We start from the raw sequence: 115343 nt of genomic DNA, 5'->3' as shown, positions 1-115343 counted from the left end.
TTGTGTGGTGAGAGGAGTGGGATTGCTTAAAAGGCGTCGGACTTCTTCTTCCATAGAAATACCATTTTGCGCGGCGCGTATGCGTAAAGCTTCTTTGGTTTCAGGAGACAGGTTACGAATGGTAATACTGGCCATAAAATACCTCCAAGAAATAAAATGATTGCAATGATTTCATTGTTGATATTTTTAGCATATTAAGGAGATTAGAAAAGATGAAAAAAGTAAAAAGTAAGACAAGCGCAACAAAGTGCAATGATAAAAAGACTATAACGACCATAACGGTTTCTATGACTTTGTTCCACAGCAAGTTGTTTGAGGGTAGCAGGAGAAAGATTAAAACCTGTTTTTCTCATTTGATTGAAATCTTCTTCTATCCGTTGGAAATTTTGAACCAATTGTGGTGTTTTGCGTGCCAGCGAAAGGAGAGCTTGTGCTCCTTCACTAAAGTCTTTTGCAACGCCTACGGGTCCTAAATTTTTACTAATCCATTCTTTGACAACGGGTTCAGAAGCTTTCCACATATTAAAAGTGGGGTCTAATGTGCGGGCAACGCCTTCCACAACAACCATCGTTTTTTGCAACAATAAAAGTTCAGGTCGCGTTTGCATGTCAAATAATTCAGTGACTTCAAACAATAAAGTGAGCAATTTAGCCATGGAAATGCTTTGTGCTGATTGTCCGTGAATTGGTTCGCCAATAGCGCGGTTGGCTTGCGCAAAGCTTTCGATATTATGGTGTGAAGGAACATAACCTGCCTCAAAATGGGCGCGTGCAACCCGATGGTAATCGCGGGTAATAAAGCCATAAAGAATTTCAGCAAGGAAATGCTTTTCTTTTTTACCAAGCCTTCCTGTAATGCCTAGATCAACAGCAACAATACATCCTTTTTCATCTACAAATAAATTACCAGGATGCATATCGGCGTGAAAAAAACCATCACGCAGTGTATGACGAAGAAAAGATTGAATAAGCGTAATAGCAAGCGCCTTCAAATCAAATCCTGCTTCTTTGAGTTTGGAAGTTTCGGATATTCTTATACCATCAATCCATTCCATTGTAAGAACATTACGTCCTGTCCGTTCCCAGTCAATACGTGGAACCCGAAAGCCTGTATCATGTTGAATATTTTCAGCCATTTCAGATATAGCTGCTGCTTCTAAGCGTAAATCCATTTCAAGTCGTGTTGTTTGTGCTAAAGTATCCACCACACAAACAGGACGAAGCCTTCGAGAGGCAGGGATATAGCGCTCTTGTAAATGAGCAATGAGATAGAATCCTCTAAGATCTTTAGAAAAACGTGCTCTGATATTGGGACGAATAACTTTTACAGCACATTTTTTCTTATGGCCAGTTTCATCACTGTATTCAGCTGGATGAACTTGAGCAATAGAAGCGGCGGCAATGGGGGGATAAAAATTTACGAATAAATCATCAATAGAGCGACCAAGAGAACTTTCAATTTGAGCAATAGCGGCAGTGCAAGAAAATGTTTGGACACGATCTTGTAGCTGTGACAAATCTTCCGCAATATCACGCCCAACAATATCAGGTCTTGTGGCAAGAAATTGACCAAGTTTTATGTAAGAGGGTCCAAGCTTATTAATGGCATATGAAATATTTTCAGATCGCTGTTTCTTTTTTGTTTTGCGTCGTGCTAATGCACTCGCTATACGATGACATAGCGCTGGAAATCCTTGAAGATCATCATGAGGAAGAGCACTTAAAACACCTTCACGTGTTAAAACCCATCCTGCACGCATCAATTGAAAGTAAGGGGAAATTTGCACCATTTTTAAATTTTCCAACCTGAATGCAGCGCTGCAATCGCACCGGTGAGATTGCGGTACGATACCCGCGAAAACCCCGCATGCTTGATCATATGGGAAAAATCATCTTGCTTAGGAAATTTGCGGATAGATTCAACCAAATAACGATAAGCATCGCCATCATTTGCGATAAATTGACCTAGCTTAGGGATAGCATGGAAAGACCAAAGATCATAAATTTTATCGAGCCAAGGCATCTCGACATTTGAAAATTCTAAACATAAGAAACGTCCACCGAGCTTTAAAACACGAAAAGCTTCTCTAAGAGCTTGATCAATATGAGGAACATTGCGAATTCCAAAAGCAATCGTGTAAGCGTCAAAGCTTTGATCTTCAAAAGGTAGATTTTCTGCATTGGCTTCAACAAAATCAATCAGAGGGGCAAGACCATTTTTTTGTGCGCGTTTTTTGCCAACGCTGAGCATTGAGCCATTAATATCAAGCACTGTAGCATGGGCTTTTTGGCGTGAAGCATTAAGAATACGAAAAGCAATATCACCTGTACCGCCAGCGACATCAAGAACTTTCCAATGAGAAAGTGCTGGTGGGGAAAGCCAAGCAATCATGGAATTTTTCCACACACGGTGTAGCCCTAAGGATAAGATATCATTCATCTTGTCATAATTTTCAGCAACAGAATGAAACACACCATCCACCATGGATTGTTTTTGTGTTTCATCTACTATTGTAAAACCAAAAGAGTGCTCCATGCCACCCTTGGTTCCTACACGTTCTGTTTCAATTGCCATGTATATGATCTTCCTTATTTTTCTTTTATCGTAAATGAAATAGAGAGGGAATGTTCAACTACGAAAAAACAACGTATAAAACTACGACGTTTACACAGCCAAAAACAGAAGAGTACCTTTAGATATCAAGATTGGCAACGCTTAAGGCATTGTCTTGAATAAAAATACGTCTAGGTTCAACTTCATCACCCATGAGACGAGAAAAGAGTGAATCTGCATCGGTTGCATCATTAATCTTTACTTGTAAAAGAGAACGTGCATTGGGATCAAGCGTTGTTTCCCAAAGTTGTTCAGCATTCATTTCCCCAAGACCTTTATAACGTTGAAGAGTAACACCTTTTTTACCGTTTGTAAAAATGCTCTCTAAAAGGCTCATAGGACCAAAAATACGCTCTGTTTTATCTTTGCGACGTAAAAGAACAGGAGGATGATATATGTCGATAAAATTTTGAGAAATGCGATCAATTTGGCGTGCGTCAGTTGAATTTATAAGTCCCACATCAAGCGTAACAACATCTTTAACACCACGCAAAATACGCTCAAAACATAAACTTCCATCTGCTGTATATTGTCCACTCCAACCTTGTTCCATATCATCAGCAATCAGATTAAGGCGGTGTGCTGTAGTATCTGCTATTTTTTGCGCTTTTTCTTGTGTTGCAAAGACTTCAAGATTAAAAGCGCCAGCAATTGCTGCTTGTTCAACAATATTACGGTCATAACGGGTATGAAGACCATTTAAAAGTTGACGTAATATACGAGCATCTTTAGCGAGTTGATACAAATCAGCCCCTGCACGAACTTCTCCCGTTGAAAGCTCAAGCGTTGTTTCTTCTAATCCAGTATCGATCAAGAATTCTTCAAACGCTGCTTCATTTTTAATATATTGGGAAGATTTTCCACGCGATACTTTATAAAGAGGAGGCTGAGCAATATAAAGATGTCCACGTTCAATCAACTCGGGCATTTGTCTAAAAAAGAAAGTGAGCAGCAGAGTACGAATATGGGCTCCATCAACGTCCGCATCCGTCATGATAATAATCTTATGATAACGTAATTTATCCGGCGAAAATTCATCCTTACCGATAGACGTTCCAAGAGCTGTAATAAGTGTTCCAATCATATCAGATGAGAGCATGCGGTCGAAACGTGCTCGTTCAACATTGAGGATTTTACCACGAAGGGGTAAAATTGCTTGATTTTGACGTGAGCGCCCACTTTTTGCTGAACCGCCAGCCGAATCCCCCTCGACAATAAAGATTTCTGATTTTGCGGGATCTCGTTCTTGGCAATCGGCAAGCTTTCCTGGTAGAGAAGTGATATCAAGTGCCCCTTTTCGTCTTGTAAGTTCACGTGCTTTGCGTGCTGCTTCACGTGCTGTTGCAGCTTCTACCACTTTACTAATGAGAAGTTTTGCTTCATGAGGATGTTCTTCCAGCCATATTGAAAGACCTTCATTGACCAAACTTTCAACAATAGGGCGCACTTCAGAAGAGACTAACTTATCCTTTGTTTGTGAAGAAAATTTTGGATCAGGAACTTTGACAGAAAGAATAGCTGTTAATCCTTCACGGCAGTCATCACCGGTTAAGTTCACTTTTTCTTTTTTAGCAATACCTGAAGATTCAGCATAGCCATTAATTTGGCGTGTAAGGGCACTTCTGAAACCTATCAAATGCGTTCCACCGTCACGCTGAGGGATATTATTGGTAAAACACAAGACCTTCTCATGATAGGAATCATTCCACCACAGGGCAACATCAACGCTCATACCATCCTTTTCACTTGCAATATAAATAGGAGTATCAAGCAGAGCTTTTTTTGATTGATCAATATATTTCACAAACTCTATTAATCCACCTTCATAATGCAATTCAACGGATTTAATATCAGCATGACGCTCGTCAACAAGAAGAATATAAACCCCAGAATTTAGAAAAGCTAATTCCCGTAAACGACGCTCTAAAGTTTCAAAATCAAACTCAACCATAGTAAAGGTTTCAGAGCTTGGTAAAAATCTAATTTCTGTTCCACTTTCTTGATCGCAATCGCCAACAACTTTTAATGGAGCATCAGCTACCCCGTGGGTAAATGATATTTCATGAATTTTACCATTGCGTTTGATTTGCAATTTAAGCCAAACGGATAATGCATTCACAACAGAGACGCCAACACCGTGTAATCCGCCTGAAACTTTATAAGAGTTTTGATCAAACTTTCCACCGGCATGAAGCTGTGTCATAATAACTTCAGCGGCAGAAATACCTTCTGTTGGATGGATATCTGTCGGAATTCCACGTCCATTATCACGAACAGAACAAGAACCATCAGCATGGAGTGTGACGTTTACAAGAGTTGCATGACCGGCTAAAGCTTCATCGATAGCATTGTCTACAACTTCATAGACCATATGGTGTAACCCCGATCCATCATCAGTGTCACCGATATACATACCAGGACGTTTGCGTACAGCATCAAGACCTTTGAGAACTTTGATAGAAGCGGCATCATAGTTATTGCTTTGTGCTGGTGAGGTTATTTCATCACTCATAAGTTAGTCCATTCCTGTGTTCAATTTACAATATTTTATCCGCTTTTTTTAAAGCTCAATGTTCTGATCAGTTATTTATGGAATAACCACATTAAATATTTACCGTATATCAGATCTAGATTCAATATCTGTCGATATATAATGGAGAGAATGATAAAATGATAGTGTACTGCTATGCTGTAAAACACTAGGGCGGTGATATAAGGCGAATAAACACTTATGACTTATACAAAAAGCTGTTTCATAAACGATGCTATTTACTTTGTTTATTTTTGCATATGCGTAATGTTTCAGAATTAGTTATGCATTTTTGTGTTACACTAATAAAGGTCTCACTTGTTTTATCCATAAATCAATTTTTCAATCCTAATTCTACCATATATTTAAAACAAAGGTTGCGAGCTCTCTAAGCAGTTCAAACTTTTGTATGTTAGATTGAGGCGAAAATATTGTGTATATTGGTTTGTGTCATCTTTAAAATGTGAAAAAAGCTTCATTTGAGGAAAATATAAATGCGTAAATGTAAAAACACGTTTCCACGATCATCTTTTATATTCAACTTTACAATTTAAAAAAACGTCTACGGTGATATTTTTGAATAATGAGGGTAATAACGAATTATCTTACGCTTTTGTTTCTTGCATTCTCGTGAGGTTGCATCGCTCATTCAAAACAAAACGCCATTGTACTGTTTATTCACGCGCTTTTTTAAGGAGCATCTCTCAATGTTCCCAAACTCATTTTACAACGATGTTTGAATAGTATAACGCAAAATACCCTGTGAATACTACAAGATTTATGTCCCCCATCTTTCCCATCGTGACAATAAAGTGCAAATCAGAATCATCATTTTATTTTTCAGCTCTTAAATGTTGATGCAACCTTAATGTTGAGAAAACCCTCGGCATTTGAGGGGTATTTTTACTCTTTTCTTCAATAGTATCTATATACTTCCCAAGTTGTGATACGCAAGGAAATGGTCTTAATATTTTAAGATACGCAATAAAGTATATACAGCTTATTTCTTATATTAAAAAATTAAATCGCTTTTCTCTAAAATTACTTTTTATATATTCATTTTGGAAAATTAACATCAGAAATCTAAGCATTTTCAATGGTTTCAAAAATAGCAAGAATTTTATTTATTAAACGCCAGATATTTTGGTGAAGTGCGTTAGATAATAGTTAAGAAGTGGTGCATCTTAGTTTTGAAAAATGGGGGAGAGATTTTGAAAATAAAAAAATCTATATATGTGAAACATCTTCAATTGCGTTTACAGTACTTTTTATTCAATAATCCATACAATATTTTTATTCGTATTTTATTTGTAGCGGGGGGGGTTCTATTTTCCTCTTACGCAGAAGCTGAAAGGTTGCCTTCTTTTTTTGATTCGCATGAACATTTGGTACAACCTGATACAACGGATATCTTTCGTTTGCGTTTTGTAACAACTTTTGATTTTCCTCCTTTTAATTTTATTGATCAATCGGGGTATCTTGCAGGTTATAATATCGATTTATTGCGTGCTATTTGCTCAAAATTAAAATTAGAGAAGCTTTGTGAAATAGAAGTGATTCCTTGGAAAGAGCTTGTAGAACATGTTAAAAATGGTGGTGCAGAAGTCATTATTGCGGGTTTAAAAGAAACAAGTAAAACCCAGCAAGATCTTGTTTTTACAAAGTCATATTTGCGCTTTCCAGCGCGATTTGTTGCTTCTCGACGTTTAAATCTCGATGAGCCAATAAGCGATCAATTGATACATTTAACCAGTGGTGTTTTGTCTAAAAGTGTTCACGAAAAACTCTTTCAATATTATTTTCCTAAAGCCAAATGGCAAGGGTTTAAAAAGAGAGAAGAGCTCTATAAAGCATTACAAGAGCGTAAAATTGACCTTATTTTTGATGATGGATTTGCTTTATCATTATGGTTCAAAAAACAAAAATCTGTTGATTGCTGCCATTTTGTTGGGGGGGCATATATGGCGCCACAGTTATTGGGGCAAGGAATGCAGCTTGCTGTTGCAAAAAAGAATGAAAAATTGGTTGATATACTCAATTATGCGCTGAAATCTCTAGAAGAGGATGGTAAACTTACAGAACTTTATTTGCGTTATTTTCCAATAAGTTTTTTTTGATGAGTAGTTTTTTAATTAAGGGCTGTTAATCTTTCTGCGCCTAGTCGATAGGAAATAGCTTCTGCGAGATGATAGCGTGAAAGAGTATCTGATCCGTCAAGATCAGCAATTGTGCGTGCAACTTTGAGAATGCGATGATAAGCGCGTGCGGAGAGGTGCATTTTTTCACTCACATCTCGTAAGAGTATGGTCGCACTTTTATCAGGAATGGCAATCTGTTCTATAATTTTGGCAGGGCAATCGCCATTGGTACGAATATGATCAAACCCCATTGTTGAAAAACGTTTAGCTTGAATGGTACGGCACCGTGCGACGCGTTTGGCAACGTCGCAGCTTTTTTCTGATTGTTCTGGTTGCATAAGGTCCATAGCCGTCAAAGCAGGGACATCAATCCGTAAATCAATTCGGTCAAGCAGAGGACCAGAAATACGGGACTGATAATCGATTTGACAGCGTATCCCTTTAGGGCAAACATGGTCTTTTTCGCCTGCCATACCACAACGGCAAGGATTCATTGCGGCAATAAGTTGGAAGCGAGCAGGATAGCTAATATGGTGATTAGCGCGGGCAATAACTGACTCCCCACTTTCTAAAGGTTGACGAAGAGAATCAAGAACCTGTGGAGAAAATTCAGGCAATTCATCAAGGAATAACACACCATTATGAGCAAGGGAGACCTCTCCCGGTCGTCCTTTAAGCCCTCCACCAATCATTGCGGCCATGGAAGCAGAATGATGTGGGGAACGAAAGGGACAATGAAGTGAAATGGTATTATGAACCGTTTCTCCTGTAATAGAAGCAATCAGAGAGACATCTAAAAGCTCACGGCTATCAAGAGGTGGCAAAATGGAAGGTAAGCGTTGCGCTAGCATAGATTTTCCAGCACCAGGGGGACCTACAAACAAAAGGTTATGGCGTCCAGCAGCACAAACTTCTAAGGCACGTTTGGCTGTTTTTTGTCCTTTTATTTCGCAAAGATCTGGAAGTTCAGTTTCGATAGTATATTGGCGCGGTTGTGGACGTTTTTGAATTTGGGTTCCTTTGAAATGGTTGACTATAGTGAGCAGAGTTTCTGGGGCAAGAATATTTATTTCTGCATTTGCCCATGCTGCTTCAGGTCCACATTGGAAGGGACAAATCAGTCCTTTATCGAGTGATAAAGCTGTCATGGCAGCTGGTAAAACACCATTAACGGCGGTAAGTGAACCATCCAGTGATAATTCTCCTAAAATGACATAGTCTTGAGCTACTTCGGGAGGGAGGATTCCCATAGCAAGCATTAAGCCTACGGCGATTGGCAAATCATAATGCGATCCCTCTTTAGGCAAATCAGCTGGTGCAAGATTAATCGTAATTCGTTTAGTAGGCATAGAAAGTCCACAAGCGTGGAGGGCTGCTTGTACACGTTCACGGCTTTCTGCAACTGCTTTATCAGCTAATCCAACAATAGCCATTCCTATTTTACCAGACGAAATCATAACCTGTACATCGACAGGGACTGCCTCTAGACCGCGAAAAGCAACAGTTGTAATACGTGCGATCATTTATTTATTTTCCCCCTTTAGACTTGGTAGAGACAATCATATCTATTTATAAAAATCAAGAAGCATCTCTATAGCTTTTTTTATAGAGAGAACTATATACGTGGGCAGTTTTTTAGCATTCCCATGGAAAGTCATTTGTACAAATTTAACCATGATGATATGGGACGCAATAAAACATTTATAATAAGCTAAATAAATATGTTAAGAAAAAAAGAATGAGACTGTTCGTGTTATACAACAGTGCAAAATTTTATGAAAATATAAGGGGAGGATAACGTTATGTATCGCAGAGTGTTATTTGATGTGATAAAACGTGTAAAATGTGCAAAGTAATTATATTTACCTTTCTTATTTTTATATTATTTAAAGCGTAGTAGATGCAAAGTGTATTATAAGGTATCTGATTTTATGGTATACCAGACAAGAATTTTGTTAAAATCAGGGACTGTGCGCTGTGTATTTATAGGCTTGTGTTTTACTTTTTCTTTTCCACAGCCACTTGCTGCATTTGATTTTTTCGGCATCCCTCTTTTTGGTCAAAAGAAAACAAATTCTTCTTCACATTATGCCAAAAGTACAGAGAAATTTTATAAAGTTGATGTTGTTGCACCGCCAGGTGCACCATTAGAAGGTATAAAAATAGTTAAAACTGTTTCTTCTCTTGTTGCTGATAAAGAGAAAGCATCCGCCAGTTCTTCTGGTTTGCTCGCCAAGGCGCGTTCAGATTATCGAGCAATTCTTTCTGCTCTTTATGCTGATGGACGCTATGGTGGTGTTATTAGTATTAAAATTAATGGCTTAGAAGTCGCTGATTTAAGTCCGGTAACTCAACTTCCAGCACAATCGAATATCGTTATTACAATTAATGCTGGTCCACAATATGTTTTTAGTATTGCCAATATTGATAAAGTAGCTCCGTTTGAAAAACGTAAAGCGCATAAAATGCCCACAATTGAAGAATTGGGCTATAAATTTGGGGCTATTGCTAAATCTGAAACCATTTTGAAAGCAGAAAAATGGGCGATAGAAGGATGGCGGCAACAAGGTTATGCTAAAGCTAAAATTATGAAGAGTGAAGTCGTGGCTGACCATGCTGCGTTGCGTGTTGAAGGACGGATTGTTGTTGCTCCTGGACAAAAGGCTTATTATGGTCCTTTAAGTGTGCGTAATATAAGTAAGAAACCACGTGTAGATTCAGCTTATATCGCGTGGATGACCGGATTGAAACCAGGGCAGATATACGATTCTGATGCGTTAGCTAAGGCAAATGAACGTCTTGCGCGCCTTGGTGTTTTTCGTGCTATCAATATACGTGAGGCTGATACTATTAATCTAGATGGTAGTTTACCGCTTGCACTTGTTGTACAAGAACGTAAACCGCGTCGTTTTGGTGTAGGCGGTAGCTATTCAACTTTAGACGGTGCTGGTTTTGAGACTTATTGGATGCATAACAATCTTTTGGGTCATGCAGAGACTCTTAAAATTGAAACAAAAATAAGTGGTGTTGGTAGCAATAAAAAGCAATCATATAATTTTAAAAATTTTGATTATCTTTTCGGTGCTACATTTGTAAAGCCCGGTGTACTCACGCCAGATACAGATTTCAGATCAGAATTAAAAATACAACAAGATGTTTTAGAAAATTATACGACAAAAGCCATCAAAGGAAAATTAGGTATTACGCATATTTTTAATGGTAATCTATCGGGACAGGCTGCTGTAGAAGTTTCAAATGGTTATTCACGTGATATCTATTTTGGGAGCCGTAATTTTACAACAATCGGTTTCCCTAGCGGCTTGATTTACGATAGTCGTAATAATAAGTTTAATGCAACAAAAGGTTTATATGGTGAAGTTTTCATTGAGCCTTTTTATGAGATGCGTTTTAGCAACTTTGTTGCAAAAGTAACAGCAGAAGGTCGTTCTTATTGGGCGTTGGATGAAGGGGATCGTTTTGTTGTTGCTGCGCGGGCAAAGCTTGGTACAATTCTTGGGAATGATACAGCACAAGTACCCGCAAATACGCTTTTTTTTGCTGGTGGTGGGGGCTCTGTTCGTGGTTATGCTTACCGTAATATTGGTATCAAAACAGAAAATGATGGGGTTGTTGGTGGACGGGCGCTTATTGAGGGGTCAGCAGAATTGCGTGTTTCTTTAAATGATAAAATAGGGTTTGTCAGTTTTCTTGATGGAGGTTTAGTAGGGAAAAAGGCGAATTTTGATTTTTCTCAAAAAATTAAATGGGGAGCCGGTATAGGAGGTCGTTATATGACGGGTCTTGGTCCTTTACGCGTTGATTTAGCCTTTCCTTTAAAGAGAGAGAAGGGTGACCCTCGCATTGGTTTTTATGTGGGTATAGGGCAAGCATTTTAATGAAAAAAGGTGTACGTTTATCAGCTTTCTTCTTTGTATTTTTGTTTTTTGGGGTGGGTAGTTTTGTTTTTGCGCAAAGAGGAGACATTCTTCCCTCTAGCGAAATGAAAACAGATGATCGCTCATGGTTTGTTTCTTTAATTGAACGAAAGCTTTCAGCGCCTAATCGTCAAGTTCGTTTACACAATATGCAAGGGACACTGTCTTCTCAAACATCAATTGATACTATTACTGTCAGTGATAAAAAAGGGGTTTGGCTTAAAATTACCAATGCTAAAATGGATTGGAATCGTCTAGCGTTGCTGAGAGGGCGGATGGATATTAACCAGCTTTCGGCAGAACAGGTTACATTTTTACGCAAACCGCAAGGCAATTCTTCTTTTGTTTCTTCCCTTGAGACTGGTAAATTCTCTTTACCAAAATTACCGCTTGCTCTTTCTATCAATACGCTTACAGCTCAACATGTGACATTTGAACAGAATCTTTTTGGTTTTTCTGCTGATATGTCCTTAAAAGGCAATTTCACCTTGGCTGGTGGTAATTTTGATGTCGATATAGCGGCGCATCGTTTAGATGCACCGGGTTCTTTTTCTGTTCTCACCAAGATATCTGATAGTAATCGTACAGCTCAAATTGATATTTCTGCTAACGAACCACAAAATGGTATTTTGGCGAATATTTTTAACATTGAACAACGTCCAGCATTAAGTCTCGTCGTGAAAGGTGATGGTACTTTTGATGATTTGGTTATCAAACTTTCTTTAGAGTCCGATCATCATTCTATTTTAGATGGTAATGTTATTCTTGCAAGTGTTCCAGAAGGACAGAGTTTTTCTACGAAATTAGAGGGAACACTGAGCCCTTTAATACCTGTTCAATATCGTAGTCTCTTCGAATCTGATATAACATTAAAAGCAAAGGCAAGAAGAACAAAAGAAGGTGTGACACACCTTGATCAGATGGTTATTCAGAACAAAGCAATGAATGTTATAGCCAATGCTGAAATAACCGCTGATGGATTCTTGCGACGGCTTTTTGTTGATGGCAAAATGGCTCTTGATAACGAAAAGGAGTCTATTCATTTACCTATATCAGAAGTGCCAAAACCTGCGAATACTCTTGCTTTGAACATTGACTATGGTCGCGAAGGTCAACAATCTTGGAATGGGCGGTTGGTTGTAAATCATTTAAGCAATAAAAATATTTATATTCGCGATGCAATTTTTGATATGGGAGGAGTAAGCGAAAATCTTGATAATGCAGCTTCTCGTCATGTTGGAGTTCAGGTTAAAGGGACGCTTCAAGGGGTTAAAAAGATTAAGGGAGCGTTAGTAGAAAATTTAAGCCAAGCGGTTCATGTGCATTTAGATACGGATATTGTTTCGAACAAACCAATTTTGATTCATGATCTGAGTGTTACGGCTCAGGGTTTTTCTTCTTGGTTAAAAGGGACAATGGAGAATTTTGTTTTTAAAGGCGATCTCGGTTTAAAAGCTCAAACATTAACTCCTTTGGAAGTGTTCAGTAAACAATCACTTTCTGGTAATGCAGATATTAAAGCCAAAGGAACGATCAGTTTATTGAGTGGCATTTTTGATCTCCAATTATCAGGAATGGCTGACGATATGAAAATAGGCGTGCAGTCTTTTGATCGTTTATTCAAAGGAAATACTACTCTTTCAGGTGGCACTGCTCGAAATACAAAGGGCTTCACTTTACGTCATTTTAATTTGAAAAATCAATATACAAATATAGAGGCTAATGGTTATTTTTCAGATGAAAGCGCTAAAATGGATCTATCTGCTCAAATATCTGATTTGTCCAAATTAGACTCAAAGATAAGCGGTGCACTTACAATTCAAAGTACGGCGAGAGGGCGCAATAGCCATATAAAACTAAATACACGTGCCCATATTTCTGAAGCATTAATTGTAGGGAAGAAACTTCAAAACACAACATTTAACATAGATGCATTTGTAGATAATACAGCACCAGTTACTTCTTTAACAGGGGTGGTAAAAGGTGAAGGAATTTTTGCTAAGAAACCTTTGCATTTATCGGCCTCTTTTGAAGATTCTCATAAAATTCGAAAACTTGAAAATATCGATATTAGAGGGGGAAGTGCAAAAATAACGGGTGATCTTTCTCAACAACTTGGCGGTTTTTTGAAAGGAGCGCTGCATATTGATGCCGATGATATTTCCGTACTTTCAGCGTTATTTTTGCAGGATGGTAGTGGAAAAGTAAAAGGAGATTTTATTTTTGATGAACAAAATGGCAGACAAAAAACCAATGTGAAGGCGCATGTTAACCATTTGAATTTTTCCAAGAATAAAATAAAAAAATTGGCAATAGATGCTGACATATTCGATCCTTTTGGCATGACTCAGTTTGAAGGAGTTATCAATGCAGAACATATTCAAACACCTTTGGTAATGGTCAATCGTTTAAATGCTCACGCTGATAGGAATAATGGACAAACGGTTTTTACTGTCCAAGCGATGTTGCATGATACTCTCAATGCAAGGCTTTCTGGTCGTTTAATGGTTGAGGAACTTCCAGAAAGTATAAAACGAGAAGTGCAAATTGAAGCTGTGGACTTAAAACAACATACTTTTCATGCAACATTGCCGAAGCCATCTATAATTTCTTTTGATAAAGATGGAATGACAATCAATGAATTAGGAATTGCAATAAATGGAGGCAACATCATTTTAGCAGGAAATATTCAAGATACCCTGAATTTACAACTTACAATGAATGCGCTTCCTGCTGCTTTAGTCAATCTGTGGAAATCCGATCTTGGAGCAGCAGGGAGTGTAACAGGGCAGGTTATGATTCGTGGTCATTTAAAAAAACCTGATATAACTTACGATATAAAAGGTGAGGGACTGACAACCGTTGCTTTTCAAGATAAAAAAATTATGCCTTTTTCTCTTTCTGCTACGGGAAACACTGTAGATCAAAATCTTACTTTGAATGCAAATTTAACAGGAGAAGGAGTACAAGCACAAGCTCAGGGGCGTGTATCTCTAGAGAAAAATGCGCTTGATCTTCATATTAATTTGCAAAATTTATCTGCACGTTTGGCGAATGGTTTTATTGCAGGACAAGCGCTTGATGGGACAGTGATAGGTAAAGTTGATATTGGTGGAACAATGAAGGATCCATCTGCTCATTTTGAGCTTTCTAGTCAAAATTTAACCGCTATGACGCATAAAGGACCGATGTCAATCAATATAAATGCTCGTGGTTCTTATAAAAAATCGACATTTCATATTGAAAATATGATAGCTACTGGAGATAAAGGATTAGATCTTTCCATTCATGGGCCTGTATCTCTTAATGGTTCAGAGGCAAAATTAAACGTTAAAGGGATAATGCCTCTTGATTTTGTTAATCTCTTATTAGCCAAGCGTGGTGCACATATAACGGGTACAGCAAGAATTGATACAGCTCTTAATGGGTCATTATCAAAGCCACAATTGATAGGAAATATTTCTATAGGCGACGGTAGCTTTTTTGATTCACAAACAAATGTAGGATTGAATAATATAACGATTGAAGGCAAATTGAAAGGTGATCATATCCTTATAGAAAAAGCTTCAGCTTCTTCGTTTGAGGGGGGAGGAATTTCTGCTTCAGGTCGTATCTCTAATGGTCTAGAGACAGATTTGATATTTCATCTTGATAATGCCAATTATAATGATGGTTCTATGATTCTGGCAACATTATCAGGTGAGATGACAATGACAGGTCATTTTTTAAATAGTCTTGTTCTTGGTGGTGATATCATCGTTGAAAAAGCTGAAGTTTTTGTTCCTGATCATTTTAAAAGTGCCAAGTTTCTTGATGTTAGAAATAAGAATTTAACTAAATCGATTCAAACAACACTTGAACGTGCTGATGTTAAGAACACGAACAAAAGCAAAAGCCGTATAGTTACACAAGAATCTTCATCTGTCGTGCTATCAAACATGCGTATTACAGCACGCAATCAATTTTTTGTACGCGGAAAAGGCTTAGATGCTGAACTGGGAGGACGCATTAATCTAGCAGGTCCATTGAATGATGTGCATCCAGTTGGTGAATTTAGAATGATTCGTGGACGTTTTGATATCCTGTCGCAACGTCTTAATTTTGATCAAGGACAAGCGAGTTTTAGTGGTAATCTTAATCCTACGGTTTATTTTGTAACCAACAATAACAGTGGTGATATTCGCGTCACTGTAACTGTAAGTGGGACGGTTGATAATCTTGATATTAATTTTTCATCACAACCAAATTTGCCTCAGGATGAGATTTTGGCGCGTTTGATTTTTAAACGCTCTCTTAATGAATTATCACCATTTCAGATTGCTCAACTTGCAGCAGCAGCGGCTGATCTTGCAGGTAGTTCTAATACATCTTTGTTGAATACTTTACGAACTAAAATTGGACTTGATGATCTTGATGTTATCGTTAATGAGAAAGGGAATACAGGCTTACGTATTGGACGCTACATACACAATAATATTTATTTGGGCTTTGAAGCAGGGTCTGATGGAACGACGAAAGGGACAATTAATTTAGATATTTCGCGTCATCTCAAAGCTAAAGGTGCCATAGGAAATGAACAAAATTCTAGTATAGGTCTCTTTTATGAAAGAGATTATTAAAGATTGAATTTTAAAAAAACAATTTCTTTGTTTTTTGTCTCTCATTTCTAAATCTGAGGAAGGAGGCATAGACTAGAAATCCTATAAAAGAAGAAGCTTTTTGTTGAGGCGTGAAGAGATATATCTGAAATATTTGATTTTTGTTATGCTATTCTCTAAAGGGACAAAATCTTCACGAAAGATAGTATGTTATTTTGCTGCTATATATTTATTTTAGAGAAATACCTTACCTTGTTTTCAAGCCCATATCGTGCTGTTGCCTAAAGAATGTAGTGTGTGCAATATATTGATTTATAAAGATAATTTATTGTTATTCAACTTGAATTAGAACTTTGAATATCGTACGAATCTCTTTCGTATTGAATCAATCAAAATCATTCGGCTTGTATGCTACAAGCGGAGAATCCTGTGTGGATAAAACTATTAAGAAATAACTAAAAATGCCTCTTATGAATCATCTCGAGAGCTAAGAGCTGTCGCAACATTAGGGACTGGCAGAATAGTGTGAGTGGTGTCGGCTTGTTACTCCATAAGCGTAAAGATAGAGGGGGTTAATGGATTTATCGTTATACAATTCACGAATGTTATTGCGAATGGGCTTAGGGAAGACTTTGAGAGAGGTCTCTTTAAAACAAGTACGTGAATTTGCAACACAATGGCATTCTGTTTTTACGTGAAGGACATGATTCCATTAAAGACCGTCAAAAACGTGAGGCAAGCAGAGAATTCATAAGATATCGATTTTATTGTCAAACGCATTTAAAGCAATATTTTTTAATAATAAAAATTACCTATTATTTTAGATTTTGTTTATTGTGTCTGGAATAAGATCACTTTTCTTATAACGAATAGCTCCCCAAACAGAATACTCCAAAATATAACATTATTGTGTTGCAAGTTTATGTACTTGTTTTAAAGGAACATTTCTCAGTGTGCGCTTGAGTCTATTTCATAAGATTGCTTGTGAAATGGTATAAAGTATCTCTTATGAATGGTATAAAATCTACACTACCGTTATTAATAAAGGTATAAGTATTTACTAAAGCTATAAGCCGGCATTATCATTCTATTTTCCAGCTTTTCATGTTGCTGACAATCTTTTCACTTGAAAGTGTAAAGGTATTTTTATTGCTTATCTTAAGAGTTTTTATGCATATACCAATATCTCTTATGACGTACAACAAGCGCTTTTAATTGATTCATCATAAATATAAAGAAAATTTGCAATAAGCAAATTACATCTTATCTTTTGTATTCAACAAAATAGCGAGTAAAGTTTTCATCTAAATCCAAGAATTTTATTTTCAATAAACCATAAATTCTTTACCACTTCTTGATTGAAGTAATGCTTTTTCTTGATAACAAGTCTTTTTTTATAAATGGAGCATTACCTTCTATCCATTTTTTATTTCAAATCTTATTTAAGGATCTAGAAATTAGGGGGTATGTTTTTTGAACTGGATATTATGAAGTTTTTTATAAAACCCATGTTCTTTTGCTAGCAATTCTTTTTGAGTACCTTGTTCAATCAGTTGTCCATTTTGTATGACCACAATTTTGTGAGCACGAGCAATCGTTGAAAGGCGATGAGCAATAATGATCGTTGTGCGTCCTTTAGTAAGGTGGTGAATGGCTTCATTAATTTGTGCTTCGGTGTGTGAATCGAGCGCACTTGTTGCTTCATCAAGAATCAGAATTTCACTATCGTGAATCATTGCTCTAGCGATAGCGAGTCGTTGTTTTTGCCCCCCTGAAAGATTACAGCCATTATCACCTATCTGTGTATCATAACCATTTGGCAAACTCATAATAAAGTCATGAGCATTTGCTGCTTTTGCTGCTTCGATAATTTCGTCATCACTAGCCCCTTCTTTTCCAAGCCCGATATTATATTTAACAGTTCCTTGAAAGAGAAAAGTATCCTGTCCTACATAGGCCATCAGGTTTCTCAGAGAGCGAAATGTTGTGTAGCGAATGTCTTGATCATTAATCAATATGCGTCCTTTTGTGGGGTCATAGAGGCGCATAATAAGGTTGATAAGGGTTGATTTTCCCGAACCGGATGGTCCCACCAATGCTGTCATTTTTCCGGCTTCTATTTCTAGGTTGATGTCTTTCAATATCATTTTGTTATTAGTGTATGCAAAAGAAACATGTTCGAAACGAATAGTTCCTTGCGTTTTATTCAGATCTTTAGCTTCTTTATGTTCTACAACTGTAAGGGGACAATCGAGTATTTCAAACATCGTACGGATATTGACCAAGCCAGATTCAATTTTAACACGTACATTTGCTAGTCTTTTTGCGGGTTCATAAGCTAAAAGTAAAGCAACAATAAAGGACATAAATTCACCTTGAACACCTGCGCGTTGGGTTGCAAGATAACCGGAAAAACAAATAATACCTGCAATGGCAACACCCGTGAGTGTTTCCATAATTGGATTGGTAATAGCTTCGAGTGTTGCAATACTGTTTGTTTGTTTTTCAACATCACAAATGGCTTTGTCCATCCGTTTTTTCATGATTTCTTCTAGTGAAAAGGCCTTGATGATTCGAATACCAACAGCCGTTTCCTGTACGATTTTGATAATTTCACCAAGTGAAAGGAGTTCTTTTTCCATCAAGCTGCGAACGCGTTTTAAAGCCATTCGAACGCCTAAAAAAGCTAGTGGTCCTACGATTAAAGTAATGGAGATTAACACAAAGTTTTGAATGAACATGACAAGCAACAGACCACTAACGGAAAGCAAATCACGTACAAAAGTTGTGATAATAGTATCAATTATATTACGTACGGCTGTCGCGTTATGAGTTACACGAACAAGAAGATCAGATGAAGTGTTATTATGATAAAAAGAGACACCTTGTTCCATAAGTCGTGCAAAAATTTTACGCTGTTGTTCAGCAATGATACTATTGCCTGCTTTGTTTAGAAAGTAAGTTTGGAAAAAAGTTGCAACTCCTTTGAGAATAAAGATAAAAGCAATGAAGCTAGAAATCAAAACAATCATAGGAAAATTTTGTGCATCAATAATCTGATTAACAACATCCCGCATAATCCATGCACTGGTTGCTGTGGTACAAGAAATGATGATCATTGAGAAGATAGCCGCACTGTACCAACGCATATGTTTACGAAAATTTTCTCGCAAAAGGCGGATAATAAGATGTTTGTCAAAAGAGGAAATTTGTTTTTTAGCCATGAAGAGTTTCTATATTCTCTCATTATTTTATGCAAGATTGAAACACTCTTAATTAAAAAGCCCCTTAATCTTTTTTACAAAAATAGCTTTTTCTTTCAAGGTTCATTCATCAATTTCACTACGGTGAGAGTGAAGAATGTAGTGCAAAGTTTCTGTGAAAGGTATAACGAAAATTCGTTGTTCATCATTATTTTTAGTTTTCAATAAAAGGTACCGGCGAGTTTCTCTATTGTATTTACCAATTTCCATATTGTGATAGTCTTTGGCACTTGAAATGGTTCACAAAAAACATTTCTGCTTTTTTAATAATTTTATGTATCATCTCCATTTGTGATGTGTAAGCAAACAATTTTGCCGCATTGCATGATAAGAGAGATTGAAATAAGAAGACCTTACAATGTTTGAGCTTTCTCATTAATATGCAAAATAACGAATTCTTCTTATAAATTGATAAAGCATTATTAAACTCTTAAAAGGATTTATACACATTTATAAAACCTTAAAAGCACCACAAAAATTCTATGTGGTGCTTCTAAATAATACTATACACATCATTTTGATGCGTTGCATGCGAATATTATTCCAATGCAAAACTATTTAGGTGCTATCACCATCATCATTTGCCGGCCTTCAAGCTTTGGCTCCAATTCGATTTTGGCAATTTCACTTGTATCTTCTTTTACACGCTGAAGAAGCTTTAATCCAAGATCTTGGTGAGCCATCTCACGACCACGAAAACGCAAAGTAATCTTTACTTTATCACCATGATCAATAAAGCGATGAACAGCCTTGAGTTTAACTCCATAATCATGGACATCAACATTTGGGCGCATCTTAATCTCTTTGATTTCGATGACTTTTTGCTTCTTACGTGTTTCAGCAGCTTTTTTTTGGGTTTGATATTTTAATTTTCCCAAATCGATGATTTTACATACAGGTGGCTCCGCATTTGGTACAATTTCAACCAAATCAAGTCCCGCATCTGCAGCCATAGCAAGAGCTTCTTGTATCGCAACAACTCCCTGATGTTGTCCCTCATCATTGATAAGCTGAACATGAGGTACCCGAATATCCTGATTTGAACGTGGTCCGTCTTTTTGGGTAGGTGTCATTTTAAACGGTTTACGAATGGTTTATGCTCCTTAAATTTTGATTCAACTACAGTTAATTTAATATACAATTATGTACCTAAAAACAACTATAATTCGTGTTATTTTCATTATTTGATTTATTACTTTTTGGAATGATTTAGATTATAAAAGTTTTTCTCTTAATTTAAAGAAATTGTTTTATAGAGGATAAAAAATCATGGATCAAAATATTCCTTGTCAGTTTTTTTCATTTGAGAACACCGCACTTGCAGTACGCTATCGCAAGGGGCGCCAATCTCCAGGTTTGGTTTGGCTTCCTGGCTATCAATCCGATATGTTAGGAAGTAAGGCAACGTTAGTTGATCAGTTTGCTCAGAAGAATGATTTGTCTTGTTTACGTTTTGATTATTCTGGACATGGAGAATCTGAAGGTGATTTTTTTCAAGGAACAATTTCGCGTTGGGTTAAGGAAAGTTTAGCGACTTTTGAAACCTATTGTGAGGGTCCACAAATTTTGATTGGTTCCTCTATGGGGGGGTGGATTGCGCTAAGGCTTGCAATGATGCTAGCACAGAAAAATAAGAAGCTTGCTGGCATGATATTGATTGCTCCAGCACCTGATTTTACACAAACATTGGTGGAACCAAAATTAGGCCCAGAAGAATGGAAGATTTTGGAGGAGAAAGGCTATATTGAACGACCTGCAGTTGATGATACAGAGCCAATGCCCTTTACAAAAACATTGATTGAAGATGGGCGCGAAAATTGTGTTATGAAAGGATGCATTGATGTTGGATGTCCAGTCCATATTCTACAAGGGATGGAAGATGAAGATATTCCCTATCAGCATACATTGACTTTACTTGATCATTTACCTCTCCATGATGTAACATTGACACTTGTTCGTGATGCAGATCATCGCTTTTCTCGTCCACAAGATTTAGATTGCCTTGAAACAGTATTGAGATCTTTTATTAATCAGATTAATGCAAAATAAGGGGTACATTTATTGATGAAGATAAAAATATATGAGCATTTCTAAACAGCATTTTATTTTTTCTGAGCGCTCTGTACCTGTACGGGTGCGGGAAAATAAGTATGCGCGCCGTCTTACCTTACGTATTGATGCCAGAAGTCAGGAGATTTGTGTAACAACACCACCAGCAATAAATCTTTATGCGGTTGAAAATTTTATTGAAAAGCATCGATCTTGGATTGAGGCACGTCTTGCTCATGTACAAATCTCTCATAAAAATGCTTATCTCAAAGAGGGGGCGACAATTCCCTTATTGGGTGTTTCTCATACCATAAAGCATAGAGAGGGACGTGGGGTAACAGAAATCATTACAGCAGATGCGGAGCAAGGGCCTGAAATTATTGTTTATGGTCAATTAGAATATCTCCCAAGACGCATTGCTGACGTTTTGAAAAAACAAGCGGCGCTTATTATAACGCCTTTGGTGGCACTTTATGCTCATCAGGTAGAGCGTAAAGTCAAATCCATTTGTTATAAAGATACGAGAAGTCGTTGGGGCTCTTGTTCAATCGATAAGCGTCTTTCTTTTTCTTGGCGTCTTATTATGGCACCAAAAGAAGTTGTTGAGTATGTTGTTGCCCATGAAGTTGCTCATCTTGTTGAAATGAATCATGGGCCAAGATTTTGGGCTCTTTGTGAAGAGCTATGTCCTGATAGTAAAACATATCGTGCTTGGTTGAAAGAAAATGCTCCTAGACTGCATGCAATTAATTTTGATTCATATAATTTAGAGGCGTAAAAAACTTTCAAATGAAGGCAATATTTAACGGAACTTTTTGTTGAGTGTTTTGTTGAGTGTGTGCTTGCTCATGCATAATGAGGAAGCCATTGAAGCTCTCAGCACGATTGTTCTCCCCTGCTTGGTTTGCTGAGTGTCTTCAATGTTTTTGCTTTATCTTTTTTGTAATTCAGCGTAGTAACTCTAAGTTCCGATGACTTATAAAAAATGGGAAGGGACCTTATGTCTGTTCTTACAGATCCACTTCAGCTATTACAGGCACTTATTCGTTGTCCTTCTGTTACACCTCATGAAGCAGGGGCTTTATCAACTTTGGAACAATTTTTGAAAAAAATGGGATTTCACGTCGATCGCCCTATTTTTACGGATAAAAATACAGATAATGTTGAAAATCTTTATGCAAAAATGGGAAGTGAAGGACCCCATCTTATGTTTGCGGGTCATACGGATGTCGTACCGCCAGGCGCATTGGAAGATTGGACTTATCCACCTTTTGAAGCTGTTATAGATCAGGGGAAATTATATGGGCGGGGTGCTGTTGATATGAAGGGTGGTATCGCTTGTTTTATTGCGGCTCTAGCGCGAGTTCTTGAGAAACAGTCCATTAAAGGAAGGGTAAGCCTTTTAATTACAGGTGATGAAGAAGGACCTGCTGTTAATGGTACGGTAAAACTTCTCAAATGGGCAGAAAAAAAAGGCGAAAAATGGACTGCGGCTCTTGTGGGAGAACCAACAAGCGTAAAGACTGTTGGTGATATTATCAAAATTGGTCGCCGCGGATCGATTTCTGGTGTCATTACCGTGAAGGGTCGTCAAGGTCATGTTGCTTTTCCAGAGAGGGCTGCCAATCCCTTGCCTTTGGCAAGTAAGCTTATTCAAGCATTGACACAAATCGTCTTAGATAAAGGGACAGAAAATTTTCAACCCAGTAATTTAGAGCTAACAAGCATCGATACCGGTAATTTAGCGGTCAATGTTATCCCAGCGCAGACAACAGTTCATTTTAATATACGCTACAATGATCTTTGGACAAAAGAAACACTGATGAAGGAAATTGAAAAGCGTCTTGCTTTGGTGCAATCAAAAAACAATGGTGATCAATATCCCTCTTATCAGCTTGAATGGATTCCAAGTTTAGGAGATGTTTTTTTGACCAAAAATGATAAACTCATTCAAACTTTATCCAATGCTATTAAAAGTGTAACAGGGAATATACCAGAATGTTCCACTTCTGGTGGTACTTCAGATGCGCGATTTATTAAGGATTATTGCCCAGTGGTTGAATTTGGCTTACCAGGGCAAACGATGCATATGGTAGATGAGTGTGTAGCCCTTGATGCAATGGAAACACTTACTACTATTTATGAGCGTTTTATTATTGAATTTTTTGCATAAAGAAAAGGTTGCTGGTTCAAAAATACCTTTATCTTGTTGTGCCATAAGATATTGCCATTTATGGTGTGGTGATACGAGACTCGTAAAACTTAATATATTAAGTAGTCTTAGAGTAAGTAATGAATATTCTTAAGTTGGGATTCTTGCCTGTAGAGTCTTTAAGTTAAGTGAATTACATAATTGAAAAGCCAAAAGAGACCTGCTTGAAGAAGCAGAACTGTTTAGACCATATTGGATTGAAAATATTCGTTCTTTAAGGTGTAGAAAGGCGGTGCAATCATATATGGAAAACAATGAATATTATATCATCATTGTGTAGTGACAGGTTGAAGCCATGAAGACACACAAAAACATGCTGCTATTGTAAAAAGTTCGTACAACATAAATGCGCTCATTCACAGCTCATGTTTTAATATGGTTTCTGAGCTCTCACAAAAGGCACTTCTTGTTCCAATTAGACTCTCTTAGAATAAAGACTATAGGAAAAGCGCTTTAAGTTTATTTTATTTCATATATTTTGCTCTGCTTTTTTTGTCCCCAAGAACTTCCGTTGCAATATCATTACGAGATAGAAGGTGAGGTTATTTAATCAGCTTTAATATTGGTTATGATAAAGGTACACAGAAATTCTTTTGTAGCATCACGTTGACTTCTTTAGCCAAGGATTGTCCTAGTATTATTCTCAATTTTTTAATTAAATAACTTTAAAGGACGCGTATAGACACTTATAAGCATATACGCATACAAGTAAGATCATATGAGATTAACATCGTTTCACTCGCTAACAAAGCAATACCGATTCATATTTAGTATATTTGTCATTTGAGTGCATTATTTGTTTAGTAAAGCTCATGATGTTGCTGTTACCTATAAATTAATACCGATCATACGGCTGCGTATCTCAAATAAATATTGGTTCAGTATTTTTTGCGATAACAGCTTTTACATGCCAGAATAGGATAAAAGCATTGTGTATATCTATTTTTTATAATCTCTGAAACAGACATACAACCACAACCTGATTGAGGGGAAATATAAAGGTATAAAGGTGAAAATCAGCGTTCTTTTTTACTTTCTCTTTTATTCAGCTTTACGGTTTTCAAAATTATCTAGAGTAATATCTTTTTAAATAATCAGAAATTGATGCATGGTTTCATGTTTATTTCTCTGGTTCTTTTAATGGTGGCACGATTTCATAAAGAAAAAATACATTATCGTATTATGCATTCACGTACTTGTTTTAAAGAAATTTTCTCAATGTTTGTCACATTTGTGCTACTACGGTGCTTATGAATGTTGTAATATAAAATCTATAATGCCTCCCCATCTTTATGTTTATGAAAAATAAAGTTAGAGCACCATACACTTTCTAGCTCAAAATATTGCAATAGCTTTTAGCACTTAAGAGTGTTCATAAGAGGCCTTTTTACTCCTTTTTTATGGTTTTTATCCACATGCTTCTCTATTTTTAAGGTGTAAGCAAATGGCGATAACTAACTTGCTATAAATAGTTTTGAAATGAGAGAATCTCACAATATTCTAGTCTCACCTTGCTATGAAAAATGATAATTATGATTAAAATAAGTATGTTGTTATAAAAACTTTAATTTGCGAGTTGGCTGATGATGTGATCAAGAACAATACGTCCTTTGGCTGTTGCTTTTAAGCGTTGGTTATCCACCATTTCTATCAATTCTTGGTGTTGTAACTCGATCAGTTTTTCCATAGGGATGCGTTTGGGACTTAAGGTTTCATAGCGTATAAGTTCTAAGCCTTCGCAAAGGCGTAATCCCATAAGGAGCATTTCATTTGCCTGTTGTTCAGTGGTTAAATGTTCCGTTTCAATACAGCCATGTCCTGTTGTTTCTACCAAATTAAGCCACTGTTCGGGATGCTTTTCATTTATTGTGACATAACGTTCGCGGTTTTCAAGGTGTGATGACAATGTTTTTGAACAGAAAGAGGAATGATTCGGTGTATGCTCAATGAAACGTCCATGTGCTCCTGGACCAAAGCCTGCATATTGGTGATAACGCCAATAAAGAAGATTGTGTGCTGATTCGGCACCGGGCATTGCATGGTTTGAGATTTCATAGGCAGGAAGTCCATGTAGTGCCGTTATTTCTTGAGTAAGATGATACAGATCTGCTGCTAGCTCTGATGGGGGAAGGATAAGTCTTCCTGCATCATGAAGCCGTTTAAAGGCGGTTCCTTCTTCGATCGTCAATTGATAAAGAGAAAGATGGTCCGCTGCTAAATCAATTGCTTGTACAAGTTCAGATTTCCATTGTTCAAGGGTTTGTTCGGGGCGGGCATAAATGAGATCAAAAGATAAACGTGGAAAAATTTGCCGTGCTAAAGTAATAGCGCAAAGAGCTTGTTCCACATTATGGAGTCGGCCAAGTTTGCGCAATACTTTATCATTGAGCGCTTGTATCCCTAGAGATAAGCGATTAACACCTGCCGCACGGTATCCACGAAAGCGCTCTGCTTCCACACTGGATGGATTAGCTTCTAATGTAATTTCAACTTTATCATCGACTACCCATTTTTTTGCAAGTGCTTGCAATAGGGCATCGACAGTTTGCGGCTCCATAAGGGAAGGGGTTCCTCCACCAATAAAAATACTTGTAATATGGCGTGGGCCTATTTTGTGGTATTGCGTTTCTATTTCGCGCTTAAAGGCGGTGACAAAACGTGGTTGATCAACACCATGGATGCGAACATGCGAATTAAAGTCACAATAAGGACACTTAGCTACACAAAAGGGCCAATGAATGTAAATGCCAAAAGGTTCATTCATGAGAATGCTAAAAGGTTTTCTGCCAAAAGTTTGAAAGCACGTGCGCGATGTGAAAGAGGGGGAAGATCATTACGTTTCCAGTTGTGTTTTTGCTCTGTTGACATTTCTCCAAAGGTATTTTCATATCCATCGGGTAAAAAAATAGGATCAAAACCAAAGCCTTTATCTCCCCGTGGAGGCCAAATGAACGTTCCTTCAACGCATCCACGGAAGTAATCTGCATGAGCATCAGGCCATGCAATGCAAATGACGGATATAAAACGGCATTTCCGTTGACTTTTTTCTCGTGCTCCGACTTTTTGGAGTTCATTTTCTATTTTTTTCATAGCTTTTGGAAAATTACGTGTACCATCGGCTTGAATTGCCCAATCAGCGGTATAAACGCCTGGCGCACCCTCCAATGCATCTATCTCTAAGCCTGAATCATCAGAGAGGGCAGGAAGTCCTGTTTTTTTTGCTGCTGAAAAAGCTTTAATATAAGCATTTTCTTCAAATGTTTTTCCCGTTTCTTTTGGTTCTGGCAAGCCCAGTTTTTTTGCCGATTGTATTATTAAACCGAAAGGCGTAATTAAAGTAGTGATTTCATGCAATTTTCCGGTGTTATGTGTAGCAATGACAAGTTTTTTATCTGCTATGCTTCTCATATAGATTTCTCCAAAAATGAAAGGGGAATTATTTTTGTGCTAAAAACGGTTTAAATGCTCATACACACACATTCTGCTTGCTCTAAAGGGTGAAATTTTCTATTTACAGCGGTTTTTAATCAAGCTAGATTCTCTTGACAAGTCCCTACAGCAGACCACTTTACAGATCAATTCTTAATCTTAAATATTTCTCACACACTCTAACAAAAATATTTCCTGCGTAATTTATCAAGCATCACTCTGAAAGGTAGCATTTTACAGCTCAATAGGATAATATGTTTTTATACTACTTTAGACTATTTGACCAAACCTTGGCAAAACTTATATAAGAGATGAGGATTTTAAAAGTAGTGAAACAATTGTGATGAAGCACAAAACTATTGATAATGAACTAAAATATCTTGATGAACGTTCGCGTGATATTTTTCGCCATATTGTTGAAGCTTATCTTAATGATGGTGAACCTGTAGGATCACGTAATCTTTCGCGGCTTTTACAACAGACATTATCGCCTGCGACGATTCGCAATGTGATGAGTGATCTTGAACACCTCGGTTTGATTTATGCACCACATGTTTCTGCGGGTCGAATGCCAACACAATCAGGTTTACGCTTTTTTGTTGATGCATTTATGGAAGCGGGTGATTTGCCAAACGAAGAGCGAGAAAATATTGAAATGCAAGTCAAAGAGGCTGGTCATGCACAATCGGTTGAACATTTTCTTGTTCAAGCAAGCCGAGTTCTTTCAGATCTTTCACGTGGGGCAGGGCTTGTTTTAGCAACAAAACAAGAAGGAACATTGAAACATATTGAATTTGTGCGCCTTGATAGGGAGCACGCTCTTGCCGTTTTGGTGACTCAACAAGGTGAAGTTGAAAATCGTATTGTTCATTTACCAGAAGGGGTTACCCATGCACAATTGACGGAAGCAACGAATTTTCTCAATGCCCATATTCAAGGGCGTACATTGAGTGAAGCTAAAGGGGAAATTGCCCGCTTATGCGCAGAAACAAGGGCCGCACTTGATGATTTATCACATCATCTTGTTGAAACGGGATTAGCTCTTTGGGGAGGAGAAGATGCTGATCATAAAATACACCTCATTGTTCGCGGGCGTAGCAATTTACTTGAAGATGTGAAAGCAGAAGAAGATTTAGAACGGTTACGCCATTTGTTTGATGATCTTGAAACGCGCGAGAGTATGGCACAGCTTCTCGATTTAACGGATGAAGGTTCTGGGGTTAGAATTTTTATTGGTTCAGAAAATAAGTTATTTTCACTTTCTGGTTCTTCTTTAGTTGTAGCACCTTATCGTGATTCACAACAAAGAGTCATTGGTGCTTTAGGTGTTATTGGTCCTACACGGCTTAATTATGCAAGGATCGTGCCCATGGTTGATTATACAGCTCAACTTGTGTCACAGTTATTGCGTTAAAACGATGCAAGTAAGTATTTGTACTATAAAAGCTCATTGTATTATATACATTGCTACCCCTTGATTTTTGTCTGTAGAATTTCGATATCGAGAATAACGAATCTTATGAAGGAATAAAATTTTTATGTCTGATGAAAAAAACAAATTTACTGACGCTTCATTTGAAAATTGTGATTTAAAAAATCCAGCTGATCGTAATACACTTAAACAGGCAGCCGATGAATTTTTAAAAACACATAAAACAGAGGAACACGAAGTCGTTGAAACAGAAAGCAATGAGGTTAGTGATCTTTTAGCGTCTTTGCAGGATGAAAATAAAGAACTGAAAGATCAGCTTTTACGTCTTGTTGCAGATATGGAAAATCTTCGACGCCGTACTATGCGAGATGTGGCGGATGCAAAGGCTTATTCCATTGCTAATTTTGCAAGGGATATGTTATCGGTTTCTGACAATCTCAATCGTGCTTTGGAAGCGATTCCAGAAGGTGCACGGGAGAGTGATGCTGGTTTGAAATCATTAGCAGAAGGCGTTGAAATGACTGAACGTGCCATGATGGCAGCATTAGAACGTCATGGGGTGCAAAAAATTCATCCAGAGGGGCAAAAATTTGATCCTCACTTTCATCAAGCGATGTTTGAAATTCCCAATGCTGATGTTCCAGATAATACTGTTCAACAAGTGGTTCAGGCAGGTTATATTATCGGGGAAAGGGTGCTACGTCCAGCTATAGTGGGTGTAGCTAAAGGAGGAGCAAAAGAAGCTTCTGTTGAAGCTGATTCGGCTTAAAACACATCAATAACAAACCTCTATCGTAAAATGCAGTATTCCCTGCAGTTTCATATATATAGGGTCTTTTCTCAAAGAGTTTTTAAAGGGTGTGACAAACACCCTTTTATTTTTGAAGTGGCCAATTTCCTTTTACAACATACACGGCATCGCTTGAGGGAAATGGCGATAAAAATAAAACAAAATGATCAACCTCAAAAGGAGGAAATGAAAAATTCCTTCGAAAGAACAGATAAGGAACAAGGTCTTCAGGTTTAGTATCAAGCAGTCGCGCAATAGTAATATGTGGAGTAAATTCTCTTTCATCAGGTGTTAGACCTAAATGGCTACGGATAGATTGCATCTTTTCGTGTAGAAGATTGAGAGCTTTACAAGGTTTAATGCGAATAACAAGAGAGGGGGCAGTATTTTCTGAACCAAAAATATCAAAACCATCTATTTGTAGCATAAAAGGAGAGAGCTTTATTGTGTCAAAGGCGTGCATAAGTATATCTGCGGTAGAACTTTCAACTTTGCCAAAAAAAGATAAGGTGACATGAAAATTTTGCGAATTAATCCACTGCGTATTTGGTAAGCCACTTTGCAACGACACAAGTTGTTGTGTTGTTTGTTGAGGAATTTGAAGGGCACTAAATAGACGACCCACAATATTACCTCTTTACAATGAAAAGATGCCACTCCAAGCACAATGATAGATAACGAGAGTGAGTTGTCTACCAAAGAACATAAGGCAATAGTATAGAAAAATAATGTTTAAAAAATGCTTACCATAATTATGAATATACACAGCTTATTTGTTTTAAGAAAATGGTTATGATATTGATAAGAATTGCGTTTTCAGGATCTGTATCACAATGATGTGCAATGGAAGATTACTTGTGTATTATAAAGGCTACAAAGTTAGCAGAAAATAAGAAAAGTTGATAGATTTTTGATGTGCGAAATTATTTTGACATTTATCTTTAGCCTAAAATAAAGCATACTTTAATACAAGGTAAAGAGTACTCTTTTCTGTAAAAATTTAATTATATGATTAAGTCGGGGAATAGCCATAATACGCAAAACTATTCAAATTGGTCAAATAATGTTAGGAAAGGAAGAAAAAAATCGAGCATAACAAAATTACTATAAGCTTTTACATTTATGATAATTATGCCAATCTATAATGGATATGAATATTGGTATAAAAGCGGGAAGAGAAATTAAAATTCAAAATAATGACGGAAAGTTCCTATTTTCTAAGAATTATCATCTTTGTTTATGATGAAAAAGCACTAGTTTTCCTCTCCAAAGTTGTTATTGATGAGCTTTTCAAGAGCATTAAGAGCATCTGTTGCTTCTGGTCCTGAAACACGAATGGTGAGGTTGCAACCGGATGAAGCCGCTAGCATCATAAGTCCCATAATTGATGATCCGCCAACAATTTTCCCGTCCTTTTCAACTTCAACAGTAACATTAAAATTGTCAACAGTTTGTACAAATTTTGCAGAAGCACGTGCATGCAACCCACGTTTATTACAGATATTGAAATGACGACTTATACATGGGAGGGTATCTTTGGAAAACATTGGTATTTTATTATCCGCTATAAAATCATACTTGGTACATTAATATATTTACGCCCTGCTTCTTGTGCTATTCTTAACGCGTCTGATAATGAAATATCAGGACATTTGCGAATAGAAATCAGTTTAATAAGCATGGGCAAATTAACACCCGCAATCATTTCAACGCGTCCTTTTTCAATAGCAGGAATAGCTATATTTGATGGTGTTCCACCGAACACATCTGTTAATATGATGACGCCATGATCCGTATCTGTATCGGTTACTGCGGCTATAATATCACCTCGGCGCTGATCTATATCGTCATCGGGATAAACGCATATTGTTGCGAACTTTTCTTGTACTCCAACAACATGTTCCACGGCATGTAAAAATTCGACAGCCAGCTCACCGTGCGTTACAAGCACGAGTCCAATCATTTACGCAAACTCCTGTTAACTAATAAGACCCAACCATAGTTGGTGGGAAAGACATTGTACAAGGCTTTATCTTGCTGCCAAGAAAAATTTGCAAAAAAAAGGCAAAAATTGTGATTTTTTTATCTTTAGAAAAAAATTAGACAGATTTTTGCCATATTTTTCTAAACAAAAATGCTTCAATAGCTTGACAAATGGCTGTACAATCGGCTTCACGAAGAGAGGGAAGTTTTAAAAGAGGAATGTGCAAATTTTCAAATTGAAAAGTTTTATTTGTGGAAAAACGTTCATATTCCGGACCGAGAAAAATAACACAATCGATAGTTGTGTGCTTTTCAAATTCTATCATATAAAGACCAACGCCACGAATCTCGATGCCGCCCTCTAAATTATCAGGAGTGTATCCGTGAAGCTTTCCATTTTCCGCACGCAACATTGTATAATCATCACTGATAAGCTTCGCTTCACGTTTTGACCACTCAGCGCGGTCAAGCAAAGAAAGGGTGATGGTTGATTTTCCTGATCCGGATGGACCTATAATTAACAGCCCCTTGCCGCCTAGTTGAAGGCAATTTGCGTGGAGTATTTCACATTTTGTTTTCATGTTTTTTACTTTGGATAAAAGATTTATTTAGCAAGCGGAAGCATAATAGTAAAACGTGCACCAGTTTTACACTTCCCAAGTGTAGGATCAATAATATTTTCGGCTGTAATTGTTCCATTATGAGCCTCGATGATTTGCCGACTAATAGAAAGGCCAAGTCCAGAGTTTTGTCCAAAAGCATCTTCATTTGGTCGATCTGTGTAAAAACGTTCAAAAATGCGTTCAATATTTTCTGAACGAATACCTGGGCCATTATCTTCAATGGTTAAAATAAGGGTTGAAGCATGGCTTTTCATAGTAATGCAAATTTTGCCACGATTCCGAGGAATAAAAGAACGCGCATTTTCAAGAAGATTTGAAATCACTTGTCCTAAACGAAGTTCATGTCCCAATACAAGATAAGCTTTTCCATGAGGACGTGGGACAATATTAAGGCTTATATCAATAGTTTGCGTATTACGATACACTTCCTGAACAGCATGAACAAGACTTTCCAAAAGCGGTGTCATATCAACAATCTCTGCGGTTTCTCGTGCAAGCTCTGCATCGAGTCGCGATGCATCAGAAATATCTGTAATCAACCGATCAAGGCGGCGCACATCATGTTGAATAATTTCCAGCAATTTTTCTTGTGCTTCTTCATTTTTAGCCAGAGGGAGCGTTTCAACAGCACTGCGTAGGGAGGTGAGAGGATTTTTTAATTCGTGGCTTACATCAGCAGCAAAACGTTCAATGGCTTCAATACGCATATAAAGGGCATTGGTCATATCACGAATAGAAGTTGAAAGGTGACCAATTTCATCTTCACGCATTGAAAAATCAGGAATTTCTACACGCTGATTATTGCCATTACGCACTCGATTAGCCGAGGCAGATAATTTACTTAATGGATGGGCAATCGTATGGGCCAAAAAGAGAGAAAGAACCAAAAGTACGCTACCTACAACGGCAAAAACTTTAAAGATAACCAGTCTTTCGCCTTTTACAATGTTATCAATATCGGAACCAGTGGTTGAAAGAAGAAGAGCTCCAACCACTGCGCGATAGCGTTGAACAGGAACGGCAACAGAAACAATTAATTGCCCTTGTCTGTTGCGTCTTTTAGCCGTAGCAAGAGATCCGTTTAATGCGCGGTACACTTCTGGATAAGCAATACCACTGGTTTTTGTTTGTTCTCTGTCAAGAGCAATACCTTTGCCATAAAATGCGCTTGAATACCATGAAGTAAGGCGATCCCACATGTTTTGTTCTGTTTTAAGTGGGGGTAAATCATAACTAAAAACTTCTCCACTAGAATAAAGAACGCGCGAATCAAGAAGGAGAGTAGCATCACGATCATAGATACGTGCTCTTGTCGTTTTAGGTGTAATAAGACGCCGTAAAAGAGGGGCAACTTGCTCAGGGTTAATAGGAAAATCCCAAGAATCGGTTGATTGAGGAGCGGGTGTAACGCTTTCACCAGTCTGTAACTCTAAGAGTTTTTGAGGGTCAATGAGGATAGAATTTGTATCTACTGTTGCAGAAGCAGCAATAGCCCCAGCAATAATTTTTCCTTGGGTACATAAACTTTTGATTTTTGCTTCAATTAAACCATCGCGAAATTGGTTAAGGTATAAAATGCCTGTAACTAAAACGGCAAGAGCAGCAATGTTTAATATAACAATGCGACGTGTGAGGCTGGAAAAAAGCAATTGTCTAAAGAGACGTTGTGTTCGAAGATGCAAACGAGCGAACATAAGAAATGGCGTTGAGGATGTACCATTAATGGTTGTTTTTTGTAAAGTTTCCAGTTGAGAATTGTCTGTCATCGATTTGATTGCCATTCAAATTTTTGCGACAAAGTAGTTTTATACCTCGTGGAAACGATAACCTACACCATAAAGTGTTTCAATCATTGCAAAATCATCATCCACTTGTTTAAACTTTTTACGCAGACGTTTAATGTGACTATCAATGGTGCGATCATCTACGTAGACTTGATCACTATAAGCAGCATCCATTAAAGCATCACGACTTTTTACAACTCCTGGTCTTTGTGCTAAGGTTTGCAGAATCAAAAATTCCGTAACGGTTAAAATAACAGGTTTATCTTTCCATGTACAGGTGTGGCGTTCTTGATCCATCACAAGATCTCCACGTTTGAGAGAAGAGGTGGAAGAAGTTCCTGTAGAAAGCGGTTGGTTACGTGCATTAGAACGGCGTAAAATAGCTTTCACGCGTTCAATAAGAAGACGTTGGGAGAAAGGTTTAGTAATAAAATCATCAGCTCCCATTTTGAGACCAAATAATTCATCAATTTCATCATCTTTAGAGGTAAGAAAAATAACTGGAAGATCAGATTTTTGACGCAAACGACGCAAAAGTTCCATCCCATCCATTCGGGGCATTTTAATATCAAAAATAGCTAAGTGTGGAGGGTGAAGTGTGAGACCCTTGAGTGCAGATGCTCCATCTGTATAGCTTTCAACCCGATATCCTTCTGTCTCAAGCGCAAAAGATAAAGATGTCAAAATATTGCGATCATCATCAACAAGTACAATCGTTTGTGTGATTGTTGGTGTATCTTTCATGGTTTCTTAGACCTTTCTATTGCTGTGGTAGCAAATTACCCACACTTATTTATATGGGAGTTCATATTTTTTTTGCAAAACAAATATGATACAAATTGTAGCAAAGTAAAAAACCTTTTGTCATTACTGTAAAATCTTGTTTTGCTTTCATAATTTATAATGTTTCTACGTCTATTAAGATCCCTTCATTTGAGAGAAAATTTTTATAAAGGCTTTTTTTATCAAGGTTTATTACAAAGTTTATTATTGTATTTGTCTCATAATTGAACAGATGTAGTTTTGATTGTTGAAGTTTAGAAAATCTGCCTATGTGTTTTAAGAGCAAAGAAAAGAATGTGGCAATATATGCACAAAAATTTGTTTCTGCTACACGAAAGGAGGTCGTAATGGGATTTTTTAATTTTATTAAAACTGTAGGGGAAAAGTTAGGTATTGGGGACCATGAACCAAAAGAAAAGGATTTTAAGAGAGCATTTGATCATTTTCAACTCGGTACAGAAAAAGTCAATATTCAAGTTGAAGACGGTAAAGCTATTTTAAGCGGTGAAGTTCCAGATAGGGAAACACTTGAAAAAGCACTGCTGGTTGTTGGCAATTCACAAGGTATCTCTTCTGTAGATGTTAATCAATTAAAGGTTATAGATACAACGCCTAGAAAAACTTCTCGCTTTTATGAGGTTAAATCTGGTGATAATCTTTGGAAAATTGCTGAAGAGGTTTATGGAAAAGGGCAAGGTAATAAAAACACATTTATTTTTGAAGCCAATAAGCCAATGCTAAAATCTCCCGATAAAATTTATCCTGGACAAGTTTTACGTATTCCTGAAATTGACCATAGTTAATTCATCAAAGGGGATAATTTTTTACTGATGGCATTAAACAAAAAATAAAGAAGCGTAAAAAATTTCACGCTTCTTCATTTTATAAAGTGTGTATTTATAATAAAAGGAGCTTAGTGAACAGGAGAGGATTTAGAAGGTGATGGTACTTTCATAGCGTTTACAGAGAAATCAACATCAATGGTTCCTGCTTTCTCAAATGTTAATTTTGCGCTAATTTTATCACCTAACTTAAATGGTTGTGAAAGCCCCATGAACATAATATGATCACCGCCAGGCTTAAGCGTGATTTCGCCATTTCCCGGAATTTCAATGCCATTGTGCATTTTTTCCATTTTCATAATATCATTAACGACAGCCATAGAGTGTATCTCTGTTGTTTTTACTCCGTTTGTGGAAATAGAAACCAAACGGTCTGGGGTATTACTGTGATTAATAATGTAGAGATAACCGCTACCAACTCTTATACCTCTAGGTGTTTCGCGTGTCCAAGGATTGAGAATTTCTATGTCGCCAAGTTTATATTGCTGAGCACCTGCTGGCAAGGTTATACCAGCAAAGAGAAGAGCACACACGATATTTATGATAACCTTTTTGTATGGATATTGTGTATGTATTATATTCTTAAAGATGAGATTTGTTATTTTTTTAATAATAGATGTCATCATTGATTTACCCTCCTTCATAAGATTCACACTTTGAATATTTTTATTTTAGCAGAGCTTTTATTTAAAATAAAAGAAAGAAATGCTAAAATGAAATTGATTTGAATATAAAAATCATAGAATTCTTGAAATTTAAAAGAAGACAGTAAGATTTACAATGACAACACACCTCTTAACGCTTCCGTGTTCATCTCATAAATAGTATTTGCAAATGGTATAAAATCTATGATGCACTACTATTTTACTTAATGAAGATATAATACAGAACAATCATCAACTACTTTACCAATTTTAATATTATGACAGCTCTTGGCATTTTAAAGCGTTTATACAGAGGTATTTTTATATATTTTCAAAGTTCAAAATTATACAGTTAAGAAAAAACGCTTTAGATGAATTTAAAGCACAGATTTCAAATAGCCGCAAACAATGAGACCGTTAGAAGGAGAATTTTTGAAAGGAGATCGATAGATAATACCTTTACTGATATAAGCATTAGATATGATGACTATTTTAGTCCAAGGAAAATTTATAATATTTGTGATATAAATTATTCGCCTTTTAAAAAGCTTTTACGTGAGTATGATTTTATCAATGATGAGAAGATCAAGAGCGAGAGTGCAATCATTCTTTTATTTTTTAATTTTTATAGAAAGATATATTTTTTGAGAATTGCAAGAAAAATATATTATGCTCTCAAGTCTCTCATAAATATGGTATTTATGGGTCATTAGAGTGCCTATTTTAAAATAAATTTTTTATTTTGGAGATGTTTCTCTCATTATTCTCTTGTAGCAATAAAAGCCTGTTCTTATATACGAGGCAGCAAGGCTTGTTGCGACTTGCAGTTTATTATTATTTATATTGCTTGAAGCAATATACGGGCTTTAGGTGTTATGAGGAGCTATCTTAAAAAGATGCTTTATGAAGGTTGAGGTAGCTTGCTGAATGGAGATTATAATATGGCAAAAGTAATTGGTATTGATTTGGGGACAACGAACTCTTGTGTGGCTGTTATGGATGGCAAAAACGCAAAAGTTATTGAAAACTCAGAAGGAGCGCGAACAACACCTTCCGTTGTTGCCTTTACTGATGGGGGGGAGCGGCTTGTTGGGCAGCCTGCTAAACGGCAGGCGGTGACAAATCCTGAAGGGACAGTTTTTGCAGTTAAACGTTTGATAGGGCGCCGTTTTGATGACCCTATGGTTGAAAAAGATAAAGCGCTTGTTCCTTATAAAATTGTTAAAGGTGACAATGGTGATGCATGGGTTGAAGAGGCGGGAAAGAAATATTCTCCGTCACAAATTTCAGCTATGATTTTGCAAAAGATGAAGGAAACAGCAGAATCTTATCTTGGTGAAAAAGTTGAACAAGCCGTTATTACGGTTCCTGCTTATTTTAATGATGCGCAACGTCAAGCCACGAAAGACGCAGGTAAAATTGCTGGACTTGAAGTTTTACGGATTATTAATGAGCCAACTGCTGCTGCTTTAGCTTATGGTTTGGACAAAAAGGACGGAAAAACAATTGCTGTTTACGACCTTGGTGGTGGTACATTTGATATTTCAGTCCTTGAAATTGGAGATGGCGTTTTTGAAGTTAAGTCAACCAATGGGGATACGTTTTTAGGGGGTGAAGACTTTGACATGCGCTTGGTCGGTTATTTTGCCGATGAATTCAAAAAAGAACAAGGAATTGATCTGAAAAATGATAAACTCGCTTTACAGCGCTTAAAAGAAGCGGCAGAAAAAGCAAAAATTGAGCTTTCTTCGTCACAGCAAACAGAAATCAATTTACCATTTATCACGGCAGATCAATCAGGTCCCAAGCACTTAACAATGAAATTGACTCGGGCAAAATTTGAATCTCTCGTTGACGATTTAGTGCAGCGTACCATTGAACCTTGTAAAGCTGCGTTGAAAGATGCTGGATTAAAGGCCGGTGAGATTGACGAAGTTGTTTTAGTGGGTGGAATGACACGTATGCCCAAGATTCAGCAAGTTGTGCAGAGCTTCTTTGGTAAGGATCCACACAAAGGCGTTAATCCTGATGAAGTGGTTGCAATGGGTGCTGCCATCCAAGGAGGTGTATTGCAAGGCGATGTCAAAGATGTGTTGTTGCTAGATGTAACACCTTTATCTTTGGGTATTGAAACCTTGGGTGGGGTTTTCACACGCCTTATTGAGCGCAATACCACTATCCCGACGAAAAAATCGCAAGTTTTTTCGACAGCTGATGATAACCAGAGTGCTGTGACGATTCGTGTTTTCCAAGGTGAACGGGAAATGGCAAGTGATAATAAGTTATTGGCTCAATTTGATCTTGTTGGTATTCCTCCAGCCCCACGTGGTATACCTCAAATTGAAGTTACTTTTGATATTGATGCGAATGGTATTGTTAATGTTTCGGCCAAAGATAAGGGAACAGGTAAAGAGCATCAAATTCGTATTCAGGCATCAGGTGGTTTAAGTGATGCTGATATTGAAAAAATGGTAAAGGATGCAGAAGAGCACGCGGCTGAGGATAAAAAACGCCGTGAAGGTGTTGAAGCTAGAAATCAAGCGGAGGCTCTTATTCATTCAACTGAAAAGTCGCTCAATGAATATGGCGATAAAGTATCAGCTGAAGAAAAGGGACAGATTGAAACAGCAATATCTGATTTGAAATCTGCGCTTGAAGGCAGTGATACGGAAGAAGTAACAACAAAGATGCAAAAATTAGCAGAAGTCAGTATGAAACTTGGACAGGCTATGTACGAAGCCTCACAAGCAGCGAGCGCTGACACTGAAACAGAGGCAAAGAATGATGATGTTGTTGATGCTGATTTTGAAGAAGTTAATGATAAGAAGAAATAGTGTCAGCATATGTGTTGATTAATTGATAAACCCGGCCTTTGAAATATAAGGCTGGGCTTTATTATTTGAGATAAGTTGCAACTTTGTTGCTAAAAATATAAATTAAAAGCAATATTATCCATAAAGATGGATGACAGAAAAATTATCAGGAATACATGATGAAGGTTGACTATTATGAAATTCTTGGCGTGACTCGCGAATGTGATGATAAAAAGTTGAAATCTGCTTTTCGTAAGTTGGCAATGCAATATCATCCTGATCGCAACGCGGGGGATAAAGAGGCAGAGCGAAAATTCAAAGAAATTGGCGAAGCCTATGAAGTTCTTAAAGATCCCCAGAAGCGTGCTGCTTATGATCGATTTGGCCATGCGGCCTTTGAAAATAGCGGTGGTCAAGGGGGAGCAAATCCCTTTGGTGGTTTTGCTGCTGGTGGTGGATTTGCGGATATTTTCGAAGACTTTTTTGGTGAGATTATGGGAGGGACACACCGTAAGCGTGGTGATAGTCGCGAACGTGGCGCAGATTTGAGTTATAATATGGAAGTGACTTTAGAAGAGGCATTTTCAGGAAAAACTGCAGAAATTAATATTCCCAGTTCCGTTACGTGTGATGTTTGTGAAGGATCAGGAGCGAGAAAAGGCTCTAAGCCGCAAGTTTGTGGAACATGTCATGGATCTGGTCGTGTGCGTGCTGCACAGGGTTTCTTTTCTATTGAGCGGACATGTCCTACATGTCATGGACGTGGTGAAACTATTACGGATCCATGCCCCAAATGTCAGGGGACACGGCGTATAGAGAAAAAACGTTCATTAAGCGTAAATGTTCCAGCTGGTATTGAAGATGGAACGCGTATTCGCCTTTCTGGTGAGGGTGATGCTGGTATTCGTGGTGGCCCCAATGGTGATCTTTATATTTTCCTTTCCATTAAACCGCATGAGTTTTTTCAGCGAGAAGGAGCAGATCTTCACTGTCGCGTTCCTATTTCAATGGTAACAGCTGCTTTAGGAGGAGAGTTTGAAGTTTCCGACCTTGATGGTGTTAAAGCACGCGTTAAAATTCCAGAAGGGACACAAAATGGACGTCAATTCCGCCTTAGAGGCAAAGGTATGCCCATGTTGCGCCGTCAGCAAGCAAGGGGTGATCTTTACATCCATATCACGATTGAGACACCGCAGAAATTAACGCAAGAACAACGTGAATTGTTGCAAAAATTTGAGAAACTCTCAAATCATGAAAATTCACCGCAATCACATGGTTTTTTTTCACGTATGAAAGAATTTTTTGAAAATATTTCTGGTTAAAATTATGTGAATGTTCTCAGAATAATTAGAGAGAACTGTGGGAAAGTTATTTTCATTAAGCTTTCTATTGTCTCATTATCTTTGAAAAGCATTTTTTCTTGAAAAGAAAAGAGAGAGACAGCTAATTTAGGATAAACTCCTGCTGCTGATAGTTTTTATATTTCATGAGTTTTATGGATAAGTCTTATTTTTGAGTGTCTATGACATTTTAAAAAGGGCTTATCCATATAAGAACGCAATTGAGTGATTGATAATAAATATTGCCAGTGTCATGATAACTGCCTTTATGCATTCAGTATTTTTGGTGTTTATTTTTCACTCAAAATTTCTTTTTAAAGGCTCTATAATAAAACTATAAAATAGGTAGCGGCTTGCCAAGAAACGCTAAATAAGCTGTTAGGCAATCCATCTTTTTCAAATAAAGTATCAACTTCTTATAACCGATTTTATTTTTGGCATTTTTCATAGTTTTAATCACTGCTTCCTTTAAAATAAGGGTTATTTTGTTCGGAATAGCTTTTACATGCCTCATCTTAGCTTTTAGCAGTAATCATGTCTTTTTAGATGCGGATTTAGTTTTGTATTTCTGATGTCATAAACAGTTTTTCCAGATAATAAAAACGCTATAATCAAGTTTATTTTGTTCCAAAGAAATTGTGGAATGAGATAATGTGTGTTGAATGCTAAAGAAGACATAACAAAACACTTTTCGATATATCTCTCTTGTGGGGAAACAGATTCGATGGAATTCACTTAATTGAATTTATTGGCATAATAAAAAGTTGGTGGGAAGATAGAGGAAGTTACCTTTAAAAAGAAAAAATAAATACAATAAAAAATAGCACAATATGCTTAGAAAACAGCACGATATATTGTTGAAATTGATTGGTGATATGGAAAGAGAAATTTACGAAATGAATCTTTTTTCATAAAATAACATAATTAAAAGAATTAAAAATTCTACAAAACATTGAATAATTCAAGCATGTATCGCTATGCAGAAAGAAAAACTTAATGACCGATCATGAAAAATGAGAAGTTTTATAAAACCTTACGAAGAGAGTAATCTAAACAATTAAATGCTTTTACGAAGATGCTTCTGAAGAGTTATCGAAATAAAGTCACAATATATGATAATTTTGCAAAGCCTTTTTTCGATTTTACGATATAAAAAGATAAATTATGATTATAAATCAACTTATTATGATTCTCCATGAGGAGCGTTCAATTGACATTTCCTCATGTTTAATGGTTGAGAAAAAGTCAAATTTTTAAAACCAAAGTTATAGTTTATTGGGATAAGCTATAAAGCAGTTGAGTGATTTCTTATCTTGGGAATATGTTAATTTTATTATTATAAGAAACTTTATTTTTATCTTACAAAATCAATGGTTGTATATATTCCTATTCATTGTTAAGTATCCATAGGGATAAACTAATGAGTTGAATGTACGGCTTAGCTTCAAAATTTTGCTTTTCAATTTTATATATAAGATCATAAAATAATGACATTTTTTTACGTCTATTTTGTTTAATTTTTCGCTGTCAATTTTTAAAGGAAGTTTTTTGTATTTCATTTTGCTATTCCTTTTTCGTAATTTAGAGGAAAATTGACGATTTTCAGGGGAGGGGGTGGATAGAGTAAAGTTTGGTTTTATTGTTTTCACTTTTCCTAAATTTCATTAAGAGATGGTAAAAAGTGATGAGGAGGCTCTATTGATGGATGATGCTAAAAACGGTGATGTAGATGTTTTGGAAAAACAAGCAGCATTTTTATCGTCTGCTTTACCTTATATGCAAAAATATGAAAATGAAACGGTCGTGGTAAAATATGGCGGCCATGCTATGGGTGATCCTGCTTTGGGACGAGCATTTGCGCGTGATATTGCTCTATTAAAGCAATCGGGGATCAATCCTGTTGTTGTTCATGGTGGTGGGCCTCAAATTGCTGAAATTTTAATGAAAATGGGGATTGAATCACGATTTGAAAACGGACTACGGGTAACCGATGAGCGGATCGTTGAAGTGGTTGAAATGGTTTTAGCGGGTTCCATAAATAAAGAAATTGTTGCTCTCATCAATGCTGAGGGTGAATGGGCAATAGGATTATGCGGCAAGGATGGCAATATGGTTTTTGCCGAAAAGGCTTATAAAACTGTCATTGATCCTGATTCGCATATTGAACGTGTTTTAGATTTGGGGTTTGTTGGTGAGCCTGTTGAAGTTGACCGCACATTGCTAGATCTTTTAGCATCTTCTGAAATGATACCAGTTCTTGCTCCTGTAGCTCCAGGACGCGATGGTAAAACTTATAATATCAATGCTGATATTTTTGCTGGAGCTATTGCTGGTGCATTAGAGGCTAAACGCCTTTTATTTCTCACTGATGTTCCTGGTGTTTTGGATAAACAAGGTAAACTTTTAAAAGAATTGACAGTTTCTGAAGCTGAGAAATTTATTAAAAATGGGACAATTTCAGGAGGCATGATTCCAAAAGTAGAGACTTGCATAAAAGCCCTTCAAAATGGTGTGGAAGGTGTTGTCATTTTAAATGGTAAAACTCCTCATTCTGTTTTACTAGAGCTGTTTACCGAACAGGGAGTTGGAACGCTTATTGTTTCATAAATTGTGGGGAAAATTGGAAGAGAAAGTTTTTCATGGTGAATCTAAAACAGTTTAAATATCCTTTATTAAGTAAGCCAGAATTGGCAATATTTACTGCGACAATATTGTGGGGCGTTACATTTTTAGTCATTCACATTGCGGTACGCTATAGTGGTCCTCTGTTTTTTGTTGGATTTCGTTTTATTGTTGCATCTCTTATATGTGGGGTAATTTTTTGGCGCTCTATAAAAGGTATAACTGTTTATGAAGTTTTCGCTGGGATGGCGATAGGTTTAGCCATGTTTTTTGGTTATGCTTTTCAAGCAGCTGGACTTCAAACAATTATTAGTAGTCAGTCAGCTTTTATCACAGCGCTTTATGTACCGATGGTTCCAATCTTGCAATGGATTGTTTTTAAAAAACCTCCCCGTTTAGCTTGTTGGATTGGTATTATTTTCGCTTTTATTGGGCTTGTATTTATTTCAGGACAAAAGCCGGGAAATTTTGATTTTTCAAAAGGCGAAATTTTAACTTTGTTAGGCGCTTTAGCGATTGCTGGAGAAGTCATACTCATCGGAATTTTTGCGAACAAGGTTGATAGTCGGCGTGTAACCATTATTCAGTTATTTTTTAGTGGTTTTTTTTCATTTGCTTGTATGCCTTTGATGGGTGAAAGCATCCCTGAATTTTCGTGGGTGTGGTTTAATATTGGTATAGGATTGGCATTAATGAGTGCCATCATTCAATTAGCTATGAATTGGGCACAAAAGTCTATTTCCCCTACGCGTGCGACACTCATTTACGCAGGTGAACCGGTATGGGCTGGTATTGTTGGGCGTTTGGCTGGCGAACATTTATCTCCCTTAGCTTTATTGGGCGGTTTGCTTATTCTGATTGGGATAATTGTGGCTGAATTACAACCTTCACAATGGCGTAAAAAAAATAAAGCAATTAAAAAAATTGATTAGCTATACATTTTTTTATTATGATTTTATTGCATGAGATTTTTGCTTGTAGAGTTTTCATTTTTGGAGCTTTTTTAATACTAAGATGATTAAGAAGTTCTATAAATTATTCCAGCTTTTGCATGCCAAAGTGGAGAAATAGTATGCTTCTATCTGTTTGTCAGATTTCTGAACCGGGCAGACAACCTTCATTGAGCCAAAGCATGAGGTGATATAAAGGTAAAAATTAACGCTCATCTTTAAATTCGGCTTTAACAACTTTCAAAAACATCTACGGTAATGTTTTTGAATAATGAAAATTACGCACTGTCGCACGTTATTTCTTTTGTCCTTTAATAGAGTTACGCTTCTCACGCAAAATAGAACGCCCAAAGTATCCCCATAACGTTGTACATTAAAGCGTTTTTTAAAAGATAATTTTCTCAATATACATCATATTCATTGACGGTTTGCATGAAGTATAGAAAAACCACAGAGCATCATCATTTTACTTAAAATAAAAGGCACGAGCATTTTCTTTATCTGTTCTCAATATTACGATAGCTTTTGGCATTTGAAAGAGAGAGGTATTTTTACTCATTTCTTAAACGTTTTTATCCATACACTAGCTCTGTTTTATAATGGGGGAGCAAAAAATTTATTGATTCATTATGAGAAGATTTAAAATGAGAGAAGCTCGCGATATTCAGAGCTTTAATTTAAATTGCAAAACAATAAACGATCATTATAAATCAATGCGTTATCCAATGAATCGAAGAGGATTTGTGTGTTTTATATTTAATGAAGGAAGGGAGGAGTTGTATAAAAAGGACATAAAAACTTTGTTCAATAAAGCCTATTTCTAAAGTTTTAAAAATTAAGAAGAAACTCCCTCGATATTCATGTTATCTTATATAAGATTGCTAAAAAAGAAGATTATTGCGTACAAATAAAAAAGCATTTCTTGCGAATTTATTGCAAGCCTAAATGATATACACGCCCATCATATAAATATGATAATACATTGATTTATAATTATAATATATCATTATTCACATTGAGTTAGAACCCTGAATACTGTAAAACTTTCTCACTTCAAATCATTTTCATGTTAAATCAATCCAAATCACTTTCTTACACATCACAAGTGGGTGGGGGCATGTGGGTAAAGACTGTACAAGAAAGGCATATCCCTTATAAACTTTTTCAAGTGTAAAGGATCGTCGCAATATTGGAGATTGGCAAAGTGTGTGATGGTGCTAGCTTACTACAGCATATGAGTTATCAAATAAGATGTGAAAGGATCATTTTAGCACCCTTGGATTTAATTTAGCAAACAAAAGCCTCATTTTTTAGGCTATAAAAAGTTGTGTTTTGAGAAGCTTTTTAGGTTTATATTCTTTTGATAGAAGCCGGAGCATAATTGGTCTTTGCGTTTTGTATTATTCTTTGCTAAATCGCCTTATATGACAATAGATCGTAATTATATTCGTAATTTTTCCATAGTGGCGCATATTGATCACGGCAAATCCACTTTAGCTGATCGTTTGATTCAAATAACAGGTGGGCTTGATACACGTGAGATGAAAGAACAAGTACTCGATTCCATGGATATTGAGCGTGAACGTGGAATTACTATTAAAGCACAGACGGTACGTTTACACTATAAGGCAAAGAATGGTGAAACCTATATTTTAAATCTTATGGATACACCAGGTCATGTGGATTTTGCTTATGAGGTTTCGCGTTCACTGGCAGCTTGTGAAGGTTCTCTGTTGGTGGTGGATGCAAGCCAAGGCGTAGAGGCGCAGACGTTAGCAAATGTTTATCAAGCCATTGATAATTCCCATGAGTTGGTTGTTGTTCTCAATAAAGTTGATCTTCCAGCAGCAGAACCTGAGCGTGTTAAAGAACAAATTGAAGATGTGATAGGCATTGATACATCTCAAGCAGTAGAAATATCAGCAAAAACAGGTTTGGGTGTTCCTGATGTTCTGGAGGCAATTGTTGCACAATTACCACCTCCACATACAGGCGATGTTGCAAATCCCTTGAAAGCAATGTTGGTTGATAGCTGGTATGACGCATATCTTGGTGTCATTGTTTTGGTACGGGTGATAGATGGTATTTTAAAAAAAGGCCAAACCATTCGTATGATGGGTACAGGTGCAAAATATCCAGTTGAGCGCGTTGGGGTTTTTACACCTAAAATGGTACAGGTTGATGAATTAGGACCAGGCGAGATTGGTTTTATCACTGCTTCTATCAAAGAGGTAGCAGATACACGGGTTGGGGATACGATTACTGAAGAGCGTCGTCCTTGTGAAAATGCTTTGCCTGGTTTTAAGCCGGCGCAACCGGTTGTCTTTTGTGGACTTTTTCCAATTGATGCTGCTGATTTTGATGATTTGCGTGCAGCCATGGGCAAATTACGCTTAAATGATGCGAGTTTTTCTTTTGAAATGGAAACGTCTGCGGCTTTGGGATTTGGTTTTCGCTGTGGTTTTTTGGGACTTCTGCATCTTGAAATTATTCAAGAGCGATTAGAGCGTGAGTTTAATTTGGATTTAATTGCGACAGCACCTTCAGTTGTTTATCGCATGAATATGAATGATGGTTCTGTTAAAGAGTTGCACAATCCAGCGGATATGCCTGATGTGGTTAAAATTTCTTCTATAGAAGAACCATGGATTCGAGCGACAATCATGACTCCTGATAATTATCTTGGTTCAATTTTAGAGCTATGCCAAGAGCGGCGTGGGGTACAGGTTGGTTTGTCCTATGTTGGAACCCGTGCTATGGTAACGTATGATTTACCACTGAATGAAGTTGTTTTTGATTTTTATGATCGGCTAAAATCGATTTCAAAGGGTTATGCTTCTTTTGATTATCAAATGACAGATTATGCAGAAGGTGATTTAGTTAAAATGTCTATTTTGGTGAATGGAGAGCCTATTGATGCATTATCGATGCTTGTTCACCGCACGATTGCAGAAAAGCGCGGGCGTTCAATGTGTGAAAAACTGAAAGATCTTATTCCTCAGCATATGTTTCAGATTCCAGTTCAAGCGGCTATTGGTGGTAAAGTTATAGCGCGCGAAACGATTCGTGCTTTGCGTAAAGATGTAACAGCGAAATGTTACGGGGGTGATGTTACGCGTAAGCGCAAACTTTTGGAAAAGCAAAAAGAAGGCAAAAAGCGGATGCGCCAATTTGGAAAAGTAGAAATTCCACAATCGGCATTTATTCAAGCGCTCAAAATGAACAAATAATGAAAAAAGGGGTATTTTCTCTCATTGATTGCGCTTTTGCTTTTGTCGATTGGTTCAGGTGTTTAAAGAACACTTTTAAATAGAATTGCGTCGTGCTTCATGTTCTTGTGTATTGCATAATGGTATCACTTTCTCACGTAAAACAGAATGCTTTAAACAAAATACATTTATGTTGCATATTGGCGTGCTCGTTTTCGTAAATCATCACTCAATACATCAAACTCCATTTCACAACGGGGGCTATGAAAAATATAACGTAAAATACACTGTGAATGATATAAAATCCATTTGGCATTACCGCTTTTACGCGTCAGAAAGGTGCAAAGCGCACCTATCATACTCTTTTTCAGCTCAAAATATTATGACAGTCCTTATCACTTGAGAGAATTCATTAAAGGTATTTCACTCTTTTCTTGAAGTGTTTCTTACCCACATACCAACTGTGTTTGTAACGAGCAAGGAAATGATAGTGATTGATTCACTATGAAAGGATTTGAAATGAGAGAATCCTTGTATTCGAGGTTATTATTCAAGTTAAAAAACGATGAAATATTATTATGAATTAATCTTGTGTCTAAGAACGTAAAAGATCATTAATAGATGTTTTTTCTCGTGTTTTTTGATCAACGCGTTTTACAATAACAGCACAATAAAGGTTTGGGCCTGCTTCACCATTTGGTAAAGGTTTTCCGGGGAGAGAACCTGGTACAACCACTGAATAGGCTGGTACTTCACCAATAAAAATTTCACCTGTTGTACGGTCAATAATCTTTGTTGATTTTCCAATAAAGACTCCCATTCCCAAAACAGCACCTTCACGGATAATACAGCCTTCAACAATTTCAGAGCGAGCACCGATAAAGCAATGATCTTCAATGATTGTTGGATTTGCTTGCAGTGGTTCTAAAACACCTCCAATACCAACACCGCCAGAAAGATGGACATGTTTACCAATTTGTGCACAAGAACCAACGGTGGTCCATGTATCAACCATTGTGCCCTCATCGATAAAAGCACCAAGATTGACAAAGGATGGCATCAATATAACATTGGGTGCAATGTAAGCAGAATGACGTACAATGGCTCCAGGAACGGAACGGAAATCAGCACTTTTAAAATCTGCCTCTTGCCAACCAGAGAATTTTGAAGGAACTTTATCCCACCAATGTGTCCCATTGATTCCACCAGTAATAATTTGCATAGGATTAAGCCGAAAAGAGAGTAAAACCGCTTTTTTCAACCATTGATGAACATGCCATTGTCCATTTTTTTGTCGTTCTGCAACACGGATTTCACCTTTATCAAGAAGGTTCAATGCATGTTCAACACTCTCACGTATTTCGCCTTTTGTGGTAGTATCGATAGAATCGCGATCGTCAAAAGCTTGTTCGATAATAATTTCAAGTTGTGTGATATGGGTCATGACGAGAGTTCCGTTAAACAAGTTGAAAGCTTCAAGATTTATTCTCTATGAACTACGCGAAGAAATGTGTTCAGTCAATAAAACGATGAGGAAGTAGGACAGGTGCATGAAAAAAAGCTGTAAAGAAAAAAGAAAAAGGGAGCAAGAAAACTGGACGCCACTTCTCCATACGAAGGATGCTCTACAACAGATCCATAAAGTCTCTAATTCAGCACAGGTGCGTTCGTCTACTTATCGTTTAGCCTATATCGATCAAGATTTTATGATGCGTCCAGAGCTGCGTTCACAACGTATTAGTCTTGAATTTTTAAAGCCGGAAATAACCCTTAAAGAATATGATATTCAATCAACAGTTGTTTTATTTGGTGGTGCGCGTATTCCTGAACCTGGGCAAGCAGCGTGGGCTGCAAAAAATGAAATACAAAAGAAAAATTTGCATGCTATGTCACATTATTACGATGAAGCAAGAGAGTTTGCGCGTTTGTGCTCACTCTATTCTGCTACGACACAATATCGTGAATTTGTGGTTGTTACGGGGGGCGGACCAGGAATCATGGAGGCGGGAAATCGTGGTGCTTGTGATGTTGGTGCCCCAACGATTGGCTTGAATATTATTTTACCACATGAGCAAGAGCCTAATTCGTATGTGTCGCCGCATTTATGTTTCAATTTTCATTATTTGGGGATGCGCAAAATGCATTTTTTAGTACGAGCGAAAGCCCTAGCCATTTTTCCAGGAGGATTTGGGACTCTGGATGAACTGTTTGAGACATTAACTTTAGTACAGACGGGGCGTATGAAACAGGTACCGATTTTATTGTTTGGCAAAGAATTTTGGAGCAATACTGTCAATTTTGAGTATCTGTCTGCACAAGGTACAATTTCTCCTACTGATATTAATTTTGTGAAATTTGTTAATACAGCAGCAGAAGCTTTTGAAGAAATTCGTTCTTTTTATAAATTGCCTTAACGACTTTTGAGATGCTCACTCTTGAAGGATCATTAATACTCTACTTTGGTTAAATAAAGTCCTGAGGGGGGGGCAACAACACCACAACGTTTACGATCTTTAGCATGAAGAGCTGTTTCGAGATCTTGAGCTGTCCAACGTCCAATACCCACTTCCATGAGGCTTCCTGCGAATGAACGGATTTGATGATGAAGAAAAGAACGAGCTTGTGCATAAAGGAAAATTTCTTCACCTTCTCTTTGAATATCGAGACGTTCAAGGGTGCGAATAGGGCTTTTGGCTTGGCAATGTGCTGAACGGAAAGTTGTAAAATCATGTTGTCCTACAAGCTTTTGCGCAGCTTCATGCATGGCTTCAGCATGAAGAGGTTTTGGTATCCACCACACGCGTTTGGCATTTAAAGCTGGTGGAGAGCGACGATTAAGTATTTTAAAAAGATAATGGCGTTTTACAGCGGAAAATCGTGCATCAAAGTCATCAGGGACATTTTCTACATTTAAGATTGAAATCGCCTCTCCCTGTTTACGTAAAAGAGCATTGAGCGCGTCACGCACAGTATGGGAGAGCCAGTTTTTTTCAAAATCAACATGCGCAACTTGTCCCGTAGCATGTACGCCCGCATCGGTTCTTCCTGCTGTTGTTATGGTCAATTGTTGTCCACTAAAGCAAAAAATTGCTTGTTCAAGAGCTCCTTGTATCGTGTGAAGTTTTGCTTGACGCTGCCAACCAGCATAATTTGAACCATCATATTCAAGAGTGAGTTTAAAACGTGGCATCTTAAAAAACAGCAGAAATATGAGCACCTCGCAAAAAGGTTGCGCACTCAAGAATTTTACCGCCAGATCTTTGGAGAGAGGTTATTTCTATCCGTCCTTGCCCACAATGGATAATCAAAGAATCTGGTTCTATCCGTCCAATTTCAAGAGAAGGACCTGTTGTTAAACGACTATCAAGAATTTTTACACGTTCTTCTCGTCCACCGATATTCATATTGCACCAGCAACTAGGAGAGGGAGAGAGCGCGCGAATATGCCTATGAATAAACTCTGCAGGTTTTGTCCAATCAATGCGGGTCTCTTCTTTTCTAATTTTGGCGGCATAGGTGATGCCTTCTTCTGATTGTGGGGTCAGTTTAAGTTGTCCTTTTTCAAGAGTGGATAAAGTCTCTACCATAAGTTCTGCGCCAATATGTGAAAGTCTGTTTGAAAGCTCAGCAGTGGTGGTGTTATCAGTAATGGGGATGGAGCGAGAAAGAGCGATAGGCCCCGTATCAAGTCCTTCATCCATTTTCATGATCATGATACCTGTTTCTTTATCACCAGCCATAATTGCTCGTTGAATAGGCGCAGCACCACGCCAACGTGGTAAGAGTGAAGCGTGGGCATTAAAACAACCAAAACGTGGCGTTTCGAGAATAGCTTTGGGTAAAAGGAGTCCATAAGCCACCACAATAGCAGCATCAACAGAAAGTGCTGCAAATTGCTCCTGTTGTTCGATTGTTTTGAGTGTTTGAGGCGTGAAGACAGGAATGGATTTTTCTTTTGCTACGGTGTGAACAGCGGAGGGGATTAATTTCAGCCCTCGACGTCCTGCTGGACGAGGGGGTTGACTATAAACAGCAACAACATCATGACCTGCATCCAATAAAGCATGTAAAATAGGAACAGCAAAATCTGGTGTTCCCATAAAACTTAATCGTAAAGCCATTACAAAACTGCTTCCTGCATGTTTTTTTCTTTTGCACGTTTTTTAAATTTTCGTATCACCATATCGCGTTTGATCTTTGAAATGTAATCAATAAAAAGGCGCCCATCTAAATGATCAATTTCATGCTGTAAGCAAGTTGCTAAGAGATCGTCTGCTTCAATTTCTGTTTGTTTTCCTTCACGGTTCTGATAGCGAACACGAAGGCGTTTAGGACGTTCAACCTCTGCAAAATAATCAGGAATAGAAAGACAGCCTTCTTTGTAAATATTACGCTCATCTGAAAGCCATAAAATTTCAGGGTTGATAATAACAAGTGGTTTTTTCTGCTCATCTTCAGAATTTCCAGAGACATCTATAACCAACATACGTAGCGGTATACCAATTTGAATAGCAGCAAGACCAACGCCCTTAGAATTATACATGGTTTCCAACATGTCATCCGCAAGTTTTTGGAGAGCTGAATCGACCTGCTCAACAGGTTTGGACACTTCCCGTAAAATCGGATCAGGTAAAGTAACTAAAGATCTCATTGGCATAAGTAGAGATTAATCAATGGTTTGTTATTGGTCAATATTGAATAACGGATTCTTGCGTTTTTTTACAATAAGAGCGTTATATTACAATTTATGTTTGATTCGTTTTTTTCCATATTCGCTGGTGATTTTTTTTCTAAACTAATGCTTTTGCTTTTATTTATACTTGTCTGTTTGGCATTTTTTATGTTGATACATTCTCATCGAAAAAAAGCATTTTTGGAAAATGAAATTGCTGAACGCGCACGTGAGGCACAAATGCAGATGGCTACCTTGTTGAAAACACAAGCTGAAATGCAAGGACGAATGCAAACGATGGCGGAAATTTTTGGTCAACGGCAGGCTGAATTGAATAAATCACTCAGTGAGCAACTCAATGGGATGACAACAAGCTTAGGCCAAACACTTCAGGTACAAACCAAATCCACTTATGAAAATTTGAATCGTTTGCAAGAGCGTTTAGCAGTGATTGATGCAGCACAAAATAATATTCAATCGCTTACGGGACAAGTTGTTCAGTTGCAGTCCATTTTAAGTAATAAGCAGACGCGTGGTACTTTCGGTCAAGGGCGGATGGAAGCAATTATTGCCGATGCCTTACCAACAAACGCTTATGCTTTTCAGGCTGTTCTTTCCAATGGAAAGCGCCCAGATTGTCTCATTCATATGCCCAATAAAGCTCCTTCTCTTGTTGTTGATGCTAAATTTCCTCTGGAAGCTTGGAATGCTATGCGTAAGGCAGAATCAGCGCAAGAGCGTCAAGAGGCAGAACGCCAATTTCGTACCGATATGGAAGTCCATATTCGTGATATTGCACAAAAATATTTGATTCCTGGAGAAACCCATGACACTGCTTTCCTTTTTGTGCCATCTGAATCGATTTTCGCAACAATTTATGAGGATTTTGAGGCATTGGTACAAAAATCCAATAGAGCCCATGTGATTATTGTTTCACCATCTTTGTTGATGCTCTCTGTCCAAGTGGTACAAACCATTATGAAAGATGCGCGGATGCGTGAACAAGCGCATTTAATTCAATCAGAAGTAGCAAAATTGATGGAAGATTTTGGACGAATGGATACGCGTGTTCGCGCACTACAGAAGCACTTTCATAAAGCAAGTGAAGATATAGAGGGAATTTTGATATCGTCTTCCAAAATCATGAAACGGGCAAATCGCATTGAAACTGTCGAATTAAAAGAAAATTACTCTGAACCAACAAAAATGACAACATTGGCTCAGTCGCAAACATTGCGTTTTGCTGATGAGGAATAAAGCAAAGCAAGCTTCTTAAATATTACAAGTTAGATCATGTTCTTTATTGATTGGTAATCATTTTTTAGTATCTCTATCTTGTTTTATTTCTTAAACGAGAGGAATAGGAATATGCGACACCTTTTGTTTTTAGGGGCACTGGTGTTTTTGCTAGAGGGATGCGCAACAACCACTCCCATCCACACAAATAATGCTTGTGCTATTTTAGCACAAAAAAATGGTTTTTTTGACAATTGGGGTAAGGTGTCTCAAAGAGCGGAAATGCGCTATGGAATTCCTATGCCTATTATTCTTGCAACCATTAAGATGGAATCGAGCTTTCGTCACAATGCACGTCCTCCACGCAAAAAACTACTTGGTTTTATTCCATGGAAGCGTCGGTCGACAGCTTATGGTTATGCTCAAGCGCTTGATAGTACATGGGCAATGTATCTTCGCTCTACAGGAAAGTCTTTTGCATGGCGTACGAATTTCGCAGATGCTGCTGATTTTGTTGCTTGGTATCATCGCCAAAGTGTTCAACGCAATGGGGTGAGGTTTGATGATGCATATAGCCTTTATTTAAATTATCATATGGGGCATGGTGCTTATGCACGTAGTGGTGGGCATGTCAGTGCTGCGCTTTCACAGACAGCACAGCGCATGGCAAGGATATCGAGGCTCTATGAACAGCAATTAAAAAGATGTGGATGGCATTAGGGAAGATTTTTGAAAATCTCAATCAGGGAATTGATGGGATAAAATTATTCGAAAGCAAAATTCCACATGATATGATAAAATAGTGTCGTTTTTCCGATCGTTCAATGAAATAAATTGTTATTTTTTAGAATAAACTCAAGCAACAGAAAGTTTTTGCAATACACAATATATTTGAAGATACTCTCGACATTTTTACCTCCTTTGTTAAAAAAATTTATAATAGAAACTATCTTCTATTTAGCGCTGGCATTTCGCATTGGGCTAAGTACTAGAGGTTATTGAAGAAAAATTTTAAAATATAATATCATTTTTTATTTTCATTATGCGTATTACTGGCTGATTATTATATGAATATTTTCTTTGTTAAGCGTATAAAATAGCAATTAAAACAAATGCAATTCGGGCATCATAAAAAGGGTAAAATATTCAATATAAAAAAACGAGAAATGCATTAAACGAAAAAACGTTATTTTGTATAAAGAGGGCGCTACAGTCTTCAAAAGAACTAGGTGTATTTAGTATTGTATGAAATAAAACATATTCGTCCATCCAGTCCATCTTAATTGAAAAAAGTTATCTTATTGTATTGTAAAAACACTCCCGTTTATAGGATGATAAGGTATATGCAACTTTATACACAATGAATATTCAGGGTAGGGAATATTCAGAGAAAGATTTGTAACGCCTATGAAGTAACAAGTCAGTCTCCAATGTTGTGATAGCTTTTGCATTTGAGAATATTTATGAGAAGCATTTTTATTCTTTTTCTTAAATGGTTTAAGCATATTGATTTATAAAGATAATATATCGTTATTTATATTAAAGTAAGAATCTCGAATGGCGTAGGGTTTTATCGTTTCAGATCTCTTGAGGTTGAATCAATAAAACCATTGGCTTGCACATAACAAGCACAATGGGTATGTGGATAAAAACTGTGAAAGAAAAGACTAAAAATGTTTTTTTATGAACATACATTCTCAAATGTAAGAATTATCCGTAACATTGGGAATTAGCACATATAATGATAGCACCACTTTGCTCTTACACCTCGACCTTGTTTATGACGTGCAAGGAAAAAATTAATTGATTCAATATATTATTTAAGCGTTAATATACCTTAGTATTGAGCAGGTATACGCTACTCAAGGTGGGTATTTTTTAATTGGTAGAACATCTGATCAGGCTAAAAATACTCGAAAAAAGTTCTGATTCGCAATAATTGAGAAGTATATTTTAATATTTTATTCTCTACTCTTTGTTTAAGTACTTCATATCTTTAAAAAAGATACCGGTAACCAACATATTATGATATTTGTGGAAATATTGTGGTAAAGGAAATTCAAATTTTGTCCTTTAAGACAAGGCGCAGGTTAAACAGCTCATTTTCTATTTCTGTGCAAAGCATAAAAAATTATCTACTTTCACGGTTGCGACAGTAAATTTTATAATCCAACAAATGATTAAAAATGTATTATAATATCATTAAGATGCAAGGAACAGGCGCTATTGGAATGATAATTAAATAGCACATAAACCTTTTAAATTGATGCACACATCTTTTATTATAATTGATTCCCTTGATAGAACAGTTGGTCTTTTTGGTGGAGCTAAGCGGGATCGAACCGCTGACCTCTTGCATGCCATGCAAGCGCTCTCCCAGCTGAGCTATAGCCCCTATAAAAACAAATTGTCCCAAAAAGACAGTATACAATTCCAGCTTTTCTAGAACGATCAAAATTGAAGATCAAGAAGAATTTACATTCAATAGAAAAGATGTCCTCTTTTACTTCTTTTAAGCATCGTCATCATTAGAAACACCGCCTCCGAGAATATCAGTAACGTCATCATCTTCATCGTCACCATCATGAGACAAAAATGTATCATCATCACCAAGATCTACATCACTATCTTCTAAATCAGGAAGATCGTCATCTTTAGAATCCACATCATCATCTTCAAGAAGCATAAAAGCAGATTTTTCAAGTGCTGTATCAAGCTCTTCAGTATCAACTTCTTCTTCATTATTTGCTTCCGCTGCTGCAACTTCAAAGTAAGAACGCGGATAAGAAATCCCTGTATAGGGCGACACAATAGGATCGCGATTTAGATCGTAAAATTTTTTTCCTGTTTCTGGATCAACACGTTTAGTTCCAAGTTCTTGTTTTGCCATAAACCGTGCCTCTTTGATTAACTATTATTCCATTAAAAGATAAATTTTATGGTGCTTAATCGAAAAATAATACCTTTGTCAAAGATAAATACACTGTTCCACAGTGATTTTTTCATGACGTCTTTTAAAGCATGTGCTAAAGGATGCACAATTTCATAAAAGTTAGATAGAATTAAATAGAATTTCCATGCAAAAAGCAATCCCTATAACCACCTATAAATCGAGTAGTCTCTCTGGAAAAATTCAAATACCAGGAGATAAATCAATCTCTCATCGCTCTCTTATATTGGGAGGATTAGCAAGTGGTGAGACATATATTCATGGATTACTTGAAAGCGCTGATGTACTCAATACAGCTGCTGCTATGCAAGCTATGGGTGCCTGTATTATTAAAAAAGAAGACTTTTGGATCATACGAGGAACAGGGAATGGTTGCCTTTTAGCTGCACAAAAACCTTTAGACTTTGGAAACGCTGGAACAGGTGCTCGTTTGGTTATGGGAATGGTTGGTCCGTATCATATGAAAACAACCTTTATTGGTGATGCTTCTCTCTCTAAACGTCCAATGGGACGTATCCTTGATCCACTGCGTCTCATGGGGGTTGAAATTGAGGCAACGCGCGACGATCACCTTCCTTTAACGCTTTATGGTCCGAAAATGGCTAATCCGATTCGTTACCGTGTTCCAATAGCTTCCTCCCAAATTAAATCAGCAATCCTGCTTGCTGGACTCAATACCGCCGGCACTACAACTGTTATTGAACCAGTTCTGACACGAGATCATACGGAAAAAATGTTAAAAGCATTCGGTGCGCAACTTGAAATAGAAAAAGATAACGAAGGTGCGCGTTTGATTCATCTTAATGGTCAACCCCATCTTACTGGACAAACGATTCATATTCCGGGTGATCCTTCTTCTGCTGCTTTTCCAATTATCGCAGCCCTTCTTATAGAAGACTCTGATATCACCATTGAAAATGTTTTGATAAATAACTCTCGAATAGGACTTATCGAAACATTGTGGGAAATGGGTGCTCAAATTGAATTTTTGAACCGACGTCAAACAGGTGGAGAGGATGTTGCTGATCTACGGATAAAATCATCGGTCCTTAGAGGCGTTACGGTGCCCAAAGAACGTGCTCCATCGATGATTGATGAATATCCTGCTTTGGCAGTAGCAGCAGCCTTTGCAGAAGGTAAAACAGTTATGCTAGGAATTGAAGAATTGCGTGTAAAAGAATCAGATCGACTGTCTGCTGTTGCTCAAGGATTAAAAATTAATTGCGTAGACTGTGAAGAAGGTCAAGATTTTCTTGTTGTTTATGGGAACGGTTCTACCAAAGGTTTGGGCGGTGGACATGTCTCCACACATCTTGATCATCGAATTGCTATGTGTTTTCTCATTTTTGGGCTTGTGTCAGAAAAACCTGTTACCATTGATGATAAACGAATGATCGCTACGAGCTTTCCAGAATTTATTCCTTTTATAAAACAACTTGGGGGAAAAATCGTTTGAAGCCTTTTGTTATCGCCATTGATGGACCTGCTGCCTCAGGCAAAGGAACCTTAGCACGCAAAATTGCTGCACATTATCGCCTTCGTCATCTCGATACTGGTCTTACTTATCGTAGTGTTGCTCATACGCTTTTACAACAAAATTTAGCTCTTAATGATGAAAAAAATGCTATTATTTATGCTAAAGAACTTGATTTTAATACCTTAAATCCTTCTCTTCTTTCTTCTCATGAACTTGGTGAAGCGGCTTCAAAAATAGCAATTAACCCTGCTGTACGCAAAATTCTTGTCGAAAAACAACGCAACTTTGCTAAAGTTTTGCCCGGCTGTGTGCTTGATGGGCGTGATATCGGAACGATTGTTTGTCCTGATGCCGATATCAAGTTTTATATTCTAGCCAATGTTCAAACACGCGCCAAACGCCGCTACCAAGAGATTTTAAAAAAAGGTGTTCAAGCAAATTATCATGAAATCCTAGCTCAACTTGAACAGCGCGACAGTCGCGATATAACGCGCAAACAAAGTCCACTAAAACCAGCAAAAAACGCCCACTTGCTTGATACGTCAGAATTGAGTATAGAAGCAACATTTGAAATTGCATGCAGTTTTGTTGATCCAATCATAAAAATGCATATAATTGGATAAATTCGTTAAGGTAACTTCCAGCCTAGCGCTAACTTTTTTCCTTTATTCAAGGAAAAGGCTAGGGAGTTACTCATGTTAACACTAACCTAGCGCTCATACCTTATAATACAAGGTATATATTAGGAGTTCTTATGTCACAATACAATCCCACAACAGCGGATTTTGAAGCCCTTTTAACAGAATCTTTTCAAACTAATGATCTTAATGAAGGATCTGTTGTTAAAGGTCGTGTTATTGCAATCGAAAAAGACATGGCCATTATTGATGCTGGTCTTAAAGTCGAAGGACGTATTCCTCTCAAAGAATTTGGAGCTAAAGCAAAAGATGGTTCTTTGCAAGTTGGCGATGAAGTTGAGGTTTACATTGAACGCATTGAAAATGCGATGGGTGAAGCTGTTTTATCGCGTGAAAAAGCACGGCGCGAAGAAAGTTGGGTCCGTTTGGAGGAAAAATTCAATGCTGGTGCACGCGTTGATGGAGTGATCTTTAGCCAAGTAAAAGGTGGTTTTACAGTTGATCTTGATGGTGCCGTTGCTTTCTTGCCTCGCAGCCAAGTTGATATTCGTCCCATTCGTGATGTTTCACCCCTCATGCATAATTCACAGTCCTTTGAAATTTTGAAGATGGATCGTCGTCGTGGCAATATTGTGGTCTCACGCCGCACTGTTTTAGAAGAAAGTCGCGCTGAGCAACGTTCAGAAATCGTACAAAATCTTGAAGAAAATCAAATCGTTGAAGGTGTGGTGAAAAATATTACAGATTATGGTGCCTTTGTTGATCTTGGTGGGATTGATGGTCTCTTGCACGTTACAGATATGGCATGGCGGCGTGTTAATCACCCATCTGAAGTGCTCACAATTGGCCAAACGATTAAAGTGCAGATTATTCGCATTAATCAAGATACGCACCGTATTTCTCTTGGAATGAAACAGCTTGAAAGTGATCCTTGGGAAAGCATCAGTGTCCGGTATCCGATTGGTAAAAAAATTACGGGTGCTGTTACCAACATTACTGATTACGGTGGTTTTGTTGAAATTGAACCAGGAATCGAAGGGCTGATCCATGTTTCTGAAATGAGCTGGACAAAGAAAAATGTTCATCCTGGAAAAATTCTGTCTACATCACAAGAAGTAGAAGTGGTTGTTCTTGAGATTGATCCTTCTAAACGGCGTATTTCTCTTGGCTTAAAACAAACATTTGAAAATCCATGGGAAGCTTTTGCCAATAAATTTCCTGTCAATTCGCAAATTGAAGGAGAGGTTAAAAATAAAACAGAATTTGGTCTGTTTATTGGGCTTGAAGGCGATGTTGACGGTATGGTTCATTTGTCTGATCTTGATTGGAACCGTCCTGGTGAACAAGTTATTGATACTTATAATAAAGGCGATATCGTTAAAGCTGTGGTTCTTGATGTTGACATTGAAAAAGAGCGCATTTCTCTTGGAATTAAGCAGCTTTCCAGCGATAAAGTTGGAGAAGCAGCTGCTTCTGGCGAATTGCGAAAAGGTGCAGTTGTAACATGCGAAGTGATTGCTGTTAACGACAATGACATTGGTGTGAAATTGATTGACCACAACCTTGAGACAACCATTCGGCGTGCTGATCTTGCGCGTGATCGTGATGAGCAACGTCCTGAGCGTTTCGCAATTGGGCAAAAGGTTGATGCTCGCATCACAGCATTTGATAAAAAAACACGTAAAATTTCAGTATCGATTAAAGCTTTAGAAATTGCAGAGGAAAAAGAAGCTGTTGCACAATATGGTTCTACAGATTCAGGTGCTTCTCTTGGTGATATTCTGGGTGCAGCTTTGAAAAAACAAGAACAAGATTAATCATCAATCATTAAAGTTGGTTTTATTATTAAGGTCACTCATTAGGAGTGACCTTTTTATTTTATAAAAAAATTGTCTGCTTATTTTTAAATTATTGAAACAAAAATTATAAATGCTTGCAAATAAAAACAAAAAGTTTGTTTTTTGTCTAACAACGGTTCACTATTCAGATAAAATGCTTAAAATTTAAATAAAAAACAATGTAATTGAATAACAATGGGACACTATGACGTGCATAATACCTTTCATAAAGTGCTTTTTTTCTCAAAAAGAGAAAAAAGATCATTTTATTAATACGGATTTTCCTCTTCGTGCAATTTATAAGGTACAGGAAGATCTTTATAACTTAGGGCATGATATAGCTTCTGGTAAAGAAATTTTACTCCCTGAATATGAAGGAGTAGGAGATTTTCGCAAGAGATTGAATGAAAATGCTAAACTTATTCTTCATGCCTTTCATACCAGTGATTTTGCTGCTCGAAATGATGAAACCATCGCACCATCTGCTCAATGGCTCATTGATAATCATTACACCATTGATAAAACCATACAAAAGCTACGTCGTAATCTACCCAAGTCCTTCATAAAGCAACTTCCTCTTTCTACACACAAAGCCGGAATACCACGAATTTTTGCTTTAACTTGGCTTTATATTGCGCATACCGATAGCAGCTTTTCACAAGAAACACTCATGGCTATGACCAACGGATTTCAAGAAGTTTGTGCGCTCACAATTGGTGAATTGTGGGCTCTTCCTTCAGTTATGCAAATGCTGCTCATTGAAAATGTCCGTCGTCTTTCAGTACGTATCGAAAAAGCGCGACATATGCGCCATCTTGCTAGTCAAGTAGCTGATAAAATTTCTCTTGTAGAAAATAAAACAAATCTACACTCTCTTTTTACGCAGTATAAACCATTTACTGTTGATCCAACTTTTTCAGCACATTTATTCTATCGCCTGCGCAGTGCATCTGTCGATTCAACCGTAGCATTAACTTGGCTTGAAAAGCAATTGAAAAGCCAAGGCAGTAGCTTAGAGATTGCAACAGCTGATGAACATACCCGACAAGCAGCAGATGGTGTGACCATGGGAAATATTATCTGTTCTCTTAAAGCTATAGATGATGTTGATTGGACAGCATGGTTTGAAACAGTGAGTTGTGTCGATTCTATTTTGCGTAAAAATAGTGATTTTTCTGAAATTGATGCTCACTCACGCAATATTTATCGACAAGTCATTGAAAAAGTTTCTCGCTTTTCGCCTCTTAGTGAACTGGAAGTTGCACATAAAGTTGTAGAAATGGCAAATTCCACTTCTAAAGATATGCCTCATCATTCTTGTGTGGGGTGGTACCTTGTTGATGATGGTCGTGGCATATTTGAAAAGGCTTGTGGGTATATTCCGCCCTTTCTCATAAAATGGACACGCGCTTCCTGTTGCTCAAAATTGAGAGTCATCGCCGTTCCTGTCTCTCTTCTGACGCTTGCTCTTTTGCTGGTAATTTACGCCCTTTTACAGCTATCTGGCATGACACAATGGATGTCTTTTTGCTTTACTGGATTGGCGCTTTTTCCTGCTATCGATGCTGCTTTTGCTTTATTTAACACTGTTGTTTCGTGGTTTGTCCCATCAAAACAACTCATTGGTTATGAATATAAAGAAGGTATTCCAAAACATGCACGGACAATGGTTGTTGTACCTACTTTGATGACATCACGCGCTGACATTGATGAACAAGTGCGCAATCTTGAAGTGCACTATCTTTCCAATCCTAAAGGTGCCATTCATTTTGCACTCATTACAGATTGGGTGGATGCTCCATTGAGAGAAACGCAAGATGATCTTGATTTATTGCACTATGCGCAAAAGAGTATTGATAAACTCAATAGTCGTTATCATCGTGATGAACTTCCGCTTTTCTTCCTTTTACATCGCCGACGCCTTTATAATACAAGCGAAAAATGTTGGATGGGATGGGAACGAAAGCGAGGAAAACTTCATGAACTTAATCGGCTCTTAAGAGGCGATAAAAATACAAGCTTTTATCCTCCCAATCCACATCTTCCCATGGATTGCCGTTTTGTTATGACGCTGGATTGTGATACACGTCTTACTCCAGAGAGCGTCGCGAAACTTGTTGGAAAGCTTAACCATCCACTCAATTATCCCGTTTTTGATCCACAAAGTGGAAAGGTTGTAAAGGGCTATAGCATTTTACAACCACGCATTATTCCTTCTCTTACAACAGGAAAAAAAACATCAATTCTCCAACGGGTTTTTTCTATAAACCGTGGCATTGATCCTTATGTTTTTGCTGTTTCTGATACTTATCAAGATCTTTTAGGAGAAGGCACCTTTATCGGTAAAGGTCTTTATAATATTGATGCATTTGAACAAGCGCTTGATGGCAAAATTAAAGAAAATACTATTCTTAGCCATGATCTCTTAGAGGGAGGTTATGCTCGTACTGCTCTGGTAAGTAGCATAGAAGTCATTGAAGACTATCCAACCGCTTACAATATTGATGTTATGCGTTATCATCGTTGGGTCCGCGGTGATTGGCAGCTTTTGCCTTATCTTTTTCCCCACCGTCAAATAAGTTCCGTGACGCGTTGGAAAATGCAGGATAATTTACGTCGTTCTCTCACGCCACTTATGTGGTTAATCGCAGCATTTGCAGGATGGGCTTTTTTGTCTTTAAAGAGTGCAATCGTCTGGCAACTATTCTTGTTGTTTAGCTCCTTCATTTCACCCATTCTATGTGTATTAAAAACGCTTGTCTCATCCAATATAGATCATTCTTTGCGTGGACATTTTCAATTAATTTGGAACAAAATTGCTCTTACAAGCGCTGATATATTTCTTAAAACGACGTTTCTTGCTCATTCGGCGTATTTTATGACCGATGCGATTATTCGTACACTCTATCGTATGACGATTTCAAAACAGCATCTTCTTGAATGGAAAACTTCTGCCGCAACAAAATCAATACCCAATAGTTTGCGTTTCTATGTTTTTACAATGGCACCAGCATCGCTTATTGGTATTCTTACTATAGCACTCCCTCTTTTTTCTGATAGTTTTGCAAGCTTGGTTGCTTTGCCTTTTGGGATAGCATGGTTTTTTTCACCCTTCATTGCTTGGATTGTGAGTCAACCTTCAACCTTTCAAGATAGCCTTGATCTTTCTTCAAAAGATGAAAAAAAACTCCGTTCTATTGCACGGCGGACATGGCTTTATTATGCAACCTTTGTCAATGCACAAAACAACTATTTGCCTCCCGATAATTTTCAAGAAGATCCTGAACCTCTTGTTGCTCAACGTACATCGCCTACGAATATTGGGGTTTATCTCCTTTCTATTATTGCAGCACGTGATTTTGGCTGGATTGGTTTTGAAGAGACCATCACCCGTATTGAATGTACATTACGCTCTCTTACAAAAATGGAAAAGTTTCGTGGTCATCTCTATAATTGGTATGAAACGGATACACTCAGGCCTCTTTTACCTACTTATGTATCAACCGTTGATTCAGGAAATCTTGCCGGTCATTTGGTAACACTCTCTTCTGCTTTAAGTGAATGGGCTGAAAAACCGCCTCTTTTTTTCCAAAGTGATCGAGAAGGCTTATCGGATGTTCTTGCTATTCTTGAAGAAACTGTCAGAGAAATTCCAGATCATCAACCCAGTTTACGCTCTTTACGCCAAAAAATCGAAGAAAACATCACTCGTTTTCATGACTCTGTCTTCACTTTTTTAGAACAAGAAAATACGGTCCCTTCTCACATCATAGATCTTTCACTTGCAGCCCACGATATTGTGCACTTAGTCGGTGAACTTGACCACAAAATTCAAACGATAGAATCTGCTGGTGCGCTTTCTTGGGCTAAATGCCTTATCGACACCTGTAACGCTCATCATAATGATGCGACTGCTCATTGTGATACTGAAAAATTAAGTAAAAAACTAAACAGGCTGGCTATAATGGCACGGCAAATAGCCTTTGATATGAAATTTGACTTTTTAGAACAGCCTAAACGGCATCTCTTATCCATAGGATATCGTGTTCAAGAAAACAAACTCGATGAAAATTGTTATGACCTACTTGCTTCAGAAGCACGTCTTGCAAGCTTTTTTGCCATCGCAAAAGGAGATATAAAACTTAAACATTGGTTTCGTCTTGGTCGACTTCTCGTACCCATAGGTGGGAAAGGTGCACTCCTATCATGGTCTGGATCAATGTTTGAATATCTTATGCCATCTCTCGTAATGCATGAACCTTTAGGATCTCTCCTAGATCAAACAAATCGATTGATTATTCGTTGTCAAATACAATATGCCCATAAACGGGAATTGCCATGGGGTATTTCAGAAGCCGCATTTAATGCTCGCGATCATTTAATGAATTACCAATACGCTCATTTTGGTGTTCCAAACCTCGGACTCCAACGTGGTCTTTCACGCAATGCTGTCATTGCTCCCTATGCCAGCCTTCTAGCGGCACAATATGCTCCTGCTTGCGCTGTCGCTAATTTAAAACGACTCCGTGATCTTGGAGCTTTAGGAACATATGGTTATTATGACTCTGTTGATTTTACTCCAACACGTGTGAAAACAGGGGAAAAATACGCCATTGTATGCAATTATTATGCGCATCATCATGGCATGTCTATTCTTGCTCTTAACAATGTTATTTTTCAAGGGCGAATGCGTGATCGTTTTCACCGTGATCCCGTTATTGAAGCAACACAATTGCTCTTACAGGAAAGAGCGCCTCATCTCATTCCTATTATTCATACCAAAGCTGTTAATCGTATGCGCAATAAGTCTCAAGCATTTGACGCAGCCCCTTTGCGCATTATTACAAACCCGTTACTCAAACCACGAGCAACTTTACTTTTGTCTAATGGCTTTTATTCTACCATGTTAACAGCGAACGGTTCTGGTTACAGTCGTTGGCACGATTATGCGATTACGCGCTTTATTCCTGATGCAACAGAAGATCAACAAGGTACTTTATTCTTCTTACGTGATACGCATAGTGGACGGTGGTGGTCTGTTACTGGTGAGCCAACACGTGTTATTGAAGAAGACGCTGTCAGCATTTTTACAGATGAAAAGGCTGAATATACAAAAATGGTTGATGGTATTAAATCAACACTTGAATGTCTTATTACATCTGAAGGATGTGGCGAAGGGAGACGTATTCAACTGATGAATACGACAAATAAAGACCGACTCATTGAAGTGACTTCTTATGGTGAATTAGCACTTGCCACGATGGATACAGACCAAGTTCATCCTGTTTTTTCCCGTATGTTTATAGAGACAGAAATTACTGAAGAAGGTAAAACAATTTTTGCCAAAAGGCGCAAACGCTCGCCTAGTGACCCTGAAATCTATGTTGCTCATTTTGTTTCTAGTACAACAGATATTCTCCAAGAGACAGAAGCTGAAACAGATCGCTCTCTGTTTATTGGTCGGGGGCGATCCATTCATCGTCCTGCTGCATTTGACCAAAATGCTCGTTTCAGTAACAGTCAAGGTTGTGTTCTTGACCCTGTTATGTCATTGCGATGCCGTATAAAAATTCCAGCCCATGAAAAAGCAGAACTTATTTTTTGGACTTTTGCTGCTCATACAAAAGAAGCGCTAAATAATCATATTAAACATTATCGACAACCTGATATGTTTCAAAAAGAACTTTCAATGGCATGGACGCGCTCACAAGTCGCACTGTATCAGAGCGGAACCCAGCTTAAAGAAGCTATTGTCTATCAAAAATATGCAACACCACTTATTTATCCAGAAAGAACGTGGCGTCTTCCTTCTGAAATATTAGCAAAAACGCTAGGAAAACAGTCTAATCTTTGGCCCATGTCTATCTCAGGAGACAATCCACTCTGTCTTCTTAGATTAAATAACGAGGGAAATATAACTGTACTGCGCGAGCTCCTTAAAGCACATGAATATTGGCGTATGCGTGGACTCATTGTTGATTTGGTCATTCTTAATGAACAAACATTTTCTTATATACAAAGTACACAACGCGCTCTTGAGTGGGTCTGTGAATCTTATTATCACCACACGCAAAAAGCAGATGAACGCCAACATATTTTCATGCTTCGACGCGATCAAATGAGTGAACAGAGTTTTAAAACGCTTCTTGCATCAGCGCGTATCGTTCTTGATGCCCAAAATGGCTCTTTATCTGAACAACTTAAACGACTTGATGAGAATGATTTTAATCTCACAGTTCGTAAAAATTATCAAGAACCTTATGATCAATTAGACTTGCCAAGATATAACGAAGGACAGCAATTTACAACACAAACTGAACAAAATCTTTTTTCTTCCATTGGTCTTATTAGCCAACAAAAACCATCCTCTTTTCTCCCAAATGGAGAAGATCTAAGATATTGGAATGGTTACGGTGGTTTTAATCAGCACAATCATTATGTAATACGTCTTCATGGACGTACCACTACACCGCATCCGTGGATTAATGTCATTGCTAATCACAGATTTGGTTTTCATGTCTCTGCTGAAGGTGCAATTTTTACTTGGGCTAACAATAGCCGCGATTATCAACTAACTCCTTGGGCGAATGATCCAACGTCTAACCGACCAAGAGAAGCTCTTTATCTGGTTGATCGCCAGTCTTTAAAACGTTTCTCACCCGTTTCTACTGTTGAATGTGACGAAAATATTGTCTATGAGGCGTGTCATGGGTTTGGATTCTCAACTTTTAAATCAACACATTCAGAAATCGCATTAGAATTGACTCATACACTTGATCCCGAAAAACCTATTCGCTTTTCACGTCTTATCCTTACGAATGAAGGGAAAAAACCACGCAGTTTACGCCTTTATAATTATGTTGAATGGGTTTTGGGAAATGTCCGTACAAAATATGCCCCCTTTATTGTTTCCTCTTATGAGACCAGATGGGGTGCACATTTTATTCAAAATCCCTATCACATCGAGAAATCTCAACAAGTTACATTTTTATCAGCGTCCGAAATGCCAACCAGCACTACGACCAATCGCGCTGAATTTATTGGTGCAACGGGAACCGTAACACGTCCAAATGCGATCCGTAAAGCCGCTGCTCTTTCGAATACCATTGAAGCAGGATGTGATCCTTGTTCAGCATTCGCCTATGATATTGATCTTCAACCAGGGCAAACAAAAGAAATCATCTTCTATCTTGGCAGTGCTGAAAATAGGCAAGAAGCTGAAAAATTACTCAATCAAGTACGTGCAAGTGATTTTGAAATTCAGCTCACAAAACAAAAACAGCAATGGAGTGATTTTGTTTCTCCTTTCCAAGTCAAAACACCTGATGCTTCTTTTAATCTTATGGTCAACCATTGGCTTCCTTATCAAATCTACGCATGCCGCATCATGGCACGCGCAGGCTTTTACCAAGCGAGTGGTGCATTTGGTTTTCGTGACCAGTTACAAGATAGCTTGTCTTTGTTATTGCTGGAACCACAATTAGCACGTGAACAATTGTTAAATGCAGCAGCGCACCAATTTCTTGAAGGTGATGTGCAACATTGGTGGTTGCCTGACACAAATGCTGGTGTTCGTACATACATTTCTGATGATATCGTTTGGCTTGCATATGCAACAGCTCTTTATGTCACTACCACTGGTGATGACGCTTTTCTTGATACGCTCATTCCTTTTATTGAAGGTGATGTTCTCAAAAGTGGGCAACAGGATGCTTATTTTCAACCCACCCAATCCCCAAAGGTTGCAACAGTTTATGAACATTGTGTTTTAGCTTTAGACCTTGCCATTAAACGCTGCGGACCACATGGTCTCCCTCTTATTTTAGGTGGGGATTGGAATGATGGCATGAATTTGGTCGGTGTGGAAGGAAAAGGCGAAAGCATTTGGTTAGGATGGTTTCTTGGGTACACATTACAAGCATTTATCTCTTTAGCCAAAAAACGTGCTGACAATAGCCATATGCAAATATGGAGTACGTACCTTGAACATTTAACAAAATGCCTAGAGAAAAATGGTTGGGATGGTGCTTGGTATCGACGTGGTTATTTTGATGATGGAACACCTCTTGGCTCTAAAATCAATGATGAATGTCAAATTGATACCATTGCTCAATCTTGGGCTATCATTTCTCAAATGGCATCGCCTGAACGTCAAAAACAAGCAATGACATCAATGTTGGAACATCTCTATGATAAAAAAGGCGGACTCATTCGCCTTTTTTGGCCGCCTTTTGATAAAAGTACGCTCGAGCCTGGTTATATAAAAGGTTATCCTCCAGGAATTCGAGAAAATGGTGGTCAATACACGCATGGTGCCATTTGGAGTATTTTTGCGTTGGCTGAAATGGAACAAAACGATAAAGCTTATGCTTTATTTTCTATGATAAACCCAATTACCCATGGACAAGATCCTGAAATTTATCGTGTTGAACCTTATGTAATGGTCGCAGATATTTATGCTGTTGAACCACGATGTGGTCAAGGCGGTTGGACTTGGTATACAGGTTCAGCCGGTTGGTTTTATCGCGCCGCAACACAAGCTATTCTTGGAATACAGCGTCAGGGAGACCTATTATTTTTGCAGCCACATTTACCCTCTATTTGGCCAAAATATGAAGCAACAATGAAGTTTTATGATGCCGTTTATAGCATTAAAGTAAAATGGGGACCTAAAAATATGCTCTATGTTAATAGCAAAGAATATACCGAAGTTCATACAGGGATAAAGTTACAAAAAACAGGTCAGCATGAAATTATGCGTATTGTCAAATCTTAAAGATGAAAGATGGAAAAAGAGAGTAGGCTTTTTATTCTTGCCCAAAACTGTAGAGTTGTTATATTGCACCGTCTATATTAGCCGTGTTGGTGCATAATATTTTAGATTTTATGAAAATGAAAGAAAAAGGTTATGAATCATCCGGATATTGCTAGACGTGTTTACAATCACACTTGGAAGCTTGATCCCATTATTCGCTCACTTCTTGATACGGATTTTTATAAGTTTCTTATGGTGCAGATGATTTGGGGGTTATACCCTAATGTTAATGTTACTTTTTCCCTCATAAATCGCTCTAAAACAATACGTCTTGCCGATGATATTGATGAGAGTGAATTACGTGCTCAACTTGATCATGCTCTTAGTTTGCGCTTTACAAAAAAAGAAATGATCTGGCTTGCTGGTAATACATTTTATGGACGCAAACAAATTTTTGAACCGGATTTTCTTCAGTGGCTTGAGAATTTTCAACTCCCAGAATATGAACTCACCCGCAAAGATGGCCAATATATCCTTCATTTTCATGGACCCTGGGCCCATAGTTCCATGTGGGAAATTCCTGCCCTTGCTATTATTAGTGAATTACGTTCACGTGCTGCTCTCAAAAAACTAGATCGTTTTGCTCTTGATGTACTTTATGCGCGTGCTAAAGCAAAAATGTGGAGTAAAGTTGAACGTCTCAAAAAATTGCCTGATATTAAAATATCTGACTTTGGGACAAGGCGCCGCCATTCTTTTTTATGGCAGCGCTGGTGTGTGGAAGCATTAAAAGAAGGTATTGGTCATTCTTTTACTGGAACTTCTAATGTTCTTCTTGCCATGGATACGGATTTAGAAGCTCTTGGAACCAATGCACACGAATTGCCTATGGTTATTGCGGCTCTCAGCAACAACGATGATGAATTACGCAGAGCTCCGTATCAAGTCTTGCAAGATTGGAATCGTTATTATGGTGGAAATCTTCTCATTGTTTTACCTGATACCTTTGGTACAGAAGAATTTTTACGCAATGCACCAGATTGGGTCGCTGATTGGACGGGTTTCAGACCCGATAGTGCGCCTCCTATTGAAGGTGGTGAACGTATTATTCAATGGTGGAAAGAAAAAGGAAAAGATCCACGCAAAAAACTTTTAATTTTTTCTGATGCTCTTGATGTCAATACAATTGAAAAAACCTATCATCATTTCCATGGTAAAGTGCGCATGAGTTTTGGATGGGGCACGGATCTTACCAATGATTTTACAGGCTGTGCACCTCAGGAAATCGAAACTCTTGATGCTCTTTCCCTTGTTTGTAAGGTGACCTATGCCAATGGTCGACCAGCCGTAAAACTTTCAGATAATCCTGAAAAAACGATCGGTGATTCAAAAGAAGTACAACGTTATCTCAATTTTTTTTGTAATAAAAAGCGAATTGCTAGACCTATAAAGACATAGTTTCCGGTTCTTTAAAACAAGTATATTGATCCATCATATTGTTTATAAGATTGATTTTTGTCCTACTCTAAGGACGAGGATTCTTAACCTTTGCTGGTCTGTAAACAGTTCGGCTGTTTTTGAGCAGATTCTACTTGGCCTACCACGCATACGCTTCACTTACATAAGGCGCGATAGATAAGACTTAAAAATATTTACGACGCATTAAAAAAATACTTAACGTGCCAAGGAAGTTTAGCCAAGGAGATTTTCTCATTTTAACCCTGTTAAATCAAGCACACTCATCTCCTTGCATGTATGAAGGTTTTCAAGTTCTAAGGGTTATTGTTGTAGTTTGACAGTAGGTTTTATACTAAGTGGGAAGAGGTTGGATTAAGTAGGAATACGTGGTAATTTGTTGTTTTTATGTACAATTTTGACCATTCAATGCGCGTTTTATCAAAATAGATTTTGACACCTAAAATTGCAAAAATTACCGAAAATCAGAAAAAAGTGCGTTTCCATAAGTAAAAATGAGAAAAGGCTTTCAAAACCCTTTGAGAACATCTTTAAACTCTTTGAAAAAAATAAATTGGTACAAAATCTAGTGTCAAAATATACAAAACCAGATGACAAGCTATAATTGTAGCATTAGGAATTACTAAGGCAAAATTGGAGGATGACAAATAGCATGGTGACTATTGGTGTGCATTTTGAAAGGCAAGGATGATGGTGCTCAAATAGATTTTATACATGTTACAGGAGATTTTACTTTATCCATGTATAGTCTGCTATTATGAAATGAGTAAAGCGTTGAGAAATGTTTCATTAAAAATAAATGTGTAAATAACATGATTTGGGAGACCTTTTGTTTTACGTGAGGGGCATGACTTCATTAAAAAACAGAGAATGCAATAATATTTTTATTTCGAATAAGCTTTATACAAAGACAGAGAAATTATTTATTCGCATATTATAATAAGAATGCGTGTATATATAAAACCATTTGAAAAACTCTGTTGTTTCTTATGAATTATTCTTAAGTTAATAACAGATGTAACATTAAAGATTGATATAATAGACCGGCTTCTTAACTGTATAAGTATAAAAATGATGGTGTTTAGTAAGCTTTGTATTATATCCTCATTAAGAGATATGAAAACAAACGAAATGTCTTTTAGAAAGAAATGACTATCATATCAATGACTTTTTAATGATGTATATGTAGAGATTCATACAAACATGCTTTACAAAAATAATGACTCTCTTCCATGAATGTGATTTATCATTGTTTACCAAGTGAGAACATTTTGAGTGTTCATAAAAATTATTTCACAAATATATTATTAATTAATTGCGTTCAAAAAGCTTGCTATTTCATATGCATTTTGGAAATGGAGAGCTTATATTCAAAACTTAAAAGTTCTCATAGTTTTTACAAATAAGTTGAAGCTAAAAAGAGTATCCCATAAAGCCTTTTTTATCATTAGGAAGATGGACGTGTTACAATATAAATGGCAATCAGCAATAATATAACCGCAACAAGTAAAGAAATCCACAAAGGAGGGTGTAGCATTACAAAAAAGGATAAAAATCCTCCTGTCATACTCATCATTGCAAAAACTTTAACGAATGGAGAGATTGCTTTTTTTTCTTCCCATCGCTTAATAGGGGGACCAAAAATACGATGATTATTCAACCATTGATGAAAACGTGGAGAAGAACGCGTAAAACACCATGAGGCAACCAATAAAAAAGGCACAGTTGGCATAATAGGTAATACGACACCGATAATACCTAATATAACCATCGCCCACCCTGCTATATAATAACAGATACGTAAAGGGTGCGATATCTTCAAATCTTTTTTCATTTTCTCGTACTATTTTCCTCTACGCAAAACCCTATACAAAAACATTGTATCTGTTTTTTTCTGTTTACATGTCTGAGTGCACAATTACGCTCTACCCCTTCATGCGTAAGTGTCTTTGCTGTTATAAGTTCCTTGAAAATACCGAATAGCTTACACAATATTATAATCATTTTAAATGATTTCAAGAAAAGAGGAGAGATTTTAGAAAAACAAAAAAATAAAAAGGCTGCAGAAGAAATCAATGCAGCCTCTTAATTAAGAATGCAGTGTTGGGGGGGGAGAAAATTTACTGCATTCACCTGCTAGATATTAGGAGGAAAAATAATCTAGCACTCGGGACTCTAATTAAAATAAAAATGAGAAACAATATATAAAAATGCATGGCTGATATGCATGAATTTTAACACTTTCAAGTCTCTTGAACTGTGTTTCGACGAAAGAAAATCATCATGAAAATAGCCATAAAAATCAACGTCAAGATCAACACAATTGTGGAAGCAGAATCAGAGCCGATAAATAAGCTGAGATAAATCCCTAAAAAACCAGAAAAAGCTGCAACAAGTATCGCGATCATTAACATAAAAGAAAACCGCTTTGTGACAAGATAGGCAATTGCTCCTGGTGCTATCAGTAAAGAAATAACGAGTACGATACCTACAGCTTTCAAAGCCGCAACAATTGTAAGAGAAATCATCGTTAGCAGGGTATAGTGGAGTAGAGATATTGGTAACCCCATTGCACGTCCTTGAACTGTGTCAAAAATATACAGCATAAAGTCGCGCCATTTTGCTGCTAAAATAAAAGTGACAACAGCAGAAATGATTGCCGTCTGCGTTATATCAAGCCAGTTAACACCCAAGAGATTACCAAATAGAATATGATTCAAATCTAAGCTACTATAAATAGACGTGGCTAAAACAAGCCCCAAACCAAACATTGAAGAAAAGACCACACCCATCACCGTGTCCTGTTTGATACGGCTATTGCTCCCTAAAAAACCCGTTAATAGTGCACACACCATTCCTGCAACAAAAGCACCGCAAGTAATCAAAGTCATTGTAATATTCTCTGGACGCATATGCTGAAACCAAGCAAATGGCAAAGAAGTTAAAAATGCGATTACCCATGGTGTTGTCATATAACCAACAACAACACCTGGAAAAACTGCATGAGAAATGGCATCGCCTAACAGCGCCCATCCTTTCAAAATAAGAAAACAGGAAAGCATCGCCATGGGAATAGAAAGAATCATGACAATAAGCATACCCTTAAGCATAAAAGAAAACTGAAACGGAAGCAGTAATTGATCAATCATGATAATATTACACCCTTTTTTGCCGCATTTATGCGTAAGCGCGCAGCAATAAACCCATGTTTAGGAGCAAAAATAAAAGCCAAAACAAATAAAGATGCTTGAAAAAGCACTACAACCCCCCCCGTTTGTGCATTCAAAAAATAACTCACATAAACACCCAAGACACTTGTGAAGGTTCCAATTACAACTGCAATAACCAAGATGTTCACGAAACGATCACTTAAAAGATAGGCCGTTGCCCCAGGTGTCACAACAAGACAAATGACTAAGAATGCTCCAACGGTTTGCATCGCAGCAACAGTACAAGCGGCAAGCAATGTGAAAAAGAGAATCTTTAAAAATTTTACGTTTAATCCAATGGCATGCGCATGCGTTTCATCAAATAATGACACAAGAAGATCTTTCCATTTCAAAAGCAATATAAGCAACGAAACAAAGCCGATAAAAGCCAATTGTAGAATATCTGTTGAACTCACTGCTAAAATATTTCCCAAAACAATCGTATCAATATTAACAGCCATTGGTTTTAATGATTTGAGAAACAACCCAAAGGCAAAAAAGGAAGAAAAAATGAGCCCAATAATGGTATCTTCTTTAAGCTTTGTCCGGTGGTTAAAAAAGAGCATTGCTGCTGCTGCAAGACCACCAGAAAAAAAAGCGCCGAGTGAAAAAGGTAACCCTAAAAGGTAAGCTCCTGCTACACCAGGAACAATCGAATGGGAAAGTGCATCACCAATCAATGACCAACCTTTTAACATCAAAAAAGCTGAAAGAAAGGCACAAACACACCCAACTAACCCAGAAACCCACATTGCATTCACCATATATTGATAGCTCAGTGGCTCAAGCAACCAAGAAATCATGCAACGTGCTCCACTCTTTCAATATCTTCACAAACGCTAGACTGCTTTCTTCCCATGAAAACATCATTTTTTTTTGTGGTTTGAAGATCAAAAATATGGTGATGCAAAGACCCTCCAAAAGTTTTCTCCAGATTTTCCTTTGTAAAGATTTTTTCTGTTAACCCAGAAGCTAAAACAGTACCTTTTATTAAAACTGTATGATCACAAAATTCGCGAACAGAACCCAAATTGTGAGTTGAAACCAAGATCACTGCTCCTTCTTTACGGAGATCTTGTAACAAAGCAATGATTTTATCTTCTGTTGTAACGTCAACCCCTGTAAACGGCTCATCTAATAAAATAGCTTTTGCTTTCTGTGCAAGCGCGCGCGCTAGGAAAACACGCTTTTTCTGTCCACCAGAAAGTTCTCCAATTTGGCGCTTGGCAAAAGCCAACATATCAACGCGTTCTAAGGCAATACGAACGGCCTCATAATCTTGTGTACGGGCATAGCGAAAGAAATTCATATGACCGTACCGCCCCATCAATACAACATCTTCAACCAAGACAGGAAAATTCCAATCAACATCTTCACTTTGAGGAACATAAGCAATAAGATTTTTTTTCAAAGCTATATCAACGGGCAAATCAAACATACGAATTTTTCCCTTTGAGGGGCGTACAAACCCCATAATCGCTTTAAATAACGTTGACTTACCGGATCCATTAACACCAACCAATGCCGTAATAGAACCCTTTGGACTTTCAAAATTCACTTCGCGTAAAGCTGTATGTCCATTACGATATGTTACCGTTACTCCTTGGGCAAAAATTCCACATTCCGTCATTGGTTTTTTACTCCCTCTACTAAAGCATTGCTAATACGCCCACTCGTGACACGTAATAAATCAATATAAGTGGGTACCTCACCATTTTTCTCACTTAAAGAATCAACATAAAGAACACCACCGTATTTAGCTCCTGTTTCTCTGGCAACCTGCTTAGCAGGCGCAGGGGAAATAGTGCTTTCAGAAAAAACTGCATGAATATTGTATTTGCGAACCATATCAATAACATGCTTGACCTGCTGTGGTGTTCCTTGTTGGTCAGCATTGATGGGCCATAAATAAAGTTCTTTTAGATCAAAATCACGCGCCAAATAGCTAAAAGCCCCCTCACTAGTCACAAGCCAACGTTTATCTTGCGGTACAGCTTCTAATTCAGCCCTAATTGGATCAATCGTTGCACGAATTTTCTGTTTATAAATTTCAGCATTCTGTTTATAAATTTCAGCATGTTCAGGATCATATTTTACAAAAGCATCGCGAATATTATCAACGTAAATCAAAGCAGAGGTCGGTGACATCCACGCATGAGGATTGGGTTTACCGCTAAAGGGGCCCTCACCAATTTTAATGGGTACAATACCTTTTGAAACAACAACACTTGGAACATCCTTGATATTTTGAAAAAACTTTTCAAACCAAAGCTCTAACTCTAAACCATTCCACAATACAAGGTTAGCTCCCTGAGCACGCATAAGATCGCGTGGGGTGGGTTGGTATTCATGAATTTCCGCACCTGGTTTTGTAATGGATTCAACATCAGCGGCATCACCTGCTACATTGCGTGCCATATCAGCAATGATAGTGAATGTCGTAACAGCTTTAAATTTACCAGCACACAAAGCAAAATTGGGTGTAAAAAAAATAACACTTCCAAAAACTATGGTGAAAAACGTTCTTACGTTCATTGATTCTCTCTTTCCTTTATATGCCTTCTTTTTATTGCAAATAATTTGCATTATCATTTAGCAATAGCAGTTATCTTTTACATTTGCAATGAAGGATTAAGAGAAAAAATAACTTTTCAAGATGTTTAAAAACAGTTTTTTCATATTGAAAAAACTGATGATTTAAGCAGCTTGTTTTGGTAATAAGATCCCCTTTCAAGAAGCTCTATAGCTCTTGAGTGCTAAACAAAAAGGGAGTACTCAAACAAGCTCCCACTTCATGTAAAATATCTCATAAAAAATGAGAATACTCAGTAGCGCAAATATGCACCTGTCATTTTGGTAACATTATCCACGATTTTTGAGGCAAGCTTTTCTAAATCTTCATCTGTTAGAGTCCGTTCTATGGGCTGAATAGTTACTTCAATTGCGACAGATTTTTTATCTTCACCAAAGCTTAAATCTTCAAAAATATCAAAAACCTGCACTGAATGAATAAGTTTTTTATCAGCTCCACCTGCCGCACGAATAATAAGAGAAGAGGCAACAGTTTTATCCGCTATAAAGGCAAAATCACGCCGCACCATTTGAAAAGGTGAGAGTTTCAAAGGAGGACGGCTTTTGGTCGTTTTTTTCTTTGATTCTGGAATTCGATCTAGAAAAATTTCAAAGCCGCATAAAGGGCCACTGACATCTAACTTTTCTAATGTAGCAGGATGAAAAACACCAAAAAAACCAAGAATAATCTTTGATCCAAGTTTTATGACACCTGAACGACCAGGATGATACCAATCCGGTGCTCCAACTTCAATCTGTACTTTCCCAACATCCATATCGCATGCTTCTAAAATAGCTAAAGCATCTGCTTTGGCATCAAAAACATCAACGACGGTTGCATTTCCATTCCAAAAACGCCCAGCCCCTTTAAATTGCTCTGTTCCGCGACGAATTCCACTAACAACACGGTGTTGTTTATCAGGGGTGTCGCCCTCATAAATACTTGAAACTTCAAACAAAGCAAGATCGGAAAAACCACGATCAGCATTTCTTTGTGCCGCCATAATCAAGCCAGGTAAAAGGGAAGGACGCATCATTGACATATCAGCAGCAATAGGATTAACTAATTTAAGCTCTTCTTGACCTCCTCCAAAAGCAAGAGCTTGATTTTCAGAAATAAAAGACCATGTCACCGCTTCTTTCATACCACGTTGCACTAGAGCCAAACGTGTAGCACGTGAACGAATTTGTGCGCATGTTAAAATTTGATCTTTTCCTTCTGCAAAGTTTTCCAAAGGAATAGGTTTAATTTTATCTAACCCATAAATTCTCATAACCTCTTCCACCAAATCGGCTTTACCCATAATATCAGGGCGCCATGATGGTACTTTTACCGTAACGACTTCTCCTTTTCCTTCAACAAAAAATCCAAGTTTTGTTAAAATAGAGATGACTTTTTCAGGTTCTATTTCCAAATTTGTTAAACGTTTAATTTCAGAAAAAGGAAAAGCGATCTGTTTGATTTCTTGTTGCTGATAGCCAACGATCTTCTTTTTAGATACTTCACCACCACAAAGACGTAAGACCAATTCTGTTGCAATCTCAAGTCCTGTTTCTATAAAAGCCGGGTCAACACCTCGTTCAAATCGATAACGTGCATCACTAATAAGACCTAATGCTCTTCCTGTTTGTGCAATGCTTCGCGCATCCCAAAGCGCCGATTCAATAATAATGCGATGTGTTGTTTCATCACAACTCGTTCTTTCACCGCCCATGATACCGGCAATCGAAACAACCCCCTCGTCATCTGCAATGACACAATTCTTAGGGCCCAGATGATAGATTTTTCCGTTCAGTGCTTGAAGCTGCTCTCCTTCACGCGCGCAACGTACACACAAATTACCTTTAATTTTATCTGCATCAAAAACATGGAGCGGACGACCAAGGTCAAAACTGATGTAATTGGTCATATCAACAAGCGCATTAATCGGTCTCAGACCAATTGCATTCAAACGCTGTTGCATCCACTGTGGTGATGCACCATTTTGAACATTGCGCACTTCACGCCAAGCAAAACCTAAACATAATGATGAATCTTGCGAAAAATCTAATGAAACATCGAGAGGTGTTTCAAAGGAAGGATCAAATTTTGACAAGGATAATTCTTTTAATTTTCCCATTCCAGCGGCAGCAAGATCACGTGCAATACCACGAACACCTGTGCAATCGGAACGATTAGGGGTCAAACCAATATCAATAACCGGATCATCTAAACCAGCATAAGCTGCAAATGAACCTCCAATAGGTGCATCTTCTGGAAGTTCAATAATCCCATCATGCTCATTTGATAATTCAAGCTCCGCTTGTGAACACATCATCCCAAAACTTTCAACACCTCGGATTTTTCCTACAGATAATGTTACATCAAGTCCTAGAATATAAGTGCCTGGTAGTGCCAGAACACCAACAAGACCTGCGCGTGCATTTGGTGCTCCACAGACAACTTGAACAGGTGTGGAAGTCCCTGTATCGACTGATAAAATTTGAAGTTTATCTGCATCAGGATGCTTTATTGCTGTTAAAACTTTTGCAATCACAAAACCTTTTAAAGAAGACCGATCATCAACGTAATCAACCTCAAGACCTATAGCGGTTAATTTTTCACAAATTTCATTCAAAGATGCATTTGTTTCTAAGTGATCTTTTAACCAGGACAATGTAAACTTCATTTTAAAACCTCACATGAAAGCGATGACTAAGATCACACATTTCTATTAGGAAAAAAAGCAGGCATATCAAAGCAACGAAAGCCATAATGGTCTAACCAACGCAGGTCAGCGTCAAAAAAAGCCCGCAAATCAGGCATACCGTATTTCAACATGGCAATACGATCAATGCCCATGCCCCATGCAAAACCTTGATATTCATCTGGATCTAAACCAACATTTTTCAACACCTGGGGATGCACCATTCCGCATCCTAAAATTTCCAACCAATCCTGCCCTTCTCCGAACTTTACTTCTGAACCAGAACGATCACATTGAATATCTACCTCCATAGATGGTTCGGTAAAAGGGAAAAAAGAGGGACGAAAACGCATTTTTACAGAGGGAACTTCAAAAAATGCTTTACAAAAAGTTTCATGCAGCCACATCATATGTGCAATGGTGGAGGTTTTATCAATGACAAGACCCTCGACCTGATGGAACATGGGAGAATGTGTTGCATCCGAATCCATGCGGTAAGTTTTTCCAGGAATAATGATTCGTATCGGTGCTTTTTGTTTTTCTAGTGTGCGAATTTGTACGGGTGATGTATGGGTTCGCAATAATTTTCGTTCTCCCATTTTATCAACATCAAAAAAGAAGGTATCATGCATTTCACGCGCTGGATGCCCTTCAGGAAAATTCAATGCTGTAAAATTATAATAATCTGTTTCAATATCAGGTCCCTCTGCAAGAGAAAAACCCAACTTTGTATAAATGGCAATAATTTCCTCAATCACTTGTGAAATAGGATGAATGCGTCCCCGTTCTATAGGTGAAGAGCGAACAGGCAAGGTAACATCAACTGTTTCACGAGAAAGACGGACATCCATTGCCTGTCTTTTCAGAAGATCACGCTTTTGTGCCCATAATTCTAAAATGCGATTTTTTAATCCATTAAGAACTGGTCCAACTTTATGGCGCTCGCCAGCATCTATTTTTCCTAATTCTTTTAATTTTTCAGAGATACTACCTTTTTTACCCAATGCTGCAATACGCACTTCTTCAAGTGCTTGTTCATCACCTGCTGCCTCTAAGGCTAAACAAATTTCTTGTTCTAGACGCTCAATATCATTCATATTTTTGCCTATTTTTTAATAAAGAAAAACCCGCACTCGCAATAGCCAGCACGGGACCTCGAATAAATGAATGCTTTAAGAGAACACGACTGGCTTATTTGGCAGCGCCTTCGAAAGCATTAGGTGTCGTATCTTTTAAATATTCTAAAGCTTTTTTTGCCGAAGCAACTAAAGCAGAAAATGCTTCTGCCTCATGGATTGCTATATCTGAAAGAACCTTACGATCAACCTCAATACCGGCTTTTGATAAGCCATCAATAAAACGTCCATAAGTTAAACCTTCTGCGCGAACAGCCGCATTAATTCTCTGAATCCACAAAGCACGGAAAGTACGTTTCCTATTTTTGCGGTCACGATAAGCGTATTGCTTTGAACGATCAACCGCTGCTTTAGCTGCACGAATGGTATTTTTACGACGACCGTAAAAACCTTCAGCCTGTTTAAGAACTTTTTTGTGCTTAGCGTGTGCTGTCACACCTCTTTTCACACGAGCCATATTATAATCTCCTCAAAATCAAAAGCGTAAGGTTTAAATACCATTCGGCAAATAATGCTGAATGACTTTTTTAGCATCTTGTTCACACAAAACCATTGTTCCACGTGCATCGCGAATAAATTTATTCGAACGCTTAATCATGCCGTGGCGCTTACCGGCAGCTGCTACTTTAATTTTGCCTGACGCAGTGATTTTAAACCGCTTTTTAGCGGATGATTTGGTCTTCATCTTGGGCATTTTGCTACTCCGTACATTAATTTATTCAATCAAACATTTTATTCACTCAAGCGGACCAACGCTTGAACAAGCATTTAAACAGCCACGGCATGCCCTGCCGGGCGGCTCTTAAAGACGTTTTCATAAGCTAGTATACACAAAATAGCAAGACCGTATTACAAAAAAATCGGCGCTCCATTGCCGTGAAGCTCAACCAAAGGTGCTGGAATTGCATTTGTTTTGATGGCTGCTTTACATAAATCGGCAATAATGCATTGCGTACATTGTGGTTTACGGGCTTGACAAATATAGCGACCATGTAAAATCAGCCAATGATGCGCATGGCGAATATAATGAACCGGTATAATCTTTAATAATTTTTTCTCAACAATTTCTGGTGTTTTTCCAGGCGCCAAACCAAGACGATTGCTTAAGCGAAAAATATGTGTATCTACTGCCAATGTAGGCTGACCAAAAGCAACATTCAAGACCACATTAGCCGTTTTGCGCCCCACTCCAGGAAGGGCCATGAGTGCTTCACGCGTATCGGGTACTTGACCGCCATAATAATCAATTAAACAGTTGCAAAGCGCATAAACATTACGTGCTTTTGCACGCCAAAGGCCAATTGAACGGATATGATTTGCTATTTCTTCTTCCCCTAATGCAACCATTTTTTCCGGTTGATCAGCAAGGCAAAATAATTCTTTTGTCGCTTTATTAACGCTTACATCTGTCGCTTGAGCCGAAAGCACAACGGCAACTAAAAGTGTAAAAGTATTTATGTAGTTAAGATCACTCTTAGGTGTTGGGCGTTGCACAGAAAAACGGCGAAATATTTCCGCAATTTCATCTTTATTATACAATATACTAGATAAATTTCGCACCTTTGATAATTTTATGTTACTTTGAGGCATTGAACTCTCTTAAATCTTCTCTCTTGAAGTTATCATTCACGCTCGCCATATGAGAGGAGTGCAGCGAACACTTTTATAGAGTTTGGTCAAGTAAAGCCGTTTTAAAGAGGATACTCATGAATGACACATGTGACGCCTTTCTCCAATCCTTTTCTTTTAGGGTTTGAAACCGTAGAAAAAATATTGCAACGTATCGGTAAAGCTGATGAGGCTTACCCAGCCTATAATATTGAACGTTTGCATAAAAGTGATGATGCAAATCATATCCGGATAACTTTGGCTGTTGCTGGATTTAAGATTAACCATCTTAATATTTTACTCGATGATAATCAATTGGTTATTCATGGTAAACAAACAGACAACCAAAATCATCAATATTTATATCGGGGTATAGCTGCGCGACAATTCCAGCGAACCTTTGTTCTCGCGGAAGGGATGCATGTTACAAATGCAGAGTTGAAAAATGGTCTTTTATCAATTAATCTGTATCAACCAAAATTAAAAAAAGAAATAAAACAGATTCCAATTAAAGTCAGTAGTGGTGAGTCATAAAAGTTAAGGCGTAAAGGAACAGTGAAATGGGAGAACACAAACAAAACTTGTCGTTTCAGAACACATCCTACTCTGATGCGGGACAGATTGCCTATTTAAAAAAAGTTTGTACAGATGATCTGGCTAAAAACTTTCCAGATCTTCCACCGATGACCCCAGGCATTACGATATGGGCTCTCTTTGGTGAAACAGGTTATCCTATCATTTTATCCGATGAGCGTTCTATCGCCCTTGCTGGAGCCAATGAGCATGAACTACAAATTGTAACTCTGCACTAGATTACCCTAAGAGAAAAAGCTGTACTCTTTATAAATTCTATCTATTTTTTCGTAAAGGGTGTAATGTGAGTTATAATTAGATTAAGTATTGATTTATATTCATAATTAATTTTTTACAACTGGAATGAGAGTCCCGAATATCATAAGGTTCTCTCATTTGAGATCTTCTTATATTGAAACAATTAAAGTCACTTGCTTGATGTCATAAGCAGGGAGAGCCATGTGGATAAAAACACTTGAAGAAAGGAATAAAAATATCTCTTTTTAATTGTCTCAATTACCAAGGACGTTCACGATATGGGGATAAAAAATGTATGATGGTGTCAATTTTCTTCTTCATAAGTGTGAAGATGTCCCTTATAGATTTATATTATTCACGGGGGCTGTTATACCATTCATAGGCGCTATCGTGAAATGGGCTCGAGCGCATTGAAAGATGTCTCTTTAAAATGAGTATAAAGGCTATACAAGTGTATTTTGTTTGGTGTGTTTTGTTTTTCCTTAGGGGAGTAGCTCTATTGAAGAGTGTAAAAACAAAAGCATGAGATAATGCGTCATCATTATTTAAAAGATATTTTTATGAATGCGTTTGAAAGGTGTAAAGCTGAATTATAAGGAGATGATAGATTTTTATCACGATTTCTTTATATTCTTTCCAATTCCAGAAATTACGCAAACAGATAGATGCAATATACTAACCAAATCTGGCATACAAAAATCTGGAACAGTTCGTGTCATACTGAAGCGTTTTGATATTTGTCTCAAACGTGGACTCGCACAGGGATTAGATGTTGATTAACAGGTAATAAAAAACAAAGGCTTTATGAAAAAGTTTATGCAGAGCTTTTAATTTTGTGCTTCAAATGCCGCAGTACAAGGTATTTTTCTCTTTTGAATATTAAAGCTCTTGTTTTTATAATGAAGTTACAGCACAACAAGCAAAATGGAATTATTTGAGGGGAAAAAAATAATGCCTTCTTACCGTTCAAGAATATCAACCCACGGGCGTAATATGGCAGGAGCCCGCGGACTTTGGCGTGCAACAGGGATGAAAGATACTGATTTTGGTAAACCCATTATTGCGATTGCGAATTCTTTTACACAATTTGTACCAGGGCATGTCCATTTAAAAGATCTTGGGCAATTAGTCGCACAACAGATAGCAGTTGCCGGTGGTGTTGCGAAAGAATTTAATACCATTGCTGTAGATGATGGAATTGCGATGGGGCACGATGGAATGCTCTATTCTTTGCCCTCACGTGAAATCATTGCTGATTCTGTAGAGTATATGGTTAATGCACACTGTGCAGATGCACTTGTTTGTATTTCTAATTGTGACAAAATTACGCCTGGTATGTTAATGGCTGCTTTACGGTTGAATATTCCGACAATCTTTGTTTCAGGCGGTCCTATGGAAGCAGGTAAGATTAAATGGAAGGATCAAGATCTAACGGTTGATTTGGTCGATGCCATGGTTGCAGCAGCTTCAGAACAAAATTCAGAAGAAGAAGTTGCTGAAATGGAGCGTGCTGCTTGTCCTACATGTGGTTCTTGTTCAGGAATGTTTACGGCCAATTCTATGAATTGCTTAACGGAAGCATTGGGGCTTTCTCTTCCCGGAAATGGATCAATGTTAGCAACACATGCAGATCGACGAATGCTTTTTGAAGAAGCTGGAAAACAGATTGTTGCATTGGTTAAACGTTATTATGAAGAAGATGATGAAACAGTTTTGCCGCGCTCTATTGCTTCACGCAAGGCTTTTGAAAATGCAATGACCGTTGATATTGCCATGGGGGGATCAACCAATACAGTACTGCATCTTTTAGCTGCAGCGCAAGAAGGTGAGGTGGATTTTACCATGACGGATATTGATCATCTTTCACGTTGTGTTCCTGTTTTATGTAAGGTTGCTCCTGCTGTTGCAAATGTACATATGGAAGATGTTCATCGCGCTGGTGGTATTATGGGGCTTTTAGGTGAACTGGATGCGGCAGGACTCATTGATACATCAACTTATACGGTTCACGCAAAAACAATGAAAGAAGCTCTTTACCGCTGGGATGTAAAGCAAACTAATGAGCCAACAGTTCATGCATTTTATCGTGCCGCTCCAGGTGGTATTCCAACACAGACAGCTTTTAGTCAATCTTGTCGCTATGAGACCCTTGACCTTGATCGTGAAAAAGGTGTGATTCGCGATAGGGAACACGCATATTCACAAGATGGGGGATTGGCAGTTCTTTATGGAAATCTTGCAAAAGATGGCTGCATTGTAAAAACAGCAGGCGTTGATCAATCAATTTTAACTTTTAAAGGTCCGGCAAGAATTTTTGAAAGCCAAGATTCAGCTGTTTCAGCTATATTAACTGATAAGATTAAAACAGGTGAAATTGTTTTAATCCGTTATGAAGGCCCACGTGGTGGACCTGGAATGCAAGAAATGCTTTATCCAACGAGTTATCTCAAATCTAAAGGATTAGGCAAGGTTTGTGCACTTGTTACAGATGGACGTTTTTCAGGTGGAAGTTCAGGGCTCTCAATAGGACATATTTCACCAGAAGCTGCTGAAGGAGGAGAAATTGCGTTGGTGGAAGAGGGGGATATCATAGAAATTGATATTCCAAATCGTAGAATTCATATGTTGGTGGATGACGTTGAGATGAAGCAGCGCCGTTCTAAGATGGAAGCAAAAGGAAAAGGCGCTTGGCAACCGATTGAGAAGCGTCAGCGTAAAGTTTCAAAGGCTCTCAAAGCCTATGCAGCGATGACCACATCTGCTGCAAAGGGTGCAGTACGTAATATTTGATGAGTTGAATAGAGATAGTGCTCTGATTTTTTGCATCTTTTGCACGATATTCTAAGCTAATTATTTTATGAGTTTATGAACTTATCAGAATATTTCGAGTCATGATGAGTATGATTAAAAAGCTATCAATACAACTAAAAACTGCGGTAGATTGCTTATTTTAGCAGCTATGTAAAACAGATACAGTATAATTACTTTTCATATCATATTCCAATCTTATATGAGATTATGATTTCTTATTACTCATATTTATGAAAGATATTTATTGTACTGGTGGCATTATCTTGTTGTACCGTAAAACACTGTCATTTAGGACTGTGATATACGGCATCTTCCTTAAATATTAAGTGTGTTTTTAGTGTGTGGTGAATATTCTTAGACTTGTTTGTAAAGCTTTGAGTTTAAGAGAAGCACATGATTAGGAAGTCAAGGAAAATCCGTTAGAAGCTGGACTATTTGCAGACTTGATTCGAATGAAAATTCTTATCCATTAAGGTGTGGGAAGGAGTTGAAGGATGTTTATGAAAATAAAGTACAGCTGTGATATATCTGATTATATGTTTCATATGAAAACAGTAAAAGAGCTCTTTATAACTTAAAATGTGAAGAAAATACGAGACCCATTATCCATGAATTTATTATGCAAAATGGGATGGTATTCCAACACTGACAGTTTTAAACTAAAAATATTGCTATGATAACAATAATATTGATCGTGAAAAAGCACAATTCATTAAATATGGCGTATTTGCAAGGTGGAGGAGATTTCATGACAATCTTTACAAAAAACGACTATCTTGTAAAAATAGTCGATCTTGACCAATTTTTTGTATAAGAGCCAATATTAATCTAAGGGAATATGAAATATAATGCATAGGGTTTTGCCTATAGGCAATTACACTTATCAAAATATATTATGTAGAAAAGCGATGGGAATACGATAAATAACTGTTTATGCTGTGGTATATCAAAAATGGTTACGTTATCTCCTATTAAGAAGGTTTTTTAATAAAAAATAACATCTGTTTTCTATAAAGGGTTACTCTTTTCAAGCTGTTTGAGGTGGTAAATTGCTTCTAAAGCTTGTTTAGGAGAGAGTTCATCGGGATGAATATTTTTTAAAGCTTCGTGAAGTATACAATGTTTGTTTTTTGCTTCATTGACGGGAGATGTTGCTTTAAGAGAAAAGAGAGGTAAATCATCAATGAGTTTATGTCCTTTTCCAGCCATTTCGCCTTGTTCTAATTGATGGAGTACATCTGTTGCTCGTGTAATAACGGCTGGGGGAAGTCCAGCAAGCTTTGCGACTTGTACACCATAGGAACGGTCAGCGGCTCCTGGTGTGACCTCATGAAGAAAAACTACATCACCATCCCAATTTTTGACTTTCATGGTTACATTATGCAGTCTGTCAAGTTTTTCGGTAAGTGCAGTCATTTCATGAAAATGGGTAGCAAGAATAGCACGACAATGGTTAACTTCATGGAGATATTCAACAGCAGCCCAAGCAATAGAAAGTCCATCAAAGGTTGATGTTCCACGTCCTATTTCATCAAGAATAACAAGGGAATGGTGGCTAGCATGATTGAGAATCGTTGCTGTTTCAACCATTTCCATCATAAAGGTTGAGCGCCCTCGTGCAAGATCATCGGAAGCCCCAACGCGACTAAATAGGCGATCAACGACACCAATATGTGCTGAAGTTGCTGGAACGAAGGACCCCATTTGCGCCATAATAGCAATAAGAGCATTTTGCCGCAAAAAAGTTGATTTTCCTCCCATATTAGGCCCTGTCAACAGCCAGATTGCTGCATATTGCTGATTTTCTTGCACAGAGAGATCACAATTATTGGCAATAAAAGGTTCTGTTGCTTGTTTGCGGAGTGCTTGCTCGACGACAGGATGGCGTCCTGCTGTAATGCGAAAGGTAAGTGAAAGATCAATTTTAGGGCGGCAATATCCTTGTTCTTCAGCAAGATATGCTAAAGCGACAGAGACATCTAAAATAGCAAGTGCTTCAGAGGCTTTACGAATAAAATCAACTTGTTCGGTAATTTCATGAACGAGAATATCAAAAATCTCTAGTTCAAGTGTCAATGCGTGATTGGCAGCATGGGCAATACGGCTTTCAAGGTCAGCAAGCTCTGTTGTCGTAAAACGCATAGCGTTTGCCATTGTTTGCCGATGAATAAAACTTGCTTTAGCTTCTGGATTATTTGTAAGAGCAGATGCTTGTGTACTGGTTACTTCAATGAAATAACCTAGAATATTATTATGCTTTATTTTAAGCGTCTTAATATCTGTTTTTTGGGCATATTGCGCTTGAAGTTCAGCAATGACACGGCGAGATTCATCACGTAAAGCACGCATTTCATCGAGCTCTTTATGATAATTGGAACGAATAAAACCACCATCACGTTTAAGGAGTGGGAGATCATCAGCTAATGCTTGTTCTAAATGAAAGTATAACGCTGTGGGTAAGTTTGAGAACACCTGTTGTACATCACTTATTTCTTGAGGCAGAAGCTCATTATCAAGAAGTTGATGCAATTCACGAATGATTTCAAAGCCACGCTGGATTGTCGCCATATCACGGGGACCTCCTCGTCCAAGAGCCAAACGTGAAACGGCGCGGGGCATATCTGGTCCCCCCTTTAAAATAAGCTTTATCGCTTCTGCAAGAGAAGGATTACGTAGAAAAAAATCGATAGAATCCAAACGCGTATCAATAGCTGAAGGAGTGGTGAGGGGAGCAATAAGGCGGTCAATAAGAAGGCGTGATCCTCCTCCTGTTACAGTGCGATCAATAGCTTTTAATAAACTTCCATCCCGTTGACCTGATGTCGTTCGAATAAGTTCAAGGCTTAGTCTGGTTGCGGCATCAATAAAAAGAGTTGCACTTTCATTTTGGCGTTCAGGCTGCATGAGGGGAGGGCGATGCGTGATTTGTGTTTTTTCGATATAACGAATAGCAGCTACAATTGCAGAGAGTTCACAGCGTGAATAATCGGCAACGCCTTCAAGAGTTGAGAGTTTAAAATAATTGCAAATATCGCGTTCAGCGGTGAGTGCATCAAAGAGACAAGCAGGTTGAGGTGAAACGATACGATCAAGAACACTAAAAAGTGACTTGTGAGATTTATCATGAAAAAATGAATCAGAAACAATGATTTCTTGTGGATCCACACGCATAATATCTGCTAAAAGTTTTTCTTGGCGGCTCTCTGTTACACGAAATATGCCTGTTGAGATATCAATCCAAGAAAGAGCAAATTCCTCTCCATCGCTAGTTTTTATACGGGAAAGTGTCATCAAATAATTTGCGCGTGTTGGATCAAGGAGTTTTTCTTCTGTTATTGTTCCAGGTGTTACAAGACGAACAACATCACGCCGAACAACAGATTTTGAGCCACGTTTTTTTGCTTCAGCAGGATCTTCTATTTGTTCACAAACAGCAACTCGGTAACCACAAGCAATCAGTTTTTGTAAATAATCATCTGCAGCATGAACGGGAACACCACACATAGGAATATCTTGTCCTAAATGTTTTCCGCGTGCTGTGAGTGTGATTCCTAAAGCCTGAGCAGCTTCAATCGCATCATTAAAAAATAATTCATAAAAATCCCCCATTCGGTAAAAGAGAAGGGAATCATGATGGACGGCTTTGATTTCTATGTACTGCTCCATCATAGGTGTAAGACGTTCTTGAGAGGAAGCAGATGGGGAGGCAGGCTGTGGAATTAAATTATTTTTATGATTGTTTTTTTTATCCATTTGTACGAGGCCTGTTTCCTTTAAGTGAAGTTTTTACTCTTTTTTGTTTACTTCAATATCTATTTATCTCTAAATTGCAACGCATCATCAGATTTGCTAAGGCAAGAATAGCGATTTCTAATATATGAATCAAATTTAATGACTATACGCATTATCAAGCAAAATTTACACTGTTTTTGGAGAAAATAAAGTGAGATGAAAAAGAGCGAGCAGGATCAGAAAATGTCTCAAACTGTTTACAGTGCGAGCGAAAGAGAAGCTCTAGATTTTCATAGTCGTGGTCGACCAGGAAAGCTTGAGATTATTGCAACAAAGTCTATGGCAACACAGCATGATTTAGCACTTGCTTATTCACCAGGTGTTGCCGTTCCAGTTAAGGCAATTGCTCAAAATCCAGCGCTAGCTTATGATTATACAGCAAAAGGTAATCTTGTTGCTGTTATTTCAAATGGAACCGCTATTTTAGGGTTAGGCAATTTAGGTGCACTTGCCTCTAAGCCGGTCATGGAAGGCAAAGCAGTGCTGTTTAAGCGTTTTGCGGATATTGATTCCATTGATTTAGAAATTGATATAAATGATACGGAAAGTTTTATCAATTTGGTGCGTCATTTAGAACCTTCTTTTGGTGGAATCAATCTTGAAGACATTAAGGCACCTGAGTGCTTTATGATTGAAAGCCGCCTACGCGAGGTGATGAATATTCCTGTTTTTCACGATGATCAACATGGTACAGCGATTATTGTTGCTGCGGGTGTTCTCAATGCTTTGACTTTAACAGGGCGCGATATGCAAAATACGCGGTTAGTCTGTAATGGTGCTGGTTCTGCTGGGATTGCTTGTATTGAACTGATTAAAGCAATGGGCTTTCGTTCTGAAAATATCATATTATGTGATACAAAGGGTGTGGTCTATGAAGGTCGTAAAGAGGGAATGAATCAGTGGAAATCTGCGCATGCTATTCAAACGGATAAACGTACGCTTATGGAAGCAATGGAAGGAGCAGATATATTTTTCGGGGTTTCTGCTAAAGGTGCTCTTACCCCTGAAATGGTAAAATCCATGGCGCCGCAGCCGATCATTTTTGCTATGGCCAATCCCGATCCAGAAATTACACCGGAAGAGGTTATGCAAGTGCGTCATGATGCTATTGTTGCAACAGGGCGTTCCGATTATCCAAATCAGATTAATAATGTTCTCTGTTTTCCTTATATATTTCGTGGTGCGCTTGATGTGCGTGCAACAGTTATTAATGAAGACATGAAGATTGCTGCGGCAAGGGCTCTTGCCGATTTAGCGCATGAGGAAGTACCTGACAGCGTTGCAGAAGCTTATCGTGGAAAGCGATTAAAATTTGGTCCTAATTATATCATTCCCGTTCCTTTTGATCCGCGTTTGTTCACAGTTGTTTCAATAGCGGTAGCAAAAGCAGCAATGGAAAGCGGTGTTGCACAAAAGAACATAGATGATTTAGAGGCCTATGAGCGTGATTTAAATGCGAGGCGTGATCCTACTTCTTCGATAATGCGTGGGGTTTATAACCACGTTCGTCAAGCGCCAAAACAAATTGTTTTTGCAGAAGGTGAAGAAGAACAAGTTATGCGGGCAGCCGTTTCTTATGTTCATCAAAAATTAGGACAAGCGATTTTGGTTGGTCGGGAAGAGCAAATAAGAGAAGCAGCTGTTATCGCTGGAATTGATTTGGAGCGTGAAGGTATTTCTATTATAAATGCCAAGCTTTCTTGCCGTACAGATGCTTATGCGAATTATCTTTATAAAAAGATGCAGCGTCAAGGCTGGCTGTTGCGTGACTGTCATCGTCGTATCAATAATGATCGCAATTATTTTGCTGCGTGTATGGTGGCACTAGGAGATGCTGATGCAATGGTTACAGGGGTGACACGCAATTATGAAACAGCGTTGATCGATATACGTCGGGCAATTGATGAAAAACCAAAAGAACGATTGATTGGTATTTCAATGGCTATTTGCCGTGGCCGAACTGTGTTTATTGCCGATACAGCCGTTTATGAAAATCCTAATGCTGAAGAATTTGCTGATATAGCGGAACAAACAGCTTCGTTTGTACGTGGATTTGGGTATCAACCACGGGTAGCATTTTTAGCATTTTCTACGTTTGGCTACATGAAAGGGCAGACGACGCAGCAAATTCAGGATGCAATTAATATTTTGCACGAACGCAAGGTTGATTTTGAGTTTGATGGAGAAATAAGCGCTGATGTGGCGCTCAATTCCAAATTGATGCAGCAATATCCATTTATGGGATTAACGGAGCCTGCTAACATTTTGGTTATGCCTGGATATCACGCATCTTCCATTGCAAGCAAAATGTTACAAGAACTCGGTGAAGCAACTATCATTGGTCCTATTTTAATTGGATTGGAAAAATCTGTCCAAATTGTACCGTTTAGTGGGAGCGATACAGATGTTGTCAATATTGCAATGCTTGCGGCTTATCATGCCGCAAAAGTCGTCTAAAGGAAAAAAGCCCCTAATATACCAATAATATATCAAGGGGCTTTTTGATAGCAAAAAAATAAATTTTTTAAGAGGGCTGTATTTGATTGTCTTTTTGCTCTTCAGAAAGACGCTTTTGGAAGAGTGCTGCAAAATCAATAGGATCAATCCACAAAGGTGGAAAACCACCACTTTGAGTAGCATCAGATATAATTTGGCGAGCAAATGGAAATAAAAGACGGGGACATTCAATAAAGACCAGTGGCATAACATGTTCTTGTGGAATGTTTTTAAGGTGAAAAACACCACCGTAAATAAGTTCTACATGAAATAAGGTTTCAGTTTCATCATTGGCTTTGACGGAGAGAGACAAAACGACATCATAATTGTCATCACCAATTGGGTTAGCATTGACATTAATATTGATATCAATTTGTGGTGATTTTTCACGTGCACGTAATGAACGAGGAGCACCAGGGTTTTCGAATGATAAATCTTTTAAATATTGAGTTAATACAGCAAAAACCGGCTCTCCACCACTGTTATTCATTTCATCTTCGGCCATACGACAAACCTCTTCCATTATAATATGTATATTTATTTTAGATCTAAAGACCAGATTGGTTATCACGCCTTGCAAAAGGTTGCAAGAAATGCGCTCTTTATCTTGAATATTTTTTTAGTTTGTTACAGATTTTTTAGGCATTTCAATGGTTATCATCATTTTTGCGCCATGGAGATTCTGTCGTATCATGAATTGTGTAATCTTCTGCTTTTAGATCAATTATTTTTTCAGAGTCATTTTTTCTTTTAGTATTGGGATTCATTTTGTTTTTTAATGATGCAAAGAAATGCCAAGCAACAGAGCGAATTGGTTTAATAAGAAGTAATATTCCCAAAAGGTCAGTTACAAAGCCGGGAAGAATAAGTAAAATTGCACTAAACATGATGAAAGCATCATTAATAATATTATTCTCTAATGTGCGTCCTTGGATAAGTTCATTTTGTATATTTTTTAAGAGGCTAATCCCTTGAATTCGCAATAAAACAACCCCAACTATGGTTGTGAGAATAACCAAGCTCAAGGTTGCCAAAATACCAATTTCTTGACCAACAAAGATAAAACCAGCAATCTCGATTAAAAGAATGCAAAGAAAGATAACAACAAAAAAACGAGGATTTATAGAATAAAGTTTTATCACATGAAAGTTTCCTTCTAGATGAGTAGGGGGAGAAATTCTTAAGAGAACTCCGTTTAAATACAAAATCTATAAAAATATTTGAATGATAAGATTCCTTATTTTACATATTTATTGATAAATGGTATTGACTGCAATGTTTATTAGAGACTTAAGCTTTGGAGATTGACAGCGCCTATGGAATTTGACGTTATACTTGTCATAGCTCTTGTTGTTATGGTTGTTATTTTTGTGCAACTCCGTAATGTATTAGGGAAACGAATTGGGTTTGAAAAGCCACCCTTTGATCCTTATTCACGACGTTCTAAAAAACAAGTTGAAGCAGAAACGGCTGATAATATTGTTTCGTTCCCTCATCAGAAAAATTCACAAAAAGACGACTTTAGTGAAATTGATAAAATTTCACCGGAGGGAAGTGTTTTGAATAAAAATTTGCGGGAATTTCATAGAATTGATCCTCATTTTTCTCCTCAACTTTTTATAAAAGGTGCACAAATTGCGTATGAAATGATTGTAACAGCTTTTGCCAAAGGTGATCGCAATCAACTTAAAAGCTTGCTTTGTCAGGATGTTTTTGAGAGCTTTTGTATGGCTATTGAGCAACGAGAAAAAAATAAAGAAAGAATAGAATTCACTTTTGTTGGAATTAATAAGGCCGAATTTGTTGCGGCGGCAATACAAGAAAAAGATGAACTTTTAACGATACGTATTGTCAGTGAGATGATTTCTGTTACTTATAATGAACAGGGCGAGCGTATAGACGGTGATCCTGATGCTATTGTAGAAATCAGGGATATTTGGACTTTTGTTCGCAATAGTTTATCGTCAGATCCCAACTGGAAGCTTTTTGCTACAGAAAATGAAAATTAAAATAATTTTTGTTTTTCTTCCATAAGCATTCAATGATTTATGAGAAATTAAAATGTCCTCAAGTAAATGGAGACAAAAAAGAGATTTATTGGCTTCACAAGATCGTCTTTTATGGGAGATGGTTTGTCGTACGATAACACCGCTTCACGGTAAGATGCTCTCTTCTGCTTCAGAAACTATTGCAAATATTAATGATAAAAAACAGCCTGTAACTCAAATCTCCTCATTGTCTCAGGAAAATCAACAACCCTCGACAATTATTAAAAGAGAAAAGAGGTCAGTTACACAAGCACAAAAGATTCATTTTTTTGATCATGTTGCATATCGTAAAATTTCCCAAGGTCGTTGTCCTCTTGAGGCGCGTCTTGATCTCCATGGTTATATGCAGGAAGAAGCTTATTTTTTCTTAAAAAAATTTCTACAGTCCTCTCAGCAGAGAGGATTGCGTTATGTCCTTGTGATTACAGGAAAAGGACGATCCGTTGGGAGCGATGGAGCTTTGTATAGATTTGTTCCGTATTGGTTATCAACACCAGCTTTTCGATATTATGTCCACGCGTTTGAGCAAGCAGCGCGTCAGCATGGCGGAGAAGGTGCGCTTTATGTTTGGTTGCGCCGTTTTGTGTCGGGAGAAGGAAAGTGATGTTATTGTGGTCGCTCTAGATTTTATATTTATTTATACTTATAATTTATTGTTTTTGTATATTTCGTAAGAGCCTTGAATACAATATTCCCTTCTTTATAATTTTTTATAAAAAATTATAAAGATATTATTTTACATTCTACGTATTGCTTCACGCTTTTGTTTATCGCATTCTTTAACGGGGCACATCCCTCACGCAAAACAGAATGACATTGAATTGCATGTATTCACAGGCTTGTTTTAAAGAAACATCTCTCAACGCTCCCAAGCCTATTTTGCGACGGCATCCGTGAAGAGTATAATGATAAATCCATGAAGCACCCCCTATCTTTATACTTAATAAAAGGGCAATCTGGCATCATCGTACACTTTGCCATCTCCCAATGTTGCAACAACCCTTTAAGTCCTTGGCACTTGAAAGCATTTATAAGAGGCATGCCTTTCTTTAAGTGTTTTTAACTCTCCACAGTTCTCATCTCGCTCGTGACGCCCAAACAAAAGATTTTGATTGATTCAATATAAGAGGACTTAAAATGAGAGAGATATAAATGGATCTCATTCAGGTTGCAAAGCGATAAATTATTTTTATAAACCACAGCATTACTCTATGTAAATACACGAAGAATAAAAACATGAGAAATTGAGAAACTAGCTTATTCAAAAGATGTCACTATGGATAGTGTTAAAAGCAGTACAACTAAATTAAAGAAAATTATGAAAATAAACAGGAATATAACTTTACAACACACAGCTGCGCAATAGCACCAAAGGATAGAGTTTCGTTGAATAGTTTCATGAAGAAATTTTTTCATTTATTAAAAGCTCCATTAAATTTCTTTCTCATAATAATTCGATAATTAAAATTTAATAGCGAAGCGCAGAAGGCGTAGAATACGAGATTCAATTGAGGATATTACACTCTTATCCGACGTCTTTCAGATATTGGTTGAAATGCTAGCTTAGCATGAAAGGCACAATAAGGGCTGTTTTCATCAGAATCTGCACCACAAAAATGAAAATCTGCTGATAATGGATCGCCAACCGGCCATCTACATGTATTTTCACTCAATTGTAGAAGATTAAGTTGACGTGATATAGGCACAACTACATTGGATTTTGTGGACATATCAACTTCTTTTACATCTTCCACTACAAATTCTGTCTTTAAAGCGGTTTCTTCAATACTTACAGCTGATGTGTTTATTGGCGATACCGTGGATGTGTTGCGACGCACACGTGGAGATGATGGATTGCTGCTTCCCACGGGAGTTTTTTGCGCACGCGTGCTTCCTTGTGCTGTCTTACCACGTCCTGGTAACTTTAATCGATGTACTTTGCCGATGACTGCATTTCTGCTGACCCCACCTAATTGAGCAGCAATTTGACTTGCACTTAACCCTTCACTCCAAAGCTTTTTAAGAAGCTCAACGCGTTCACATGTCCAACCCATACCAGCACTCCATTCCGATTACGTCACTAAGATGCTCTCCCCCGTTGCATCTTCAAATGTTTAAATAATGTTTTCATTACGCTGAATGAAAGAACCTTACACTCTACGTGAGCATAAAAAAATCATCCAACCTGTGGATTTACAAATCAAAACACATCATCTTGCTTATTATATTGTAAATTACAATATGCACTCACTCTATGACAAGAGTCTTTACCTCTTAAAGAGTTTATTTAGAATGTTTTCCCCAACTTGCAAATCAATTATAGGTTAAACTTTCACTTTTGTTTAAGGCTTTTTCCCAAAATGCTTATTTGTAGAACCTTCATTGACTTTTTTTCAATTGGTGTAATGATCTATTCTATAGGTGTAATCACTAATCGTAATGAAATGTTGAAAGCACCGTAACGAAATATACCATGCTGTTTTATTTGTAGTGTTGCTTTGTATATATATATATATTGAAAAGACTAAAATATAAAGGGAATTATGATGGATGCCGTCTCTATACAACCACTTTATGAATGCTTCGCAAGACGAAATTTGCATTTTGAACAGGGGCATGGTGTATGGCTTATTTCCGATAAAGGAGACCATTATCTTGATTTCACATCTGGCATTGCTGTTAATGCATTAGGATATTCACATCCAAAATTGGTTGATACGCTCAAGATACAAGCTGAAAAACTTTGGCATGTTTCTAATATTTTTCAATCTCCTGAACAAGCATCTTTTGCCACGCGGCTTTGTGCAAATAGTTTTGCGGATAAGGTTTTTTTCTGCAATTCAGGCACTGAAGCATTGGAGTGCGCATTCAAAACGGCACGTCATTATTACTATGCTACTGGTCATTCAGCACGCATTGAAATAATTACTTTTGAAGGGGCATTTCATGGACGTACACTTGCTGCACTTGCTGCGACTGGGCATGAAAAGTATCTTGAAGGCTTTGGACCTAAAGCTGGTGGATTTATTCAAGTACCTTTTTGTGATGAAATCGCTTTGCGTAACGCTATTAATAAAAATACCGCCGCTATTCTTATTGAACCTATTCAAGGAGAAGGAGGAATACGAACGGTTTCTCATGAATATTTAAGGTTTTTGCGTAAAATATGCGATGATAATGGTCTGTTGTTGATTTTGGATGAAGTGCAAACGGGCATGGGACGAACAGGAAAGCTTTTTGCTTATGAATGGAGTGATGTCACGCCTGATATTCTTACCCTCGCAAAAGGACTAGGAGGTGGATTTCCATTGGGCGCTTGCCTTGCAACGGATAAAGTTGCAAAAAGTATGATACTTGGAACGCATGGATCAACCTTTGGAGGAAATTTGCTTGGAATGGCTGTAGGAAATAGTATTCTTGATGTTTTGTTAGAGCCAAGTTTTCTCATCCATGTTCAGCGCATGGGTGATAAACTAAAAAGTGGGCTTTTGCACATTCTCAATATCTATCCTGATATTATCTGCGCAGTTCAGGGGATGGGGCTTATGTTGGGTATTCAGTGTATTGTACCTTCAAATCTTGTCGTTAATGCTTTGGAAAATGAATATCTCTTAAGCGTTGCAGCCAACAACAACGTTGTGCGCTTATTGCCTCCTCTTATCATTAGGGAAGAAGAAATAGATGAAAGTTTACATCGTATTGAAAAAGCAATAGCGTATCTTTCACAAGTAAACAAAGAAAGACAAATATCACACACATGACAAATGCTCTTCGTCATTTCACGGACTTATCCATTTTAACGCCAGCAATAGCACGTGCACTGATCGATTATGCAAAGATCCTTAAAGCATCTTTTAAAGCAGGAAAAGGTTCAAAACCTTTTATAGGTAAAACACTTGCGATGATTTTTGAAAAACCATCCACACGAACCCGTATTTCATTCGATATCAGTATGCGCCAGCTTGGCGGAGATACAATCATGCTCACGGGTTCAGAGATGCAACTTGGTCATAGTGAAACCATAGCTGATACGGCGCGCGTTTTATCCCGTTTTGTGGATATCGTGATATTGCGAACAACGAAACACCAACGTATGCTCGAATTGGCACAATATGCACAAATTCCTGTCATTAATGCCCTTACAGATGATACACATCCTTGCCAAATTCTAGCAGATATCTTAACCTATGAGGAGCATCGGGGGCCAATTGCTAGCAAAATATTTGCGTGGATGGGGGATGGTAATAATGTGCTTCATTCCTTAATTGAAGCTGCAGCTCTTTTTGGTTTTCATTTGCGTATTGCCACACCAAAGGGCAGTGAACCACAGGAACAATTTGTACATTGGGCACGTGAGCGGGGAGCACATCTTATGCTAACCCATGATCCCCAAAAAGCGGCTCAAGATGCTGATTGTATTATGACCGATACATGGGTCTCCATGGGACAAGAATTTCGTGCTCGCAGTCGTTCTATTTTTCAGCCTTATCAAGTCAATGAATCTCTCATGAAATTAGCAAAACCTGATGCTCTTTTTATGCATTGTCTTCCTGCTCATCGTGGTGAAGAAGTGGTTGATTCTGTGATTGATGGACCGCACTCCGTTGTTTTCGATGAGGCTGAAAATCGTCTTCATGCTCAAAAAGCAATTCTTTCTTGGTGTTTACAAGATGCGTTTTTCTCTCCACAATAGCCTCCCTACAACAAATTATATAAAAAAGGCAAAGCTATGAGTGAACAAGCTAAAGATGAAGCCTCTCTCAACAACAACTTCTTGCATGAAGATGATAGTGTTATTCCCTTTCAAGTTGAAGAACTTGATATCCGTGGACGTGCCGTACAACTTGGGGAAACTTTAAATTCTATTCTTAACAGACATCAATACCCTGAACCGGTTTCTTATCTTCTAGCAGAAGCTTTACTTTTAACGGTTCTGCTTGGAACTTCTCTAAAACTTACGGGAAAATTTATTTTACAAACTCATTCCGATGGACCAGTTAATATGTTGGTGTGCGATTTTTCGCCTCCTTCCAGTTTACGTGGATACGCTCGTTTTGATAAGGAACAGCTTAAACAAGCCATAGACAATAATCAAATCTCTTCAGAAATACTTTTAGGAAAAGGCACTTTAGCTTTCACAATTGATCAAGGTCCCCATATGCAACCTTATCAAGGGATAGTGGCATTAGATGGATCAAATTTACAAGAAGCTTCTCGTATTTATTTTGATCAATCAGAACAAATTCCTACCGATATCCGTTTGGCTGTTGCTATATTAATTAATCGTGACCAACAAGGAAAACCGCAGAAAAGCTGGCGAGCTGGAGGTATTTTGACCCAACTTTTGCCCCAATCATCGTCTCATCACAAGCGAGAAAAAACGAAAACTCATATCCAATTGGATAACCAATGGCAGGAAGCTAAAATACTCATGAAAACGATTGAAAGTTCAGAATTAACGGATCCCCAGGTCGGTAGTAAACAGCTCTTGTTCCGTCTTTTTCATGAACAAGGTGTTAGAGTTTTTAACCCTTTTTCTCTTGTTGATCAATGTTCTTGTTCACACGAAAAAATTAAAGGAATCCTAGAAGGCTTTTCTATTGATGAACGCAATAAAATGGTTCAAAATAAATATATTTCAGTTACATGTGAATTTTGCTCAAAAATGTATCGTTTTACAGCGCAAGAATTTTTGGAAGAAAAAACATAATCAAACATTTTTCATTAAAAAATGATGATTGCAACAAAAGCCTATTTTATTTGCGTCATAAAAGTTTACGCATAAGCTCATATGAACTTCTAGAATATTTCTTTCTTTAGCTTTTTTCGATGTATGCCAATGATCTTTCTTTTGCAATCAGTATTAATATCATACAGTACCTTCAATATATTGATTTATAATAGTAATTTATCGTTTTGCATGTTGAATGAGAGTCCAGAATATTGTAAAGTTCTCTCATGGCAAATCTCTTTTATATTGCATCAATTAAAATCACTTGCTTGCACGTTACAAGCAGAGCTGGCGTGGGGGTAAAACACGAAAAAAGGTGTAAAAATCCTTCTGAATCGTCTCAAGTGCCAAGGCTATGTCGTAATACCCCAGAGCTGGCAAAATGTGTGGTGATAATAGCTTGCTATTTATATTAAGCGTAAAAATGGTGGTGCTCTATAAAACGGCATACATAGCGTGGTAAAACTGGATGTTTTTACTTACAAGTCTGCATTATTATATTTTTCAACTTAAAATATTGCCAATTATTTTCATATTTAGATGATTCATAAAAAGTATTTTTAGCCTTTTCTTAAACATTTTTTTAATTCAACATAAAGAAATTTGAAAAAATCTCATAGTATTCGGTGTTTTCATTTAATAGATAAAAATGGTAAAAATTATTTAAAATCAATATGTCGATATTTTATTTGTCTTCTGTCATAATCGCTTGTTCAATTTTTGGTAGAATTTTTTTTTGATAAATTTGCCATGTTAAGGGACCAGCATGTTTGGCAATAATAATACTCTCTTTATTCAAGAGAAAGGTTTCTGGTGGTCCATACACCCCCCAGTCAATAGCTGTATATCCTGAAACATCAAAGCCAATAAATTTAAAAGGATTACCAAAACTGTTTAAAAAGCGCAGGGCGTTTGTTTTATTGTCTTTGTAATTAATACCAATCAGATCAAAACGTTTATCTTGTGCAATTTGCATAAGAATAGGATGCTCTTCGCGACAGGGCAAACACCAAGAGCCCCAAAAATTGACCAATGTAACACGTCCTTTAAACTGTTTTGAATTGAGATAACTTTCTTTATCAAGAAGAGGAAGATGAATATTGGGAGCAGGTTTTTCAGCCAATGCGTTTGGGAGAAGAGAAGAATCTTGAAGGTGTTTTTTATCCATAAAGTTGAAAAAAAACATCATGAGAAGAAGAAAAAGCACAAATGGTCCAAAAAAAACAAGCAGAACAGGTAAAGATATATTTTTTTTAAGTTTTAGAGGGATGTTTTTCATTATACTTTTCTTTTTGGGACAGCTCTTTTTTGTTTAGCTGTTGGAGAATTTTTTTTTGGTATAGGGCTTTGCAAAGAATATATCCAATAAGACATAAGAGGGATATTGCAGAAAGCACATAGCTTAAAACAACAATTTGCTCGTGTTTAAGGGTGCTCAGGAAAAAATCAATTTTCTGAGATAGATTTCCTAAAAGTCCGCCGTGGATGCCATTTAGGTCGAGCATGATGAAGCGTCCTGTTGTTGTGCACGACGGGATTTTTTAATCTGAAGTATTCGGATATAATGACGATTGATTTCATTTCGCATAGCCATCAAATAAAGAGCAATAAACATAAAGATGAAACAAAAGAGCATTGTTATAAGGGGCCATAACATAGCATTGTCGATTGTTGATCCTCCAGCACGTAACAATGATGCTGGTTGATGCAATGTATTCCACCAATTAACGGAAAATTTAATAACAGGGATATTAACAAATCCAACAAGTGTAAGAATTGCAGTAGCACGAGCGGCTTTTACTTGGTTGTCAAAAGCACGCCCAAGCAGGATAATGGAGAGATAGATAAAAAGCAGAATTAAAACTGATGTTAATCGTGCATCCCAGACCCACCATGTTCCCCATGTAGGTCGCCCCCAAAGCGCTCCTGTCATGAGAGCCAAGGCGGTAAAAATTGCCCCAATAGGCGCTCCACATTTAAGTGCTACATCAGCAAGATGATATTTCCAAATCAGATTTCCTAAAGCCGCTGCACTCATCGTTACATAGCAGAATGTAGACAACCACGCAAAGGGTACATGAAGGTACATAATCTTAACAGTAATGCCTTGTTGATAGTCATCAGGGGAATGCATCACTAGAATAAGCCCTAAGATAAGGAAACACAATGTTATGCCGGCCAACCAAGGTAAGACGACTCTGCTTATTTTCATGAAAAGGGTGAAACTTGCAGGGAGTAACCTGATTTTATATGTACGAGATAGTTTATTCATAAAATTCATAATAGGCAGAGTTTTGCTATGCGGCAATCATCTTTTATTATTCTGATAAAAGTTTAAGCGTTATCGCAGCAACAAAAGAGCTAAAGAGACTCAAAAGAAGTGAAAAAGCGCTGAGAAGAGCTAGAGAAGTGAGAAAAGAGGTATTTGGGTTTATTGGGGCTGTAGCAGCGGAAACACCAAAAATCATAATTGGAATGATCCACGGCAAGATAATGATAAAAATAAGCAAAGTACTGTGCAACAATGAGGTTGCGAGTGCAGCGCCTATAGCACCAATAAAAATAATAGCTGGTGTTCCGCATAAAAGGGTAAGTATTGTTGTAAAAGTTATTACTACATCTAAATGGAGCATGAGGGCTAAAATAGGTGTGGCAAAAATAAGAGGAAGCATTGTTCCTACCCAATGGGCAAGACATTTTGTAAAGACAATTAGTGTAAAACTTTGTCTTTTTCCTGAAAGGATAAATTGGTCGAGATTACCATCATCGCGATCGATTTGGAAAAGTTTGTTCAGATTGAGGAGCCCTGCAAGAAGGGCCCCAAACCACAATATACCTGGTCCTATTTGTGCAAGAGTTTTGGGATCTGGTCCAATGGCAAAGGGGGTTATGACAACAACAGCGATAAAAAACAATAATCCTGTTAGTGAAGTGGCTTGTAGCGCTAATAATAGTTTAAGATCACGCCAGAACAGTGCTTTCATTTTATTCTCTCCTAGAGAGGTAAAAATTTTTCCAGAGCGATTTTATGGTTTTCTGGAATGCCTATGGAATTATGAGTTGCAGCGATAATCATACCACCTTGATTGAGATGACGCTGGAAAATACGAGCAAGGAGTTTTTGAGCATGGTTATCAAGCCCAGATATTGGTTCATCTAAAATCCAAAGAGGACGATAGGAGAGCAAAAGGCGCGCAATAGCTACGCGTCTTTGTTGTCCAGTTGACAGAGCGTTAAAGGGTAAATGTTCAAGGTTAGAAAGACCAATATCGGCAAGAGCTTCATGCGCAAAACGTAAATGTTGACCGTAAAAATCTGCCCAAAATTGCAAATTATCAATGACAGATAAGAGAGGTTTCATAGCATTTTGAGGACCAAGATAATGACAAGCAGTTGCAACAGGGTATATTTGATCATGGTCTTTAAGTATTATATGACCTTCAGCAGCTTCAAGAAGACCGACAATGATTCGGAGTAATGTAGACTTTCCGATACCATTAGGACCGGTGATTGTCATAAGTTGCTGTGAAAATAAACAAAAAGAAAGACCTTGAAACAGAATTTCCTCGTTTCTGTAAGCGGCTAAATCTTTTCCTGATAACACCATGTGATTGCCTATTTTGTTTTTATTTTCATATTCTTTATTGCATTATAGAATAAAAAACACATTTTTTATGCAATTGTACCTAGAATAGTTCTAGAAATAGTTCTATAAGGGATACCTTACATCAATATCTGGTGTAAAATGGTTTCTGGCGCTGATTTCCGCATTATGCCTAGAGGGTGGAGGGGGAAATGGATGGCGGAGGTAATTGCGTCTGCGCTCAAGCTGCGACCTTGACTCGTAGTTTGTGTTGTTCATTCCTGGAAATTGGGTGGTTATAGTATGAGGGTGGACAGTCATGACTCAAATTGATAGCTTTAATTGTCGTAGAGTATTAAATGTTGGTGGCAAAGAATATACTTATTATAGCTTGATTGAAGCGGAGAAGAACGGACTTGAAGGTGTTTCTCGTTTACCATTTTCGATGAAAGTTATTCTCGAAAATTTATTGCGATTCGAAGATGGTCGCACAGTTAAAAAAGAGGATATCTTCAATGTTGCTAAGTGGTTAAACGACAAAGGGAGCGCTGGGGCAGAAATTGCGTACCGTCCTGCACGTGTTCTTATGCAGGATTTTACAGGTGTTCCAGCAGTTGTTGATCTTTCTGCAATGCGTGATGCTATGGTTAAACTTGGTGGTAACGCTGAAAAAATCAATCCTCTCATTCCCGTTGATCTCATCATTGATCACTCAGTTATTGTTGATGCTTTTGGCAATTCCATGGCTTTTAAGGAAAACGTTGAGTATGAATATGAACGCAATGGTGAACGCTACCGTTTCCTTAAATGGGGGCAACAAGCCTTTCAAAATTTTCGCGTTGTTCCTCCAGGAACAGGGATTTGTCATCAGGTTAACTTAGAATATTTAGCACAATGTGTATGGATGAAGAATGAAGAGGGCTGTGAGACGATTTATCCTGACACCTGTGTGGGAACTGATTCGCATACGACTATGGTAAATGGTTTAGGGGTTTTAGGTTGGGGTGTTGGTGGTATTGAAGCAGAAGCAGCAATGTTAGGCCAACCTGTTTCTATGTTGTTACCTGAAGTGATTGGTTTTCGTCTAACAGGTAAACTTAAGGAAGGTGTAACAGCCACCGATCTCGTATTAACGGTGACCCAAATGCTACGTCGGAAGGGTGTTGTCGGTAAATTTGTTGAGTTTTTTGGTCCTGGTTTGGAGCATATGACGCTTGCTGATCGGGCAACGATTGGAAATATGGCACCTGAATATGGAGCAACGTGTGGTTTTTTCCCAATTGATAAGGAGACAGTGCGTTATCTCAATATGACAGGGCGTGATGAAAATCGGATTGCCTTAGTGGAGGCTTACACCAAAGCACAAGGGATGTGGCATGATGAAATGGTGGCTCATCCCATTTTTAGTGATACAATTGAATTAGATATGGGAACCGTTGTCCCTTCTATGGCTGGTCCTAAACGTCCTGAAGGACGTATTGCATTGGAAAACGTTGGACAGGGTTTTGAGAAGGCATTGGTCGAAGACTATAAGAAGACTTCTGGACAAGATAAACGTTATCAGGTCGAGGGTGAAGAATATACGCTTGGTCACGGTGATGTGGTGATCGCTGCGATTACGTCGTGTACGAATACATCGAATCCAAGTGTTCTTATTGCAGCGGGCCTTTTGGCACGAAATGCTGTGGCAAAGGGTCTCAAGAGCAAACCATGGGTAAAAACTTCTCTTGCACCTGGTTCACAAGTCGTTGAAGCTTACCTTCAAAATTCGGGTCTGCAAAAAGATTTAGATGCATTAGGATTTAACTTAGTAGGATTTGGGTGCACAACATGTATTGGGAATTCTGGTCCTTTGCATCCAGCTATTTCCAAAACGATTAATGACAATGGTATAATTGCATCTGCAGTTCTTTCAGGAAATCGTAATTTTGAAGGGCGTGTTTCCCCTGATGTGCAAGCGAATTATTTAGCGTCACCACCGTTAGTTGTTGCACATGCGCTCATCGGGACGGTGTGTAAAGATTTAACTAAGGAGCCTCTTGGTGAAGATACAAATGGCCACCCCATTTATTTGAGAGATATTTGGCCAACTTCTCAAGAAATACAGGAATTTATCGAAAAAAATGTCACGCGTAAGGTTTTTGCCGAAAAGTATGCAGATGTTTTTAAGGGAGATGAAAATTGGCAAAAAGTTCAGATTCCTACGGGTTCTACCTATTCTTGGGATGAGCAATCCACCTATGTACGCAATCCACCTTATTTCGATGATATGCAGAAAACACCTGATATCTTACCAGATATTAGAGATGCACGGATTTTAGGTTTATTTGGTGATAAAATCACAACGGATCATATTTCTCCTGCTGGTTCTATTAAAGCAGCTTCTCCTGCCGGAAAATATTTAATGAATCATGGTGTTAAAGTGGCTGATTTTAATCAGTATGGAACGCGTCGTGGGAATCATGAAGTTATGGTACGTGGGACCTTTGCCAATATTCGCATTCGTAATTTCATGTTAGGGGAAAATGGTCGAGAAGGAGGTTATACGGTTCATTATCCGTCAGCGGTAGAACAAACCATTTACGATGCAGCAATGGCGTATAAACAAGAAGGTATTCCACTCGTTGTTTTTGCAGGTATTGAATATGGTAATGGATCATCCCGCGATTGGGCTGCCAAGGGGACCAATCTTCTTGGTGTCAAAGCAGTGATTGTGCAGTCTTTTGAAAGGATTCATCGCTCTAATCTTGTTGGTATGGGCGTTGTCCCTTTTGTCTTTGAGGAGGGGCTAAGTTGGAAATCTTTAGGCTTAAAGGGAGATGAACAGGTGACAATTGAAGGGATTCATAACTTGAAACCTCGTCAAAAGACTGTAGCGAAAATTACTTTTTCTGATGGTACGGTAAAAACTGTTCCATTATTATGCCGTGTTGATACTGAAGATGAGCTAGATTATTTGCATCATGGTGGAATTTTGCAATATGTCTTGCGTAAGTTAGCCGTTTAAATTCTTTTGTTTGTTAAGGAATATCTATTATTAAGCTATAAAGTTGCGGATCAAAGAGTTTGGCTTCGTTTTTTTATGGCTATCTTTGAAAATCTAATTGACGTTAGCTTTAGGATTGCGCTATAACCCACACGGTTATAGGCAGCTTTATAGTTTTGCTTGAGTTGGATTTATTTATATTGGTAGAGTTGTTATTGAGACTCATTTTACCAAGGTGTTGAAAGAGAGATTATATTTATGGCGAATACACCTTCTGCTCGAAAAGCGGTGCGCAAGGTTGCGGCGCGCACACAGGTTAATAAGGCCCGCCGTTCACGCGTTCGTACTTTTATACGTAAGTTTGATGACGCTTTAGCGGGTGGCGATAAGGCATCTGCAGAGATTGCTTTTAAGAATTTTGAGCCTGAAATTATGAGTGCAGTTTCTAAAGGGGTTTTTCATAAAAATGCTGCTGCGAGGAAAGTATCACGTTTAGCTAAACGTTTGAAGGCTCTCAGCGTTTAAGCTTTTCTCCTTTAATTGAGAACAAAGCCAGTATCCATGAGGATGCTGGCTTTTTGTTTATTATTTCAAAAAGTTTCTATTAAAAATAAGAATCGATAATGATTCTCCACTTGAAAAAGGAGAGAAAGTTTATAAGGGGAGGTATGGTTATCCACAAGCTTTGTGGATTTGTACAGAGTCTTTTTTGTCAAGCATTTTATTTTTTTTTTTAAATCTGAAGAGATTCTTTAATTATTGGTAAATTTAGAGAAAAAAAATGAATTGAATCAATATTTTTTTCAGTCCTCATTAATATAAGCATTTTTTTTGGGTTTTTTGATTTTATTTTGACCTCTTGCATTTTACCTCTGCTGTTTTGTATGGTTCTTATGAAGACTAAGAAGCATGAAGGGGTCACATCAGCGCATTATTCTGTATTTTGTTGAATACAAGATGTTTTGATTTAGGCTTTTCGAAATTTTTGTGTTGGAGAGGTTTTCTGACGGTTTTTTAGTTTTCTTAATGGATATGTTTACCATTTTAGAAGGGTGGGTCATATCATGAGTGCAAGTAAATCTTATTGGTCATCTTTGTTAGTAGGGTTGTGATGAGGCTATCCTAGGGGAGGGTGAGTAATCTTATTTGGGGTAGGGCGTTTTGCCTTCGCTAGATTTATTTTAGTTGTTTGGCAGGACAAAATTTTATTTTTATCAGGATGGAAGATGGTGGATAAATTGAACTCTAAAGCTAGTTCCTTTAAAAGGGTTTCGGTAAATATCCTGTCGGCAGAGAACATAATAAAGAATAGGATGACGGAAAGTGATGAGAACGTTTGTAGAAATGCTTCTATAGGGCATTCTATTGTTTCAGAGGAGGAAAGTGCGGCGGCTTTTATACGTGTTATGGCGCAATTAAAGGTGCAGGTTGGTGTTGAGGCTTATACCAGTTGGTTTGGACGTGTGAAGCTTGCTGAATATAGTCATACTCTTGTAAAGCTTTCTGTTCCTACTGCTTTTTTACGTTCATGGATTAATAATCACTATGGTTCTCTTTTGACTCATTTATGGAAACAAGAGAATTCAGCAATTCTTCGTGTTGAAGTTATTGTTCGTGGTATGGAACGCGTTTCAAGAGATGTCGTTTGTAAAAGAAGTGTTCCTCCTGTTGTGCTAGAGGAGCAGGCGACTTCATCTTTTGTTGAAAGTTGCGCAGAGCATTCAGTTAAGAATTCTCAAACGGGAGTTTTTGGATCTCCACTTGATTCTCGCTATACTTTTGAAAGTTTTGTTGAGGGGGCTTCTAATCGTGTTGCTTTAGCAGCTGCGCGTTCCATTGCAGAGGGGCATAAAAGTGCCTTACGTTTTAATCCTCTTTTTATTCACGCATCTGTTGGTTTAGGAAAAACACATTTGCTTCAAGCGATTGCTGCTTCTGCATTGAAGCGTTTAACGTCTGCGCGCGTTATTTATTTAACTGCTGAATATTTTATGTGGCGTTTTGCAACAGCTATTCGTGATAATGATGCTCTTTCTTTTAAAGAACAGCTTCGTGATATCGACCTTTTGATTATTGATGATATGCAGTTTTTGCAGGGTAAGTCGATACAACATGAGTTTTGCCATTTGCTTAATATGTTACTTGATAGTGCAAAACAGGTTGTTGTCGCTGCAGATCGTCCACCAGCAGAATTAGAATCGCTTGATCTTCGCGTTCGCTCTCGTCTTCAGGGAGGGGTAGCTCTTGAAATTGAAGCGCCAGATTATGAAATGCGTTTGCAAATGTTGCGCCAGCGGTTGAAGGTGGCACAACAAGATGATGGCATGGTATCAATTTCTGATGATATCTTGGAATATATTGCGAAAACGGTTTTAGGGTCGGGGCGTGATATTGAAGGTGCGTTTAATCAGCTCTTGTTTCGTCAATCTTTTGAGTCTGATTTATCTTTAGAGCGGATTGATGAATTATTAGGTCATTTGACACGTCCTGGTGAACCTAAGCGTATTCGGATTGAAGAAATTCAGCGTACGGTAGCACGCCATTATAATGTTTCTAAACAGGACTTGTTATCTAATCGTCGAACACGTACGGTTGTGAAGCCACGGCAAGTTGCAATGTATTTAGCAAAAGTATTAACTCCTCGCTCATTACCAGAAATTGGGCGCCGTTTTGGTGGGCGTGATCATACAACAGTTTTACACGCTGTGCGTAAAATTGAAGATTTGGTTTGTGGTGATCAGACCTTGGCTAAGGAACTTGAGTTGCTTAAGCGGTTGATTGGAGAACAGGCTGTATAGTGTTTATCGTTTCTTTCTTTGGAGAGACTTTAAAGAATTTAATGAAAAGATTTATTTTTTCTTATGCAGGAGTGACTTGCCATTTTAAGAGAGGTTTAATAAACTCTAGCAGGCGATTCTCTAAAGGGATCTATTCTTTAGTTCTAAGGAATTCTTATAGTTTTTAGTAAATCATACGGGGCTTTTATGCGTATTACAGTTGATCGCAGTCAATTTCTCAAGTCTCTTGGTCGGGTTCACCGTGTGGTAGAGCGCCGTAATACTGTTCCTATTTTATCGAATGTGTTGATTGATGCAGAAAATGGCCGTGTACAGTTAAAAGCAACAGACCTTGATTTAGAGGTTATGGAATCTTTTGCAGTTAATGTTAAACAAGCTGGAGCAACAACTGTTCCGGCACATTTGCTCTATGATATCATTCGAAAACTTCCTGATAGCAATGAAGTTGTATTATCCCTCGATGAGAATCAAGCAGGTACAATGTCCGTTGTTTCGGGTTGTGCACATTTTCAGCTTCAATGTCTTCCGAAGGCAGACTTTCCAGAGTCGCTTCCTGGGCAATTTGGTTATCGTTTTTCTTTATCGGCATCAGGCTTAAAACATTTACTTGATTGTACACAATTTGCCATTTCTACTGAAGAAACCCGTTATTATCTTAATGGTATTTATTTCCATATTATTAATGATGGTGTTTTGAAATTGCGTTTGGTTGCAACTGATGGTCATCGTTTGGCACAAGTTGAGATGGAAGCTCCTTCGGGAGTTGAGGGAATGCCTGGTGTTATTGTTCCCCGTAAAGCTGTAGGAGAATTGCAAAAACTTCTTTCAGAAGAAAATGATAGCGATGTATGTATAGAGCTTTCGGAGACAAAAATTCGTTTTTCTATAGGCTCTGTGATTTTTACATCAAAATTAATTGATGGAACATTTCCAGATTATCAACGTGTTATCCCTCTTGGAAATGATAAAGAATTAATTGTTAATAGGCAGGACTTTTCTTCTGCAGTTGATCGTGTTTCAACGATTTCAAGTGATCGGGGGCGTGCAGTTAAATTAACGATTGAGCATGGACAGTTAAGGCTTGTTGTTAATAGCCCAGATTCGGGCAGTGCAGAAGATCAATTATCAGTAACTTATGCATCTGAACCGCTTGAGATAGGATTTAATTCACGTTATCTTTTGGATATTGCTGGGCAGCTTTCAAGTGATGAGATGGTTTTTATGTTGGCTGAGGCTGGAGCACCAGCTCTGATTCGTGATAATGATGATGCGGATGTGCTCTATGTACTGATGCCTATTCGCGTTTAGGGGCCGTTGTTTTGCAATGCATGGCCAGTCATGTGCACAAAGTGGCAGTGAGGCAGCTGAAGCTTTTACGTTATCGCAATTATTCTTTTTTCAATATTCATTTTTCTGGTCAGCATGTGGTTTTTACTGGCCATAATGGTGCTGGTAAGACGAATCTTTTAGAGGCGTTATCTTTTCTTTCTCCTGGTCGTGGTTTGCGGCGTGCTGTTTATTCTGACGTTAGTTTTGTAGATGGTGGTGGTGGAGGATTTGTTGTATTTGCGCGTCTTGAATGCGCTCTTTATGGTGAAGTAAAGATTGGTACAGCTTTTGAGGTTAGCGATAACAGTCGAAAGGTCCATATTAATGGTGTGAATGAGTCGAGTGATTGCCTAACAGATTATTGTCATATTAGTGTCCTAACACCGTCTATGGATGGTCTTTTTACAGGTCCTTCACTTGAGCGCCGTAGTTTTTTGGACCGTATGGTTTTGGCGATTGATCCCTTGCATAGGCGCCGCATAGCCGATTATGATAGAGCTATGCGCGCACGTAATCGTTTGTTTTTAGATGGAAATGAAGATTGTGCTTGGTTTGATGCTTTAGAAAAGCAAATGGCAGAATTGGCGACAGCTATTTCTGCGGCGCGTGTTGATGTTATTCGTCTTTTAAATGACATGTTTACACAAATGCCCTCACAGATACCTTTTCCACGAGCTTTTTTGCAAATTGATGGTTTTTTAGAAACAGCTCTTAGTGAAATATCAGCAACTGAAGTTGAAGAACAATTTTGTGATCGATTGCGGCATAATCGCGCAATGGATCGTGCTGCTGGTCGGACGTTAGAAGGACCACATCGTGCAGATTTGCAGGTTTTTTATGCTGATAAAAATAGAGCAGCAACATCTTGTTCAACAGGTGAACAAAAAGCGCTGCTAACAGGTTTAGTTTTGTGTCATGCACGTCTAACAGGTATGATGTCGGAAAGATCTCCTATTCTTCTTCTTGATGAAATGGCTGCCCATCTTGATTCGCATCGACGTGCTGCTCTATTTGATATTCTTGATGATTTAGCTGTACAAACATTTATGACAGGAACAGATCGTCTTTTATTTGATGACTTAAAAGGACGCGCAGAATTCTTTGAGATTAAGGATGGAGCTTTATTGCCGTAAAAACATGCTAAATATTTTTTTAATAAGTGATAGGTCTGAAAGAAAAGGCTTGCTATGTCAGAGATAATAACGATTTTAAATGGTCCTAATTTAAATTTTCTAGGTCAACGTGAGCCAGAAATTTATGGAACTGAAACTCTAGAAGATATTGAAAAAAGATGCAGAGAATGGGCAAAAAAAAATGATATTATAATAAATTTTTATCAAAGTAACTATGAAGGGCAATTAGTGGCATGGATACAAGAAGCAATAGAGGCAAGTTCTGGATTGATCATTAACCCAGCGGCTTACAGTCATACATCTGTTGCACTTCTTGATGCCCTAAAAATGTTTTCAGGGCCGAAAGTAGAAGTTCATTTATCTCATATTTATCAGCGTGAAGCTTTTCGTCACCATTCTTATACATCTGCAGGTGTAGACGCTATTATAACTGGGTGTGGAGGTGATGGATATCGGTTTGCACTTGAGTATATTGCAAAACAATTAAGCAAAACAATTAAATTGTGATAGGTAAAGAGTAAGCGTTTAATAAGAGTAATATAGGCATTTTATTCTCTTGATAATTATTTTCAAATCTGTACAATGTGAGGTATATATTTATGACAGTTTTTAGTGCGTATGACGGGGGTAAATAGAGATGAAAAGCTTTGTTAGACAATTAGAAATGCTTGTGATTTTAGGGGGAGCACTGCTTTTGTCTGGTTGTAAAATTGATGTTATGCAGCCATCAGGTTATGTTGCACGTCAACAGCTCATTTTGATCGTTGTTTGTGTGGTGGTGATGCTTTGTATTGTTATCCCAGTTATGGTGAGTGTGGTATTTTTAGCTATAAAATATCGTGCATCGAATATGAAAGCGGACTATTCTCCTGATTGGGCACATTCAAATAAAATTGAAGCATTGATGTGGGGTATTCCAGTTGTAATTGTAATGGTTTTAGGTTCATTAACAGCTTATTATACCTATAAGCTTGAACCTACAAATCCTCTTCCAGTGGAAGTTGTAGGTGAAGGAAAGCCATTACAGATTGATGCTGTTGCTCTTGATTGGAAATGGCTTTTTATTTATCCTGAATACGGTGTTGCATCGATTAATGAGATTTATGCGCCTGAAGGACGTCAAGTTTTATTGCAATTGACGTCAGAGAATTCTGTCAATGCTTTTTGGGTTCCCAAATTGGGTACAGTTCTTTACGCTATGCCGCAGATGAATGCTAAGTTGCATTTGGTCGCTGAAGAGCAAGGAGTATTCAAAGGAGCCTCAGCAAATTATAGTGGTGATGGTTTTTCGGGTATGCGGTTTAAGTGGCATTCTGTGTCTTTGCAGGATTTTGAGGATTGGATTGTAAAAGCTCGGGCTAATGGTCGAGTACTTGATCGTTCATCTTATCGTCAACTTTCTATTGCGCCTCGTATGGGTGATATTGCTGCGAAGGAAAAAGATGCTGAAGTTCGTTATTTTGCACCTGTTGAGAAGCGGCTTTACTATCGTGTTGTGAATCGATGTGTCGATGAAAAGACGGTATGTAATGAAGATTTAATGAAACGTGCTGCTGCTCAGACGCTATGGGGTGCACTATGTTCAGTATTTGATCCTGATGTTATTTAACAGAGTCAATAAAGTAAAGAGCCCTTTTAACAAAGGTTTCTTTTAAACTTGAATTTCATTTGAAATGGGTTGAGAAATGTTTGGAAGACTTACAGATCCTACGGCAGGTGCTTTTCATGCGCTTGCACATGAACCGATCGTTTTGTATACATGTATTGCGATTGTTTTGGTTGGTTTAATTGCTGTTATTGCTCTAACAGTACTTGGGTGGTGGGGGATTCTATGGCGAAATTGGATTACAACGGTTGACCATAAACGCATAGGTATTATGTACATCGTTCTTGGAATTATTATGCTTGTTCGCGGTTTTGCGGACGCACTTATGATGCGAACGCATCAAGCTTTAGCTCTTGGGAGTGAAACAGCAGGTTATTTGCCCCCTGAGCATTTTGATCAAATTTTTTCGGCGCATGGTACGATCATGATTTTTTTCATGGCCACGCCTATTTTATTTGGTCTTTTTAATTATCTTATACCACTTCAAATTGGTGCACGTGATGTTGCTTTTCCCTTTGCAAATAATCTAGGTTTTTGGATTACGGCTGCAGGGGCGATATTGATTAACATATCCCTAGGTGTTGGGAATTTTGGTCGTGGTGGTTGGTTGATGTATCCACCTTTTACAGAATTGCAAACGAGTCCAGATACAGGGGTAGATTATTATTTATGGTCACTTCAGCTTTCTGGTATTGCAACAACAATGGGATCAGTGAATTTTATTGCAACGATGATTAAAATGCGTGCTCCTGGAATGACAATGATGAGAATGCCTATTTTTTGTTGGAGTGCTTTTGTCAGCAATGTTCTTATTGTAGTCATTTATCCTGTTTTGGCTGTAGCATTTGCACTCTTGGCATGTGATCGTTATTTGAACATGAATTTCTTTACCAATGTTGGTGGCGGAAATCCGATGGTATGGATTAACTATGTTTGGGTTTTTGGTCATCCTGAGGTTTATGTTTTGGTTGTTCCTGCTTTTGGAATTGTTTCTGAAGTTGTATCAACTTTTTCTTCAAAACGCCTCTTTGGTTATACTTCAATGATATGGGCCATGTTGGTTATTTTGATTCTTTCGCTTCTTGTTTGGGGCCATCATTTCTTCACAATGGGTGGGGGTGAAGCTGTAAATACCTTCTTTAGTATTGCTACGATGATTATTGCAGTTCCAACCGGTGTAAAAGTTTTTAATTGGCTGCTTACGATGTATAGAGGTCGGATTCGCTTTGAGCCTCCTATGCTTTGGTGCATGGGTATGATCTTTACATTTGTTGGTGGTGGATTAACAGGTGTTTTATTATCTATTGTTCCTGCTGATTGGCAGTTTCATAATTCGCTCTTTTTGATAGCACATTTCCATCATACAATTATTGGAGGTGTAGTTTTTGCGTACTTAGCAGGGATTGCATTTTGGTTTCCAAAAGTTTTTGGTTATAAACCAAATCGCATACTAGGTATTACATCTTTTTGGTGTTGGTTTATTGGTTTTTACCTTGCCTTTTTCCCCGTTTATGCGCTTGGTTTAATGGGGGCGACGCGTCGTTTGCAGCATTACATGGAACCTAGTTGGCAGCCGATGTTTATTATTGCTGCATTGGGTGCTTGTATTATCTTACTTGGTATCCTTTGTTTTGTGCTACAGGTTGTTTTGGCGATTTGGTACGGTATTAAGCATAAAGGGCACTTACCGGTAACATTAAATGATTCTTGGGGTGATGCACGTACACTTGAATGGTTTACCTCTTCACCGCCTCCTTCTTATAATTTTGCCCTCCTTCCAAAGATACAGTCTGATGATGCTTATTGGAATATGAAGAAAAGTGGTTATCAACGGCCGACAAGTGGATTTACAAAAATTCATATGCCATCGAATACATCGGCTGGAATTATTGCTGGCTTCTTCTCATTAGTTGTTGGTTTTGCGCTTGTTTGGCATATTTGGTGGCTTGTTGCGGTTGGACTGGTTGGTTTTATTGCAACGCTTGTGTGTCATTCATTAACAGGTGATCATCATGGTTACTATATTCCAGCTGAAGAAGTGCAAAAAACTGAAGATGCCTTTACGGCTGTTCTTAAAGAACAAGGAGTGACAGTATGAGTGCTGTAACAATGAATAACGCGAGTACTATAGATGAACTTCACCACGATAGTAGCTCGGTAATGACGTTTGGTTTTTGGGTCTATATTCTTTCAGACTTAATCCTGTTTTCGACACTGTTTTCAAGTTTTGCTGTATTTTCTGCTTCTTATGGTGGTGGTAAAGCGGGCAGTGAGTTTATAGATTTAAAGTTTGTTTTGGTTGAGACTGCTTTCTTGTTGTTTTCATCCGTCACTTATGGCTTTGCAATGGTACAAGCACATAAAAATAACATCAGTGGTGTGCGTTTATGGATGGCTGTTACCTTTGTATTGGGGTGTTGCTTCATTGGTATGGAACTTTACGAATTTCATGAACTTTTGAGTGAGGTTTTTTATTTCGATCCAAATGCTTATGCGGGTATTGATCCTGCAACAGGTTTACAGCTTTTTGGACGGGAAATTCTCTCTGCTTATTGGTCAGCATTTTTTGCTTTGGTTGGCACCCATGGACTTCACGTAAGTGTTGGCCTTCTTTGGATGGTTGTGATGTTTTTTCATCTTCGTCGTAATGGCTTGGATCAGAACAATAAAACACGTTTAGCATGTCTTTCCATTTTTTGGCATTTACTTGATATTGTATGGATTGGTGTTTTCACCATGGTTTATCTATTAGGAGCGTTGTGATGAGCGTGCAAAATGAAACACATGGTCCCAGTACTGGTTCCTATTTGGTTGGTTTTATTCTGGCTGTATTTTTCACTTTGGGTTCTTTTATTCCTGTGATGTATGGAATGATGGAAAGTTGGGCAGTTAGTACAAAGGTTGCGTATCTTATTGGGATGGCGATTATTCAGATTATAGTACAAATTGTTTTCTTTTTGCACTTGAATTCTGGTCCAGACGCCAAGTGGAATTTAAGCGCGTTGTGGTTTGCTGCTATTTGCGTTTTTGTTATTATTGGGGGAACTTGGTGGGCTATTTCTCATTTGAATTATAATATGATGGGTGGTTCAGGACGTGTTATTGAACCGGAAATATCAAGTAGAGATGATTCTTCAGTGTCTGAGCAGTTATCAAACAAAGATATATCCGTAAGAAAACAGCCAGAAAAGATACAGGGCTCAGAGGTTTCGATGGAGCAAGGTGCAAGTACGCAAACTCCTGTAGATCAAGCACCTGGTTCAGAAATGCCTATGGGGCAGGGTCTAAGTACGCAAACTCCTGTAGATCAAGCACCTGGTTCAGAAATGCCTATGGGGCAGGGTCTAAGTACGCAAACTCCTG

84 protein-coding genes, 1 tRNA gene and 1 pseudogene (1 of these 86 only partly in view) are annotated in these 115343 nt (G+C 37.8%); 42 read left to right on the top strand and 44 right to left on the bottom strand.

What is annotated here, in order from left to right; genetic code table 11:
• The 4 genes from coaBC to gyrB form a co-directional block, all read right to left on the bottom strand.
• On the bottom strand, positions 1–135 hold the start of the coding sequence (gene coaBC / locus ACFINS_RS00605; protein ID WP_375612794.1) for a bifunctional phosphopantothenoylcysteine decarboxylase/phosphopantothenate--cysteine ligase CoaBC. It extends 1287 nt beyond the left edge of the window; only the first 135 of its 1422 coding nucleotides appear in the window; it begins with the start codon at positions 133–135; the stop codon falls past the left edge of the window.
• Positions 136–203: 68 nt separating this feature from the next.
• Positions 204–1790 (bottom strand): 2-polyprenylphenol 6-hydroxylase, encoded by a 1587-nt coding sequence (ubiB, locus tag ACFINS_RS00600; RefSeq protein WP_375608982.1) that lies wholly within the window; start codon positions 1788–1790, stop codon positions 204–206.
• Between the two features lie 2 nt (positions 1791–1792).
• Positions 1793–2575, bottom strand: a complete 783-nt coding sequence (ubiE, locus tag ACFINS_RS00595; protein WP_375612796.1) for a bifunctional demethylmenaquinone methyltransferase/2-methoxy-6-polyprenyl-1,4-benzoquinol methylase UbiE — start codon at positions 2573–2575, stop codon at positions 1793–1795.
• Positions 2576–2693: 118 nt separating this feature from the next.
• Complete coding sequence (gene gyrB / locus ACFINS_RS00590) at positions 2694–5126, bottom strand: DNA topoisomerase (ATP-hydrolyzing) subunit B (RefSeq protein WP_375611371.1); 2433 nt, start codon at positions 5124–5126, stop codon at positions 2694–2696.
• Between the two features lie 1253 nt (positions 5127–6379).
• Here gyrB and ACFINS_RS00585 point away from each other — a divergent pair.
• Entirely contained in the window at positions 6380–7261 is an 882-nt protein-coding gene (locus ACFINS_RS00585) for a transporter substrate-binding domain-containing protein (RefSeq protein WP_375705754.1), read from the top strand.
• 11 nt (positions 7262–7272) lie between these two features.
• On the opposite strand, the gene ACFINS_RS00580 is transcribed toward ACFINS_RS00585, so the two are convergent.
• Positions 7273–8805, bottom strand: a complete 1533-nt coding sequence (locus ACFINS_RS00580; protein ID WP_375611373.1) for a YifB family Mg chelatase-like AAA ATPase — start codon at positions 8803–8805, stop codon at positions 7273–7275.
• A 408-nt stretch (positions 8806–9213) separates the two neighbouring features.
• Here ACFINS_RS00580 and ACFINS_RS00575 point away from each other — a divergent pair, with 408 nt between their 5' ends.
• Together ACFINS_RS00575 and ACFINS_RS00570 are read left to right on the top strand one after the other, a co-directional pair.
• Positions 9214–11178, top strand: coding sequence for an autotransporter assembly complex family protein (locus ACFINS_RS00575; RefSeq protein WP_375700770.1), 1965 nt, complete (start codon positions 9214–9216; stop codon positions 11176–11178).
• Positions 11178–15836: a translocation/assembly module TamB domain-containing protein gene (locus ACFINS_RS00570; RefSeq protein WP_375705753.1), complete on the top strand. Its 4659-nt coding sequence runs from the start codon at positions 11178–11180 to the stop codon at positions 15834–15836. The genes ACFINS_RS00575 and ACFINS_RS00570 overlap by 1 nt, the downstream gene beginning before the upstream one ends.
• A 1436-nt stretch (positions 15837–17272) precedes the next feature.
• Here ACFINS_RS00570 and ACFINS_RS00565 read toward each other — a convergent pair.
• Both ACFINS_RS00565 and infC read right to left on the bottom strand, forming a co-directional pair.
• Positions 17273–19039, bottom strand: coding sequence for an ABC transporter ATP-binding protein (locus tag ACFINS_RS00565; RefSeq protein WP_375611377.1), 1767 nt, complete (start codon positions 19037–19039; stop codon positions 17273–17275).
• Between the two features lie 593 nt (positions 19040–19632).
• A complete protein-coding gene (infC, locus tag ACFINS_RS00560; protein WP_026500140.1) occupies positions 19633–20151 on the bottom strand; it encodes a translation initiation factor IF-3 in 519 nt (172 codons plus the stop codon).
• 196 nt (positions 20152–20347) lie between these two features.
• On the opposite strand from infC, the gene ACFINS_RS00555 reads away from it, so the two are divergent.
• From ACFINS_RS00555 to dapE, 3 genes are all read left to right on the top strand, one after another.
• Entirely contained in the window at positions 20348–21127 is a 780-nt protein-coding gene (locus ACFINS_RS00555; protein ID WP_375612802.1) for an alpha/beta hydrolase, read from the top strand.
• 31 nt (positions 21128–21158) lie between these two features.
• Entirely contained in the window at positions 21159–21905 is a 747-nt protein-coding gene (locus ACFINS_RS00550; RefSeq protein WP_375705752.1) for a M48 family metallopeptidase, read from the top strand.
• A 222-nt stretch (positions 21906–22127) separates the two neighbouring features.
• Positions 22128–23300 carry a succinyl-diaminopimelate desuccinylase gene (gene dapE, locus ACFINS_RS00545; RefSeq protein WP_375705751.1) on the top strand — a complete coding sequence of 391 codons (1173 nt, stop codon included), beginning with the start codon at positions 22128–22130 and terminating at the stop codon, positions 23298–23300.
• Between the two features lie 1603 nt (positions 23301–24903).
• Here the strand turns inward: dapE and hemW are convergent.
• Positions 24904–26103 (bottom strand): radical SAM family heme chaperone HemW, encoded by a 1200-nt coding sequence (gene hemW, locus ACFINS_RS00540; protein ID WP_375700772.1) that lies wholly within the window; start codon positions 26101–26103, stop codon positions 24904–24906.
• On the bottom strand, positions 26100–26747 hold the full coding sequence (gene rdgB / locus ACFINS_RS00535) for an RdgB/HAM1 family non-canonical purine NTP pyrophosphatase (protein ID WP_375675462.1): 648 nt from the start codon (positions 26745–26747) through the stop codon (positions 26100–26102). The genes hemW and rdgB overlap by 4 nt, the downstream gene beginning before the upstream one ends.
• A 364-nt stretch (positions 26748–27111) precedes the next feature.
• On the opposite strand from rdgB, the gene hrcA reads away from it, so the two are divergent.
• Together hrcA and grpE are read left to right on the top strand one after the other, a co-directional pair.
• A complete protein-coding gene (gene hrcA / locus ACFINS_RS00530; RefSeq protein ID WP_273790224.1) occupies positions 27112–28182 on the top strand; it encodes a heat-inducible transcriptional repressor HrcA in 1071 nt (356 codons plus the stop codon).
• Between the two features lie 124 nt (positions 28183–28306).
• A complete protein-coding gene (gene grpE / locus ACFINS_RS00525; protein WP_375606140.1) occupies positions 28307–28969 on the top strand; it encodes a nucleotide exchange factor GrpE in 663 nt (220 codons plus the stop codon).
• Between the two features lie 106 nt (positions 28970–29075).
• On the opposite strand, the gene thpR is transcribed toward grpE, so the two are convergent.
• The 6 genes from thpR to ACFINS_RS00495 all read right to left on the bottom strand — a co-directional run bounded on the left by thpR (position 29076) and on the right by ACFINS_RS00495 (position 34124).
• On the bottom strand, positions 29076–29615 hold the full coding sequence (gene thpR, locus ACFINS_RS00520; protein WP_375705750.1) for an RNA 2',3'-cyclic phosphodiesterase: 540 nt from the start codon (positions 29613–29615) through the stop codon (positions 29076–29078).
• A gap of 628 nt (positions 29616–30243) precedes the next feature.
• Positions 30244–30537 (bottom strand): HPr family phosphocarrier protein, encoded by a 294-nt coding sequence (locus tag ACFINS_RS00515; protein WP_012754483.1) that lies wholly within the window; start codon positions 30535–30537, stop codon positions 30244–30246.
• Between the two features lie 17 nt (positions 30538–30554).
• Positions 30555–30953 (bottom strand): PTS sugar transporter subunit IIA, encoded by a 399-nt coding sequence (locus tag ACFINS_RS00510; protein ID WP_375611386.1) that lies wholly within the window; start codon positions 30951–30953, stop codon positions 30555–30557.
• A gap of 136 nt (positions 30954–31089) precedes the next feature.
• Entirely contained in the window at positions 31090–31554 is a 465-nt protein-coding gene (locus ACFINS_RS00505) for an HPr kinase/phosphatase C-terminal domain-containing protein (protein WP_375611387.1), read from the bottom strand.
• Between the two features lie 23 nt (positions 31555–31577).
• Positions 31578–33362 (bottom strand): stimulus-sensing domain-containing protein, encoded by a 1785-nt coding sequence (locus ACFINS_RS00500; RefSeq protein WP_375700775.1) that lies wholly within the window; start codon positions 33360–33362, stop codon positions 31578–31580.
• A 39-nt stretch (positions 33363–33401) separates the two neighbouring features.
• Positions 33402–34124 (bottom strand): response regulator transcription factor, encoded by a 723-nt coding sequence (locus ACFINS_RS00495; protein ID WP_005774392.1) that lies wholly within the window; start codon positions 34122–34124, stop codon positions 33402–33404.
• Positions 34125–34510: 386 nt separating this feature from the next.
• On the opposite strand from ACFINS_RS00495, the gene lysM reads away from it, so the two are divergent.
• Entirely contained in the window at positions 34511–34966 is a 456-nt protein-coding gene (gene lysM / locus ACFINS_RS00490; RefSeq protein WP_375611389.1) for a peptidoglycan-binding protein LysM, read from the top strand.
• Between the two features lie 110 nt (positions 34967–35076).
• Here the strand turns inward: lysM and ACFINS_RS00485 are convergent, their stop codons facing one another.
• Entirely contained in the window at positions 35077–35631 is a 555-nt protein-coding gene (locus tag ACFINS_RS00485) for a copper chaperone PCu(A)C (RefSeq protein ID WP_375611390.1), read from the bottom strand.
• Between the two features lie 959 nt (positions 35632–36590).
• Between ACFINS_RS00485 and dnaK the strand changes: the two genes are divergently transcribed.
• Together dnaK and dnaJ are read left to right on the top strand one after the other, a co-directional pair.
• Positions 36591–38483: a molecular chaperone DnaK gene (gene dnaK, locus ACFINS_RS00480; RefSeq protein WP_273790233.1), complete on the top strand. Its 1893-nt coding sequence runs from the start codon at positions 36591–36593 to the stop codon at positions 38481–38483.
• 158 nt (positions 38484–38641) lie between these two features.
• The gene (gene dnaJ / locus ACFINS_RS00475) at positions 38642–39784 is read left to right on the top strand and encodes a molecular chaperone DnaJ (RefSeq protein WP_375611466.1); all 1143 of its coding nucleotides are present in this window, start codon (positions 38642–38644) and stop codon (positions 39782–39784) included.
• Between the two features lie 352 nt (positions 39785–40136).
• Here the strand turns inward: dnaJ and ACFINS_RS00470 are convergent, their stop codons facing one another.
• Positions 40137–40316, bottom strand: a complete 180-nt coding sequence (locus tag ACFINS_RS00470; RefSeq protein ID WP_375660465.1) for a hypothetical protein — start codon at positions 40314–40316, stop codon at positions 40137–40139.
• 1187 nt (positions 40317–41503) lie between these two features.
• Between ACFINS_RS00470 and argB the strand changes: the two genes are divergently transcribed.
• The 3 genes from argB to lepA all read left to right on the top strand — a co-directional run bounded on the left by argB (position 41504) and on the right by lepA (position 46604).
• Positions 41504–42409 carry an acetylglutamate kinase gene (argB, locus tag ACFINS_RS00465; protein WP_375611391.1) on the top strand — a complete coding sequence of 302 codons (906 nt, stop codon included), beginning with the start codon at positions 41504–41506 and terminating at the stop codon, positions 42407–42409.
• Positions 42410–42441: 32 nt separating this feature from the next.
• A complete protein-coding gene (locus tag ACFINS_RS00460; protein WP_273790236.1) occupies positions 42442–43356 on the top strand; it encodes a DMT family transporter in 915 nt (304 codons plus the stop codon).
• 1442 nt (positions 43357–44798) lie between these two features.
• The gene (gene lepA, locus ACFINS_RS00455) at positions 44799–46604 is read left to right on the top strand and encodes a translation elongation factor 4 (protein WP_375611467.1); all 1806 of its coding nucleotides are present in this window, start codon (positions 44799–44801) and stop codon (positions 46602–46604) included.
• Positions 46605–46771: 167 nt separating this feature from the next.
• Here lepA and ACFINS_RS00450 read toward each other — a convergent pair whose 3' ends face one another.
• Positions 46772–46942: a hypothetical protein gene (locus ACFINS_RS00450; RefSeq protein ID WP_375668154.1), complete on the bottom strand. Its 171-nt coding sequence runs from the start codon at positions 46940–46942 to the stop codon at positions 46772–46774.
• Positions 46943–47178: 236 nt separating this feature from the next.
• On the bottom strand, positions 47179–48027 hold the full coding sequence (gene dapD, locus ACFINS_RS00445; RefSeq protein WP_375611393.1) for a 2,3,4,5-tetrahydropyridine-2,6-dicarboxylate N-succinyltransferase: 849 nt from the start codon (positions 48025–48027) through the stop codon (positions 47179–47181).
• A 106-nt stretch (positions 48028–48133) separates the two neighbouring features.
• Between dapD and ACFINS_RS00440 the strand changes: the two genes are divergently transcribed.
• Entirely contained in the window at positions 48134–48997 is an 864-nt protein-coding gene (locus tag ACFINS_RS00440; protein WP_375611394.1) for an LOG family protein, read from the top strand.
• A gap of 32 nt (positions 48998–49029) precedes the next feature.
• Here the strand turns inward: ACFINS_RS00440 and truA are convergent, their stop codons facing one another.
• The 3 genes from truA to def are packed head-to-tail and all read right to left on the bottom strand — an operon-like array spanning position 49030 to position 51240.
• A complete protein-coding gene (gene truA, locus ACFINS_RS00435) occupies positions 49030–49773 on the bottom strand; it encodes a tRNA pseudouridine(38-40) synthase TruA (RefSeq protein ID WP_375612809.1) in 744 nt (247 codons plus the stop codon).
• Position 49774: 1 nt separating this feature from the next.
• Positions 49775–50704 (bottom strand): methionyl-tRNA formyltransferase, encoded by a 930-nt coding sequence (gene fmt / locus ACFINS_RS00430; protein WP_375645399.1) that lies wholly within the window; start codon positions 50702–50704, stop codon positions 49775–49777.
• Positions 50704–51240 carry a peptide deformylase gene (gene def, locus ACFINS_RS00425; RefSeq protein WP_375649083.1) on the bottom strand — a complete coding sequence of 179 codons (537 nt, stop codon included), beginning with the start codon at positions 51238–51240 and terminating at the stop codon, positions 50704–50706. Before def ends, fmt begins: the two co-directional genes overlap by 1 nt.
• A gap of 90 nt (positions 51241–51330) precedes the next feature.
• Between def and ACFINS_RS00420 the strand changes: the two genes are divergently transcribed.
• Entirely contained in the window at positions 51331–52512 is a 1182-nt protein-coding gene (locus ACFINS_RS00420; RefSeq protein WP_375649091.1) for a DNA recombination protein RmuC, read from the top strand.
• A 111-nt stretch (positions 52513–52623) separates the two neighbouring features.
• A complete protein-coding gene (locus ACFINS_RS00415) occupies positions 52624–53211 on the top strand; it encodes a hypothetical protein (protein ID WP_375611399.1) in 588 nt (195 codons plus the stop codon).
• Between the two features lie 1599 nt (positions 53212–54810).
• Here ACFINS_RS00415 and ACFINS_RS00410 read toward each other — a convergent pair.
• Together ACFINS_RS00410 and ACFINS_RS00405 are read right to left on the bottom strand one after the other, a co-directional pair.
• Positions 54811–54886 (bottom strand) — tRNA-Ala (locus ACFINS_RS00410).
• 117 nt (positions 54887–55003) lie between these two features.
• Positions 55004–55381 carry a TIGR02300 family protein gene (locus ACFINS_RS00405; RefSeq protein WP_375649096.1) on the bottom strand — a complete coding sequence of 126 codons (378 nt, stop codon included), beginning with the start codon at positions 55379–55381 and terminating at the stop codon, positions 55004–55006.
• Between the two features lie 187 nt (positions 55382–55568).
• Here ACFINS_RS00405 and aroA point away from each other — a divergent pair, with 187 nt between their 5' ends.
• From aroA to pncB, 5 genes are all read left to right on the top strand, one after another.
• On the top strand, positions 55569–56897 hold the full coding sequence (aroA, locus tag ACFINS_RS00400; protein ID WP_375649101.1) for a 3-phosphoshikimate 1-carboxyvinyltransferase: 1329 nt from the start codon (positions 55569–55571) through the stop codon (positions 56895–56897).
• Positions 56894–57541 carry a (d)CMP kinase gene (gene cmk, locus ACFINS_RS00395; protein ID WP_375611402.1) on the top strand — a complete coding sequence of 216 codons (648 nt, stop codon included), beginning with the start codon at positions 56894–56896 and terminating at the stop codon, positions 57539–57541. Before aroA ends, cmk begins: the two co-directional genes overlap by 4 nt.
• 131 nt (positions 57542–57672) lie before the next feature.
• Positions 57673–59373 (top strand): 30S ribosomal protein S1, encoded by a 1701-nt coding sequence (gene rpsA, locus ACFINS_RS00390; RefSeq protein ID WP_026500132.1) that lies wholly within the window; start codon positions 57673–57675, stop codon positions 59371–59373.
• A 226-nt stretch (positions 59374–59599) separates the two neighbouring features.
• Positions 59600–68170 (top strand): GH36-type glycosyl hydrolase domain-containing protein, encoded by an 8571-nt coding sequence (locus ACFINS_RS00385; protein ID WP_375705749.1) that lies wholly within the window; start codon positions 59600–59602, stop codon positions 68168–68170.
• A gap of 132 nt (positions 68171–68302) precedes the next feature.
• Positions 68303–69607 carry a nicotinate phosphoribosyltransferase gene (pncB, locus tag ACFINS_RS00380; RefSeq protein ID WP_375705748.1) on the top strand — a complete coding sequence of 435 codons (1305 nt, stop codon included), beginning with the start codon at positions 68303–68305 and terminating at the stop codon, positions 69605–69607.
• Positions 69608–71072: 1465 nt separating this feature from the next.
• Here the strand turns inward: pncB and ACFINS_RS00375 are convergent.
• The 10 genes from ACFINS_RS00375 to nth form a co-directional block, all read right to left on the bottom strand.
• Positions 71073–71459 (bottom strand): YbaN family protein, encoded by a 387-nt coding sequence (locus tag ACFINS_RS00375; RefSeq protein ID WP_375611405.1) that lies wholly within the window; start codon positions 71457–71459, stop codon positions 71073–71075.
• 409 nt (positions 71460–71868) lie between these two features.
• Positions 71869–72774, bottom strand: coding sequence for a metal ABC transporter permease (locus ACFINS_RS00370; protein WP_273790250.1), 906 nt, complete (start codon positions 72772–72774; stop codon positions 71869–71871).
• Positions 72771–73637 (bottom strand): metal ABC transporter permease, encoded by an 867-nt coding sequence (locus ACFINS_RS00365; RefSeq protein WP_375611406.1) that lies wholly within the window; start codon positions 73635–73637, stop codon positions 72771–72773. Before ACFINS_RS00365 ends, ACFINS_RS00370 begins: the two co-directional genes overlap by 4 nt.
• Positions 73634–74464 carry a manganese/iron ABC transporter ATP-binding protein gene (locus ACFINS_RS00360; RefSeq protein ID WP_375638161.1) on the bottom strand — a complete coding sequence of 277 codons (831 nt, stop codon included), beginning with the start codon at positions 74462–74464 and terminating at the stop codon, positions 73634–73636. Before ACFINS_RS00360 ends, ACFINS_RS00365 begins: the two co-directional genes overlap by 4 nt.
• Entirely contained in the window at positions 74461–75369 is a 909-nt protein-coding gene (locus tag ACFINS_RS00355) for a metal ABC transporter substrate-binding protein (RefSeq protein WP_375611408.1), read from the bottom strand. Before ACFINS_RS00355 ends, ACFINS_RS00360 begins: the two co-directional genes overlap by 4 nt.
• Positions 75370–75659: 290 nt before the next feature.
• Entirely contained in the window at positions 75660–78074 is a 2415-nt protein-coding gene (pheT, locus tag ACFINS_RS00350) for a phenylalanine--tRNA ligase subunit beta (RefSeq protein WP_375611409.1), read from the bottom strand.
• Positions 78075–78106: 32 nt separating this feature from the next.
• Positions 78107–79189 (bottom strand): phenylalanine--tRNA ligase subunit alpha, encoded by a 1083-nt coding sequence (gene pheS / locus ACFINS_RS00345; RefSeq protein ID WP_375705747.1) that lies wholly within the window; start codon positions 79187–79189, stop codon positions 78107–78109.
• A gap of 94 nt (positions 79190–79283) precedes the next feature.
• The gene (rplT, locus tag ACFINS_RS00340; RefSeq protein WP_375705746.1) at positions 79284–79685 is read right to left on the bottom strand and encodes a 50S ribosomal protein L20; all 402 of its coding nucleotides are present in this window, start codon (positions 79683–79685) and stop codon (positions 79284–79286) included.
• 33 nt (positions 79686–79718) lie between these two features.
• Positions 79719–79922 carry a 50S ribosomal protein L35 gene (gene rpmI, locus ACFINS_RS00335; RefSeq protein ID WP_183193590.1) on the bottom strand — a complete coding sequence of 68 codons (204 nt, stop codon included), beginning with the start codon at positions 79920–79922 and terminating at the stop codon, positions 79719–79721.
• 155 nt (positions 79923–80077) lie between these two features.
• Positions 80078–80818, bottom strand: a complete 741-nt coding sequence (nth, locus tag ACFINS_RS00330; RefSeq protein WP_375611411.1) for an endonuclease III — start codon at positions 80816–80818, stop codon at positions 80078–80080.
• Between the two features lie 120 nt (positions 80819–80938).
• Here nth and ACFINS_RS00325 point away from each other — a divergent pair, with 120 nt between their 5' ends.
• From ACFINS_RS00325 to ilvD, 4 genes are all read left to right on the top strand, one after another.
• On the top strand, positions 80939–81370 hold the full coding sequence (locus tag ACFINS_RS00325) for an Hsp20 family protein (RefSeq protein WP_375612819.1): 432 nt from the start codon (positions 80939–80941) through the stop codon (positions 81368–81370).
• 26 nt (positions 81371–81396) lie between these two features.
• Complete coding sequence (locus ACFINS_RS00320) at positions 81397–81648, top strand: DUF1150 domain-containing protein (protein WP_012754519.1); 252 nt, start codon at positions 81397–81399, stop codon at positions 81646–81648.
• 619 nt (positions 81649–82267) lie between these two features.
• Entirely contained in the window at positions 82268–82447 is a 180-nt protein-coding gene (locus ACFINS_RS00315) for a hypothetical protein (protein ID WP_375611413.1), read from the top strand.
• 171 nt (positions 82448–82618) lie between these two features.
• Entirely contained in the window at positions 82619–84457 is a 1839-nt protein-coding gene (gene ilvD / locus ACFINS_RS00310; protein ID WP_375611414.1) for a dihydroxy-acid dehydratase, read from the top strand.
• Between the two features lie 1029 nt (positions 84458–85486).
• On the opposite strand, the gene mutS is transcribed toward ilvD, so the two are convergent.
• Positions 85487–88231 carry a DNA mismatch repair protein MutS gene (gene mutS, locus ACFINS_RS00305; RefSeq protein WP_375700781.1) on the bottom strand — a complete coding sequence of 915 codons (2745 nt, stop codon included), beginning with the start codon at positions 88229–88231 and terminating at the stop codon, positions 85487–85489.
• Between the two features lie 195 nt (positions 88232–88426).
• On the opposite strand from mutS, the gene ACFINS_RS00300 reads away from it, so the two are divergent.
• Positions 88427–90727, top strand: coding sequence for an NADP-dependent malic enzyme (locus ACFINS_RS00300; protein ID WP_375611416.1), 2301 nt, complete (start codon positions 88427–88429; stop codon positions 90725–90727).
• A gap of 67 nt (positions 90728–90794) precedes the next feature.
• On the opposite strand, the gene secB is transcribed toward ACFINS_RS00300, so the two are convergent.
• Positions 90795–91271: a protein-export chaperone SecB gene (gene secB / locus ACFINS_RS00295; RefSeq protein ID WP_375611417.1), complete on the bottom strand. Its 477-nt coding sequence runs from the start codon at positions 91269–91271 to the stop codon at positions 90795–90797.
• 142 nt (positions 91272–91413) lie between these two features.
• The gene (locus ACFINS_RS00290) at positions 91414–91908 is read right to left on the bottom strand and encodes an FxsA family protein (RefSeq protein WP_375612822.1); all 495 of its coding nucleotides are present in this window, start codon (positions 91906–91908) and stop codon (positions 91414–91416) included.
• 174 nt (positions 91909–92082) lie between these two features.
• Between ACFINS_RS00290 and ACFINS_RS00285 the strand changes: the two genes are divergently transcribed.
• Together ACFINS_RS00285 and ACFINS_RS00280 are read left to right on the top strand one after the other, a co-directional pair.
• Positions 92083–92775 (top strand): Tim44/TimA family putative adaptor protein, encoded by a 693-nt coding sequence (locus ACFINS_RS00285; protein WP_375612823.1) that lies wholly within the window; start codon positions 92083–92085, stop codon positions 92773–92775.
• Between the two features lie 52 nt (positions 92776–92827).
• Positions 92828–93418, top strand: a complete 591-nt coding sequence (locus ACFINS_RS00280; protein WP_375611420.1) for a Smr/MutS family protein — start codon at positions 92828–92830, stop codon at positions 93416–93418.
• Positions 93419–93553: 135 nt separating this feature from the next.
• Here ACFINS_RS00280 and ACFINS_RS00275 read toward each other — a convergent pair.
• Positions 93554–93802, bottom strand: a pseudogene (locus ACFINS_RS00275) (Arm DNA-binding domain-containing protein); the annotation flags it as partial.
• 529 nt (positions 93803–94331) lie between these two features.
• Positions 94332–94868, bottom strand: coding sequence for a GcrA family cell cycle regulator (locus ACFINS_RS00270; RefSeq protein ID WP_375628448.1), 537 nt, complete (start codon positions 94866–94868; stop codon positions 94332–94334).
• 492 nt (positions 94869–95360) lie between these two features.
• On the opposite strand from ACFINS_RS00270, the gene ACFINS_RS00265 reads away from it, so the two are divergent.
• Genes ACFINS_RS00265 through ACFINS_RS00255 form a run of 3 tightly spaced genes read left to right on the top strand, consistent with a single transcriptional unit; the run spans position 95361 to position 98524 of the window.
• The gene (locus tag ACFINS_RS00265; RefSeq protein ID WP_375638179.1) at positions 95361–96575 is read left to right on the top strand and encodes an aspartate aminotransferase family protein; all 1215 of its coding nucleotides are present in this window, start codon (positions 95361–95363) and stop codon (positions 96573–96575) included.
• Positions 96572–97507: an ornithine carbamoyltransferase gene (gene argF, locus ACFINS_RS00260; RefSeq protein ID WP_375649142.1), complete on the top strand. Its 936-nt coding sequence runs from the start codon at positions 96572–96574 to the stop codon at positions 97505–97507. Before ACFINS_RS00265 ends, argF begins: the two co-directional genes overlap by 4 nt.
• Positions 97508–97543: 36 nt before the next feature.
• Positions 97544–98524 (top strand): Hsp33 family molecular chaperone, encoded by a 981-nt coding sequence (locus tag ACFINS_RS00255; RefSeq protein WP_375649145.1) that lies wholly within the window; start codon positions 97544–97546, stop codon positions 98522–98524.
• Positions 98525–99230: 706 nt separating this feature from the next.
• Here the strand turns inward: ACFINS_RS00255 and ACFINS_RS00250 are convergent.
• Genes ACFINS_RS00250 through ccmA form a run of 5 tightly spaced genes read right to left on the bottom strand, consistent with a single transcriptional unit; the run spans position 99231 to position 102152 of the window.
• Positions 99231–99824 (bottom strand): DsbE family thiol:disulfide interchange protein, encoded by a 594-nt coding sequence (locus ACFINS_RS00250; protein ID WP_375620841.1) that lies wholly within the window; start codon positions 99822–99824, stop codon positions 99231–99233.
• Positions 99799–100050, bottom strand: coding sequence for a hypothetical protein (locus ACFINS_RS00245; protein WP_375612828.1), 252 nt, complete (start codon positions 100048–100050; stop codon positions 99799–99801). Before ACFINS_RS00245 ends, ACFINS_RS00250 begins: the two co-directional genes overlap by 26 nt.
• Positions 100038–100817: a heme ABC transporter permease gene (locus ACFINS_RS00240; protein WP_375611426.1), complete on the bottom strand. Its 780-nt coding sequence runs from the start codon at positions 100815–100817 to the stop codon at positions 100038–100040. Before ACFINS_RS00240 ends, ACFINS_RS00245 begins: the two co-directional genes overlap by 13 nt.
• A gap of 46 nt (positions 100818–100863) precedes the next feature.
• A complete protein-coding gene (ccmB, locus tag ACFINS_RS00235) occupies positions 100864–101529 on the bottom strand; it encodes a heme exporter protein CcmB (protein WP_375611427.1) in 666 nt (221 codons plus the stop codon).
• A gap of 11 nt (positions 101530–101540) precedes the next feature.
• Positions 101541–102152, bottom strand: a complete 612-nt coding sequence (gene ccmA, locus ACFINS_RS00230) for a heme ABC exporter ATP-binding protein CcmA (protein WP_375611428.1) — start codon at positions 102150–102152, stop codon at positions 101541–101543.
• 295 nt (positions 102153–102447) lie between these two features.
• Here ccmA and acnA point away from each other — a divergent pair, with 295 nt between their 5' ends.
• The 10 genes from acnA to cyoD all read left to right on the top strand — a co-directional run.
• Positions 102448–105135 carry an aconitate hydratase AcnA gene (gene acnA / locus ACFINS_RS00225; RefSeq protein WP_375649150.1) on the top strand — a complete coding sequence of 896 codons (2688 nt, stop codon included), beginning with the start codon at positions 102448–102450 and terminating at the stop codon, positions 105133–105135.
• A 237-nt stretch (positions 105136–105372) separates the two neighbouring features.
• The gene (gene rpsT, locus ACFINS_RS00220; protein WP_375705745.1) at positions 105373–105639 is read left to right on the top strand and encodes a 30S ribosomal protein S20; all 267 of its coding nucleotides are present in this window, start codon (positions 105373–105375) and stop codon (positions 105637–105639) included.
• 701 nt (positions 105640–106340) lie between these two features.
• Positions 106341–107912, top strand: a complete 1572-nt coding sequence (dnaA, locus tag ACFINS_RS00215) for a chromosomal replication initiator protein DnaA (RefSeq protein ID WP_375611430.1) — start codon at positions 106341–106343, stop codon at positions 107910–107912.
• A gap of 186 nt (positions 107913–108098) precedes the next feature.
• A complete protein-coding gene (gene dnaN / locus ACFINS_RS00210) occupies positions 108099–109220 on the top strand; it encodes a DNA polymerase III subunit beta (protein WP_375606188.1) in 1122 nt (373 codons plus the stop codon).
• Positions 109221–109240: 20 nt separating this feature from the next.
• The gene (gene recF / locus ACFINS_RS00205; protein WP_375611469.1) at positions 109241–110374 is read left to right on the top strand and encodes a DNA replication/repair protein RecF; all 1134 of its coding nucleotides are present in this window, start codon (positions 109241–109243) and stop codon (positions 110372–110374) included.
• 54 nt (positions 110375–110428) lie between these two features.
• Positions 110429–110881, top strand: coding sequence for a type II 3-dehydroquinate dehydratase (gene aroQ, locus ACFINS_RS00200; RefSeq protein ID WP_375611431.1), 453 nt, complete (start codon positions 110429–110431; stop codon positions 110879–110881).
• Between the two features lie 130 nt (positions 110882–111011).
• Positions 111012–111983, top strand: coding sequence for a ubiquinol oxidase subunit II (gene cyoA, locus ACFINS_RS00195; protein ID WP_375611432.1), 972 nt, complete (start codon positions 111012–111014; stop codon positions 111981–111983).
• 76 nt (positions 111984–112059) lie between these two features.
• Positions 112060–114078, top strand: coding sequence for a cytochrome o ubiquinol oxidase subunit I (gene cyoB, locus ACFINS_RS00190; protein ID WP_375611433.1), 2019 nt, complete (start codon positions 112060–112062; stop codon positions 114076–114078).
• Positions 114075–114743 (top strand): cytochrome (ubi)quinol oxidase subunit III, encoded by a 669-nt coding sequence (locus ACFINS_RS00185; RefSeq protein WP_375611434.1) that lies wholly within the window; start codon positions 114075–114077, stop codon positions 114741–114743. Before cyoB ends, ACFINS_RS00185 begins: the two co-directional genes overlap by 4 nt.
• Positions 114743–115343, top strand: a 601-nt coding sequence (gene cyoD, locus ACFINS_RS00180; RefSeq protein WP_375640007.1) for a cytochrome o ubiquinol oxidase subunit IV, incomplete at its 3' end; no start/stop codon positions are given. The genes ACFINS_RS00185 and cyoD, both read left to right, overlap by 1 nt.

This window comes from Bartonella sp. AA2SXKL (assembly GCF_042197205.1).
Taxonomy (GTDB): domain Bacteria; phylum Pseudomonadota; class Alphaproteobacteria; order Rhizobiales; family Rhizobiaceae; genus Bartonella.
This window is presented reverse-complemented; position numbering and strand designations above follow the sequence as displayed.

Excerpts from the sequence above, each read along its gene's own strand:
- rplT (WP_375705746.1), bottom strand. The coding sequence starts at position 79,685 with ATGGCTCGTGTGAAAAGAGGTGTGACAGCACACGCTAAGCACAAAAAA.
- ACFINS_RS00240 (WP_375611426.1), bottom strand. The coding sequence starts at position 100,817 with ATGAATAAACTATCTCGTACATATAAAATCAGGTTACTCCCTGCAAGT.
- mutS (WP_375700781.1), bottom strand. The coding sequence starts at position 88,231 with ATGGATAAAAAAAACAATCATAAAAATAATTTAATTCCACAGCCTGCC.
- ccmB (WP_375611427.1), bottom strand. The coding sequence starts at position 101,529 with ATGAAAGCACTGTTCTGGCGTGATCTTAAACTATTATTAGCGCTACAA.
- def (WP_375649083.1), bottom strand. The coding sequence starts at position 51,240 with ATGCCAATGAGATCTTTAGTTACTTTACCTGATCCGATTTTACGGGAA.
- ACFINS_RS00370 (WP_273790250.1), bottom strand. The coding sequence starts at position 72,774 with ATGATTGATCAATTACTGCTTCCGTTTCAGTTTTCTTTTATGCTTAAG.
- pheS (WP_375705747.1), bottom strand. The coding sequence starts at position 79,189 with ATGAATGATATTGAGCGTCTAGAACAAGAAATTTGTTTAGCCTTAGAG.
- ACFINS_RS00505 (WP_375611387.1), bottom strand. The coding sequence starts at position 31,554 with ATGAAAACAAAATGTGAAATACTCCACGCAAATTGCCTTCAACTAGGC.
- ACFINS_RS00495 (WP_005774392.1), bottom strand. The coding sequence starts at position 34,124 with ATGAAAGATACACCAACAATCACACAAACGATTGTACTTGTTGATGAT.
- ACFINS_RS00485 (WP_375611390.1), bottom strand. The coding sequence starts at position 35,631 with ATGATGACATCTATTATTAAAAAAATAACAAATCTCATCTTTAAGAAT.
- acnA (WP_375649150.1), top strand. The coding sequence starts at position 102,448 with ATGACTCAAATTGATAGCTTTAATTGTCGTAGAGTATTAAATGTTGGT.
- ubiE (WP_375612796.1), bottom strand. The coding sequence starts at position 2,575 with ATGGCAATTGAAACAGAACGTGTAGGAACCAAGGGTGGCATGGAGCAC.
- dnaK (WP_273790233.1), top strand. The coding sequence starts at position 36,591 with ATGGCAAAAGTAATTGGTATTGATTTGGGGACAACGAACTCTTGTGTG.
- ACFINS_RS00405 (WP_375649096.1), bottom strand. The coding sequence starts at position 55,381 with ATGGCAAAACAAGAACTTGGAACTAAACGTGTTGATCCAGAAACAGGA.
- ACFINS_RS00385 (WP_375705749.1), top strand. The coding sequence starts at position 59,600 with ATGACGTGCATAATACCTTTCATAAAGTGCTTTTTTTCTCAAAAAGAG.
- secB (WP_375611417.1), bottom strand. The coding sequence starts at position 91,271 with ATGGCCGAAGATGAAATGAATAACAGTGGTGGAGAGCCGGTTTTTGCT.
- recF (WP_375611469.1), top strand. The coding sequence starts at position 109,241 with ATGGCCAGTCATGTGCACAAAGTGGCAGTGAGGCAGCTGAAGCTTTTA.
- rdgB (WP_375675462.1), bottom strand. The coding sequence starts at position 26,747 with ATGAGAAGCATAGCAGATAAAAAACTTGTCATTGCTACACATAACACC.
- ACFINS_RS00325 (WP_375612819.1), top strand. The coding sequence starts at position 80,939 with ATGACACATGTGACGCCTTTCTCCAATCCTTTTCTTTTAGGGTTTGAA.
- dnaN (WP_375606188.1), top strand. The coding sequence starts at position 108,099 with ATGCGTATTACAGTTGATCGCAGTCAATTTCTCAAGTCTCTTGGTCGG.
- ACFINS_RS00580 (WP_375611373.1), bottom strand. The coding sequence starts at position 8,805 with ATGATCGCACGTATTACAACTGTTGCTTTTCGCGGTCTAGAGGCAGTC.
- ACFINS_RS00285 (WP_375612823.1), top strand. The coding sequence starts at position 92,083 with ATGGAATTTGACGTTATACTTGTCATAGCTCTTGTTGTTATGGTTGTT.
- cyoA (WP_375611432.1), top strand. The coding sequence starts at position 111,012 with ATGAAAAGCTTTGTTAGACAATTAGAAATGCTTGTGATTTTAGGGGGA.
- ACFINS_RS00265 (WP_375638179.1), top strand. The coding sequence starts at position 95,361 with ATGGATGCCGTCTCTATACAACCACTTTATGAATGCTTCGCAAGACGA.
- ACFINS_RS00360 (WP_375638161.1), bottom strand. The coding sequence starts at position 74,464 with ATGACGGAATGTGGAATTTTTGCCCAAGGAGTAACGGTAACATATCGT.
- ACFINS_RS00570 (WP_375705753.1), top strand. The coding sequence starts at position 11,178 with ATGAAAAAAGGTGTACGTTTATCAGCTTTCTTCTTTGTATTTTTGTTT.
- rpsT (WP_375705745.1), top strand. The coding sequence starts at position 105,373 with ATGGCGAATACACCTTCTGCTCGAAAAGCGGTGCGCAAGGTTGCGGCG.
- ACFINS_RS00420 (WP_375649091.1), top strand. The coding sequence starts at position 51,331 with ATGTTTGATTCGTTTTTTTCCATATTCGCTGGTGATTTTTTTTCTAAA.
- pncB (WP_375705748.1), top strand. The coding sequence starts at position 68,303 with ATGAATCATCCGGATATTGCTAGACGTGTTTACAATCACACTTGGAAG.
- ACFINS_RS00355 (WP_375611408.1), bottom strand. The coding sequence starts at position 75,369 with ATGAACGTAAGAACGTTTTTCACCATAGTTTTTGGAAGTGTTATTTTT.
- dnaA (WP_375611430.1), top strand. The coding sequence starts at position 106,341 with ATGGTGGATAAATTGAACTCTAAAGCTAGTTCCTTTAAAAGGGTTTCG.
- ACFINS_RS00550 (WP_375705752.1), top strand. The coding sequence starts at position 21,159 with ATGAGCATTTCTAAACAGCATTTTATTTTTTCTGAGCGCTCTGTACCT.
- aroA (WP_375649101.1), top strand. The coding sequence starts at position 55,569 with ATGCAAAAAGCAATCCCTATAACCACCTATAAATCGAGTAGTCTCTCT.
- argF (WP_375649142.1), top strand. The coding sequence starts at position 96,572 with ATGACAAATGCTCTTCGTCATTTCACGGACTTATCCATTTTAACGCCA.
- ACFINS_RS00515 (WP_012754483.1), bottom strand. The coding sequence starts at position 30,537 with ATGTTTTCCAAAGATACCCTCCCATGTATAAGTCGTCATTTCAATATC.
- ilvD (WP_375611414.1), top strand. The coding sequence starts at position 82,619 with ATGCCTTCTTACCGTTCAAGAATATCAACCCACGGGCGTAATATGGCA.
- ACFINS_RS00575 (WP_375700770.1), top strand. The coding sequence starts at position 9,214 with ATGGTATACCAGACAAGAATTTTGTTAAAATCAGGGACTGTGCGCTGT.
- ACFINS_RS00320 (WP_012754519.1), top strand. The coding sequence starts at position 81,397 with ATGGGAGAACACAAACAAAACTTGTCGTTTCAGAACACATCCTACTCT.
- gyrB (WP_375611371.1), bottom strand. The coding sequence starts at position 5,126 with ATGAGTGATGAAATAACCTCACCAGCACAAAGCAATAACTATGATGCC.
- ACFINS_RS00375 (WP_375611405.1), bottom strand. The coding sequence starts at position 71,459 with ATGAAAAAAGATTTGAAGATATCGCACCCTTTACGTATCTGTTATTAT.
- pheT (WP_375611409.1), bottom strand. The coding sequence starts at position 78,074 with ATGAAGTTTACATTGTCCTGGTTAAAAGATCACTTAGAAACAAATGCA.
- ubiB (WP_375608982.1), bottom strand. The coding sequence starts at position 1,790 with ATGGTGCAAATTTCCCCTTACTTTCAATTGATGCGTGCAGGATGGGTT.
- rpmI (WP_183193590.1), bottom strand. The coding sequence starts at position 79,922 with ATGCCCAAGATGAAGACCAAATCATCCGCTAAAAAGCGGTTTAAAATC.
- nth (WP_375611411.1), bottom strand. The coding sequence starts at position 80,818 with ATGCCTCAAAGTAACATAAAATTATCAAAGGTGCGAAATTTATCTAGT.
- infC (WP_026500140.1), bottom strand. The coding sequence starts at position 20,151 with ATGACACCTACCCAAAAAGACGGACCACGTTCAAATCAGGATATTCGG.
- hrcA (WP_273790224.1), top strand. The coding sequence starts at position 27,112 with ATGAAGCACAAAACTATTGATAATGAACTAAAATATCTTGATGAACGT.
- dnaJ (WP_375611466.1), top strand. The coding sequence starts at position 38,642 with ATGAAGGTTGACTATTATGAAATTCTTGGCGTGACTCGCGAATGTGAT.
- ACFINS_RS00450 (WP_375668154.1), bottom strand. The coding sequence starts at position 46,942 with ATGATAGGTGCGCTTTGCACCTTTCTGACGCGTAAAAGCGGTAATGCC.
- truA (WP_375612809.1), bottom strand. The coding sequence starts at position 49,773 with ATGCCACGTTTTAAACTCACTCTTGAATATGATGGTTCAAATTATGCT.
- ACFINS_RS00415 (WP_375611399.1), top strand. The coding sequence starts at position 52,624 with ATGCGACACCTTTTGTTTTTAGGGGCACTGGTGTTTTTGCTAGAGGGA.
- grpE (WP_375606140.1), top strand. The coding sequence starts at position 28,307 with ATGTCTGATGAAAAAAACAAATTTACTGACGCTTCATTTGAAAATTGT.
- ACFINS_RS00300 (WP_375611416.1), top strand. The coding sequence starts at position 88,427 with ATGAAAAAGAGCGAGCAGGATCAGAAAATGTCTCAAACTGTTTACAGT.
- ACFINS_RS00565 (WP_375611377.1), bottom strand. The coding sequence starts at position 19,039 with ATGGCTAAAAAACAAATTTCCTCTTTTGACAAACATCTTATTATCCGC.
- ACFINS_RS00365 (WP_375611406.1), bottom strand. The coding sequence starts at position 73,637 with ATGATTTCTTGGTTGCTTGAGCCACTGAGCTATCAATATATGGTGAAT.
- ACFINS_RS00470 (WP_375660465.1), bottom strand. The coding sequence starts at position 40,316 with ATGAGGCATGTAAAAGCTATTCCGAACAAAATAACCCTTATTTTAAAG.
- ACFINS_RS00245 (WP_375612828.1), bottom strand. The coding sequence starts at position 100,050 with ATGCTCGACCTAAATGGCATCCACGGCGGACTTTTAGGAAATCTATCT.
- ACFINS_RS00255 (WP_375649145.1), top strand. The coding sequence starts at position 97,544 with ATGAGTGAACAAGCTAAAGATGAAGCCTCTCTCAACAACAACTTCTTG.
- cyoB (WP_375611433.1), top strand. The coding sequence starts at position 112,060 with ATGTTTGGAAGACTTACAGATCCTACGGCAGGTGCTTTTCATGCGCTT.
- ACFINS_RS00270 (WP_375628448.1), bottom strand. The coding sequence starts at position 94,868 with ATGGGTTGGACATGTGAACGCGTTGAGCTTCTTAAAAAGCTTTGGAGT.
- aroQ (WP_375611431.1), top strand. The coding sequence starts at position 110,429 with ATGTCAGAGATAATAACGATTTTAAATGGTCCTAATTTAAATTTTCTA.
- ACFINS_RS00185 (WP_375611434.1), top strand. The coding sequence starts at position 114,075 with ATGAGTGCTGTAACAATGAATAACGCGAGTACTATAGATGAACTTCAC.
- ACFINS_RS00555 (WP_375612802.1), top strand. The coding sequence starts at position 20,348 with ATGGATCAAAATATTCCTTGTCAGTTTTTTTCATTTGAGAACACCGCA.
- argB (WP_375611391.1), top strand. The coding sequence starts at position 41,504 with ATGGATGATGCTAAAAACGGTGATGTAGATGTTTTGGAAAAACAAGCA.
- ACFINS_RS00440 (WP_375611394.1), top strand. The coding sequence starts at position 48,134 with ATGAAAAAAAGCTGTAAAGAAAAAAGAAAAAGGGAGCAAGAAAACTGG.
- ACFINS_RS00460 (WP_273790236.1), top strand. The coding sequence starts at position 42,442 with ATGGTGAATCTAAAACAGTTTAAATATCCTTTATTAAGTAAGCCAGAA.
- fmt (WP_375645399.1), bottom strand. The coding sequence starts at position 50,704 with ATGGCTTTACGATTAAGTTTTATGGGAACACCAGATTTTGCTGTTCCT.
- ACFINS_RS00500 (WP_375700775.1), bottom strand. The coding sequence starts at position 33,362 with ATGACAGACAATTCTCAACTGGAAACTTTACAAAAAACAACCATTAAT.
- ACFINS_RS00510 (WP_375611386.1), bottom strand. The coding sequence starts at position 30,953 with ATGATTGGACTCGTGCTTGTAACGCACGGTGAGCTGGCTGTCGAATTT.
- lysM (WP_375611389.1), top strand. The coding sequence starts at position 34,511 with ATGGGATTTTTTAATTTTATTAAAACTGTAGGGGAAAAGTTAGGTATT.
- hemW (WP_375700772.1), bottom strand. The coding sequence starts at position 26,103 with ATGAATGAACCTTTTGGCATTTACATTCATTGGCCCTTTTGTGTAGCT.
- lepA (WP_375611467.1), top strand. The coding sequence starts at position 44,799 with ATGACAATAGATCGTAATTATATTCGTAATTTTTCCATAGTGGCGCAT.
- dapD (WP_375611393.1), bottom strand. The coding sequence starts at position 48,027 with ATGACCCATATCACACAACTTGAAATTATTATCGAACAAGCTTTTGAC.
- ACFINS_RS00315 (WP_375611413.1), top strand. The coding sequence starts at position 82,268 with ATGATAGATTTTTATCACGATTTCTTTATATTCTTTCCAATTCCAGAA.
- ACFINS_RS00280 (WP_375611420.1), top strand. The coding sequence starts at position 92,828 with ATGTCCTCAAGTAAATGGAGACAAAAAAGAGATTTATTGGCTTCACAA.
- ccmA (WP_375611428.1), bottom strand. The coding sequence starts at position 102,152 with ATGGTGTTATCAGGAAAAGATTTAGCCGCTTACAGAAACGAGGAAATT.
- ACFINS_RS00250 (WP_375620841.1), bottom strand. The coding sequence starts at position 99,824 with ATGAAAAACATCCCTCTAAAACTTAAAAAAAATATATCTTTACCTGTT.
- rpsA (WP_026500132.1), top strand. The coding sequence starts at position 57,673 with ATGTCACAATACAATCCCACAACAGCGGATTTTGAAGCCCTTTTAACA.
- dapE (WP_375705751.1), top strand. The coding sequence starts at position 22,128 with ATGTCTGTTCTTACAGATCCACTTCAGCTATTACAGGCACTTATTCGT.